Source organism: Amycolatopsis sp. 195334CR (genome assembly GCF_017309385.1).
Lineage (GTDB): Bacteria > Actinomycetota > Actinomycetes > Mycobacteriales > Pseudonocardiaceae > Amycolatopsis.
In genome coordinates, this window is record NZ_JAFJMJ010000002.1 from 1335994 (window position 1) to 1448839 (window position 112846).

A 112846-nucleotide genomic window follows, 5' to 3' on the forward strand; every position below is an offset into this window, starting at 1 on the left:
CGTGATCGCCTGGCTCACCAGTGAAGACGCCGCTTACCTGCAGGGCACGACCATCGACATCAACGGTGGCGCGTTCCTCCACTAAGGACGGACAATGACCTACCTGAGCAACGATCCGGCGGAGTTCGCCGGGGACGCGCTGGACGGGTTCTGCCTGCTGCACGCGGACACCGTGCGGCGGGTACCCGGCGGCGCGGTCCGGCGGCACCGGCGGCCCAAGGTGGCCGTGCTGCCCGGTGGTGGTTCCGGCCACTACCCGGCCTTCTACGGCGTCATCGGACCCGGGCTGGCCGACGGTGCGGTGTCGGGCAACCTGTTCACCTCGCCGTCCGCGCAGGACGCCTGCTCGGTGGCGCTGGCCGCGGACTCCGGCGCGGGCGTCGTGTTCAGCTACGGCAACTACGCCGGTGACGTGCTGAACTTCGGCCTGGCCACGGAACGCTTGCGCGCCAAGGGAATCCGCGTGGAGAACGTGGTGGTCACCGACGACATCGCGAGCGCGCCACCGGACCGCGCCGGCGAACGACGGGGGATCGCCGGGGACTTCACCGTCTTCAAGGTGCTGGGTGCCGCCGCCGAGGAGGGCATGGATCTCGACGACGTGGTCCGCGTGGGACGCAAGGCCAACGCGGCGACCCGCACCATCGGCACCGCCTTCGCCGGCTGCACCTTCCCCGGCGCGGACGCCCCGCTGTTCACCGTGCCGGACGGGCAGATGGGACTCGGCCTGGGCATCCACGGCGAACCCGGGCTGCGGGACGTGCCCAGGCCGTCCGCGCGCGAGCTGGCGGAGGACTTCGTCCGGCGGCTGCTCGACGAGAAGCCCGCCGGTGCCGGGGAACGCGTCGCCGTCCTGCTCAACGGCCTCGGTTCGGTCAAGCACGAGGAACTTCTCGTGCTGTGGACGGACGTGCACCGGCTGCTCCGCGAATCCGGGCACGTCCTGGTGCACCCCGAGGTCGGTGAGATCGTCACCAGCCTGGACATGGCCGGGGTTTCCCTGACCGTGACGTGGCTGGACGACGAGCTGGAACGCCTGTGGGCCGCGCCCGCGTGGACCCCGGCCTTCCGCCGTGGCGCGATTCCCGAGACCGCGGGAACCGTCGAAGAGGTGGCGGCTGAGGAGCGCGCACCCCGGTTCGCGCAGGCGACCGAGGAGTCGCGGCAGTTGGCCGCGGCCCTGCTCGACGGCTTGCGTGCGGTGCGGAAAGCCTTGCACGAAGCCGAATCCGAGCTGGGCGCGATCGACGCGGTGGCGGGCGACGGGGACCACGGCCGTGGCATGGCCCGTGGGATCGACGCCGCCGAGGCAGCTGCGGCGGAGGCGTGGCACGCGGGCGCCGGTGCCGGGGACTGCCTCATCGCCGCCGGGGACGAGTGGGCCGCCCGCGCAGGCGGAACTTCGGGCGTGCTGTGGGGCGCCGGGCTGCGTGCGGCGGGCGAGGTCATCGGCGGCTCGGGTGCGGTCGACGCGAACGCCGTGGTCAGCGCGTTCACCGAGCGCGTCCGGGACCTCGGCGGCGCCGAGCCGGGGGACAAGACGCTGGTCGACGCCCTGGAGCCGTTCCGGCGCGGCCTGCGCGAGTCGGGTGACTGGGCGGCCGCCGCGACGGCCGCCGAGGAGGCCGCCCGGGCCACCGCGGACCTGGTGCCGCGCAAGGGAAGGGCCCGACCGCTGGCCGAGCGCAGCCTCGGCACGCCAGACCCGGGAGCCGTGTCGCTGGCGTTGATCGCCCGCACCGTCTCCGGACACCTGCGAGAAAGGACGTGATGGACTACCGCATCGTGGTCGGCTGCGACGACGCCGGCCTGGACTACAAGGAACGCCTCGCCGAGGACCTGCGTGCCGATCCGCGCGTGGCCGAGGTGATCGATCTCGGCGTCCACCGGGGCGCCGAGGACGTGGACCGGCCCTACCCGGAGATCGGGCTCGCCGCGGGTGAGGCCGTGCGGGCCGGGACGGCCGACCGGGCGGTGCTGGTCTGCGGCACCGGCATCGGCATGGCGCTCTCGGCCAACAAGGTGCCCGGCGTGCGGGCCACCACCGCGCACGACTCGTTCTCGGTCGAGCGTTCGATCCGGTCGAACAACTGCCAGGTGCTCGCCATCGGCCAGCGGGTGGTGGGGCTCGAACTCGCGCGGCGGCTCGTGGGAGAGTGGCTGGGCTACACCTTCGACGAGCGCTCGGCGAGCGCGGCGAAGGTAGAGTTGATCAGCGAGTACGAGCGGTGTTGACGAGCGGGAGGCCGCGCGTGGAGAAGGAGCCGAGCCGCAACCTGCGGCAGATGGCCGTCGACACGCTGCGCCAGGCCATCACCACCGGCGAGTTCGCACCCGGCAGCCACCTCGGCGAGGTGCAGGTCGCCGAGCGGCTCGGGATCAGCCGGGGCACGCTGCGCGAGGCGTTCCGCCAGCTGCAGCAGGAGGGCCTGGTCACCTACGGCGAACGCGGCCGCGTCACGGTCCGGTCGATCAGCGAGAAGGACATCATCAACACCTTCACCGTCCGGGCGGCGCTGGAGGCGCTGGCCGGCGAGACGCTGGCGGCCAGCTACTACCGCGAGGAGCACTGCCGTCAGCTCCGCGCGGCGGTGGACCGGATGGCCCGGGCGTCCCGGGTCTCGCTGGAGGCGCAGATCGAGGCCGATCTCGCCTTCCACGAACTGCTGTGCGAGCTGAGCGAGAACGACGCGCTGGTGCGCTCGTGGAAGCTGCTCGAAGGGCCGATCCGCATGTGCATCATGTACCGCGGCCTGGAGCGCGCGCTGTCCAACATGAGCCCGGGCCGCCACCTGGAGATCGTCACCGCGATCGAGTCCGGTGACCCGGTGAAGACCCAGAGCGTGATCTCCGAGCACATGGTCGCCACCGCGCAGGCCCTGCTGTTCGGCACCGTGCGCACGCGGCCGCGCATCGATCTCACCGGCAACTGACCGGTATCCCGTTCCTTCCCGGGCGCGTGCCCGGGCCACGAAAGCGACGTCACCATGACTGCATCGATCGCGCCCTCGGCCACCCGTGCCGAGCGCGTCGCCGCGGCGGCCCACCGCATGCGGCACCACATCCTGACCATGGGCGAGGCGCAGGGCCAGGGCTACGTCGGGCAGGCGCTCGGCGCGGCCGACCTGCTCGCCACCGTCTACCGCGACCAGCTCCGCGTGCTCCCGGACGACCCGGAGCGGGACCGGTTCCTGCTGTCCACCGGGCACTACGCGATCGGGTTGTACGCGGCACTGGCCGAAGCCGGGATCGTGCCGGTCGAGGAGCTGGCGACCTACGGCGCGGACGGGTCCCGGCTGCCGATGTCCGGCATGGCGACCTACACGCCCGGCATGGAGATCTCCGGCGGTTCGCTCGGCCACGGGCTGACCGTCGCCGTCGGGATGGCGCTCGGCCTGCGGTTGCGCGGCTCGTCAGCGCGGGTGGTCAACTTCCTCTCCGACGGTGAGCTGGACGAGGGGTCGACCTGGGAGGCCGCGATGGGCGCGGCGCACCACCGGCTCGGGCTGCTCACCGCGCTGGTCGACATCAACGCGCTGCAGGCCGACGGGCCGACCGAGGGGGTGCTGCGGACCGAGCCGGTCGCGGACAAGTGGGCCGCGGCGGGCTGGTTCACGCAGCGGGTGGACGGCAACGACGTCCCGGCGCTGCTGGCCGCGTTCGACGCGGTGGCCGAACGCGCCCGGCCGGACGGCGCGCCCGCGGTGATCCTGTGCGACACCCGCATCGGGCGTGGGGTGCCGCTGCTGGAGACCAGGGAGAAGGCGCACTTCATGCGCATCGAGGAGCACGAGTGGGAGATCTGCCGCCGGCAGCTGGACGAGGGAGTGACGGCATGACGAAGCGACTGACCACGTCGGCGATGATCGCCTCGTTCGCCGATCCCGGCCAGAAGACGGCGAGCGCGCCGTTCGGCCACGCGCTGGCGGCGCTCGCCGAGGGCGACGAGCGGGTCGTGGGCCTCACCGCGGATCTCGGCAAGTACACCGACCTGCACATCTTCGGCCAGGCGCACCCGGACCGGTACTTCCAGATGGGCATGGCCGAGCAACTGCTCTTCGGCGCGGCGGCGGGCATGGCCGAGGTCGGGCTGGTGCCGTTCGCTTCGACCTACGCGGTGTTCGCGGCCCGGCGGGCGTACGACTTCCTGTGCCTGGACATCGCCGAGCCGAACCTCAACGTGAACATCGTCGGCGGGCTGCCCGGGTTGACCACCGGGTACGGTCCCAGTCACCAGGCGACCGAGGACATCGCGATCTTCCGCGGCATGCCGAATCTGACCATTGTGGACCCGTGTGACTCGGTGGACATCGAGCAGGCGGTCCCGCAGCTGGCGGCCGCGCCGGGCCCGACGTACCTGCGGTTGCTGCGCGGCAAGGTGCCGACGGTGCTCGACGAGTACGACTACCGCTTCGAACTGGGCAAGGCCGCCGTGCTGCGGGGCGGGAACGACGTCGTGTTCGTCTCAAGTGGACTGATGACGATGCGCGCCCTGGCGGCGGCGACGGCGCTGGCCGAGCACCGGGTGGACGCCGCGGTGGTGCACACGCCGACGATCAAGCCGTTCGACTCGGCGACCGTGCTCCGGGAGATCGCCGGTGACCGGCTGGTGGTGACGCTGGAGAACCACACCGTAGTGGGCGGGCTGTTCGAAACGGTGGCTTCGGCGGCGGTTCGGGCGGGGGTGCGGGGGCGGATCGTGCCGGTCGCGCTGCCGGACGAGTTCCTGGCGGCGGGCGCGCTGCCCACCCTGCACGACCGGTACGGCCTGGCGACGGACCGGGTGGTGGAAAAGGTGCTGGCGGAACTGGGGTAGGTGGCTACGGTTCCGGTATGGCCTTTTCGGTGTCGTTCGTCCCGGCCGAGCCATCGGGCACGCGTTTTCCGGTCGAGCCGTCTGGTGCGCCTGCTCCGGTCGACTTGTCCGGTACGCCGGTCCCGGCTGAGCGGACCGTCTGTTCTGGTCGAGCCGGGAGTGGCGGGTGCGTCGGTCGAGCCGGGCGCGGACTACGAGACGCTCGTAATGCACGCCTGCGCCACCCTCGCCGAGACCGGCGGTGGCAATGGGCTGGCGGAGGTGCTGCCGTTCGGGGGGCGGGTGAGGTGTAGCGTCCGGCCTAATCCGGAAGCTGCCACCGCCAGCCGGACTTGTGGAGGGCGGCGGCCCGCTGGCGGACCGCCGCCGCCCGGGGTTCGGGGTCGTGCCAGTACCGGGCCGACGCGGTCGTCTGGGCGCTGTGCTTGCGGTAGAGCAGGCTGGGCTCCGCGATGAACCGTCCATTCGAGACGGCTTCGGCGGCCAAGAGCAGCCCGTCGGTTTCGGCGCCGGTGAGGGCGGGCCAGCCACCTAGTGCCCGGACGAGACCGGTGTGGGCGGCGAAAGTCACGGCCTGCACGGACAGGCGGTTCTCCCGGTGCTCCTCGAAGAACCGACCCGGGGTGACCGGGCCGTCCGGTGGGTCGTAGGGGCCGGGTTCGGTGGTCCCGTCCGGCAGCAGGTCGACGCACGCCGAGGTGCACCACGCGAAGTCACGCAACGCCGTGATGTCGCGCCGCAGGGCGTCCGGCAGCAGGAGGTCGTCGGCGTCGAAGGTGCGGACGAGCGAACCCCGCGCCCGCGCGAGTGCCATGGTGCGGGCCACCGCCGTGCGGGCGGGCAGGCCGGTGCCGTACGAAATCCGGGAGTCCGGCGGCAGTTCGGCGAGCGGTTCACCGGAGTCGCCGTCCTCCTGCAGGCACCACTGCCACTCCCAGCCATCGGGCAGCGCCTGCTTGACCAGTGAGTCGTACGCTTCCCGCAGGTAGCGGTGCCCGCCGCGGTACACGGCGGTGATGACGCTGATGATCGGCACCGCGCCAGCCTTCCACCCGCCGAAGCCCGGCCCGGCACCCGGCCAGCCGGGAGCGCTCCCAAAACATCCGGCAAATTATTGACGGCCGTTCCGAAAGTGCCTATCTTCAGCAGGCGAGAGGGGGCCGCCGACCGGAGGTCAGACCATGATCAGAACGGCACTCGTGGCATTCACCAGCACCCTGCTGATCGCCCTCGCCACCCCCGTGGCGTCCGCCGCCTCCCTGGTGGAGGTGACCAACTTCGGCGCCAACCCGGGCGGGATGCGCATGCACGTCTACGTACCCGACTCCCGCCCGCCCAATCCCGCCATCGTCGTCGCCATGCACGGCTGCGGTGGCTCCGGGCCGGGCTTCTACTCCAGCAGCGAGTTCGCCTCGCTCGCCAACCAGCGCGGGTTCGTCGTCATCTACCCGAGCGCCCAGCAGCAGGCCGGGTTCGGGAAGTGCTTCGACACCTGGTCGGCCGCGGCCAAGCAGCGCGGCGGCGGGAGCGACCCGGTCTCCATCGTCTCGATGGTGAACCACGTCAAGCAGACCTACGGCGGCGACCCGAACCGCGTGTTCGCCACCGGCTCCTCCTCCGGCGGCATGATGACCAACCACATGCTCGCCCTGTACCCCGACGTGTTCAAGGCGGGCGCGGCCTTCATGGGCGTGCCGTTCAACTGCTTCGCCAACGCCGCCGACTTCCCGCCCCCGGGCAGCAAGTGCACCAACGGCACGATGAACCGCACCCCGCAGCAGTGGGGCGACGCGGTCCGGCAGACCTTCCCCGGTTACACCGGCCCGCGCCCGAAGATGCAGCTGTGGCACGGCACGGCCGACACGCTGGTCCCGTACTCCCTGCTGCAGGAGGAGATCGAGCAGTGGACCAACGTGTTCGGCCTGAGCCAGACCCCGACCTCCACCGACACCCCGCAGCCGAACTGGAACCGCCGTCGTTACGCCGACCCAGCCGGTACCGCGCTGGTCGAGGCCTACAGCATCCAGGGCGCCGGGCACAGCCTGCCGTCCGCCGGAATGGCCGCCCAGGCCCTGAACTTCTTCGGCGTGGTCTAGGGCAGGACCAGTGAACCCGACACTTCGATCCGCGACCCTTCGGCGTCGGCCAGCACCCCGGTCTCGCGCGGGTCGTACCCGGTGACGGTCAGCTGGACGCGGTGCCCGGCCCGGACCGAGTAGGACGTGGGCAGCAGGGCGAAGCGCAGGTGCGCGGTCTCCCCGGCCGCCACCGGCGCGGCGTCCTGAGCCCACGCGCGGTGCCACGGCACGCCTTCGGGCAGCGCGTACGGCGCGGGGTGCTCGGCGCGCAGCGAGACCTGCTGCCGCCCTTCGGTGATCACCGTGGTGGTGCCGTCCGGGGCGACGTCTTCGAGGTAGGCGAACACGTGCGCGTCCGGCCGGTCCACCCGCACCGCCAGCTCGGCCACCGGCGTGCCGGTGATCTCGCGGTCGCGGTCGAGCACCGGGCCGGTCCAGCCGGTCCCGCTGCCGGGGATGTGGCACGGCTGGATGACCGCACCGCTGCCCGGATCCGACGGGCAGCGCACCCCGGTCGACACGGTGAACCCGCGCGTACCGGGCGCGGCCGAGCCGAGCACGCCGTCCCCGCCGAGCGGCGTCGGCGTGCCCCCGGCGGGCCAGCTCTCCGACGACTTCCAGGTCAGGCCGGTGGCGTCGGCCTGATCCGAGGACGGGGTGGCGTAGTGGATCGGCGGTTCGTCGGTGATCCCGGTGTCGATGCCCTTGAGGTGCTGGTCGAAGAACCGGTGGGCCTCCTCGACCAACGCGAAACCCGCGTTCTCACAATGCTTCCACGGCCCGATGAGCAGTCGCGAGCCCGGCACGTTGAGCAGGGCCGCGATGCCCTGCCCACGGAGTTCGTCGCGCCAGCCCCCGATCACGTACACCGGCACCCCGGCGTCGCGGAGCTGCCCGGCGTAACTGCCCGCGCTGCCCTCGCTCCAGAACCGCGACTGCACCAGCGGCGAAAGGCTGTCCCGGAACGGCATGCCGCGCCACAGGTCGGCGAGCACAGTGGACTGCTGGTGCTCGAGTGCGGCTTCGCGCAGCAGGACCTTGTCCGGATCCCCGTCCACCGGCTGGTTCTGCAGATCCTGCTCGACCGTGCGCGCCGGGCCGAAGCCCCACTGCGCGGAGATGCCGCCGACCCGCCACGCGTCGTACTTGTCCCACGAGAAGCACCCGGCCAGCACGGCTTTCAGGTGCGGTGGCCGCATGGTCAGCGCGTGCATCGCGGCGTCACCGGTGTTGGAGCAGCCGTACACCCCGACGTTGCCCGACGACCACGGCTGCGCGGCGAGCCATTCGGTGATCTCGTAGGCGTCCGCGGCCTCGATCCGGTCGTTGTAGCCGCGCCGGACGCCGAACGACTGCCCGTTGCCGCGCCGCGCGACCTGCGCCACCACGTACCCGTGCGCGGCCAGCTCCGGCATGGTCTGGATGCCGCCGGTCTTCGGGCCCGCGCCGTCCTCGGGCTTGCGGTCGATGGACAGGCTGTGCTGCCACAGCACCGGGAACCGCCCGGGCGCGGCGGGCCGCTCCAGCCGCACGGCCAGCCGGGTCCCGTCGCGCATCGGCAGGTAGAACGACTCGCTCACCCGCTCGGTGAACCCCGGCTCCGGCCGGTACGAACCCAGCGAACTCGCCGCGGTGGCCGGGCGGTCCGGGACGAGCAGGAAGGTGGCGACCCCCGCCGCGACGAGCACGAGCGCGGCGGCCAGGAGCAGGCGGGAACGTCGGCGCATTTCTCCTCCAGCAATCGAAAAATCAGTGCGCGGGCACGGCTTCGCCGAGCGCGGTTTCGCGGACGAGCAGGACGGCCACCAGTGCGAGCACGGCGACCGGGAGCGTGACGAGGAAGACCAGCTGGAGCCCGTTCGTGTAGGACTCCCGGACGGCTTCGGCCAGCGGTGGCGGCAGGGCCGCGACGTGGGCGGGCGTGCCCAGCAGCCGCCGGACGTCCTCGTCGGTGGCGGGCAACCCGGCCGCACCGAGCGCGGCGGGCAGGTCGGCCCGCAGCCGCGCGGCGATCAGCGCGCCGAACGCGGCCACGCCGACGGCACCGCCGAGCGTGCGCGTGAACGTCGCCGACGAACTGGCCACCCCGACGTCTCCCGGCGCGACGGAGTCCTGCGCGGCGAGCACGAGCACCTGCTGCGTCAGCCCGGTGCCCGCGCCGAGCAGCGCCATGCCCGCGGCGACCTGCCAGGCCGGGGTGGTGGTGCTCAACGGGGCCAGCACGCCCAGCCCGGCCACCAGCAGCGCGCAGCCCACCGCCGGGTAGCGCTTCCACCGTCCGGTGTGGACGATCAGCCTGCCGGTCACCGCCGAGGCGATGATCATCGTGCCGATCTGCGGCAGCATCAGCAGCCCGGCGGCCATCGCCCCGTGCCCGTGCACCACCTGCAGGAACTGCGGCAGGTAGATGATGCCGCCGAACATCACCGTGCCGACCAGCAGCCCGGCCGCGCAGGCGAGGGTGAAGGTCCGGTCGCGGAACAGCCGGGGCGGCAGGATCGGGTCGGCCGCGCGGTGTTCACGCAGGACGGCCAGCAACGCGGTCACCAGCACCGCGGTGCCCAGCCCGAAGGTGGCGGGCGAGAACCACGGCCACGCGACGCCACCGGCGGACAGCAGCACCACCAGCCCGCCCGAGGACAACGCCAGCAGGACCGCGCCGAGGTGGTCCAGCGGCGCGGCGGGCCGGGACGGGCGCCGGTCGGGAGCCAGCCGGATCAGCGCCGCGGCGACCAGTGCCACCGGCACCACCCCGAGGAAGCACCACCGCCAGCCCGGTCCGCCCGGGGTGACCAGCAGCCCGCCCAACAGCGGCCCGGCGACCGACGCGGTCCCGAAGGAAACCCCGAACCAGCCGGTGTAGCGGCCGCGTTCCCTGGCCGGGACCAGTACCGCGATCAACGCGTTGGTGCAGGCGAGCACGCCGCCGCCGGCCGCGCCCTGCAACGCGCGCCCGGCCACCAGCCAGCCCATCGACGGCGCGAGCCCGGCGACCAGCGAAGCCACCACGAAGAACCCGGTGGCCGCGAGCAGCATCGGGCGCGGGCCGTGCCGGTCGGCCAGCTTGCCCCAGACCGGGGTGGCCGCGGTCATCGTCAGCAGCGCGGCCGCGGCGACCCAGGCGACCTGGTCCTGCCCGCCGAGCTCCCCGGCGATGGTGGGCAACGCGATGCCGATGATGGTGTTGGTCAGCGAACCGGTGAACAACGCCACCAGCGCGCCGGCGAGCACCGGCGCGACCCGCTCAGCCACCGAGGACCTCGGCCTCCAGCCAGCCGCCCACCGACTTGTCCAAAAAGGACGGGTCGGACCGGCGGGCGTCCACGTTGTCCGCGTGCAGTTCGAGCACCGGCACCCCGGCCGCGCGCAACGCCCTGGTGGTGGCCCAGCTGCCGCGCGCGTCGTCGGAGACCAGGTGCACCACGCCGTCGACACCGTGCGTGCGGGCCTGGTGGACGTACCACTCGGCCGACCACGGCGGGGTGTAGAGCTGGTCGGAGAACGCGGCGAACCGGGCGGCGAGCGCGCGCAGCGGGTCGTCGCCGTAGCGGAGGTAGCCGTCGGCGGCGATGGCGAGGTACATCGACCAGACGAAAACCGCGCCGTACCGGTCCTGGAACCGCCGGTAGAAGTCCAGGTCGAACCACAGGCCCCGGCCGATCCACATCAGCCTGGCGCGCTCGGGTTCGCACACCGCCGCGCCCGCCGCGATCCGCTCGGCCACCTCGTCGTGCAGCGCCTTCGCCGCGTCCCGCGCCCATTCGGTCCCGCGGTGCCACTGCGGGATCATCACCGCCGGAATGCTGTCGGTGACCGGCACCGGGCAGGGGCGCGCGGCGGCGATCAGGTCGCGGGTGCGCCGGTTCCACTCCTCCTGCTCGTTGACCAGGTCCATCACCTCGGTGAACCGCCGCCGCGAGAACCGCCGTCCGGTGGTGGTCTCCAGGAACCGGATCAGGCCGTGCAGCTCGCCGGTCATCAGCTCGATCCGGTCGGTGCCGATCGCCTCCTCCCACCGGTGCGGCATCAGCTCCCACCAGCGCACGGGCACGGTGTCGGCGGCGGCGCTCTCCAGCGGGTAGAAGGTCACGCCGGGCTGATCACCCCAGACGTCGAAGATCTTGCGGGAGGCGTCGCCGGTGGTCTCCGCGAGCACGATGGCCGGCTTGGGCAACCCGCCCCACGGCCCGGAATCCGGGGCGAACGCGCTGGCGAGCGAGGTGGAGCTGTACTGCTCGGTGTAGTCGGGGTACCCGCGTTCACGCAGCCGCGCCAGTTGTTCCTGGGTCTGCCGCTTCGCTGCGACGATCGAGGCCCACCACTGGTTCACCACGTACGGGATGCCCATCGCGCGGAAGATTTCCTGCGGCGCGTCGGCGTTGACCAGTGCCAGCGGCGTACCCGAGTCGACTTGTTCCTTCAGCCCGGCGAACCACTCCCGCTGGTACGCCGTCGCGGCCGCGGCGCTGGGCAGGCGGCTCATCGGGTCGCCGCCGCGAGATCGATGCGGCCGTACTCCTGGCGGTCGACGAGTGTGGCGGGTACGCCGGCGGCCTCCCGCTGGGCCGGGAAGTCCCACGGTGGCGCGTCGTCGTGCCGGCGGACGTAGGCGAGCAGGGCCCCGGCACCGCGTGCGCGCACGGCGGCGGCGGTGTGCGCGGCACGCTCCACAATGGACGCCCGAGGCGCGGCGGGGCCGGCGAACTGGTAGCGCTCGGCGATCGCCAGTTCGGTCGGCGCGCCGACGTCGGACACCGCGAGCAGGTCGCCCCAGTCGTGGTCCTCACCGACGATCAGCAGCCCCGCGTCCTCCAGCGCCCGGTAGACCTCGGGGGAGTCGTGGCTGCTGCCGGTCAGGTACACCGGCCTGCCCGGCCGCGGCTCCCGGTGTGCCAGGGTGGAAAGCAAGTCCCGCACCAGCTTCTCCGCTTCGCCGACCGGCATGGCCGTGACCACCGAAACCGCGGCGAGCGCCTCGGTGCCGGTGAGGCGCCGGTGGCCGCGGTGGATGCCGATTTCCCTGAGCAGGCCGCGGACGCGGTCGTGCGCGGCGACCGCGGCGGCCAGGTCGTCGTCGCCGATCCGCCGTCCCGTCACGGCTTCGAGCCACGACCGGAACTGGCGGACCTTGGCCAGCACGTACCGCGTGGTGGTGTGGTGCGGCAGGTGCAGCACGTCGACCAGGTGCAGCGGCGGCAGCGCGATCGACGGCTCGACCCGCCGGATCTCCCGCAGCACGTAGAACAACCGCAGCGACGCCTCGCAATCCCGGGACAGCACCAGCAGGTCGAGGTGGCCGTAGGCGCCGTCGAGCAACCGGGTCAGCACCGAGCAGGCCACCGCGTCGAGCCCACCCCCGAGCCGTTCCCGGCCCGCGCTCGCGTCCTCGGCGGGGGAACCGGTCAGCCGCAGCGGCAGCACTCCGGCGGCGGTCAGCAGCTCGACCGGCACATCGGCACCGACGTATCCGGCCACCGGGCGACCCGCCGCCCGCCAGCGTTCGACGGCGTCCCCGCGCTCCGGCAGCATCAGATGACCGAATCCGCGGCCAGCGCGGCCAATTCGTCCTCGCTGTACCCGAGCAGTTCGCGGTAGACGTGCTCGTTGTGCTCACCGAGCGCGGGCGCGGGCGCGTCCAGGCCGACCGAGGCGCCGGAGAACACGATCGGCATGCCGGTGGCCGAAAGATCCGCCACCGCGCCGTGCCGGGGATGGGTGATCGGCACGACCTCGCGTCGCTCGCGCACGAGCGGATCCCGTACCGCGTCACGGGGTTCGCGGACCTGCGCGGCGGGCACCCCGTGCTCGGACAGCCGGTCCACCACCTCGGCCGACGGCAGCACGCGGCACCAGTCGCCGATCAGCGCGTGCAGTTCGTCCGCGCGCCGCACGCGTTCGTCCCGCGTGCGGTACCGGTCGTCGTCGACCAGGTCCTCGCGGCCCATGGCCCGCAGGACACCGCGGGCGAAGGCGTCGGTGGGCGCGCACAACGCGATGTGCCCGTCCGCGGTGGGCAGGATGCCGAACGGCGCGAGCCGCGGCACCAGCGAACCGGTGCGCTGCGGCAACCCGACCGCCTCGAAGGCGTCGAACGGCTCACAGGCCACCAGCGAGGTCAGCGCGCCGAGCATGGACACGTCCACGTGCTGCCCCTGCCCGGTGGTTTCCGCCTGCAGCAACGCGGACACCGTGCCCACCACGGCGAACAGCGGCGCCAGCAGGTCGCCGACCGGCAGGCCGAACCGCACCGGGTCGCCGTCCGGCTCGCCCGCGGTCATCATCACCCCGGACAGCGCCTGGATGATCGAGTCCATCGCCTTGCCCGAACCCGGCCCGCCCTGCGTGCCGAACCCGCTGATCGAGGTGTAGACCAGCCGCGGGTTGATCTCCCGCACGGCGGCGTAGTCGATGCCGAGGCGGCCGGTGACGCCGGGGGAGTAGTTCTCCACCAGCACGTCGGCGTCGCGCACCAGATCGGTGAACACCGCCTTCGCGCGCGGGTCCTTGAGATTGAGCGTCACGCTGAGCTTGCCCCGCCCGCGCACCAGCATCGACACCGACATGTCGTCGTCGTGCTTGCGGCCCAGCGCCAGCCCGTCGCGGCCGAGGTAGGGCGCGTTGTTGCGGGCGGTGTCGCCGCCGGTCGCGGGGTTCTCCACCTTGATCACCGTGGCGCCGAGCCCGGCCAGCAGCAGGGTGGCGTACGGCCCGGCGAGCGCGGTGGTCAGGTCGATCACGGTGCGGCCGGCGAGCGGCTGGTCGGTCATGCGGGGTCCTCCATGGCTGAGATGTGGCCGGCCCGCCGGGTTCCGGCGATCAGGACCCGGTCGCCGTCGCGGACCAGGTCCGCGCCGAGCCGTGCGCGTGCGGTGATGTCGCGGACGTAGGCGAGCACGGCCTCGCCCTCCGGCGAATCCGGGGAAAGCGGGATCGGGCGGCCGCGGTCGTCGATGTGGCACGGCACCAGCCCGGCGTCGGCCAGGCCGTCGCGGTCGAACCGGCACACGGCCACCACGGTGTTCCGGCTTTCCGGGTGGAACGGGTAGTACGGCATTTCCGGATCGGGCGCGAAACCGTAGAGCTGCTTGCGTTTCTCCGCCCACGCGGCCCGTTCGGCGCTGTCGCCGCCCTCGGCCGGGGTGAGCGCGCGGGTGACCGTGACGAAGTTGCCGAGGCCGTGGAAGATCGGCTTGCCCCGGTGCACCTCGATACCGCGCAGGATGTGCGCGTGGTGGCCGAACACCGCGTCGGCACCGGCGTCGATCGCCGCGCGGGCCACCGGGCTCTCGTACATCGCCACCGCCGCCGGGGTGTGCCCGACACCCTTGTGCAGCGCCACGAGCACCACGTCGGTTTCGGCGCGCAACGCGGTGATGTCGGCCGCCATCGCCTCCAGGCTGTCCGGATCGGCGAAGGTGTAGATCCGCGGCGGCCCGCCGGGGCTGGCGTGGTCGAGTTCGTAGTGGGTCAGCACGTGGACGTAGGCGCAGCCCGCTTTCTTCGACGTGGCCCAGGATTCCCGCGGGCCGACGCAGTTGTACGACAGCACGCCGATCCGCAGGCCGTCGCGCTCGACCACCGCCGGGGTGCGGGCCTCGGTGACGTCCGCACCGGCTCCCACCGGGACGAGCCCGGCCACGCGGGAGTGCGCCACGGTGTCGGTCACGCCGACCTCACCGGCGTCGAAGATGTGGTTGCCCGCCAAGGTGACCACGTCGAACCCGGCCTCGGCGAGCGCGCCGAGCGCGGCCGGATCGGCGGGCGGCGCGGGCACATCGGTGCTGATCTGGGTGGTGGTGGTCGAATGCGGGACCTCGACGTGCCCGATCGCGACGTCGGCCCGCTGGAACAGGGGAGCCGACGGCGCCAGGAAACCCGCCGGGTCGGGCTCGTCGAGGATCAGGTCCCCGACGGCGGCGATGGTGATCATGAGACCGCTTCCTCGGTGTGCCGGGACAGGAAGGCCCGCAGCCGCGGGCTTTTCGGATCGCCGAAGACCTCGGCGGGGGTGCCCGACTCGACGATCCGGCCGGCTTCCATGAACACGCACCGGTCGGCCACCTCGCGGGCGAAGGCCATCTCGTGGGTCACCACCACCATCGTCAGCCCGTCGGCGGCGAGCCCGCGCAGCACGCCGAGCACCTCGTCGACCAGTTCCGGGTCGAGCGCACTGGTCGGCTCGTCGAACAGCATGATCCGGGGGCGCACGGCCAGCGCCCTGGCGATCGCCACGCGCTGCTGCTGCCCGCCGGAGAGCTGGCGCGGGTAGTGGTGCAGGCGCTCGCCGAGGCCGACCCGCTCCAGCAGCGCGATCGCGTCCGCCTCGGTTTCCGCGCGGTCGCGGCGGTGCACCCGCACCGGGGCCTCGGTGACGTTGCGCAACGCGGTGAAGTGCGGGAACAGGTTGAACTGCTGGAAGACCATGCCGATCCGCCTGCGTTGCGCGGCCCGCCCGCGCGGGCTCAGCGGCCGCAGCCCGCCGCGGTGCTCCTCGTAGCCGATCAGGTCGCCGTCGAGGTACATCGCGCCCGCGTCGATCGACTCCAGCTGGTGCACACAACGGACCAAAGTGGACTTCCCGGAGCCGGACGGGCCGATGACCACCACCACCTCGCCCTCGGCCACGTCGAGGTCCACTCCGTCGAGCGCGGGGTGCGTGCCGAAGGACTTCCGCACGCCGCTCATCCGCAGCACCGGGTTCACGAGGCACCTCCCCGCGCGAAGCGGCGTTCGAGCCGTCGCTGGAGCACGGTCAGCAGGGTGACCACGACCAGGTACCAGACGCACGCCACGATCAGCATCGGCACGATCTCGTAGCTCTGGTTGTAGATCACCTGCACCGCGTGCAGCAGGTCGTTCATCGCGATCACCGAGACCAGCGCGGTGCCCTTGAGCACGCTGATGAACTGGCTGCCGCTCGGCGGGATGATCACCCGCATCGCCTGCGGCAGCACGATCCGGAAGAAGGTCTGCGCCGGGGTGAAGCCCATCGCGGAGGCGGCTTCGCGCTGCCCCTGGTCCACGCCCAGCACCCCGGCACGGATGATTTCGGCCATATACGCCGACTCCACCAGCGAGAGCCCGATGATGCCCGCGGTCAGCGGGGTGATCAGGTCGTTGGCGTTCCAGGTCAGCAGCGCCGGGCCGAACGGCACGCTCAGCGAGATCTTCGGCAGCAGGTAGGCCAGGTTGAACCAGAAGATCAGCTGCACCAGGGGCGGGATGCCGCGGAACACGCCGACGTAGAGCGTGGCGGCCCAGCGCGCCGGGGCGAAGCCGGACAGCTGCGCGGCGGCGAGCAGCCCGCCCACCACCGAGCCGATCACCATCGCCAGCACGGCCAGCAGCACGGTGGTGCCGAGTCCGGAAAGGACGGACGGGGCGAACAGGTGCTCGGCCACCACGTCCCACTGGAACCGCTCGTTGCCGACCAGGAAGGCCAGCAGCTGCGCGGCCAGCACCACGAGCACGGCGGTGGCCACCCAGCGCCACGGCCGGAACCGGGGCCGCGCGCCGGCGATGTCGTGCGCGCGCGGGGTGGCCGGGGAATCGGTGGTCACGGTCATGACGGCGTCCCGGCGTTGAACTCCGGCCGCGGCACGGTCACCCCGTCCAGCCCCCACTTCCGCATGATCTCCTGGTAGCGCCCGGAGTTGAACAACTCGCCGAAAGCCTGGTGCAGCACCGGTCCGAGCCCGCTCGCCTTCGAGGTGTAGAGCGCGAGCTTGTCCGCGGTGGCGCCCTGCTCCTCGGTCTGCGTGACGTAGGTGTAGACGCCCTGCTGCTGCGCGGTCACGTCGATCGCCGCGGCCTGGGTCATGCCCGCCGCCTCGGCGCGCCCGGACTGCGCGGCCAGCAGGGTGGCGTTGGTGTCGGCGAGCCCGATCGACTGCACCGCACCGCGTCCGGCGCGCTCGCAGAACGCCGAGAGCTGCCGCAGCTGCTCCTCGACCACGCTCGCGGTGACCACGGCGACCCGCTTGCCGCACAACGCGTCCGTGGCCGGGATGGGCACCGGCGCGTTCGACGGCACCACGTACGAGGTGCGCGTGGTCATCCAGGTGATCGTGTCGAACTGCTTCTCGCGTTCGGCGGTGACCTTCACCGGGCCGTTGAACGCGTCGTAGCGGTTGGACAGCATTCCTTGCAGCGCACCGGGAAGGCTGTCCACCACGATGGTTTCCGTGCGCACGCCGAGCAGTTGGCCCAGCGCGTCCTGGAAGTCCTTGTCGATACCGGTGATCGAGCCGTCGGCGGCGACCGTGCGGTAGGGCGGGTGCGAGTCGCCGGCGAAGCGGAGCACGCCGGCCTGGCGCACGGGTTCGGGCAGCGCGTCGTGGAGGGCGGTGTTCGCGCCCGCCGGTACCGGGGTGTCGGTGCCCTCGCCGAGCTGCGCACCGCAGCCGGTGAGGACGAGCAGGAGCGCGGCGGCGCCGAACAACGGTCTGCGGGCGTGGGGGATGGGTCGCATGGCGGTGGTTCTCCCTGCGTTGGGCCTGGCCAGGCGGGGTGTCGGGATCGGGGAACCGATCATTGACGACTAGAATGCCGACGAGCGTCGCACGAGGTGTCGCCAATTGCAAGACCCGGTCGCCCCGTAGGCTTCCGGCCAACCCGAAGGGAGCGCGGATGCCGGAGACCCCGCCGCGGGCCGAACCGCAGCTGCTGCTGACCTCGCTGCTCGGCGACTACTGGTACTGGCGCGACGAGCACATCCCGTCGGCCGCGCTGGTGCGGTTGCTCGCGGAGTTCGGCATCGGCACGGACAACGCCAGGGCGGCGATGCGGCGGCTGGCGGCCAAGGGCCTGCTGACCACCTCGCGGCGCGGCCGGACCACCGCGTACGGCATCCCGCCGCGCACCAGCGGCGTGATCGTCGGGCGCACGCACCGGATGCTCACCTTCGGCGCCACCGCGCCGGAGTGGGACGGGTACTGGACCGTGGTCGCGTTCTCGGTGCCCGAGCAGGAACGCGAGGTGCGCACGGCACTGCGCTCGCGGTTGCGCGTGCTCGGTTTCGCCGCGCTGTACGACGGTTTGTGGGTGTCCCCGCGCGACCTCGCCGAACCGGCGGTCGCGCTGCTCGCCGAACTCGGCATCGAACGCGGCAGCGTGCTGCGGGCGACCGAGGTGCCCGGCGGACCGGCGGGCGGCGGCCCGGCCGAGGCGTTCGACCTCGAACCCCTGGCCCGGCAGTACCGGGAATTCGTCGACCGCTACCGGCCGCTGCCCGCGCGCCTCGCGGCCGGCCGGATCAGCCCGGCCGAGGCGCTGCGCCTGCGCACCGAACTGCGCGTCGACTGGCGGGCCTTTCCCGAGCGGGACCCGGATCTGCCCGCGGTCATGCTGCCGCCGGGCTGGTCCCGCGCCGAAGCGCAGCGGCTGTTCCTGGAGATCTACGACCGGCTGGGCCCGCTCGCCGAACAGCGCTTCCGCGAGCTGCTCGCGGAAGCGGACCCGGAGCTGGCCGAGCTCGCTTCGCACCACGACAGCGCCCGGATCGCCGAGCTGTACGCGCGGCTCGGCGGCGACGCCGAACGCGGTGACACCCCGTTCGAGCAGGCGGTCCGCGCACGACGGCTGGACGACCTGCGCCGCGGCTGAGTTCCATCAGGAATCCTGCGTATTTTCGGGTGACCCGGGTCACCACTGCTTGCCATCGAGCTGGACCAGGCCGCAGGCTGACCGCAACATCATCAGGAAACCTGATGATAAACCGACCGACTCGGAGGTCCCGGTGGAGTTCCTCGATCCCGCGCGCTGGTCCGGCAAGGTCTTCACCGGCACCTGGACCGACGGCGGTTCCGGTACGCACGAAGTACGCGAGCCCGCGACCGGGGCGGCCCTCGGTTCGGTGGGCGTCGCCGGTGCCGCGGACATCGCCGCCGCCGTCGACCGCGCCGCGCCCGCCCAGCGCGAGTGGGCCGCGCTGCCGCACGCCGAACGTTCCGCGGTGCTGCTGCGGGCCGCCGCTCTGCTGACCGAGCACACCGGCGCCATCGCCGACTGGGTGGTCCGCGAGTCGGGGTCGGTCCGGCTCAAGGCGGGCATCGAGATCGAAGGCTCGGCGGGGGAGTGCGTGCAGGCCGCCGCGCTGCCGTCGGCGCCCTACGGCGAACTGCTGCCCTCGGCGGGCCGGATGAGCTTCGAACGCCGGGTTCCGGTGGGCGTGGTCGCGGTGATCTCGCCGTTCAACTTCCCTTTGCTGCTCTCGATGCGTTCGGTGGCACCGGCGCTCGCGCTGGGCAACGCGGTGATCGTCAAACCCGATCCGCGCACCGCGGTCTGCGGCGGGGTGGTGATCGCGCGGATCTTCGAGGAGGCCGGGCTGCCCGCGGGCGTGCTCCAGGTGCTGCCGGGTGACGCCGAAGCCGGGGCCGCGCTGGTCGAGCACCCGCGCGTGCCGGTCATCTCGTTCACCGGCTCGACCCGCGCCGGCCGGGCCATCGGCGCCCGTGCCGGGGAACTGCTGAAGCGGGCGCACCTCGAACTCGGCGGCAACAGCGCGCTGGTGGTGCTCGAAGACGCCGATCTCGAAGCCGCCGCGTCCTGCGGTGCGTTCGGCAGTTTCCTGCACCAGGGCCAGATCTGCATGGCCGTGGGCAGGCACCTGGTGCACCGCTCGCTGTACGACCGCTACGTCGAGCTGCTCGGCAAGAAGGCCGAACAGCTGCCGGTCGGTGATCCGTTCACCGAGGACGTGGTGCTCGGCCCGATCATCGACGGCGGTCAGCTCGCCCACGTGCGCGACCTGGTGGACCGCAGCGTGGCCGCCGGGGCGTGGCTGGTGCAGGGCGGTACCGCGGACGGGCCGTTCTACCGCCCGACCGTGCTCGCCGACTGCGGACCGTCGATCCCGGCCTACGCCGAAGAGGTGTTCGGGCCGGTGGCCTGCGTACGCCCGTTCGACACGCTCGACGAGGCCGCCGAGTTCGCCGCCGACTCCGAATACGGCTTGAGCCTGGGCGTGCTCACCGCCGATCCGGCGGCCGGGCTGGCACTGGCCGACCGCATCCCCAGCGGCCTGGTGCACATCAACGACCAGACGGTGAACGACGATCCCGCCGCGCCCTTCGGCGGGGTCGGCGCCTCCGGTGTCGGCCGCGTCGGCGGTGCCCGCGCGAACGTCGATGCCTTCACCGAGACCCAGTGGGTCACCGTGCGCGCCGAATCCGCGCGCTACCCGTTCTGAAAGGACCGAAACACATGTCTGAAGCGCCGTGGGGCGAAAACGTGCTCGTCGACTTCGAGGACGGCATCGCCTGGGTGACGCTCAACCGCCCGGAGAAGCGCAACGCGATGAACCCGGCGCTCAACGACGAAATGGTGCGCACGCTCGACGCGCTGGAGGGCGATCCGCGCTGCCGCGTGCTGGTGCTCACGGGCGCGGGCGACTCGTTCTCGGCGGGCATGGACCTGCGCGAGTACTTCCGCGAGGTGGACGAGTCCGGCGACGCGGCGGTGCAGATCCGGGTGCGCCGCGCCAGCGCCGAATGGCAGTGGAAGCGGCTGGCCACCTGGTCGAAGCCGACCATCGCGATGGTCAACGGCTGGTGCTTCGGCGGCGCGTTCACCCCGCTGGTCGCCTGCGACCTCGCCATCTCCGCCGAAGACGCCCACTATGGACTGTCCGAAGTGAACTGGGGAATCCCGCCGGGCGGGGTGGTCAGCCGGGCGCTGGCGGCCACGGTCAGCCAGCGCGACGCGCTGTACTTCATCATGACCGGCGAGCCGTTCGACGGCCGTCGTGCCGCCGAAATGCGCCTGGTCAACGAAGCGGTCCCGGCGGAGCACCTGCGCGGGCGCACCCGGGAACTGGCGGCGAAGCTGGCCGCGATGAACCCGGTGGTGCTGCGCGCGGCGAAGGTCGGCTACAAGCTGGCCCAGGAGATGCCGTGGGAGCAGGCCGAGGACTACCTCTACGCGAAGCTGGAGCAGTCGCAGTTCCTCGACCCCGAGCAGGGCCGCCAGAAGGGCATGACCCAGTTCCTCGACGACAAGACCTTCCGCCCCGGTCTTTCGGCCTACCGGAACGACTGATGCGCGACGAGGGCCTCGGCTCGTGGCCGTCGCGGCGGGCCAGGATGACCCCGGACCGGATCGCGCTGGTGCACGGCGACCGGGAACTGAGCTACGCGGCCCTCGCCGCGCGGTCCGCCGGGCTGGCGCACGGCCTGCGCTCGCTCGGGGTGCGGCGGGGCGACCGGGTCGCCTACCTCGGCCCCAACCACCCCGCCTACCTCGAAACCCTGTTCGCCACCGCGTCGCTGGGCGCGGTCTTCGTCCCGGTCAACAGCAGGCTGGCGGCGCCGGAACTGGCCTACGTGCTCGACGACGCCGGGGTTTCCGTGCTGGTGCACGCGTCGCCGGTGGAGGTGGCGGCGCGGGAACTCCTGGCGGTCGGCGGGGCGCGGTACGAGGAGTTCGCGTCGGGGCCCGCGGAGCCGCCCGACGAACCGGTCTCGCTCGGCGACCCGTGCCTGATCATGTACACCTCGGGCAGCACCGGGCGGCCGAAGGGCGCGGTGCTCTCGCACGGCAACCTCACCTGGAACTGCGTCAACGTGCTGGTCGAGTCGGACCTGTCCGGTGGTGAGGTGGCGCTGGTGGCCGCACCGCTGTTCCACACCGCCGCGCTGGGCATGACCTGCCTGCCGACGTTGCTCAAGGGCGGCACCGCGGTGCTGATGGAGTCGTTCGACCCGGCCGCGGCGCTGGCGCTGATCGCCCGGCACCGGGTGACGCTGCTGTTCGGCGTGCCCGCGATGTACGACGCGATGGCCGCGCAGCCCGGCTGGGCGTCGGCGGACCTGTCCAGCGTGCGGACGCTGCTCTGCGGCGGGGCGCCGGTGCCGCCGTCGACGATCCGGCGGTACCTGGACCGCGGGCTCGCGTTCGTGCAGGGCTACGGCATGACCGAGGCGGCGCCGGGGGTGCTGGTGCTCGACCCGGCCGCCGCGCGCACCAAGGCGGGCAGCGCCGGGGTGCCGTCGTTCTTCACCGACGTGCGCGTGGCCGGTCCGGCCGGGGAGCCGGTGCCGCCGGGGGAACGCGGGGAGATCGTGGTGCGCGGCCCGAACGTCATGCTCGGGTACTGGAACCAGCCCGCGGCCACCGACCAGGCACTGGCGGGCGGCTGGCTGCACTCCGGCGATGTGGCCACTGTGGACGGTGACGGCTACTTCACCGTGGTCGACCGGCTCAAGGACATGATCATCTCGGGTGGGGAGAACGTCTACCCGGCCGAGGTGGAGGCCGCCGCGCTGGACCACCCCGACGTCGAACTGTGCGCGGTGATCGGCGCGCCCGACCCGAAGTGGGGCGAGGTGCCGCGCGCGGTGGTGGTGCGGCGGCCCGGCACCGCGCTGACCGCGGACGAGCTGCGCGCCCACCTGCGCGAGCGGCTCGCCGGGTACAAGGTGCCGAAGTACGTCGAGTTCCGGGAGGAGCTGCCCCGCACCGGGTCCGGCAAGATCCGCAAGGCCGAACTGCGGGCGCTGTACGCATGACCCCGGCGCTGCGGCACGATCAGGACATGGGATCGGAACCGCTTACCCTCTACCTGGTCAAGCGGCTGGAGCTGGTCATCCGCGCGCGCATGGACGAGGCGCTGCGGCCGAAGGGCCTGACCACGCTCCAGTTCACCGCGCTGACCGCGCTGCGGCGGCGCAGCGGCCTGTCGTCGGCACAACTGGCGCGGCGCTCGTTCGTCACCCCGCAGACGATGAACGAGATGGTGCGGTGGCTGGAGGAGCGCGGGCACATCGAGCGCACGCGCGATCCGGCGAACCGGCGGGTGCTGCTGCTGGCGCTGACCCCGGCGGGGGAGACCCTGCTGGCCGAATGCGATCCGCTGGTCGAAGCCATCGAAGCCGAACTGCTCGCGGCGATCCCCGAGGTGCAGCACCCGTTGCTCCGCCAGAGCCTGGAACTGGGCTACAACGCACTGGCCTAGCGCCCGCTCGCTAGTGGGCGGGCACCGACACGCAGACTAGGGTGGTGTCTTCGAGGGCTTCGACCTCGCCGGGCGTCTGCTCCGGGACGTGCACGTATTCGCCCGCGCGCACCGTCACGGTGTCCACCCGCAGTGCGCCGCTCAGCACCACCCAGACCTCCGCGTAGGCGGCGGGCAGGTCGGCGCGGGCGCCCGCCGGGAAGAACGCGGTGTAGGAGCTCATCGACTCGCCGTCCTCCTTGTCGAGGCCGGGAGCGATGCGGATCCCGTTCCCGAAGCGGAGGGCGTCCGCGCCGATCGCCGAGCTGAAGCGGCGGGGCGCGCTGGGGCCCGTCACGCGTCTAGTTCGGCGGCGGCGACGGCGTGCACGGGCGGCGCCTGGAGCCCGAGTTCCCGCGCGATGGCCGGGATCTCCGGATCCGCCAGGAACCCCTCGTAGTCCTCCTGGTCCCAGTCGAAGAAGGACCACACCCGGTGCGGGTCATCCGGGTCGAAGTACGCCCGGGCGCTCCGGCAGCCGTGCTCCCGCCGCTTCTCCGCCCCGATCGTGGTGAACACTGCCAGGAACCGCTCGGGGTCCTCGACGCTGGCGACGGTGACGACCATGCGGACGACCGTAGGACCTCCACCCCGCTCGAGGTCAAGGGTCAGCCGCCTCGCCTCGGGTCCCTCCCCCTGCGTCCCGCGGCGAGGCGGCTGACTCAGTTCTAGCCGACCGGGAGTTGTCCGGCGTCGGGAAGCGGCGCCGCACAACAAACGCCGCACAACCTCAGCACCCCGGCGCCGGGGGACCGGCGGGGAAATCGCGGGCGAGGTCGGCGCAGAGGGCGGCGCTCGCCGCGTCGGCGTCGAGCGTCCAGGTGGTGATGGTCTGGTCGTCGCTGCCGGTGGCCAGTGCGGTGCCCGCCGGATGCCACGCCAGCGCGGTGATCGTGCCGGTGTGGCCGTGCAGCGTCGCCCAGCGCTGGAAGGTCGAGGTGTCCCAGACGACCGCGGTGTGCTCGGCGCCGTTGGTGGCCAGGAACCGCCCGTCCGGGCTGAACGCGAGGGGGCCGCCCCGGCTGGTCAGCACCGCCGCCTTGACCGGCGGGTCGAGCCGCCACACCGCGGTCTCGCCCCGGCTGTCGCTGGTCGCGGCGAGGCTGCCGTCGGCACTGATCGCCACCTCCACCACCGGGGCGTAGACCCCGGGCTGGTGCTCGAACACGAGCTGCCGTTCGAGCGTGCGGGCGTCCCAGACGTGGACCTGGTTGAGCCCGGCGGAGGCGATCATGCGGCGGCCGTCGGCGCTGAACGCCACGTCGTGGATCACCGCGTCGGCGGCACCGAACCCGCGCATCCCGCCGTCCTCCAGGTTCCACACGACCCCGGCACTGGTGGCCAGCTGGGTGCCGTCCGCGGTGAGGGCCATCGCGGTGACCGGCGTGGTCCGCAGCGTCCGGACGGGTTGCCGCGTCCGGGTGTCGGTGACGGTGATCGTGTCCGCGGAAGTGGTGACCGCGAGCCGGGTGCCGTCCGCGCTCAGCGCGGTGACCGGCGCGGGAGCGGGTCCGGTCGCGGGCACGCCCACGCGGGTGGCCGGATCCCACACCGTGCTCCGGCCCGAAGTATCGGCCGAGGTGAGGGTCGTGCCACCGCGGTCGAACGCGACCGCGGACACGGGGTGCGTGTGCCCGATGAGCGGCAGCGCCGAGCGTTCCCACAGCAGGAGCCTGCCGTCCGGGGACGCGGCGGCGAAGTGTCGTCCGTCCGGGCTGACGTCCGCCGCGGTGTACTGCGTGCCCGGCCGGTCCCCGGGCAACTGCGCGACCAGCCGCTGCGTGGTCAGGTCCCAGCTCGCCACGGTGTCCGCCGCGGAGTGCAGCGTCCCGGTGTCGTCGAAGTCGAGATCGCCGACCGGCCGCGCGTGTCCCCGCAACCGCATCACCTGCGACGCGGAACCGGTGTGCCACACGGTGATCTCCGGCCCGTCGGAGAGGGCGGCGAGCCCGCCGTCCGCGCTGAGCGCGAGCGCGTGGGTGTCCAGCCCCGGCGTCGGCAGGACGGTGACCTCACCCGAACCCAGCCGCCAGAACCGAACGCGGTCGCGTTCGAGCAGCGCGACGGTCGAGCCGTCCGCACTGGTGACCAGTTCACGCGGTTCTTCGGGGACGTCGCCCAGCGTCGCGACCACCTCGTCCGCCGCGGTCCGCACCTCGACCGTCCCCGGCTGGTAGCTGGTGAGCAGGATTCCGGCGGCGGCGGGCACCGTCTTGGCCACCTGCGCGCGAGTGACCGTGTCCAGCACGTAGGTGCGGGTGGAGTGGCGGACCGCGAGGTAACGGCCGTCCCGGCTGCTGCCGACCGCGACCGAGGCCGGGCCACTCCGCGGTCCCGCCTCACTCGGGAGCGCCAGCTGCCCGGCCAGCGAGCGGTTCAGCGTGTCCCAGACCGAAACCACGTCCTTGGCCACCGACACCGACACCAGCCACCGGCCGTCCGCACTGAAGGTGAGGTCGCCGGCCTGGCCGTTCCACACCGGGTCGAGCGGGAACGCCGCGGTCGGGCCGTGTGCCGACTTCGCGCTGAGCACGGCGCTGCGGGCTTCCTGCGTCGGATGCGCGTGCCAGGCGTCGACGCTGAGCTGGATCGCCTTGCCGCGGTCGGCACCGGCGATGTTGAGCGCCTCCGCGGCGAGCTGCCTCGACGTGGCGATCGTGCTCTGCACCAGTGCCTGGCGGCGTTCCGCGCGCATCAGCGCGGCGGCGCCGACGGCGACCGCGAGCAGGACCACCAGCCCGGCGGCCAGCCAGCGCAACTGCCAGATCCGGCGCCGGGTGAGCGCGTGCTGCCGCGCCTCGGCGCGATCGCTGGCCGCGAGGAACTCCCGCTCGCGGCGGCTCAGCCGGGAACCGTCGGTCCGGGAACGCGCCAGCGCCAGCCGCGCTCCCCGGAAGAGCAGGCTCTCCTCGCGACCTTGGGTCTCCCAGCCGAGCGCGCTCTCGGCCAGTTCCCGGTGCACGCGCAGGCCTTCCCGATCCTCGTCGAGCCACGAGCGCAACCGCGGCCAGTGGTGGATCAGGGCTTCGTGGGCGAGATCGATCCGGTCGTGGTCGCGGGTGAGCAGGCGGGCGCCGGTGAGCCGGTCGAGCACGGTGTCCACGTCGTGGGTGTCGAGTTCCCCGCGAGAGATGCGCCGCCTGCTGTCGGTGTCCTCGCCGACCGCGACCAGGCGCATCAGGATCTGCCGGGCCAGCGGCTGCTGGTCCGGGTCGAGCCCGAGGTAGACCGACTCGGCGGTGCGTGCCACGGCCCGCTCGATCCCGCCCGCGGCTTCGTACCCGGCCAGCGTCAGCGCGTTGCCCCGGCGGCGGCGCCAGGTCTGCAGCAACGCGTGCGACACCAGCGGGAGCACGCCGACCTGCCCGCTCGCGTCCGCGATCACCCTGGCGACGAGCGCCGTTTCGACCGTGCAGCCGAATTCCCGTGCGGGCCGGGTGATCGCCTGCCGCAGTTCGTCGGCGGTCATCTGGCCCACCAGGACCTGTGCGCTTTCGACGGCTTCGGCGAGTTCGGCGTAGCGGGCGCAGTGCGGGTAGAAGTCGCTGCGGAGGCCGAGCACCACCTTGGTCCGATGTGCCTCTTTCCCCGCGGTGGCCAGCAACGCGGCGATGAACGCGGCCCGTTCACCCTCGTCCTCGCACAGGCTGAAGACCTCCTCGAAATGGTCCACGACCAGCAGGAGCCCGGCGAACGGCTGGTGCACCAGCACCTGCTCGGCGGCGATCCCGAGTTCCGCCGGGTCGTGCCCCAGTTCGGCGGCGGGCACCCCGGCGGCCGCGGCCAGCGCGGCGGCGCACTCGCGCAGCGGGTGCGCGCCGGGCCGGACGGTCAGCCGCAGCCACCCGTCCAGCGGCAGGCCGGCCGCCAGCACGGACGACTTCCCGGAGCCGGACGCCCCGACCACCGCGACCAGCCGGTGGTGGGCCAGCCGTTCGACGATCTTCGCCACCAGCCGGTCCCGGCCGAAGAACCGGCGGGCGTCACCGGGGTCGAAGGCCCGCAACCCCACGTACGGCGGCTCCTCGGTGATTTCCACCGGACGGGAGTCCAGTTCCGCGGACAGCGCCCGCCACCGTTGTTCCCATTCGGCGGAATCGCCGTCGCACGCGCGGACGTAGGCGAGCGTGACCGCGAGGCTGGGCAGCTGGTCCCCGCGCGCGGCGGCGGCCAGCGTCGAGGCCGAGTAGTGCGCCCTGGCCCCGAGTGCGCGATAACCAGGGCTTCCGGCCTTCTCCCGCAGCCGCCGCAGCTCGATCGCGAACCGCTGGACCGGTCCGGCCTCCGGATCCAGTGCTCTTTCCGGGCGTGGCAAAGCGAACCCCCTCCGGTCCCCGTCCGCGGGCCACCGATGGTGCCGGACGGCTCGCGCGAAAAAAAGATTCCCGCCGGATGTCGAGACCGGGCCGGTGGCTCCGTCCCCGGGTGGTCGCGGCCGGAAGGGCCGTCCGAACCAGGAGGAGAAACCATGCGCAAGCTCGTGGTCCAGCAGTGGGTGACCGTCGACAATATCGCCGCGGAGGAGGACGGCGGGCTCAGCTTCGTCTCGGTGGAACCGTTCTCGGAGAAGTCCGACCCGGCGTTCAAGGCCGCCGTGATGGGGTTCATCGACTCCGTCGACACGATGATCCTCGGCGCGAACACCTACACCCAGACCAAGGACTACTGGCCGAACGCCGAGGACCAGGGCGAGTACGGCGAGAAGCTCAACAACCTCACCAAGTTCGTCGCCTCGTCGAAGCTGGACGACGCGCCGTGGGGCGGTTTCCCCGCCGCGACCGTGACGCGTGATCCGGTCGCCACGATCCTGGAGCTCAAGGAGCGGCCCGGGAGGGACATCTGGCTGTGGGGGAGCCTGACGCTCATGCGCTCACTGCTGGCCGCCGGGGTCGTCGACGAGGTCAGGATGCTGGTCTGCCCGGAAACCCGGGGCAAGGGGACCCGGGTTTTCGAGGACCGGCACGACCTGAAGGTCATCGAGTTCACCTCGTACGGCAACGGCCTGGCGTTGCAGCACTACGAGATCACGAAATGAGCTAGCCGAGGTGCCTGCCGTAGGGCACCGCCTTGACCAGCGTCGCGCGCACGGTCGCGCCACTGGGCACGGTGTAGGTCCGCGAATCGCCTTGGCGGGCACCGGTCATGGCGCGGCCGAGCGGCGAATCGGGCGAGTACACCTCGAGTTCGTCGGCCATCGACCCGTCGCGGACGCCGAGGAGGAAGGTCTCGGTGGTGTGCTCACCGTCGAAGCGCACGGTGAGCACCATGCCGGGTTCGGCGACGCCGTCGTCGGGCGGGGCCTGCCCGACGACGGCGCGCTGCAGCAGGCCTTCGAGTTCGCGGGTGCGTGCCTGCCGCCGCTGCAGTTCCAGCACGCGGTCCTCGGCGTCGCCGCTGTCGTCGGGGGCCGCGCGCAGTGCGCCGAGTTCGGCGCTGAGGCGGGTGTAGGCCTCGTCGGTCAGCCACACGGTTTCCATGGCATTTCCTCGTTCGTCGGGGTGTGGGTTGCCGCGCCGGCGGAGCAGGGTCGCGTTCGTGTCTTCGGCGAAGCCTGCCGCCACGCGCAGCAGGATGTCGCGTTCGGTGCGCAGCAAGGTGTTCTCGGCGCGGAGGAACGCCAGCTCGGAGTCCTCGGTGGAGGTCACCGGAGCGGGTCGAACGGTCGCAGGGCCTCGGACTGCTTGCCGGTGACGATGCGCTCGGCGAGCAGCCTGCCGGTGACCGGGCCCTGGGTGAAGCCCCACATGCCGTGCCCGCCCGCCACGAACACCCCCGGCGCGGTGGTCGCGCCGATGAGCGGGAGACCGTCGGTGGTGACCGGGCGCGGCCCGACCCACGTGCCGGTCCGCGCGGCCCAGTCCACGTCGTCGAAGAAGGGGGCCGCCGAGCGCACGATGGCCCGCACGCGCCGATCGTCCACCGGCGCGTCGGGGCCGCGGAACTCCATGGTCCCCGCGACGCGCATGCCGTCGCGGTAGGGCGTGCAGGCGACGCGGATGCCGGGCAGGTAGACCGGTTGCCGGATCGGCGAGGCGGTCGGGACGGTGAAGGAGTACCCGCGCCCGGCCCGCACGGGGACGCGCACGCCGAGCCGTTTGGCCAACCGGCTCAACCACGCCCCGGTGGCCAGAACGGCGACGTCACCGGACGCGGTGCCGTTGCCCTGGGAAACCAGCGTGACCGCGTCGCGCTGGGGAACGATCTCGCGGACGTCGAAACCGGTGCGGATCGTGCCGCCGCGCTTGCGCACCGAGTCCGCCAGCGCCTCGACGAAGTTGCCCGGGTCGACGAAGCGCTGACCGGCCAGCCGCACCCCGGCCCCGGCGCGCGCGGACAGTTGCGGCACCTCGGTGCCGACCTCGATGCCGGTCAGGGTGCGGTGGTCCACCGCCGCTCCCGCCGCGGTCATCCGGCGCAGCTCGGCCAGCAGGGGCGCGGTCTGCGCGGCGGACTCGAACACCGCGGTGACCGGTGCTTCGACGGTTTCGGCCGCCACCCCACCGCGGGTCAGTTCGTCGAACACGTCGAGGCATTCGTCGTTGAGCGCCAGGTTCCCGTCGACCACCCGGTGCCAGGCGGGCCAGGTGCAGTGCGCGGCGAACCGCAGCAGGAACGACCACAGCCCCGGGCTGACCGCCGGGGGCACGTGCAACGGGGCGTCGCGCTGGACGAGCGAGGCGAGCCCGGTGCGCAGGACCGACGGCTCGTTGAGCGGGATGGCGAGGCCGGGCGACAGCCAGCCGGCGTTGCCCCACGAGGCACCCGCGGCCACGCCGGTGCGGTCCAGCACGGTCACCCGCACGCCGTGTTCCTGCAGGAACCACGCGGTGGACAGCCCGACGATCCCGGCGCCCACCACGACGGCGGTTCGCGGCCTCTCCCCGGTGTTCTCAGTCATGGTTCGAGCATCACCGAGGCGGAGTGGGCGCGGGATGTACCGAACGCACAATCTCAGTGGCCGCGCTTGTAGGATCCGGACATGGTCAAGCTCGACCGGCTGATCACGATCCTCGGGACCTACGGCGCGCGCCTGGCCGGGTCCGGGGCGGATCGGGAGGCCGGATTGCACAGCGTCGCCCTGCACGACCCGGTCCGGCCGGGCTCGTCGGCGGGGGACGTCTTCCTGGCCGTCGGCGTGCCGACGCTGGCCGAGGCCGTCGAACTCGCCCGGGACGCCCAGGCGCTGGTGCTGGTCGCGCGGACGACCGAAGCCCCGCAGCCCGCGGCCGGGCTCGCCGTGCTGGTGGTCGAGCCGAGCGTGTCGTGGAGCCAGCTGGCCGGTGCGGTCTACGGGCTCGTGCTCGAAGGCCGGGAGACCGAGTCGGGCCGGGGCCCGGCGGACCTGTCCGCGCTGGCCGACACCATCGCGGCGGCGGTGGGCGGCCCGGTCACCATCGAGGACCAGCTGTCCCGGGTGATGGCCTATTCGAGCCAGCAGCACGAGGCCGACCGGGCCCGGCAGGACACCATCCTCGGCCGTCGCGTGCCGGACCCCATGCGCGCGCTGCTCGAACGGCAGGGCGTGTTCACCCACCTCGCGCGCTCGGACGAACCGCTGTACGTCCCGGCTTCACCCGAGCACGGGCTGCACGGCCGGTCGGTCGCCGCGGTGCGCGCGGGCAAGGAGGTGCTGGGCTCGCTGTGGGTGGTGCGCACCGAGCCGCTGGACGAGGCGCGGGCGCGCATCCTGGCCGACGGCGCGCGCACGGTGGCGCTGCACCTGCTGCGCTGGCGGGTCAGCGCGGATCTGGAGCGCCAGGTGGAGTCGGAGCTGGTGATCCAGCTGCTCGAAGGCGCCCCGGACGCGGAGGCGGCGGCCGCGAAACTGGGGTTGCCCACCGCGGGCCTGCGGGTCGTCGCCGTGCAGGCGCACACCGACGCCGAACGGCACGCCGGCCTGCTGCTCGCGTTCGAGCGGGCGACCACCGGGTTCGGGTGGTCGCGCGTGGGCCGCAGCACGTTGTTCGGCAACACCGTCTACACCGTGCTGCCCGCCGAAACGGACCAGGCGAGGCGCTGGGTGCGCGAACTGGAGCACGGCCTGCCCGCGCACCTGCGGCTCGTCGCGGGCGTGTCGGGGGAGTGCGTGGTCGCGGATCTGCCCGCCGGGCGGCGGGAAGCCGATGAATGCCTGGCGCTGCAAGAGAAACTCGGCCATCCTGACGCGCTGTCCTACGACGAGTCGTGGCACGAGGTGCTGCTGCAGCGCCTGCGCTCGGTCGCCGCGGTGGGGCGCGTCCCCGCGCGCGGCCCGGTGACACGCCTGGCCGCACACGACGCGCGCCACGGCACGGCGTACGTGCCGACCCTGCGCGCCTTCCTGGAAGCCCAAGGCGACCTGTCCCACGCGGCCACCACGTTGGCGGTGCACCAGAACACCATCCGCAACCGGCTGCGCCGGATCGCCGCCGTGCTGCCCGAAGCGGATCTCACCGATCCGGCGCAACGCCTGGCCATCCTGATCGCGATGGCCGTCAACGACTAGTCGTCCAGTGCTCCCGCGGTGAGGCGGTCGACCACCTCGGTGAGCAGGTCGACCCCGGCGCGGGCGTCCTCGTCCTTGGTCAGCTCGCCTTCGTTGTGGCTGATGCCTTCGACGCTCGGCACGAACAGCATCACCGTCGGCACCCGGCCGTTCATGTTCACCGAGTCGTGCCCGGCGATGGTCATGATCTCCCGGTGGGACAGGTCCAGCGCGTAGGCGCAGTCCCGCGCCAGCTTCACCCCCGCCGCCGGGAACGGCCGCACGCCCCAGTGGTGCGCGCCGGCCACCGAGATGGCGACCCGCGCCGCCCGCTCGATCGCCGGGATCCGCTCGTGCAGCATCGCGTTCGCCCGCTCCAGCACGCCCTCGTCCGGCGAGCGCAGGTCCAGGTGCAGCCGCGCCTCCCTGGCCACGGTCACCGGGCTGTTCGGCTCCACGGTCAGCTGTGACACCGAGGTGTGCAACGGAGCGTCCGATGTGGACAGTGTGTCGGCGATCTCGCGGGCGAGCACGGTCAGGTGCGCGGCCCCGAGCAGCGCGTCCCGCCGGTCCGCCATCACCGTGGAACCGGTGTGGCTCTGGTCGCCTTCGACGGTGAGGAAGTACTTGTGCGCCGACCAGGTCGCGTGCACCAGGCCGATGGTGTGCCCGGTGTCCTCCAGCACCCGCCCCTGCTCGATGTGGATCTCGGCGTAGGCGGCCACCTCGTCGATCGACGGCCCGCCGTCGCCGAGCTGGCCCAGTTCGGCGAGCCGGTCGCCGACGCGAACGCCCCCCAGGTCACGGGTGTCCAGCGCGGTTTCGGCGTCGAGCAGGCCGGTGTACACCGCGCTGCCCATCATGCTCGGGGTGAAGCGCGACCCCTCTTCGTTGAACCAGTTGACCACGCCGATGTTGTAGCGCGGCGTGCTGCCCGACTCCCGCCACCGCCCGGCCACGCGCTGCGCGGCGTGCGCTGCGGCCAGCACCCCGTACGCGCCGTCGTAGCGGCCGCCGAACGGCTGGCTGTCCAGGTGCGAGCCGATCAGCACGTACGGCGCGCCGGGCACGGCTTCGAGCAGGCCGAACTGGTTGCCGATCCGGTCGAAGCCGACCCGGAAACCCCGTGCGGTCAGGAGTTCGCCGAACCAGGCGCGCTGCGCGGCGTCGGCGTCGGTGGCGGCCTCGCGGTGCACGCCACCGCGTTCGGTGGCGCCGAAGGTGGACAGCTCGGCGAAATCGTCCAGGAAACCGCTGGTCATCGCGGCGCTCCTTCCGGTAGGGCCAACGGGCCGCGGGTACTGGGATCGGTGTGCAGGTGCAGCACCGCCGGGCCGGGACAGGCGAGCGCTTTCCCCAGCGCCTCCTCGAACTCGCCGGTGTGCGTCACGGTGGCGCCGAACGCCCCGTAGGCCTTCGCCAGCTCGGCGAAGTCCGGATTGGACAGTCCGGTGCCGCTGGGACGGCCGGGGTAGTGGGCCTCCTGGTGCGCGCGGATCGTCGCGTAGCAGCCGTTGTCCACGATCAGCACCAGCACCGGCAGGCACCGCTCGACGGCGACGGCGAGCTCCTGGCCGTTCATCATGAAGCACCCGTCACCGGCCACCGAGAGGACGCGCCGGCCCGGCTGGACGAGCGCGGCGGCGACGGCTGCGGGAACGCCGAACCCCATGGCGCCGTTGCGGGGCGCGAGCAGCGAGCCGGGCCGGTGGGCGGGCAGATAGCGCTGCGGCCAGATCGCGTGGTTGCCCGCGCCGTAGGTGACCACCGGATCGCTTTCCAAGGCACGCCGCAGTATCCCGAAGGCGGCGCCGAGGTCCACCCCGCGATCACCGTCCGGCAGGGGACGCGACCACACCCGGTGCGCCTCGTGTGCCGTGCGCATCGGGACGCGATCGGCGTCCGGCCGCACCAGCACGGCACGAGCCGCTGCCACGAATGCCGCCGGGGTCGCGACCACGGTCGCGTCCAGCCGCCCGGTGTGGCCGTGCGCGGCCGGATCCGGTCCGATGTAGACAGACGCGGCGTCCATGCCGAGGGTGTAGGAGTCGGTGGGCACGTCACCGCGCGGACAGCCCAGCCAGAGCTGGAGATCGCTGCCGCGCAGCACCTCGGCCGCCGAAGCGGAACGGCCGTAGCCGAGCGAACCGGCGTAGCAGGGGCTGTCGTGGTCGATCGCGTCGTAGGCGCGGAAGTCGGTGAGCACCGGCAACGCGGCGGCCTCGGCCCATTCGGCGAGATCCCGCGCGGCCTGCTCGGTCCAGCCCTCCCCACCGGCGACGACCACCGGCGCCTTCGCCTCGGCCAGCAGCGCGGCGACGGCGTCGAGGTCGGCGGGCGACGGCGCCGGGCGAGCGGGCGCGCGCGGCGGGAGCGTGACCCCGTCGGTCGGCTCGGTCAGGGTCGTCTCCGGCAGGCCGACCACCACCGGGCCCGGCCGCCCGGTCACCGCGACCTGCATGGCCTCGGCGACGATCTCCGCCGCGGCTGCCGGGTCGTCGAGCACGAGCACCCGCTTGGCCGTGCTGCCGAACCAGGCGTTCGGGTCGAACTCCTGGAACGACTCGCGGTAGCGCTGGCCCGCCGGGATCAGCCCGGCGAACAACACCATCGGCGTGGCGTCCTGCCAGGCGGTGTGCGCGGCGATGGCGGCATTCGCCGCGCCGGGCCCGCGGGTCACCATCGCCACCCCGGGACGGCCGGTGAGCCGCCCTTCGGCGACGGCCATGAAGCCCGCGCCGCCCTCGTGGCGGCAGACCACGGTGTCGATGGGGGAGTCGTACAGGCCGTCGAGGACGTCGAGATAGCTCTCGCCCGGCACGCAGTAGACGCGCTCGACCCCCGAGCGCTCCAGCTGGCGGACGACCAGGTGCCCGGCGCTGCACGGGTTCGGCACGGTTCCCCTCCCGGTTGGACGTGGCAGACCTCCAGCACACCAGCCGCCGGGGGCGCGGAGAAGCGTCGTCCGCCACGCGAACCGGCGCGCTCGTTGTGCAGACGCCCATCCCGGCCGGACCAAGTCGGTGCACCACGCGGTTTCGTCACCCCGGTCCCGTCTGCATGCTGTTCCGCACTGCACCCCGACCCGCGGACCGAGGATGTGCGATGAGCGAGAAACCCAGCCCCACCGGGGCCGCGACGGTGACCGACGCCGAGGCCAGGAAGGTGGCCTTCGGCGCGTTCGTGGGCACCGCGCTGGAGTGGTACGACTTCTTCCTCTACGGCACGGCCTCCTCACTGGTGTTCAACCGGCTCTACTTCGCCACCGACGACGCCGTGGTCGCCACGCTGGCCGCGTTCGCGTCGTTCGCCGTCGGCTTCGCCGCCCGGCCGCTCGGCGCGGTGATCTTCGGCCACCTCGGTGACCGGATCGGGCGCAAGAAGTGCCTGATCATCACCGTGACCATGATCGGCGTGGTCACCACGCTGATCGGCGTGCTGCCGAGCTACCTCTCGATCGGCGTCGCCGCGCCGATTCTGCTGACGCTGTTCCGGCTGCTGCAGGGGGTCGCGGTCGGCGGGGAGTGGGGTGGCGCGGTCACCCTCGCCGTCGAGCACGCCCCGCCGGAGCGCCGCGGCCGGTACGCCGCGATGCCGCAGATCGGTTCGCCGGTCGGCACGCTGCTTTCCTCCGGCGCCTTCCTCGCGGTGTCGACGCTGCCCGCGGAATCGTTCGACTCGTGGGGCTGGCGCCTGCCGTTCCTCGCCGCGTTCCCGCTGCTCGGCGTGGCGTTGTGGCTGCGCCGCCGGGTCGAGGAGTCGCCGCTGTTCGAGAAGCTGCTCGAAGAGGACGAGCGCGCCTCGTCGCCGGTCCGCCAGGTCTTCACCACCGCGTGGCCGCAACTGCTGGTCGGTGCCGGGACCGCGCTGCTCGGCGTCGGCGGCTTCTACCTGATCACCACCTTCGTCATCAGCTACGGCACCGCCACGCTGGGCATGCCGCGCTGGCTGCTGCTCACCGCGACGCTGGTCGCGGCCGCGGTGGAGATCGTGGTGCTGATCGCGGGCGGCAGGCTCGCCGAGCGGTACGGGCCGGCCAGGGTGACCGTGGCCGGGGCGCTGGGTTCGGCGCTCGTGGCGTTCCCGGCGTTCTGGCTGATCGACACCACCGCGGGGCTCGCGGTGATCACCGGGGTGACCCTGGTGACCGCGCTGCTGTCGGTGCCGTACGCGGTGTCGGGCGCGCTGCTCACCGAACTGTTCCCGGCCCGCCTGCGCTACAGCGGGGTCGCCCTCTCGGCCAACATCGCCGGGGTGGCCAGCGGGTTCGTGCCGCTGGCCGCGACCGCGCTGCTCACCCTCGGCGGCGGCAGTTCGGTGCTGCCGACTCTGCTGCTGATCGCGATCTCGCTGGTGACCTGCGGGTGCGGGCTCGCCGCGCCGCGGTTGTTCGCCGGTCGCGACGAGGTGAAGACCGCGGTCTGATCACCGGGGCTTGAGGGCTTCGGAGCAGGCGAGCGCGAGCAGCACCACGGTCGCCTGGTCCGGCACCGTCACGTCCCGCCCGGTCAGCTCGGTGATCCGGCGCAGCCGGTTGAGCACGGTGTTGCGGTGGCACCACAGTTCCTGGGCGACGGCGGTGACCGAACCGGTGCGCGCCCACGCCCGGATGGTGTCCAGCAGCCGTTCGCGCTCGGCGGGCGGCAGGGCGGACAGGCCGCCGAGCACCGAGGCGACCAGCTCCGGCCCGATGCCCCTGGTGCCGGCGAGCCCCGCCGCGGCCACCGGCAACCACGCGTCGTACGGATCCACCGGACCCGCCAGCTCGGGCAGCGCGTCCACGGCCCGCAGCGCGGTCCGCGCGCTCGACGGCACGTTCGCCACACCGTGCGCGAGCGGCCCCAGCACGCACGGAACGGTGTCGAGCAGGCCGCCCAGCGCGGAGCGGAGCGCGCGGATCCCGGCCGAGCCCGCGCCCGGCTCCGCACCCGTCCACCGGGCGAGCAGCACCACGTGCCGGGCCAGCACCTGCACGTGGACCGGGCGGCCCTGCGCGGCGAAGGTGTCCGCGACCCGGTGCAGCCGCGCCCCGGCCGAGGCGGGGGAGACCACCACGAGCAGGTCGTCGTCGACGTCGATGGCCAGGGCCCGCGCGACCCTGGCCACGTCGTCCGGCCCGGGTTCACCGAGCACGTGGCCGGGGCCGTCGACCTCGCCGAGCAGCGCGGCGACCAGCATCGACCGCTCGCCCTGGCGTTCACGGGCGATCAGCGCGCCCTCGTCCTGGTAGGCGAGCTGGACGTGCAGCGCGTGTTCCTCCACCGCCGCCCACACCCGGTCCACGCGGGCCACCAGCAGCGGCCCGTCCTCCGGCCCGGCCTGCTCGCGCAGGGCGTCCCAGACGATCCGGAAGTTCAGCCGGACCGCGGTGAGCAAGTCGTTGAGCGGGACCCCGCGGTGCGCCCGGTCGCGGCCGATCTCGGTGCCGAGCCCGGCCAGCCGGTCCGGCATCGGGGCGCGGCTGATCCGGCGCAGCAGGTAGTCGAAGGTGCGGGTGGCGTCGTGTTCCATCCGGTCGGTGGGCACCAGGCCGCGGGCGTACGGCGGCACGCGGCGGACCCGGATCAGGAAGGACTGGAACAGGGCGTCGGAGTCCCCGCGCAGGCGCGTGACCAACTCCGCCCAGCGGGCGTCGGCCGGCTCCGCACCACTGGGCATGTGCACACCCTACGACCGCGGTTCGACCCCGCACCATTCGGCGGTGAACAACGCGATGGCGGTGGTGATCCGCCGGATGGACTCGACCTCCACCCGCTCGTCGATGCCGTGGATCGCCTCGGAGACCGGGCCGTAGACCAGGCACGGCAGGTTGCCGTAGAGGGTGAACACGCGGCCGTCCAGGTAACCGGGCGTGGTGAAGGACTCCAGCTCGCTGCCGAACACCCGCTGGTGTGCGCGGGCCAGCACGCCCTCGGCTTCGGAGCCCTCCTCCAGCACGTACCCCTCGGCGAAGAAGCCCGACGGGGTGGCGACCACGGCGTCCGGCAGGTCGAACCGCGCGGCCGACTTGGCCAGGACCTCCTGGATCTCGGCCCACGCCTCGGCGGCGGGGGTGCCGGGGTAGAAGGCGGCGCGGACGGTGAACGTGCACTGGGCGGGCACGCTGGAGGGCCAGTCACCGCCGTTGATCACGCCGAAGTTGAAGTTGATCGGGTGCTCGGTGTCCTCGAAGTACCGGTGACCGTCCTTGCGCCGGTTCCATTCGGCTTCGAGTTCGCGGAGGTCGTTCATCACCGTGTAGGCGGCGTCGATGGCGTTCTGCCCGGTGTCCATCACGCGCAGGTGGGCGGGGACGCCTCGGACCTTGACGTCGAACCACAGCACGCCGACGTTGGCGCGGACGAGCTTGTCGTCCTCCGGCTCGGGGATCACGCACGCGTCGGCGGTGTACCCGCGCAGCAGGGCGGCCAGCGAACCGTTGCCGGTGCACTCCTCCTCGACCACGGACTGCACGTGGATCCGTCCGGTCGGCCGCAGCCCGGCGGCGGTCAGCGCGCCCAGCGCGAACAGGTTCGCGCCGATCCCGGCCTTCATGTCGGCGCTGCCCCGGCCGTGGAGCCAGCCGTCGACCACGCTCGCGTCCCACGGGGACCGGGTCCAGTACTCGTCCGGCCCGGTCGGCACCACGTCGACGTGGCCGTTGAGGATCAGCGACCGGCCGCGTTCGACCGGCGGGCGCCAGGTGCCGACCACGTTCTCCAGCGTGCCGGGGTCCACTGTGGTCGGTCCGTAACCCGGGTGCGCCCGCAACTCCGGCGAGTCGATCACCCAGCGGTCGATGTCGAAGCCCGCCTCGGCCAGTGCCGCCTCGATCAGGTCCTGCGCCCCGGCCTCACCGGTCCGCAGGCTCGGGCGGCGCACCAGTTCGGCGGTCCAGGCGAGCTGCTCGTCGAAGCGCTCGTTCACCGCCGCGACGATGCGCTCGGCGAGTTCCGGGTCGAGCATGCGGATCGTCCTCCGTCCGTCGTGGTCCGTTGCCTCAACGGTCACGCCGGGACGGGCCCGCGACAAGTGAGCCCCACACACACTTGCGGTTCCCGCCGGTGTGCAGATACACAGCGCTCAGGAGAACCAGTGCGCTCGCTCGGTCGCGGGCATGCGCTGGGCCATCGCCGGTTCCGGGGCGGGCTTGATCATTCCGGTGTGGGGCGGCCAGAGCGGCGCCGGCGCGGTGACCAGCGCGGCACGCAGCGACTCGATCGGCAGCGGCCGCCGGTAGGTCACCGTGCTGCTGCACGCCGGGGTCACCGCGACGAACGGGTAGAGCTCGCTGAGCTGGTGCACCCCACCCAGCAGGCGCTGGCCCGTGTGGTCGAGTTCGTCCTCGCCGACGCAGGGCTGCACGAGCAGGAAGTCGGTGTCGGAGAGGCGGGCCGCCCGGTCCATCGGCCGGAGGTTCGCGCGCAGCAGGTCCGCGATGTTCTGCTCGGTGTGCATGGCCGCGCGGGCGCCGTGCGAGTACTCCATGCCGCGCAGGTCCGCGACGCGCAACAGGGTCACGCCGAGGCCGACCGTGTCGGTGTCGGTACCGAGCCAGGACCGCAGGCCGTCCAGGGTGTGCAGGCCGGTCGCCGGGTCGCGGGCCTCACCGCGTTCGGCCGCCCGCTGCTCGCCTTCCGCGGTCAGCGCGTTGCGGGTGTCGACGAGGCGGGTGACCAGGTAGCGGAGCGAGTCCTCGGTGCGCTGCTCCACGTCCACGGCCGGTTCGCTGGTCACCGACTCCAGCACCGCGTCGATGCGGTTGCGCGCCACCGGCGGGAGCCGGTTGCCCAGCGCCTCCCGCAGCCGGACCACCTCGGCGTAGGCCTCGTCGCGGCGCATGCCCCAGCGCCCGTCGAACTCCCGCGCCGCCTCCAGCGTCACCACCCCGGGATCGACCTGGTTCAGGTCCTGCGCGATGACCGCGGCGCCGAACGACGGCGACAGCACGACGACCGACCACTCGCGCGCGAGTTCCTCGTTCGCGCGCAGCAGCACCGGGGTCACGCCCGCGGGGAGGTCCGGGCGGGACCGTTCGACCATGCCGACCACGGTGACCGAGGCGCGCTGCGCGATCCGGGCGTAGACCTCCTTCTCGCGCTCGAAGTAGGGCAGCCGCTGGAACATCGCGATCACCACCGCCTGCTCGAGCGCGCCGTCGGCCAGTGCCGCGCGCTCCACGGTGTGCGAGGCGATGACGAGCGCCCGTTTGGTGAGCCGGCCCGCTCTGCCGTACGACGGTGCAGTCATGGGGAAAACCACCTTCACGAAGCCCGCTGGGGCTGCGGAGGTTAGCAACCACGATCGGGCCCACGAACAGGTGACAAACCGCGCTCGCGTCACGGTCCGTCGAAGTCGTGGTACCGTCTGACCGTGCGGTCAGATAACTCACCGGAAGGTCAGCGGACCTTCGTGGACGTGGCGCGCCGGGCGCAGCTGGTGGACTGCGCGATCTCGGCGATCGCGGAAGTGGGGCTCACGCGGGCGTCGCTCGCGGAGATCGGCAAGCGGGCGGGGCTGTCCAAGGCGGCGATCCTGTACCACTTCGCCGGCCGCGACGAACTGATCGGCGAGGTGGTGATGACCGTGCTGCGGCGCGGTGCCGAGTACATGGCGGCGCGGATGCCCGCCGAGCCGACCCCGCCTGAGGAACTGAGGTCCTACATCGAGTCCAATGTGGAGTACGTCGCCGCGCATCGCGACGACGTCAAGGTGCTGGTGGCGATCGCGGTCGGGTTCACCGACGGTGACGGGAAGTCCAAACTGGACGCCGACGCCTCGGTCTACGACGCGAGCCTCGCGCCGTTGCGGGACATCCTCGGCCGCGGGCAGGCCGAAGGGCATTTCGGTGAGTTCGACACCCGGACCACGGCGATGACCATCCGCGCGGCGATCGACGCGATCGGGCCGCAGCTGACCGCCGTGCCCGAGCTCGACCTCGCCGCCTACGCGCGCGAGCTGGTCGCCCTGTTCGAGCGGGCGACGGCCCGATGACCGCGGCGCTGGAACTTTCGGGCCTGGTCAAGGTTTTCGGTGCGCAACGGGCGGTGGACGGGGTCGAGCTGACCGTGCCGGCCGGTGCGTTCTACGGTCTGGTCGGGCCGAACGGCGCGGGCAAGACGACCTCGCTGCTGATGGCCGTCGGCCTGCTCCGGCCCGACGGGGGCACCGCGCGCGTGTTCGGCCACGACGTGTGGCGCGATCCGGTGCGCGCCAAGGAACTCGTCGGCGTGCTGCCCGACGGCCTGGCGCTGCCCGAGCGGCTGACCGGGCGGGAGTTCCTGACCTACCTGGGTTTGCTGCGCGGGCTCGGGGCGGAGGTGGTCGAGCAGCGCGTGGCCGAACTGCTCGCGGTGCTCGAGCTGGACGCGACCGGGGTGTCGGTGCTGGAGTACTCCACCGGGATGCGCAAGAAGATCAGCCTGGCCGCCGCGTTGCTGCACGCGCCGAAGCTGCTGGTGCTCGATGAGCCGTTCGAAGCCGTCGACCCGGTGTCGGCGGCGACCATCCGCACCATCCTGGAGCGGTTCGTGGCGGGTGGTGGTTCGGTGGTGCTGTCCAGTCACGTCATGGTGCTGGTGGAGCAGTTGTGCTCGCACGTCGGGATCATCACGCGGGGCCGCGTCGCAGCGGCGGGGACGCTCGACGAGGTGCGCGCGGGGGAGAGCCTGGAGGCGCGGTTCATCGACCTGGCAGGCGCCCGAACCGGCGGACAGGAGGGCCTGGCGTGGCTGGCGAGCTGACTCCGCTGTCGGGGGCGGTGCGGGCCGCCGCGCTGACCGCACTGCCGCAGCCGGGGCGGCCCGGCGCGCTCACCTCGCTTTCGCGAGCGGGGCGGGCTGGCGAGCTGACGTCGCCGTGGCGGGCGAGGTGGGCTGGCGAGCTGGCCTCGCTATCTCGAACGGGAGGGTTGGCGTGGCTGGCGAGCTGAGCGCACTGCCGCAGCCGGGGCGGGCCGGTGCGTTCACCCCACTGCTGCACATGAAGCTCGCCCTCCTGCGAGCCTCGTTGACCGGCGTGCGGTCGATGACCACCATCCTCGGAGCCGTGGCGGGCCTCGCCGCGGCGGGGGGCACGGTGTGGCTGGCGCTCGACGCCCCACCCGACCTGCTCTGCCTGGTGTTCGCGGCCTGGGCGCTCGGCTGGCTGTTCGGCCCGGTCTTCCTCGGCGGGGGCGAAGCCGACCTGCGGCCGGAGTACTTCGCGGCCCTGCCGATCCGGCCGCGACGGCTCGCCACCGGGTTGTTCACCGCCTCGCTCGCCGGGGCCGGGCCGCTGGTCACGCTCGGCGCCTACAGCGCGGGCGCGCTCCACGCGACCACCACCGCCTCGATGGTCACCGCCGTGGTGCTGACGCCGGTGCAGGTGATCGTCGTGCTGCTGGCCTCGAAGCTGGTCACCGAGCTGACCCGGGCACAGCTCACCTCCACCGCCCGCGCCGTGGTGGCGGCACTCCCGTGGGCCGTGGCCGGGGCGTTCGTCGCCCAGTTCTGGTTGCTGCTGCCCGCTTTCGCCGGGCTCGGCGGCTTCCTGCCGTCGTTCTCCGTGGTGCTGCGCCTCCTGCCGTCCAGCTGGGGGCTGGTCGCGATCGACGCGGTGGCCCGCGGCGACTGGGCGTTCGCGCTCCTGCCGATCGCCGGGCTGATCACCGCGATCCTGCTGCTCGGCGCGCTGTGGTCACGGCTGATCGTCCGGCGCACCAGCGAGGTCAGCACCACCGCGGCCCGGGAACCCGGCCGGGACCTGGCCGCGCTCCTGCCGCCGACGCGGATCGGCGCGGTGGCGGCCAAGGAACTGCGCACCTGGCTCCGCGACCTCGACCGCGCGCTGTACCTGGCTTTCGCGTTGTTCTTCGGCCTGGCCGTGACGCTGGTTCCCCTGCTCGCGGGCGAACGCGCCTACCTGGCCGCGACCGGCTTGGTCATCGCGGTGCTCGCCACGAGCGGTTCCGCGCAGCTCTACGGCAGCGACGGCACCGCGCTGTGGCTCACCCTGCTGGTCCCCGGCGCCGAACGCGCCGACGTCCGGGGCAGGCAGCTGGCCTGGCTGCTGCTGACCGCCCCGGTCGCCGTGGTGGCCACGGCGGTGGGACTGCCGCTGAGCGGGGTGGACTGGGCGTGGCCGTGGGTGCTTTCGCTGCTCCCGGCGGCACTCGGCGCGGGCGCCGGGCTGGCCGTGCTCGTGTCGGTGTTCGCGCTGGTGCCGCAGGCCGATCCGAAGAACCGCGTGCGGGGCGCGGTCGGCGGGGACGGCACCGCCGGGCTCATCACCTGGGCGATGCTGCCGCTCACCCTGGTCGCGATCGCCCCGGCCGCGGTGCTGCCGCTGCTGGGTTCCCTGCTCGGGAACAGCGCGCTGAGCTGGGCCGGGGTGCCCGCCGGAGCGGCGATGGGCGCGGGCGCGGCCTGGTGGCTCGGCCGGCTGGGCCACCGGCGGCTGCGCGACGGCGGGACCGTCCTCCTGCAGGCCATGCGCAGCGGCCGAAGGCCCGCGCCGGCCGCGGTGCCGGAGCCGGAAATGCCCGCGCCGGACGGGGCGCCCGGGCTGCCGATGCTCGCGCCGGACGGGGAGGCCAGGTTGCCGATTCCCGCGCCGGACGGGGCGCCCGGGCTGGAAATGCCCGACGGCAGGGCGCTCGCGGCGTGGGAGCCGATGCCCGTCGGCAAGGCGCTCGCGGCGTGGGGGCTGTACCTGGCGGGCGCGGTGCTGGTCCTCGCGCAGGCCGTGGTCGCCTTCGCGCTGTCCCGCCTGGAAGTCCGCGAGCCGACCTGGTTCCTCGCGCTGCACCTGCCCGCCGGGCTCCGGGTCCCCGCCATGGTGGTGCTCGCGGTGGCCGGTGCGGGCGCGATCACCGGCGGATGGCTGCTGACCCGCCACCACGACAAGCCGTCCCGGAAGCGCTACCACCTCCCGTGACCAACCGGCTACGGTCTTCGGGGAAACGGAGTGGATGGGGGAGACCGTGGTATCACCAGCCGACGAGGAGCGCTTCCGGACGGGCCTCCGCGGGGCGATCGACCGGCAAGCCGCTTCGCGGCGCCGCGTGAAGCAGCGGCGGAACCGGCGGCGGCGGATCGTCGTTCTAGCCTTGATCGGCGTGGCGTTGGTGGTGTCCGTGGTCCTCACGCGCGAACTCCACTGGCTGATGGGGGCCGGTCTGTTCCTCTCCTTGGCCTTGCTCATCACGGTGAACGGCACCCGGGTGAAGGACTCCCGGGACGCGGAGAACAAGCGCGGCTGGTGGGGCCCAGGCGTCTGAGCACGCGTCACCGGGCGCCGCCTGGGTAACCCACCCCCATGACGAGCCTGAAGTCCGAAGTCAGCCTGGAGGTGCCCGTCGGCGCGCCCGCGATCTACGCGGTGCTCGCCGACGGCTGGTCCTACTCGTCCTGGGTGGTGGGCAACGCCCACATCCGCGACGTCGATCCGGAGTGGCCCGCGCCGGGCAGCCGGATCCACCACTCGGTCGGCGCCTGGCCGGTCAACATCAGCGACACCACGGTCGTGCGCGACAGCGTGCCGGACCGGCTGATCGACCTCGAAGCCAAGCTCTGGCTGCTCGGCACGGCCCGCGTGCGCATCTCACTCGAACCGCTCTCGGGCTCGTCGACGCGGGTGGTCATGCAGGAGGGCGCGCTGTCCGGCCCCGGCCGGTTGATGCCGGACATCCTGCAGCGGCTCCTCCTCGGCCCGCGCAACGCCGAAGCCCTCTCACGCCTGGCCGACTTCGCCGTGGGGCGGGCGCGTCAGCCCTGACGCAGCGGACGGCCGGGACGCAGCCCGGTCAGCCGGGAACGCAGCCCGCGAGGTGGCGGTGCCAGTGGCGGGTTCGCGTTCCCGGCGTGCTCGGCCCACCCGTCGAGCAGCTCGCGCAACGTCTCGGCGGAGGTGTGCCGCGGCGACCACGAGAGTTCCTTCTCGGCGCGGGAAACATCGGCGAGCGGCGCCTGGTCGGCCAGCGTCAGCCACCCGGGGTGCAGCGGCTGGAGCCCGCTGAGCCAGGACAGCCGCGCGGCCGGTTCCAGCACCGCGCGCGGCACCGGCACGCGGCGGCCGCCGACCAGTTCGGCGAGCCGGCCGGCGTCGAGCACCTCCGGGGACGCCAGGTTGAACGCACCCGTGGCCTCGCGCCGCAGGATGAGCCGGATCGCTTCGGCCACGTCGTCGGCGTGCACCAGCTGCAACCGCAGCCCGGACCACAGCGGCAGCGGGACGCGGCCGAGCACCCCGAGCGGCAGCAACGGGCTGAACAGCCAGCGGGCGAACTCACCGGCCGCCTCCCGCTGCGCGATGCCACACGGGCGCAGCCGCGCCAACGCCACTTCCGGGTGTACCGCGGCGAACTCGTCGAGCTGCTGTTCGAGCCGGACCTTGCTCCGGCTGTACGCGCTGGCGGCGATCCCGCCGAGCGGCCAGTCCTCGCCGACCGGCGTCCACCGCGGCGCGGGCCGGTAGGCCGCGATCGAGGACGCCACGACCAGCCGTGGCACCTTCGCCGCCGCGACCGCGTCGAGCACCGCCTTCGTGCCCGCCTCGTTGGTCCGCGACATCGGCGGGTCGTCGGCACCCGGCGAGATCGCCCAGGCCAGGTGCACCACGGCGTCGGCACCGGTGAACACCTCCCGCAGCACCGCCGGGGGAGTGGTGCCGAGATCGGCCGCCACCCACGGGCCCGCGGCCGGGCGGCGGGCCAGGCCGATCACGTCCTCGTCGTCGAGCAGGCGCCGCAACGCCGTGCCGACGTTGCCGCTCGCTCCGGTCACCACTACGCGCATCCCGCCCGGGTTGCCCGTCCGGAATGCGGGGAAACACGATTGGTGGCGGACGCGGCCGGGTAGAACTGCCGATATGACAGCGGACGCGGTGGTGATCGGAGCGGGCCCGAACGGCCTGGTCGCGGCGAACCTGCTGGCCGACCAGGGCTGGGAGGTCGAGGTACTGGAGGCCACCGGTGAGCCCGGTGGCGCGGTGCGCACCGCCGAACTGGTCGAACCCGGGTTCCGGCACGACCGGTTCAGCGCGTTCTACCCGCTCGGCGCGGCTTCCCCGGTGCTTTCGGCGCTGGACCTCGACCTCACCTGGCGGCACGCGTCCGAGGTGCTGGCGCACGTCCTGCCCGACGACCGTTCGGTCCTGCTGTCCCGCGACCTCGACAAGACCGCCGCCTCCGTCGCCGAGTTCGCCGAAGCCGACGGGGACGCCTGGCGCACCGAGTACGAGCAGTTCCGCGCCATGCGCGACCGCCTGCTGGACGCCTTGTTCACCCCCTTCCCGCCGATCCGGTCCGGGGTGAAGCTGGCCGCGCACCTGGGCGTAGCCGACCTGCTGCGGCTGGGCAGGCTCGCCACCATGCCCGTGCGCACCTACGGCACGCGCCGGTTCCGGGGCGAGGGCGGGCAGCTCCTGCTGGCGGGCAACGCGCTGCACACCGATCTCGGTCCCGGCCAGGCGGGCAGCGCGATCTTCGGCTGGCTGCTCGGCATGCTCGGCCAGGACGTCGGCTTCCCGGTGCCCGAAGGCGGCGCGGGCAGCCTGACCGCCGCGCTGGCCCGGCGGCTCGAAGCCCGCGGCGGCCGGATCACCTGCGACCGCCCGGTCACCCAGGTGCTCACCTCCGGCGGCGCGGCCACCGGCGTGCTCGACGCCACCGGCACGGTCACCCGGGCGCGGCGGGCGGTATTGGCCACCGTGCCCGCACCGGTGTTGTACGGCCGGCTGCTCGACCCCGCCGATCTGCCGTCCCGCCTGCGTGCCGACCTTGACTCGTTCGTCTGGGACGACGCCACGATCAAGGTGGACTGGGCGCTGTCGAAGCCGATTCCGTGGACCGCCGAGAACGTCCGCGGCGCGGGCACCGTGCACCTGGGCGCCGACCTGACCGGCCTCGGCGACTACAGCGCCGACCTGGCCGCGGGCCGGGTGCCCGAGCACCCGTTCCTCCTGCTCGGCCAGATGACCACGGCCGATCCCACCCGCTCGCCCGCCGGGACCGAGACCGCCTGGGCCTACACCCACGTGCCGCGCGGCAGGCCGTGGGACGCCGACGAACTGCGCCGCTTCGCCGACCGGATCGAAGCGGTGGTGGAACGGCACGCGCCCGGGTTCGGCTCGGCGATCCGCGGCCGGTACGTCCAGGGCCCGGCCGATCTCGAACGCGGCAACCCCAGCCTGGTGGAGGGCTCCACGAACGCCGGCACGGCCGCGGTCCACCAGCAACTGTTCCTGCGGCCGGTGCCCGGGCTCGGCCGGTCGGACACCCCGGTCGACCGGCTCTACCTCGCCGGTGCCTCGGCCCACCCCGGCGGCGCGGTGCACGGCGGCCCCGGTGCCAACGCCGCGCGCGCGGCGCTGGCCAGGAACCACCGCGTCGGCGGCACCGTCTACTTCGGACTGATCCGCGGGCTCAACCGGCTGGTGTACCGCTGATCACGGCGGGTCGTCCATCGCCTTGGTGTCGCGGGGTGGCAGGAACGGTTCCCGCTCCGGTGGCACGCCCTCCTCGATCCGGCCGCCGCGGGTCAGTTCGGCGTCGAACTCGGCGCCGAGCAGTACCGCGATGTTCGAGATCCACAACCACACCAGGAACACGATCACGCCGCCCAGTGAGCCGTAGGTCTTGTTGTAGGAGCCGAAGTTCGCCACGTACAGCGCGAACCCACCGGAGGCGAGCAGCCACAGCACCACCGCCAGCACTCCGCCGGGGCTGAGCCAGCGGAACCCGGGCTGGCGCACGTTCGGCGCCGCCCAGTACAGCAGCGCGAAGGCCAGGCTGATCAGCAGCGCGAGCACCGGCCACTTGGCGATGTCCCAGATCAGCACGCCCGCCGACCCGACGCCGAGCCAGCGGCCGAGGCGGTCGGCGATGCCGCCGGTGGCCACCACGCCGGCCGCGCAGATCGCCAGCAACAGCACCAGCGCGGCGGTCAGGCCCACCCGCAGCGGCAGCGTTTTCCACAGCGGGCGGCCTTCCTCCACCTCGTAGATGCTGTTGGCCGCGCGCATGAACGCGCCGATGTACCCCGAGGCCGTCCACAGCGCGCCCGCCAGCCCGATGAGCGCGAGCGGACCGGCCAGCCCGCGCGACCCCTGGAGTTCGTGGATCGCGCCGACCAGCAGATCGGTGCCCCCGCCGGGCCCGAGTCGTCCCACGGCGTCGGTCAGCACTCCGATGGTGCCCGGTCCGAGGAGGCCGAGCACCGCGCCGAGCACGATGATCGCCGGGAAGAGCGACAGCACGCTGTAGTAGGTCAGCGCCGCTGCCCAGTCGGTCAGGTTGTCCCGCTGGAACTCCTTGACCGTGCGCCGGAGCACCTGCCACCACGAGCGCCGCGACAGGTCGGTGGGGCCGTCCGCCACGGTGCTCAGCGGTTCAGCGCCGAGCGGATGGCGTCCCTGGCGCGGTCCACGATCGCGACCGGGGGACCGAGCAGCAGGTTCGCCGTGGACCCCTCCACCCCGGGGTGCGGGTGGGTGGGCGCGATCGACTCGGCGGTTTTCGCGGTGGACGCCATCGCCCGCCGCCGTTCCGCGCTGAGCTTCTTGCGCAGCAACGGGAACTCGTCGCGCTCCTCGTGCTCGGCGTGGGCCAGCACGTCCTCGCGCAACTGCTCCAGCAGGGTGTCGAAGCCGTCCCTGCCCGGGCCCAGTTTGTCCAAAGTGGACAGTAGTTCCTTCGCGCGGTGCTCCTCGCCGAGGCGGGCCTCGGCCAGCTTCTTCCCGCCGGTGAGGTCGCGCACGGCGGGGTGCACCACCAGTTCCTCCGCGGTCTCGTGCACCGCGAGCAGGCGCACCAGCTCGCGGAACCGGTCGCGGCGGTGCTCCCCGGTGGTCTTCGCCACCTCGGCGAACAACGCCCTGATCTCGGTGTGCTGGCGCTGCAGGTAGTCGACGATGTCTTCGTGGTTGTCCGGAGTTCGGTCCATGGCCCCGGTTTACCCAGCCGGTTCCCGGTCAAGCGCAGTTACCTCAACCGGACCGCGAAGTGCGCCCCTTCGGCGGTAAGCCGGGTCAGCCGGTCCGCGAGCGCCGGTACTCCCCGGGCGGCACGCCGTAGGCGGCGCTGAACAGGCGGGTGAAGTGCGCGGCGTCGGTGAAACCCCGGCTTCGCGCGATGGCGTGCACGGGCCGGGTGCGCAGATGCGGCGTGACGAGGTCGTGGCGGCAGCGTTCGAGGCGCAGCCGCCGGATCCAGGCCGCCGGGGTGGTGTGGTCGGCGGCGAACAGCCGTTGCAGCCTGCGCAGGGACAGGTGGTGCGCGTCGGCCACGACCCGGGGTGAGAGGGACGGGTCCCCGAGGCGTTCCTCGATGAACCGGTCGATCCGCGCGCGCAGCGCCCGATGCGGGGTTTCCGGCGGGTTCGCCGTGTCGAGCGGCAGGGCCAGGGTGGCGGCGATCAGGTCGACGGTGATCGAAGCGAGGGCCGGCGCGTCGGCGCGGCTGAACTCCGGCGCGCGGTGGCTGAGGTCGAGCAGCCAGCGCGAGAGAACCCCGCCGAGGCCGCGTTGCCCGTCCAGCGGCCGCGCGAGCTCTTTCGCGGGCAGCGGCAGTACCGAACGCGGCACTTGGGCGACCACACCCGACGGCCCGGCCGGGCACCACCGGTCGGCCTGGGTCAGCACCGCGTCCCCGTCGAGGAACACGGTGAGCCGCACCGCCTCCGGACCGGTCTGGCGCACCGGTGAGCGCGTCGTCGCCGAGATCTGCACGTCCCCCAGGTCCAGCACCCGGATCCACCCCTGGTCCTCCGTGAGCTCAGCGTGCATTCCACCCTCCCCGAAGCCGACCCGGTGAGGTTAGCCGCGGCGACATGGGGGATTTCTTGTCTCTTCATGGGGTACGCGGTCCGATGGTGTGCCGGGGCGGGGAGAACACCGCGGTGACACAAGGGATTTCGCCGTGGCGGGCCAACGGGATGGGCGGGCGCTCGGCCAGGTGTGCCGCGGCGGCGGCCAGCCAGCGCACCTCGAACCGCGCGCCGACGCAGGCGCCGGGGCCGGTCGCGAAGGGCAGGAAGGCTTCGGGTCGCCGGGGGATGCGGGCCCACCGGCCGGGGTCGAACAGGTCCGCGTCCGGCCAGTACCGGGGATGCCGCTGCAGGGCGTAGGCGGGCACGACGATCTCGTCGCCGCTCAGCACCGCGAGGCCGCCGATGCGGTGGTCGTGCCGCACGGGCCGCCGGTGCTGCCAGGCGGGCGGCCACAACCGCAGCGTTTCCAGCGCGACGTGCTCGGGCGGCAGATCCCGGACCGGCTCCTTCGACCGCGTGGCGGCCACCAGGTCGCCGGGTCGCTGGGCGCAGATCAGCCAGGCGAGCGCGGCGGCGGAAGCGCCGGCGAATGCGGTCACGGCCCGAAGGTACACCTCGCCGCGGATCGCGGGATCCAGTTCGGGGAACCCGGGCACAGCGCCGTCGGCCACCGCCCGGCCCGCCCGCGCGGTGAGGCGCTGGAAGGTGTCGAGGTCCGGGAACCGGCGGGCGCCGGTCATTATGTCGTGGAACACGTGGTCCAGGAATTCGCCGACCGTGGCCCGCAGGTCGCTGTGGTTTTCGAGGCCCAGCGGCCGCCGGTGGGCTCCGGCCACCGCGTGCAGGCAGGCGCGGTGCAGGTCCCCGCGGGCGGCCGCGACCGTTTCGACCGCGTCCGCGGCCGCCCGTCCGGGATCCTCGTCGGCCAGGCATGTGTGCACCCACCGGTTCAGCGCCACGCACTCCGGTGGTGGCAGCCGGACGTTGCCGGGCCGCCAGAACGCGGGTACGTGGTCCAGCCGGCGGCCGGTGTCGGCCAGGACCCGCCTGGCCGCCTCGGCGTCACACACGACGACGCTGCCGGCGAGCGTGCGGAAAACGGGTGTGCGCACGCAGCGTTCGTGCAGTTTGCGCATACCCCGCCAGCTCGTCCGGCGGATCGGGCCGAAGGACACCGGTCAGTAGTAGCTGTAGCCGAACGGCGCCCACGCCAGGCGCCGGATGCCGCGTTCCATTCCCAGCCGCCGCATGACCGGCCGTACCAGACGCTTCATGTGCTCTTCCCTTCATTCGTCGGTGTGTGTTTCGACCTTCGCAGGCGGTGGCGCGGTGGCCATTGATCTTCCGTGCCACCTTCTTGGCGATTCGCGCCGACGGCTCCTCGGAACACGGCGGACCGGCGGTGGTGGCGACGAGCCCGCAGACCGCGGCGGTGGTGATCGCGATGGTCAGGTCGCCGTGCCGGAGGGCGAGGCCGCGGGGTGGTCGCGGCGGACGGTGGGGTGGCCGACAGCCGCCCCGCCAGGACTCGAACCTGGAACCTCCGCGTTCGTAGCGCGGCGCTCTCTCCCATTGAGCTACGGGGCGAAAAAAGGTGCGCGGAACAGAGAGTCCGTCACGCTAGGAATGGCGGTGCGACGAGCCGCGCTTCCGCATGGTCGTCATGTCCGCTCCTTCGTTTGGTGTGCAACCATGTTCGCCCGGCGAGAAGATCCTCGTCAATCGGATTTCCGGCCGGCACCAGGTCTACTGTGGACATCTCGACGAGGGGACGAAGGGTGAAGGAACTCGGGCGGCACGCCCTCGTGGTGCTGGCCGTGGCGCTCTGGTGGCTGGGCTCGGACTGGCTCGCCGGGATCTCCGCCGACGCGCGGCTGGCCTGCCGGGCGGACCAGCTGACGGCGTTCTCCGGCGCGGGCCTCGTCCTGTGGCGCTTCGGGTCGGCGCTGCTGTTCCTGCTCGCCGCCGCCCTGTTCCTGCTCCTGCTGAAGCGCGGCCGCCGCCTCGTCGCCGCCGGGGTGTGCGTGGTGCTGGCCGGGCTGATCACCTGGGGCCAGGTGGCCACCACCCACACGGTGATGCGGTACTCCGTCGAGCACGGCGTGCTGAACGGACTCCCGCAGGACGCGCAGGGGCAGTTCTACGACCCCTGCGACGGAACGGGTCCGGCCGCGAGCGCGGCCGGACCCGGTGGTGCTATCGCTGGTACGGCCCGGGAGAATGCGGCGTGAGCGCTTTCGCCGAGGAAGAGCCCGGCTTCTCCGTGGCCGGACACGACAAGCCCTTCTGCGGCACCGTCAAGTCGAGCAGGTACGCGTCCACCGCGTCGTTGACGCACGGGCTCGGCCCGTCGCCGCCGTAGGCGGTGTGGCCCCAGCCCTCATACGTGATCAGGTGCGAGCCGCTCTGTTTCGCGGCGGTCTTGTTCCACTCGTACACCGTGGCCGGGTCGTGCACGTTGCCGACCATGACCAGCGGCGGCGCGCCCTTGATCTTCAGCGGCTTCTGCGGGTTCGTCGTCTTCAGCGGATCGCCGGCGCAGGTGAGCGCGTGGTCGACGTACGGACTCCACTCCATGTTCGGGAACTTCGCGGACAGCTTCGTCCGCAGCTTCTCGTACTCGGCGAAGTCCTTCACCGGGAAACGCCAGTCGCTGCACCAGATCGGCGGGTACGGGTTGTTGACCGCGGCGGCCTCTTCCAGCGACACCGCCGACATCGCGCCCGCGCCGTCCTTGAACGCCTTGAGTTCGGTGGCCAGGTTGCCCCACATCGCCGGCCGCGTCACCGCGAAAGCCCGCTGCGACAACGCGTAGAAGTCGACCGGGTCGCCCGTCGAAGGATGGGTGAGCGTGCCCGCCTTGGCCCGTTCCTTCAGTTCACCGTAGACCTTCGCGGTGCCCTGCCCGTGCAGCGCGCAGGTTTCGGTGGTGTCGCACCACTTCGCGAACTCCTCGAAACCCACCTCCACCGGTTCGGTCTCGGTCCGCATGAACTCCCACGCCGTCCGCAGGCTGTGGTCCATGTTGCCGTCGTTGACCATCGCCCGGATCCGCTCGGGGAACAGCTCCGCGTACTGCTGCCCCATCAGCGACCCGTACGAGTAGCCGACGTAGTTGAGCTTCTCCTCCCCGAGCGCGACGCGGATGGCGTCCATGTCACGGGCGGTGTGGAGGTTGTCGACGTGGTCGACCAGCTCACCGGAGTGCTCGCGGCAACTGGCGATCAGCTGCTCGTTGAGTGAGACCAGGTTGTCGAAGTCCGTCTGGCTCGCCGGTCGCCGTGCGCCGATCGCTTGCTGCGAAAGGGTTTCGTCGCAGAGCAGCTGCTGGCTGGTGTTGATGCCGCGCGGGTCGAAGCCCACGACGTCGAAGCGCGCGGTCACCGCGTCGGTGAACGGGTCGCGGTGGGACACCATGCTCACGCCACTGCCACCGGGCCCACCCGGGTCGACCAGGATCGAGCCGATCCGGTTCGCCGGGTCCTTGGCCGGGCGCTTCGCGAGGCCGATCTTGGTCTTCGGACCGTCCGGTCGCGACCAGTCGAGCGGCACCTCGATGGTGGCGCACACGGCACCCTCGCCGGTCGGGCACGGCTGCCAGTCGACCGCCGCGTTCGCGGTGGCGGGCACGGCGACGGCGCCGGCAACGAGCAGCACGCCGGTCACCCCGCCCAGGAAAAATCTCCGGAAAACACGCACGCGGTTGGTTCCTTTCCGTCGGCTCTGTGCTTCAAGTTACCGACGGAAGTGATCACGCGGAGTTCATCTTTTGCCGCCGGTACGTCACGCACCGCACCGCTGGGCCGTCACCGGTTGTTCATCCCGGCTTGGCTCGCCGCCGGAGCCGGGCTGGTGATTGACTGACCGCACCGTCAGCCCGTCCAGGAGGTTTCATGTCCCGGCTTTCCCGTGTCCTCGCCGCGTCGCTGCTCGCCTCGGTCACCGCCGTGCTCGCGGTACCGGTCACCGCTTCGGCGGCCGGGTCGGCGCCCGCAGTGATCGCGCACCGCGGCTCCTCGGGCGTGGTGCCCGAGAACACGCTGGCCGCGGTCCGGCAGGCACTGCGCCACCGGGCGGACGTGGTCGAGAACGACATCCAGCGCACCAAGGACGGCGAGCTGGTGATCGTGCACGACACCACGCTGGCCAGGACCACCGACGTCGAAGCGGTGTTCCCCGATCGCGCGCCGTGGAAGGTCGGGGACTTCACCCTGGCCGAGATCAAGCAGCTCGACGCCGGTTCGTGGTTCGCGCCGGAGTTCGCCGGCGAGCGGGTGCCCACCCTGCGCGAGTGGGGCGAGGCCATCGGCGGCCGGGCGAAGATGCTGCTCGAACCGAAGGCGCCCGAGCTCTACCCGGGCATCGAGGTGGACCTGGACCGGGAACTCCGCACGGTCCCGGTGTTCCGCGCCGCGCTGCGCGGGGAGCGGATCGTGGTCCAGTCCTTCAACCACCCGTGGCTGCGCGGGTACCAGGAGCTGGCGCCGGAGGTACCGGTCGGGCTGCTCTTCGGGACGAAGCCGACGGCCGCCGACATCGAGCAGGCCGCGGCCTGGGCCGAGCAGGTGAACCCGGCGCTCGGCGTGACCGACGAGGCGACCGTCGACCTGGTGCACGGTCAGGGCATGGAGATCCACGTGTGGACGGTGAACGACGGCCAGGGCATGCGCACCGCGCGCAACTGGGGCGTCGACGGCATCATCACGAACTACCCCCAGGTTCTGCGAGACCTGCTGCGCGGCTGAGCGGGATCACCGTGCGGTACTTGCCGCCGGCCGCCTGCACGGGCGGTTCGGCGGCCCGCTCCACGGTGAGGTGGCCGAGCTGGTGGCCGGTGAGGAGCTCGTCCAGTTCACTGTGGACATCGCGCCAGACGCGCTCGGCGTCGGCACCCTCGGCCAGCCGCATCCGCACCCGCAGGGTCGCCGGCTCGGTCTGCTCGACCTGGAACAGCTCCACCCCGGGAGTGCGGTCGAACAGCGTGCCGAACGCCAGCGGGGAGATGCTGACCTGCTCGCCGTGCTCGGCGGGGAAGGTGAGCACGTCACCGGCGCGGCCCTCCACCCGCACGGCGGGCAGGGGACTGCCGCAGGGGCAGGGATCGGGGCGGAGCAGGACGCGGTCGCCGAGGTCGTAGCGCAGGAACGGCTGGACGCGGTTGGCCAGGTTGCTGATCAGCACGGTGTGCGACAGCTCGCCGGGCGGGGTGGGCCGGTAGTCGGCGTCCACTGGTTCCAGCGTCGCCCAGTCGGTGTTCACGTGGTACCAGCCGTCTGCGCAGCTGTGGCTGAGGTAGGTGCATTCGGTGCAGGAGTACAGGGTGCGCACCCGGGCGCCGAAGGCGGTGGCCAGGCGGCCGGTGTCGGCGGGCGTCATGGTTTCCCCGGCCGCCTCGATCAGGATCGGCTTGATGTGCAGCCGTCCGGCCTCCTGCTCGGCGGCGAGCAGTTGGATCGCGCTGGCGTAACCGACGATGACGGCGGGGTTGTACCGGTTGAGCTGGGCGACCAGTTCCGGCATCGGGGTGTGCACCGAGAAAGCCCGCACGATCTTGCCCTGCCACCGGCTTTCGCTGGTGACCTGGACGTAGCTGGCGTACCCGACGTAGTGGCCGCCGGTGGCGACCAGCTGGGCGAGCTTCCCGCCGCGGGCGGCGACCCGGAGCAGGCCGCCCGCGCCGAGCCAGCCCGCCATCACCGGCCCGGTCAGCGCGGAGGCGATGTGCTGGTAGCGGCGGTCCTGCACGAACAGGCCGCGGCGCCCGGTGGTGCCGGAGGTGGTGGCGACCAGGTAGCGGCCGAGGAACCGGGTGCCGATCAGGGCCGGGTCGTCGACGAAGGCACGCACCTTGCCGAGGGTGATCTCCCGGTCGGTGGCCCAGTCGTCGAAGTGCTCCATCAGCGTCTTCTTGTCGGTGACCGGCAGGAGCGCGGGATCGTCGACCCGCTCGGGCAGCTCCCGGTACAGCTCGCGGTAGTACGGGGATTCGGCGCGGGCGAAGGCGACCATCTCGGCCAGCCGCTCGCGTTGCCGCCGCGCGATCCCGGCCGCGCCCTCCTTGCGCGCGCGGCGGGCGTCCCCGCCGACCCAGGACAGGTTCTCACTCATGGTGTTCCTTTCCGCGCGGGCGGCTGGTAACCGATCTGCCGGAGAATGGCGAGGAAGTAGGCCTCGATCTCGTCCGCGCCGGTGTTGTCGGGATAGGCGGCGAGGTGCTGGAGCGCGGCGCCGCTGAGCATTTCCTGGAGCACCTTCGTGTCGGCCGCCTGGGGGAGCCGCCCGTCCGCGCGGGCCTTGTCCAGTGCGGTGCGCACGGCCTCGCTCCGGTGTCTGCCGTGCACCTCGTGGTAGGTGCGCAGCAGGTCGGGCAGTTCGTCCACGGTGCCGTAGAGGCGCCGGATCAGCAGCCGCGCCCGGGGTTGGCTGAGGTAGGCCGCCCAGTCGGTGAGCATCGCTTCGACGTCCGGCAGGTGCAGCGATTCCGCCGCCACGTCGCGGTATTCCCATTCGATCGCCCGGACCAGCAGGGCGGTCAGGTCCGGGAACCGCCGGTACACCGTGCGGCGCGTGACCCCGGCGCGTTGCGCGACCTGCTCGATGTTGGTCGCGCGCATGCCCTGGTCGACGAGCAGGTCCACCGCCGCGCTGAGGATGGCCTCGTCGGCCTCCCGGCTGCGTGGCCTGCCCGGCGCCCGCTTGCCGTCGTCCGGCTGCTGTTCCATGAAATAAGGATACGGCACTGTGCTGTATCCAAACAACCCGGGCGCGTGGCCGTGGTTCGCCATCGATAGACAGGGCCTACCGCTGGACCGCCGGACAAGTCTTGGACGCCCGCCGCCCGGCCGACCTAGGGTCGGTGGCAGAGCCCCGACCAGGAAAGTTTCCACAATGGACGTTTCGAAGATCGAGTTCGGCATCGACAGCTTCGGGGACCTGCCCCGGGACGACCGGGGCGCGGTGGTCTCGCACGCGCAGGCGATCCGCGCCGCGGTGGCCGAGGCCGTGCTCGCCGATCAGGTCGGCGTCGACGTGGTCGCGCTGGGGGAGCACCACCGGCCGGAGTACGCGATCTCCAGTCCGGAGACGGTGCTGGCCGGCATCGCGACCGCGACGAAGCGCATCCGGCTCGCCTCCGGGGTGACGGTGCTGTCCTCCGACGACCCGGTGCGCGTCTTCCAGCGGTTCGCCACCGTGGACGCGCTTTCCGGCGGCCGGGCCGAGGTGATCCTCGGACGTGGTTCGTTCACCGAGTCATTCCCGCTGTTCGGGTACGACCTGACCGACTACGAGGTGCTGTTCGAGGAGAAGATCGACCTGTTCCACCGGCTGCTCGACGAGAAGCCGGTCACCTGGGAGGGCACCACCCGGGCCGCGCTGCACGAGGCGGACGTGTACCCGAAGACCGATTCGGGACGGCTCACCACCTGGGTGGGCGTCGGCGGGTCACCGCAGTCCGTGCTCCGCACCGCCCGCTACGGGTTCGGGCTCATGCTCGCCATCATCGGCGGCGCCCCCGGCCGGTTCGCGCCCTACGTCGATCTCTACCACCGGGCGACGCGGGAACTCGGCACCACCGCACAGCCGGTCGGGATGCATTCGCCGGGATTCGTGGCGGCCACCGACGAAGAGGCGAAGGAACTGTTCTACCCCGGGTACCGGGAGATCCGCGACCGGATCGGGGCACTGCGCGGGTGGGCGCCGATTCGCCGCGAGGAGTTCGAGGCCGAGGTGGCCCACGGATCGCTGTACGTCGGTTCGGCCGAGACGGTCGCCACCAGGATCGCCGACGCGATCCGGGCGCTGGGCGTGGCCCGGTTCGACCTGATCTACTCCGCCGCGGGCACCGTTTCCGCCGCCGCCCGCCTGCGTTCGGTCGAGTTGTACGGCACCCAGGTCATTCCCCGGGTTCGCGAACTCCTGGCCGAACAGCCCGCCGTCCCCGCGGAAGCCCGATGACCACCATCGGGATCCTGGGCGCGGGGAAGCTCGGTACCGTTCTGGCGCGCCTGGCGGTGGCCGCGGGTTACCGCGTCCTGATCGCCGGCTCCGGTGACCCCGCGAAGATCGCGCTGACCACCGAGGTGCTCACCCCGGGCGCGACCGCCGCGTGGCCCGCCAAGGCCGCGGAGGCCGCCGACGTGGTGATCCTCGCCCTGCCGCTCGGCCAGCACCGCGACCTCCCGATCCCGGCGCTGGCCGGGAAACTGGTCGTCGACGCGATGAACCACTGGTGGGAGATCGACGGCCCCCGCGACTCGGTCGTGCCGCCCGAGACCTCCTCGAGCGAGGCCGTGCAACGGTTCCTGACCGGCGCGCGGGTGGTGAAAGCCTTCAACCACATGGGTTATCACGACCTCGAGGACGGGGCACGCCCAGCCGGTCACCCCGGGCGCAAGGCGATCGCGCTCGCCGGTGACTCGGCCGAGGACGTCACCGCCGTGGCCGAGCTGATCGACGCACTGGGGTTCGACCCGCTCGCCATCGGCGACCTCGCGGCGGGCGCCCGGCTCGAACCCGGGAACCCGGCCTTCGGCGCCAACCTCGACGCCGAGCGGCTCCGTCACGCGGTCCGGCAGGCCGCGATGTGATCGCGGTACCAGTGGTAGCTGGCCCTCGGAGTGCGGCGCTGGGTCGGGTAGTCGACGTGCACCAGCCCGAACCGGTGCTTGTACCCGTGCGCCCACTCGAAGTTGTCCAGCAGCGACCAGCAGAAGTACCCGCGCAGGTCGACCCCCGCCGCCATGGCCGCCCGCGCCGCCTCGATGTGCTCGCGCAGGTACGCGATGCGCTGCTCGTCGGCGAACACGCCCCGCTCGTCGACGATGTCCGGGTACACGCAACCGTTCTCGGTGACGTACACCGGCGGGAGCCCCGGGTAGCGGTGGTGCAGGCCGACCAGGGCTTCGGTCAGGCCGTCGGGCTCGACCGGCCAGCCCATGCCGGTCCGCGGCACGTCCGGCAGGCGGGTGGTGTCCACCCCGATGTCGGCCGCCGTGCGCCGGGCCGGGTCCGGCTCGCGGTGTGGCGCGTCGGCGACGTGGAGCCGGTAGTAGTAGTTGACCCCGAGGTAGTCGAGCGGCTGGCCGATCGTCTCCAGATCACCGTCGTGGCGGAAGGAGAAGTCGGAGACGCCGTCGAACATCGTGGTGAGCCCGGGGGCGTACCGGCCGCCGAACAACGGGTCGGTGAACTGGCGGCGCAGCAACGTGTCCTGCCGCTCGGCCGCGGCGATGTCCGCGTCCGAGCGGGTCACCGGCAGCGCGGGTGACTGGTTGAGCACGACCCCGAACCGCTGCCCGGACGTCGCCCGCGCCCGCATCGCCCGCACCGCCAGGCCGTGGCCGAGCAGCAGGTGGTGAGCGGCGGCGAGCGCGCCGTGCCCCTCCCGCGCGCCCGGCGCGTGCCGCCCTTCGGCGTAACCTGCGATCGCGCACGGGTACGGCTCGTTCAGCGTCGTCCAGTGGTCGACGACGTCACCGAGTTCCTCGTGCACCAGCACCGCGTACTCGGCGAAGCGCTCGGCGGTGTCGCGCGACCGCCAGCCGCCCTCGTCCTCCAGCGCCTGCGGCAGGTCCCAGTGGTAGAGCGTCAGGAACGGCTCGATTCCCTTGTCCCGCAACCCTTCCACGAGCCGCCGGTAGAAGTCGAGGCCGCGGCGTTCGGGGCGGCCGCGGCCGGACGGCTGCACGCGGGGCCACGACACCGAGAACCGGTAGGCGTCCACGCCGAGCCCGGTCAGCAGGGCGAGGTCCTCCGGCAGGCGGTGGTAGTGCTCCGCCGCCGGTTCGCCGGTGTCACCACCGGCCACCGCGCCGGGCAGCGTGGCGAAGGTGTCCCAGATGGACGGTCCGCGGCCGTCCGCGGTGGTGGCGCCCTCGATCTGGAACGCCGAGGTGGCCACGCCCCAGCGGAAGCCGGGCGGGAAACTGGAAGTCACGATGAGCTCCGGGAGGGTCAGCCCTTGAGCGCGCCCTGCATGATGCCGCCGACGATCTGGCGGCCGAACAGCAGGAACACGAGGAGGACGGGGACGGTGCCGATGGTCGCGGCGGTGAGCACGAGGGTGTAGTCGGTGGTGTAGCCACTGGCCAGTGTGGACAGTGCTGTTTGCACGGTCGGGTTCTCCGGCACCAGCACCACCAGTGGCCAGAAGAAGTCGTTCCACGCCTGCATGAAGGTGAACAGCCCGAGCACCGCGGCGGCCGGGCGGGCGGTGGGCAGCGCGACGTGCCAGAACAACCGCAACGTCCCGCAGCCGTCCATCCGCCCCGCCTCCAGCAGTTCCAGCGGCAGCGCGCGCTCGAAGTACTGGCGCATGAAGAACACGCCGAACGCGGTGACCAGGCCGGGCACGATCACCGCCTGCAGTTCCCCGGCCCAGCCGAAGTCGGCCATCATCATGTACAGCGGCACCACGCCCAGTTCGGTCGGGATCGCCTGGGTGGCGATCACCACCAGCAGCAGCGCGGTGCGTCCGCGGAAGCGCAGTTTGGCGAAGGCGAACCCGGCCAGCGTCGAGAACAGCACCACCGAGACGGTGATGGTGCCCGCGACGATCAGCGAGTTCCCCAGTGCCAGCGCGAAATCCGTCTCGTCGAAGACCCGGGCGATGTTCGCGAACAGGTGGCCGCCGGGCACCAGCACCGGCGGCACGCTGCCCACCGCCTCCGGCGTCTGCGACGAGACGACCAGCGACCAGTACACCGGGAACGCCGAACCGGCCAGGATCGCGATCAGCGCGGCGTAGGTCCACGGGCTCGCGATCCGCCGGGCGAGCCGCCGGGCCCGGCCCGGCGGGCGGGCGCGGTCGCCCACCGGCGGGGCCGGGGTCAGCACGGAAGTCATGTCCGCTCCTCATTCCGTTTGGATGCGGCGGGTGACCAGGTACGACACGCCCGCCACCAGCATCGTGGCCACCGCCAGCACCAGCGCGATCGCCGAGCTGTAGCCGAAGTCGTACTTGGTGAAGCCCTGCTCGTAGAGGTAGAGCGCGGCGGTCTGGAACTGCCGGTCGGAGCCGCCGGTGGCGGCCGCGGTGCCGGGGTTGAACAGCAGCGGCTCGGCGAGCAGCCGCATGTTCCCGGTGGTCGCGATCACCGTGGAGAAGATGATCTGCGGCCGCAGCAGCGGCACGGTGATCCGCCAGAACTGCTGCCAACTCCGCGCGCCGTCGAGCGTGGCGGCCTCGTACATGCTCGACGGGATCGCCTGCATCGAGGCGAGGAAGATCAGCGCGTGGTACCCGGTCCAGCGCCACACCACCATCGCCGCGATGGCGGTGTGCGAGCTGGCGGTGCCTGCCTGCCAGTCGATCTGGCCGGCGCCGAACCAGCTCAGCACCCAGTTCACCAGCCCGAAGTCCCGGCCGAACAACTGCGCGAAGATGATCGTCACCGCCGCCACCGAGGTGATGTTCGGCAGGATCATCCCCATCCGGAACAGCGTCCGCCCACGCAGCCTGCGGTTGAGCAGGTGCGCGACGCCGAGCGCGAACAGGATCTGCGGGATCGTGGTCAGCAGCCACAGGCTGACCGTGTTCCCCATCGCGTTCCAGAAGTACGGGTCGTGGAACAGCAGCTGGTCGTAGTTGGCGAACCCGACGAACTCCGCGCCCTCGGCGTCGAGCAGGTTGCGGTCCTGCAGCGACACCCAGCCGGTGTAGAGCAGCGGGAACAAGCCGAAGACGCCGAAGATCAGGAAGTACGGGCTGACGAAGCCGAACGGCGAGAGCTTGACGTCCCAGTGGTGACGCCGGTCGGCCCAGGTGCGGCGTTCCGCCATCAGCTCTGGAGCTTCGCGACGTCACCGACCAGCTGCTGCCACGCCGCCGCGCCGTCCTGCTTGCCCTGCTCGACGCGCTGCATCGCGTTGCCGAACTCGGTCTGCACGTCACCGGCCTTCGGGCCCTGGTACTGCGGCCGCAGCTGCTTGGCCGCGTCGGTGAACAGCTTGCCCACGGGGGCGTTGTTGAAGAACGGGTTGGTGTAGCTCGCGATCTTCGGGTCCTCGTAGAGCGACGGCGTCGAGGGCAGCAGGCCCTCGCTGGTGAACACCTTCGCCTGCTGCTCGGGCGCGGTCAGCCAGGCGGCGAGCTCGGCGGCTTCCTTGGTGTGCTTGCCCTGCTTGGGCACGGTCAGGTACGAGCCGCCCCAGTTGCCGCCCCCGCCGGGCACGGCCGCGACGTCCCACTTGCCCGCGGTGTCCGGGGCCTTGTCCTTGATCTTGGTCATCATCCAGGCGGGGCAGGTGACGGTGGCGAACTGGCTCTGGGCGAACCCGGTGTCCCAGGTCGGCGTGCTGTAGAGCAGCCCGGCCGAGAGGTTCGCCTGCACCGCGCCGACGACCTGGTCCCAGCCCGCCCGCAGCGCCGGGTTGCTGTCCACGACCAGCTTGTCGCTCTGGTCGTAGTAGCCGGTCGGGGCCTGGCCGAAGATCGCGTTGAGCACGGTCGGGCCGCCGTCCATCCACTTGACCCCGTCCGGCGCGTTGGCCTGGAACTGCTTGCCCGCGTCGAAGAACGCCTGCCAGGTCGGCCAGAGCGCGGAGACGGCTTCGCGGTCGGCGGGCAGCCCGGCGGCTTCGAGCAGGTCGCGGCGGTAGCAGATGGCCAGGCCGCCGACGTCGGTGCCGTAGCCGATCTGCTGGCCGCCCTTGGCCAGTGATGCGGTCCACTTCCAGTCCAGCCAGCGGCTCTTGAGCTGGTCGCCGCCGACGGTGTTGAGGTCGACGAACTTGTCCGGGGTGGCCTTGAACTGCGCGATGTAGCCGGTGTCGACCGCCTCGATGTCCGCGGCACCGCCGCCGGTCGCCAGGTGCGCGGCGACGTTCTTGTGGTGGTCCGAGTACGACGCGGTCCGCTCGGTGATCTCGATGTTCGGATGCGCCGCCTGGTACTCCTTGAGCAGTTCGGTGTAGCCGAACTTGCCGAAGAGGCCGAGGCTGAGCTTGATCTTGCCGTCGCCGGCTTCGCCGCTGCCGCAGGCGCTCAACGCGGTGGCCGCGACCAGGGTGGCGCACAGTCCGGTGAGCAGGCGGGTACGGCGGTTCCTCGTTTTCGGGCGCATGAGATCTCCGTTGTTCTGCGGGGCGCACGGGAGCACCGCGGCCAGGACCGGCCGGGGCGGGAAACGCGGGTCCCATGAGAGCGCTCCCAGGGGGCGTTCGTCAAGTAACGAAGCGATAACGTATGCCGATGTTTTTCCAGGCCCGGATCATGTGCTAGAGATGTAACCGGTTACAGGACAGGAGGTCGCATGGTCACAGCCCGCGAAGTCGCCGAGCTCTGCGGGGTCTCCGTCGCCACGGTGTCCCGGGTGTTCAACCGCCCGGCCACGGTCAGCGCGCCGACCCGCGAGCGCGTCGAGCGCGTGGCCCGCGAGCTCGACTTCTCGCCGAACGAATCGGCGCGGGCGTTGTCGCGGCAGCGGTCGGCGATGATCGGGCTGGTCTGGGACACCGACCACCGGCGGCCGGGCTGGCGGCACCCGTTCCTCCAGGATTTGTTGCTGGGCCTCAAATCCGCCCTGAGTTCGCACGGTTACCACCTGCTCCTGCTGGCCACGAGCGATGATGCGCGCAGCCGTACGCCCGGGGTGTCGCTGGCTGATCCGATCGCCTACGTCGGCATGACGCGCCGTCACCACCTGGCGGGTCTGGTGCTGATCGACAGCGGGTCGGACGCCGAGGCGTTCGGCGCGTTCGCCCAGTCCGGGCTGCCGTGCGTTGCGCTCGATGTGGTCGTTTCAGGGGCGAAGGCGACGTACGTGACGTCGGACAACGCCGCGGGCGCGGCCGAGGCCGTCCGGCACCTGGCCGGGCTCGGGCACCGGCGGATCGCCACGCTCACCGGTCCGCCCGGCAACGCGCCGGCCGCCGCCCGCACCGAGGGCTACCGGCGGGGCCTGGCGGACGCGGGGCTCCCGTCGCGGGAGGAGTACGTGGTCACCGGCGACTTCTACCGGGAAAGCGGTTTCGCCGGGATGCAACGACTTCTAGCCCTCGGCGAGCCGCCGACGGCGGTTTTCGCCGCCAGCGACGAAATGGCGATCGGCGCTCTGCTGGCCGCACGCGCCGGGGGCCTGCGGGTCCCGGAGGACCTGGCCGTCGTCGGCTTCGATGACATCGAGGTCGCGGCGCTGGTGGACCCGGCGCTCACCACCGTCGCGCAGGACAAGGCCGCCTTCGGCACCGCGGCGGCGGGGGCGCTGCTGGGGATGATCGAGAACGCCGTCCCACCGGAACCGATCCTGCTCCCCACCCACCTGGTGGTCCGCGACTCCTGCGGCGCTTGAGCGTCAGCCGGGTTCCGGCACCGGTGGGAAGGCTTGCCGGTAGTCGCTGGGGGAGATGCCGATCTGCTTCAGGAAGTGGTGCCGGAGGTTGTTCGCCGTGCCGAGGCCGCTGAGTTTCGCGATCCGTTCGATCGGCAGGTCGGTGGTTTCCAGCAGGCTCTGCGCCCGGGCCAGCCGCTGGTTGAGCAGCCACTGCAACGGCGTCGTCCCGGTCGCCGCGTGCAGGCGGCGGTAGAAGGTCCGCGGGCTCACCGCCGCGCGCCGGGCCAGGTCGTCGATGGTCAGCGGCTGGTCGAGCCGGGCTCGCGCCCAGTCCAGCACCGGGGTCAGGCCCTGCCGGTCGGTGGCCGGGATGGACAGGTCGATGAACTGCGACTGACCACCGGGCCGGTGCGCCGGGACCACCATCCGCCGGGCCAGCTGGTTGGCCACGTGCGCGCCGAGATCCCGCCGGACCAGGTGCAGGCACAGGTCGAGCCCGGCGGTCATCCCGGCGCTGGTGAGCACGTCGCCGTCGTCGACGTAGAGCACCGAGTCGTCCACCTGAACCTTCGGATAGCGCTCGGCCAGCTGCGCGGTGTGCATCCAGTGCGCGGTGGCGCGCCGCCCGTCGAGCAGGCCCGCTTCGGCGAGCGCGAACGCGCCGACGCAGAGCGACACCATCCGCGCTCCCGCCTCGTGGGCCCGCCGCAGGGCGGTGACCAACTCGGGCGGAACCGGGGCGTTGTCGTCGATGACCTCGTCGGGCACCCAGGACACGATGACCGTGTCGGCGTCGGCGAGGTCGTCCAGCCCGCGCCCGCCGAGCAGCGCGAACCCGGGCGCGGTGCCCCGCGCGCGGGTCCCGGTGCCGCACAACCGCAGGTCGTACCAGGGATCGGCGAGGTCGGGATGGGGCATGCCGAACACGGTCGCGGGAATGCTCAGCTCGTACAGGTCCAGTACCCCGACCTCATCGGGCACGACCAGGGCGACGGAACCAGCGCTCATGCCGGTCAGCATATGGCAGGAATTTGGTGGTGCCGGTCAGCGCTGCCACTGGCCGGGTGGGCCGCCCGCGACGAACCTGGTCGTATGCACACCACGATCACGGTCATCGGACTCGGCAACCTCGGCCGGGCGCTGGCCCACACACTCCTGCGCGACGGCCACCCCACAACGGTGTGGAACCGTTCCCCACACAAGGCGGAAGCCCTTGTCGCACAAGGAGCAACGTCCACGACCACAGCGGCGGAGGCGATCGCCGCCGGCGACCTCGTGCTGATCGCCCTGCTCGACCCCACGGCGGCGCGCAAGGTGCTGACCGAGGCAGGCGACGCCGTTCGCGGGCGCACGCTGGTGAACCTCACCTCCGGCGGTCCGGACGACGCACGCGAACTGGCGACCTGGGCGGCTGAGCACGACGGCGAGTACCTGCACGGCGCCGTGTACGCCGTGCCCCAGACGATCGGCACGGCCGAGGCTTCGATCAACTACAGCGGTTCCGAAGCGGCCCATCACCGCTGGCAGTCTCAATTGGACCTTCTCGGCCGGAGCACCTTCCTCGGCACCGACGCCGGGCGGGCCTCGGGTTACGACGTCGCCATCCTCGCCGGGATGTACGGCACGATCGGCGGCTTCCTGCACGCCGCCGCGATGGCGCAAGCCGCCGGGATCAGCGCGGCCGACCTCACCCCGAAGTTGTTGTCCTGGTTGACGGACATGTTCCCGGCACTGTCCACATTCGCCAGGGAGATCGACGACAAGGAGTACTCGACGGAGGAGTCCAGCCTGGTGATGAACCAGTCCGGCCTGGCCACGATCATCGCGGCCAGCCAGGCGCAGGGCGTGCCCGCCACCACGCTGCTCCCGCTCAAGGACCTGATCGACCGGGAAGTCACCGCCGGCCACGGCGCGGCCAGCCTGGCCCGCGCCGTCGAGTCGCTCAAGGCCGCCGGATGACCAGCAGGGTCAAGGAATTCGGCGACCTGGAAGCCGAGTTCAACGCCTACGTCGGAGCGATCGTCTACGCCACCATGGTCACGGTCGACGCCAAGAACCGCCCACGCACGCGCGTGCTCATCCCCGTGTGGGAGAACGTCGACGGCGAGCCTCTCGGCTGGCTGGCGACCTACCACACGCCGGTCAAGGCCGCGCACCTCGCGGGCAATCCGCACACCAATTTCTCCTACTGGGCGCGGGGGAACAACTCCGTCGCCATCGACGCCACGGCCGAATGGGACAACGCGCTGCCCACCAAGGAACGCGTGTGGGAGCTCTACCGCAGGACAAGCCCACGCGGGGCCGGATACCCGCTCGGGAACTTCTGGAAAGCGCCCTCGGACCCGGAACTGCACGTGCTCCGCCTGAAACCGTGGCGGGTCCAGGTCATCCGGGGTGCCGATCTGCGCAGCCGGATCTGGCGCGCCGACGGCGGGTAGGCCCGCGACGACGTCAGTCCCAGCGGAAGAAGGTGGCGGAGACGGCTGCGCCGATCACCGCCGCCGCGGTGAGGCTCAAGGACGTCACCCTGGACCAGCTGACCCACGCGGTCCGCGTCCTGGCCGATGGCGGCACGCTCATCGCGCCGTCGATCACGAGCCGCTTGCTGCGCGCGATCCGCGCGAGCCCCGCACCGGCGGAAACCCCACCGGTGCGGGAACTCACCGGCCGCGAACTGGAAGTGGTGCGGCTGATGGCCGCCGGGTACAACAACCGCGAGATCGCCGGTGCCCTGTTCCTGGCCGAAGGCACGGTGAAGAACCACGTGTCGACGATCCTGCTCAAGCTGGGCGCGCGCGACCGCACCAACGCCGTGCTCCGCGCACTGCACGAAGGAATCCTGAGCTGACCCGTGCCGCGACCTGATCGAGGGCACCGGCCCGCCACGAGTCATCGCGGGCCGGTGCCCCTGGGCGCTCAGATCAGGTAGAGCCACCACTTCTGGCTGGCGGCGCTGCCGGAGTGCGGGCCGGTGCAGTCGTACCGGTATGCCTTGCCGGACAGCACGTACTGGAAGCCCGCGGTCCGGCACGCGGATTCCGTGGGGTATTTGGCGTACGGGGTTTGCGCGGACGCGGTGCCCGCACCGGCCAGCACCATGCCGAACGCGGCTGAAGCAACCGCTGCTGTGGTCAGAACTCGCTTCACCGAGGTTCCCTCCGGTCGACGTCGATGATCATCACCATCATGGCATCACCCCGCCGGTTCGAGGCGGATGCGCAGCGCGGTGTTCGTTTCGACGTCCTCCCGGTTGTAGTGGAGGGGGAACATCTTGTCCTCGGCCCAGGGCACGAAGAGGTTCTCGTAGAACGGGCTTTCCGGATCACCGGACTGGCCCGGGTTGTTCATCGCGAGCGCGTCGTCCCAGTTGCCGGGTTCGGCGATGTAGCGCCAGGAAGCGCCTTCGTCGCCGACGGTTTCGTTGACCGGGCCCTTTTCGCGCGGCTCGATGTCGATGGCGCGCCGGGTCTCCGGGTCGACCAGGTCCGAGAGCGGGTGGACGAGCTCCTGCTTGTTGTAGAACCCGTACCGCCACGCGGCCGGATCCGCGCCCTGGTCGGCGGTCAGCTTCCGGATCGCGGCCGCGAGACTCGACTCGATCGCCGCGTCCCGGACCGCGATCGCGTTGCCGCCGAACCACTTCCCGGGGTTCTCGATCATGTCCACCGTCGTGGTGCTGCTCGGCCGCCCGATCGCCGCCACCGCCGCGGGGTCGTCGACGGCGGCGTCCAGCAACGCCTGCCCGAGGAAGCCGTCGCCGGTGCCGGACGCGCCGTGCAGGTCGGTCCAGACGTCGAAGAGCGCTGCGGCGGCGGAGTCGAGCGACATCTCGTGGTCCCACTCGCGCAGCAGGGTGAGCGCCCGCCGCACGGCCGGGTCGGCGGAATCCACCGCCGAGAGGGCGGCGGTGATGCGCCGCCCGGGGATCGACACGTGGTCGGTCTGCAACGCGAGCATCGTCTCCGGCGTCGCCTGGTCCATCCCGGCGAGCACCTCACGGCTGCGCAGCGCCCGCCACGGGTTGGCGGCCTCGAAGCCGATCTTGCGGTGGACGTACTCCGGCAGCGGCCCGGTCTCGTGCTCGTCGAACAAGCGCGACTCGTTGTTGGTCTGGAGCCAGCCCCGGGCCGGATCGTGGCTGACCGGCAGCTGATCCATGCGGTAGAAACCGTTCCACTCGTACCGGCCGTCCCCGGGGACCGGCAGCAGCCCGTCCCAGTTCCGGCGGACCGGCGTGCGGCCGGCCGGTTTCCAGCCGATGTGCCCGGCGGCGTCGGCGTACTGGTGGTTTTCGCCGGGCGTGCCCCAGCGGTTCAGCGAATCGAGGAAGCCGGCCCAGTCGGTGTCGCGCATGTACTCGACGCTGCCGAAGTAGGCGCTCGTGCCCGGCCCGCTCCACACGGTGCGCACGCCGAAGGCCACCTGGAGCTCCGGGTCCTCGTAGATCACCGGCCCGTGCCGGGTGAACTTCATCTCGACGGTTTCCGTGCCACCACCGCGTACCGGAATTTCCTCGGACTGCACGGTCATCGGCTCCCAGCGGCCCTGGTAGCGGTACTCGTCCGGCTGCCCGGGACGGGTCCGGTAGACGTAGAGGTCCTCCTGGTCGATGTCGAACACCGTCAACCCGAACGCGATGTCCTGGTTGTGGCCCAGCGACAGCCCGGGCAGCCCCGGCTCACCGGCGCCGATCACGTCGATGCCGGGCGCGTTGAGGTGCGCGGCGTAGCGCAGCGACGGCACCGCCTGGACCCGGTGCGGGTCGCTCGCGATCAGCGGCCCGTCGACCGCCGTGCGCCCGGGCGAGACGGCGAACGAGTTCGAGCCCTCCTCATTTTCGGTGGCACGGCCGCCGGGCAGCGCGGCTTCCCGGCCGAGGCGCCGGTCGGCCGCGGGCTGGACAGCGCGCCCGTCGAGCGTGGTGTCGCCGAAGCCGCCGATCGCCGCCAGGTCCTGTGGCGCGAAGGTGACGCCGCGGGTGGCGAGGGTGTAGACGCCGAGCAGTTCGTCGCGATTTTCGGGCAGCAGCCCGAGATCGAGGCCTTGGGGGAGGCGCGTCTGCCAACCGGCGTCGAGCGGTTGCCGGATGTCTTCGTACTGCAGCCCGAAGTCGCGTGCCAGGTAGGCCCGGTCGACTTCGCTGGTCAGGTTTCCGACCAGCGCGTGGGTGCGCAGCCGGACGACGTCCTCCGCAGCCCACTCGTCGGGTTGGTAGCGCAGGAACTCGAACTCCCACGGCATCAGCTCGGCGTTCTGCCTGGCGAGTCCGATGTAGGCGTTGATCCCGGCGGTGTAGGACTCCGCGAGTTGCTTGGCGTCGTTGCCGTAGGCGCGCCACTCGGCGTCGATGTCACCGCGGTAGGAGAACATCCGGTTCGCGCGGTCCTGTTCGACGTACGCCGGACCGAGCACTTCGGACAGTTGCCCGAGTCCCTTGCGGCGCCACAGGTCTATCTGCCACAGGCGGTCCCGGGCGGCGTTGAACCCCTGCGCGAAGAAGACGTCGTGGTGCTCGCCCGCGTAGATGTGCGGGATCCCGTGGTCGTCGACCAGGATGTCGACCGGCTTTGCCAGCCCGTCGACGGTGTAGACCTGGTCCGCTGCCGGTGCCGCCAGACCGGTCGCCTGGCCGGTGACCAGCGACGCCACCAGCAGTCCGGTCAGTCCCAGCGCCCGCCACCCGCGTGCCGTCGGAGATCGCATGGGACCGTTGGTACCACAAACCACCCCCCCGGGTGGCGGTTGTGCACCCGCTCGGCCCGGTGGAACGATGTTCGCCTCGATGGCAGCGATGAAAGCCGACGCGGGGTGAACGCGACATGAGCCGGTTCGCGACGCTGATCCGCCCGGACGGGCCTGCCGCGGCGATCCTGATCCGCCTGGCGGTCGGCGCGGTGTTCCTTTCCGAAGGGATCCAGAAGTTCCTGTACCCCGGTGAGCTGGCCGAAGGCAGGTTCACCACGATCGGCATCCCCGCGCCGGGGTTCTTCGGCCCGTTCGCCGGTGTGGTCGAGACCGTCTGCGGTGCGCTGCTGCTGGCCGGGCTGCTGACGCGGGTGGCGGCGGTGCCGCTGGTGGTCGACATGGTGCTGGCGCTGGCGCTGACCAAGGTGCCGATCCTGTGGGGCGGATCGGCGGACAAGCCCAAGGCGGACGGTTTCTGGGCGATGGCCCACGAAGCACGCACCGACTGGGCGATGCTGCTGGGCCTGGTGTTCCTGCTGGCGGCCGGGCCGGGGCGGTGGTCGCTGGACGCGGTTTTGGCCCGCCGCGCCGGGCGGGCGGTTTCGGCGGAGCGCTGACCAGTCCGGTACCGACCTGTGCGCACCCTGTGAGCTGGTGTGCCAGAGCTGTGCGTCTCCCGGATTTCCTTGTGGCGGCCCGGAAAAGCTCGGGATGCTCCCCTTGTCGATACGTCATCGGGAGGGGAGAACAAAATGGGGAAAATCAGCAGGAGAGGCGTGGTCGCCGGGGCCGTGGGCGCGGCCGCGGTGTTGGGCGGTTTCCGGGAGGCGAGTGCGCGGCCGTTTCGCGCCGCCACCACCGAAGAAGCACCCCGCCCGAACATCCTGGTCATTCTCGGCGACGACCTCGGCTGGGCGGACCTGAGCTGCTATGGCGCACCGGAGATCCGCACCCCGCGGCTGGACGGTCTCGCGGACGGGGGAGTGCGGTTCACCGACGCCTATTCGGCGGCCGCGGTGTGCTCGCCGACGCGGTTCGCGCTGTACACGGGCCGTTATCCTGGCCGGTTGCCCGGCGGTCTGGAGGAACCGATCACCCTGCCGAACGAACTGCACGGGATTCCGCCCGAGCACCCGACTCTCGCCTCACTGCTCAAACAGGCCGGCTACACCACCGCCATGTTCGGCAAATGGCATTGCGGCTTCCTCCCGTGGTTCAGCCCGACCCGCTCGGGCTGGGACACCTTCTTCGGCAATTTCGGCGGCGCCCTCGACTACTACTCCAAAATGACCGCCCGCGGCCGTGACCTCTACGAGGGCGAGGTGCCGGTCGAATCACTGGACTACTACACAGACACCATCGCGGACCGTGCCGCCGAGTTCGTGCGTGGCGCGACCGGCGGACCCTGGCTGCTCAACGTCAACTTCACCGCACCGCACTGGCCCTGGGAGGCACCCGGTGACCAGGCCGTCAGCCGGGACATCACCCAGCGGCTCGCGTCGGGCGACCAGCAGGCGTTGGCGCACAACGACGGGGGCTTGCTCGGCACCTACCGCGAAATGGTCGAGGCGATGGACGCCGGTATCGGCCGGATCCTGGACGCACTGCGGGAAAGCGGCCAGGAGAACGACACCTGCGTCCTGTTCTCCAGCGACAACGGCGGCGAGCGCTGGTCGTACCAATGGCCGTTGACCGGGGCCAAGGGCGCCCTGCACGAAGGCGGGATCCGGGTGCCGAACATCCTGCGCTGGCCCGCCCGGATCCAGCCGCGGCAGGTGAGCGACGCGCCGGTGATCACCCAGGACTGGACCGCGACGCTCCTCGAAATTGCCGAAGCCCCACCGGCCGCCAGCCATCCACTGGACGGGCAGAGCCTCGTTCCCTACCTGCTCGGCGGCGCGGGCAAACCACAGCACGACCTGTTCTGGCGCACGAAATCCGCCAGGGCACTGCGCCGTGGCCAGTGGAAGTTCCTCCGCCAGGGCGCGGCACCCGACGGGCTGTACGACCTCAGCGCCGACCCCCGCGAGAACGCGAACCTGACCCGGCATCAGCCCGACCTCGCCGCCGAACTCAGCGCTCGCTGGGACGAGATCAACGCGGGGCTACTGCCCTACGCCTGACCACAGTGGACCCGCGTCGAGCAGGGCCAGGTCCGGCGGCACCAGCGTGGTGGACAGGATCAGTTCCCGGAGCAGGTTGTCGTTGAGGGTGTTGCCCACCGGTTCCCCGACCTCCTCCCGCAGCAGGCCGTGCACCCCGGCCGCGGACAGCCGCAGGCGCACGTCGGTGACGAGGTGCTCGACCCGCTTGGCGCTCCAGTTCGCGCCGGGCTGCAACTCGGCGAGCATCAGCGCGGCCTGCTGCCGCGAGATCGGCTGCGGATTGGCGTCGTGGAACAGGTAGCGCTGCCCCAGCACCACCAGCAGCAGCCGTTCGTCGGGGGAGAGCGGCCATTGCCGGGGCTGGTGGGTGATCGCGTCGGGCCGGACGGCGGGCTGGCCGCCGTCCTCACCCGCGACGTACAACTCCAGCAGGTGCTCGCGGTCGCGGGAACCGCGGATGAACATCGGCGTGTACCCGGTGGGCAGCGGCAGCGGATCCTCACCGGGGAACAGCCAGGTGGTCTTGGGCAGCCGGATGGGCAGCCTGCCGGTGTTGCTGACCCACCAGTGCGCATCGCGCCGGACCAGCAGGCCGTGCTGGCGGCTGACCCGCGGATCGGTCTCGCCCACGGGCAGGTCGACCTCGGTCCGGTTGCGGCCGAACCGGATGGTGCGCCCCTCCGCCGGCCCGGCGGTGATCCGGCCGGTGACGGTGAGCGCGACGACAGTGCTCGCGGCGGCCGGCGGCACACCGCGAGCCAGGCTCTCCTGGCTCATTCCTGCCTCCCGCGGTCCAGTCTGCCGGATCTCCCCGGGACCCCTCCCTTCACCGAGGCAACCGGGAAGCCGCCGCTTCCGCCAGGCCGATCGCGCGCGGGCAGTACTGGGCGTCCGGGCGCGGTCCCTCGACGGTGAGCAACAGCAGATCGATGGTCGGACCCGCGGGCCGGACGGCCGGTCGATGCACCACGTGCACGGTGCACGCGTCGGAGTCGGCGTCGATATGCGCCTCGTGACCGGGGAACGGGATCGCGTCGCCCTCGACGGGGGACGTGCTGGAGTGCTGGTCGTACCGCAGCAGGACGCTGACCTGGTCCGCCGTGCTGTACCACCGGCAGCGCCAGCCGCCGAAGCCCCGCGCCCCTGCCGCGGCGTCGATGGCGGGGTAGACGGCCAGCGCGCTGCCGTCGAGCAGCGAACAGGCGTCGAGGTGGGCCAGCGAACCGGTCGCCAGCGGCTCCGCGCGACGGGGGATCGGACCGCGGTCGAGCACCCCGCGCACCTGCTCCGCCGCCACCGTCGCGGTGGTGCAGAGCTGTTCCCGTGACTGCTCGCCCTTCGCCGCGACCTGGATGCCGAACCGCTCGTCCACCGGAACCTGCTGGGCGCATTCACCGTCCCCCGGCGGGCCTTCGTCCTCGTAGAGCTCGCCGACGACGGGATGCCGCTTGAGCCGGAGCAACTGCACCTCGATGTCGATCGCGGTCGCCGCGTCCGCGCCGGGCGGCCCGAGGATCACGTCGCAGCGGTTGAAGTTGCCCAGCGCGTTGTGCAACTGCGCCGGCACACCGAAGTGCGCGCTCAGCGCGTCCGGGTCGACCAGGGCGCACGGCGCGACGGTGTGCTCGTCGCCGACGAGGTCCCCGGCCGGTTCGGCCTCCCACAGCGTCGGCACCAGCGTGGCGGCGGAGATCGTCGCGACGAGCACGAGCGCCGCGAGCACCTGGACGGGACGGCGGCGCCACCACGGCGGGCGAACGAAAGCGGGCGGGCGGGTGATCCGGTCGGTCCCGGCGACGGCCTCGAGCCGCTGGCGCACCTGGTCGGCGGTCGGCCGCTGAAGTGGTTGCGCGGCCAGCATTTCCTCGAGCAGCGGCGCCAGCGGCCCCGCCCGGGAGGCACTGCCGACCTCACCCCGGCGGGCGCGGTCCAGCACCTCGCCCGGATCACCGGCGCCGAAGGGCGGGACGCCCTCCAGCGCGGTGAACAAGGTCGCGCCCAGTGAGAACACGTCCGAGGCCTCACCGGCCGGGTGCCCGCTCGCCACCTCCGGCGCGGCATAGGCGGGTGTACCGCTGAAATCGCCGTCGTGGGTCCAGGTCACCTCGCGCCAGACGGAGATGCCGAAGTCGGTCAGCTTGGCCACCCCGTCTTCGGTGACCAGCACGTTGCCCGGCTTCACATCGCGGTGCACGATCTTGCGCTGGTGCAACGCGGCCAGCGCGGCCGCGATCTGCGCGCCGACCGCGGCCACCCATTCCGGAGGCCGCGGTCCGCGCTCGGCCAGCACGCGGTCCAGGCTCTCCGCGGGCAGGTACTCCATCACCAGCCAGCAGCCGTCCGCCTCCACCGTGTCGAAGATCGAGATCGCGTTCGGGTGCTGTACCTGGGCCGCGGTCTCGGCCTCACGGCAGAACTGGATCCGGTCGGCCTCGCTGACCATGGCGTGCGGGCGCTTGAGCGCCACCGTGCGCTTGAGCTTGCGGTCGAAGGCCGTCCAGACCATCCCGCCGGCCCCACCGCCCTTGACGTCCTCGAGCTGGTAACGCCCGTCGATCACGTCTCCCGTGCGCACGGGAAGTAGTGTAGCCAGACCGCTGCGCTGCGTGAGCCGCTTTCACGCGGGCCGATGGGTCACGGTGAGCCCGTGGACGATCACCTCCCCGTAGTTGCCCGCGTCGCAGGGCGCGGACTTCGCGCAGTTGGCCTGGGTGTAGGCACCGGACTTGAAGTAGGCGCCGTCGAACGCGGCCGGGAGGGTGACCTTGTGCTCGCCGTTGTAGTAGGCCTTGATCTCGCCGCCGCTCACCTCGAACCTCGCCCGGAACCGGGTGCCGAGCACGTAGTTCTCGTCGATCAGCGCGAAGTTCGGGTCGTCCCCGTTGGTGACGTAGAGTTTCTGCCCTTCGAGCCGGAACACCGTGACGTCGTCCTTGCCGTCGTGGATCTGGCCGGCGACCACGTGCGGCTTGTCGTTGGGCAGGTGCGTGATGGCCTGGTCGATCTCCATCACGTGCGTCCCGGAGGTGGGGGACCAGCTGATCGGCTGCGTGCCCCCGCGGGTCATCTCGTGCAGTTCGGACCGGGGATAGCTGCTGTTGGGCGTGGTGACGCCGTTGACCGCGCTGCGGAACCGGACGCCGTCGCAGGCGTCGGTGGGCACGAACCACGGGTCGAGCCCGTAGTGCTTGAGCCGCGGCTGCCGGATCTCCAGCGGCTGGGCTTCGGGCTGGTGCGGGTCGTCGACCGGCAGGGTGATCTTCCAGTTCCGCAGGTCCAGCACCTGGGCGGGCCGGGAGCAGCCGAGGGCTTCCTCCGCGGTTGCCACCGGTGCCGGCACCAGCGTGGACGCACCGGCGAAAACACCGGCGAGCAGTCGGATCGTGCGCATTCTTCTCCCATCGGGACGGGCCCCCATTCGGCTCGGAGGCTAGGTGGCCGGGCCGGGGACCGGTCCCCCAGCGCGTTGCCACCTTGGACGCGTCACCCCTGTTCTCACCGAAGAGAGGTCCGATGAAACGCACTCTTGGCGTGGTACTGGCAGCGGTCGCGCTCGGCATACCGGGCGCGCTCACCGCGGTCGCCGCGGGTTCGCCCCTGCAGATCGCGGGAGTGACCGCCAGCGCGGACGACGGCAACGTCCCCGCCAACACGCTCGACAACGATCTCCAGACCCGGTGGTCCGCCGAGGGCGACGGGGTGTGGATCCAGTACGACCTCGGCACCACGCAGACGGTCGGTTCGGTGTCGCTGGCCTGGCACAAGGGAGACACCAGGAAGGACACCTTCGACATCGAGCTGTCCGCCGACGGGGCCACGTGGAAGACCGCGCTGGCCGGGAAGGTCACCAGCGGCACCACGCTCGCCCCGCAGAACTTCGACTTCGCCGACGCCTCCGCCCGGTACGTGCGGGTGGTCGGGCACGGCAACACGGGCAACGACTGGACCAGCATCACCGAAACGGCCGTGCTCGGCGCCGACGGGGGTGGCGGTGGCACCTGCGAGTACCCGGCCGACGTGCTGGACCTGAAGAACTGGTACGTCGGGCTGCCCATCGGCGCGGCCGAGAAGCCGACCAACGTCGAGCAGCCGGAACTCGCGACGTACTCGATCGACCCCTGGTTCACCACGACCCCGGACTGCGACGCGGTCCAGTTCCGCGCCGCGGTCAACGGCGTCACCACGAGCGGTTCGAACTACCCGCGCTCGGAACTGCGTGAGATGAAGGGCTCGTCGAAGGCCAGCTGGTCGTCCACCTCGGGCACGCACACGATGACCATCGACCAGGCCATCACCGCCCAGCCCAAGGAAAAGCCGGACGTGGTCGCCGGGCAGATCCACGACAGCGAGGACGACGTCTCGGTGTTCCGCTTGGAGGGCAAGAAGCTCTACGTCACCAAGGGCGACACCTCCGACCACAAGCTGATCACCGACAACTACGTGCTCGGCACCCGGTTCCAGGCGAAGTTCGAGGTGAGCGGCGGCAAGATCAAGGCGTACTACAACGGCGTCCTGCAGACGACGATCTCGGACAGCTTCAGCGGCGGGTACTTCAAGGCGGGCGCCTACACGCAGGCCAACTGCGAGAAGTCGTCGCCGTGTTCGAGCGGCAACTACGGCGAGGTGAAGATCTACGACCTCGACGTCACCCACAGCGGCTGACGACGCGCCGGTGGCCCGCGAGGGCGGGCCACCGGCGGGTTGTCAGTTCCGCCACTGCTCCGTGGGTGAGACGCCGGGGAGCGGTTTGCCGATGAGGGCAAGAGGAATGAAGAAGCAGACCTGGCCGATCGCCATGGCGAGAGTGGCGAGCGCCTTCTCGTCGTAGTGGGCGGAAGCCTCGGCGTACAGCTCGTCGGGGACCCGCTCGCCGTGCGGGTTGGGCGTCAGGACGGCGTCGACGAGCGCCAGTGCGACCCGCTCGGCGTCGGTGAACTGGGGTGCGTCGCGCCAGGACGACACCGCGGTGATCCGCTCTTCGGCCTCCCCGGCCTTGCGGAGGTTGCCGGTGTGCAACACGGTCAGGTAGGTGTTGCCGACGATCTGCCCGGCCCGCAACTGCACCAGGCTGATCGTGGTCCGCGGGATCGTGCCGTTGCCGGTGGCCTTGAACAGGGCGCCGCCGATCTGCGCCAGTTCGGGGACGAGCACGCCGGGGTCGGACAGGCGCGACTGGACGGATTCCTGCTGGGTCATGGTGAGTTTTCCTTACTGGGTATCGAGGTTGTCAGAGCACTGACGCGCGGCGAGGCGCGGATGTGACCGGCCGGAGGAGAACGAGGGCGACGAGCACGGCGGCGAGGTGGAAACCCCCGGCGCCGAGCAGGCCGGTGGTGTAGCCGTCGGTGAGCGCCTCCCGGACGGCCGCCTGGGCGACGGTGGCCAGGACGCCCGGCTCGCCGACGGCGACACCGGTCAGGACGTCCGGCTCGCTCACGGCGACGCTGGCGCTGGAAAGGACGGCCAGTCCCAGCGCGCCGCCCACCTGCTGGCTGGTGTTGACCAGCCCGGAGGCGATGCCCGAATCCTGCGGGGCGACGCCCTGCACGCCACTGATCGTGGTGGCCACGAAGCCGATGCCCAGGCCGATCCCGGCGGCCAGTTGCGCGGGCAGCAGGACGAGCAGCGCGTGCTGGTCCGGCGTGAGCAGGCTGAACCAGACCATCGCGACGGCGGCCACGGTCAAACCGGCCGTCACGGTGGTCCGGGTGGACGTGCGGGCTTGCAGTCGCGGCCCGAGCACCCCGGAGCCGAGGCCGATGCCGAGCGCGAACGGGAGGTAGGCCAGCCCGGTGAGCATGGGCGGGTACTGCTTGATCGACTGCATGTACAGCGTGAGGAAGTAGAACGTGGCCAGCTGGCCCGCGCCCATCAGCAACATCACCAGGTTGGCGCCGAGCCGGACGCGGTCGGCCAGCACGGCGGCCGGGAGCACGGGGTCGCGCCCCCGCCGCTGGAGCGCGGCGAACGCGCCGGCCAGCACGACCCCGGCCGCGCCGAACGCGAGGGCGAGCCCGTCGCCGTCGGTACCGGCGCGGTTGACCGCGTAGACCAGCGAGCCGAGCGCGAGCGTCGCGGTGATCGCGCCGGGCAGGTCGATCCCGCCGCGTCGCCGGGTGCCGGGCACCACGGCGACGGTGCCGACGAGCAGCAGCAACGCGCAGGGAACGTTGATGAACATGATCCAGCGCCAGCCCAGGTGCTCGGTCAGCGCGCCACCGAGCAGCAGCCCCGCCACGGCACCGAGACCGCCCATCGCGCCGTACACGCCCAGCGCCTTGTTGCGCCGGGGACCGGCGGGAAAGGTGTCGGCGAGCAACGACAACGCGGCGGGCGCGATGATCGCCGCCCCCACGCCCTGCAGCACGCGTGCCGCGATCAGCAGGCCGCCGGTGTGCGCCACCCCGCCGAGCACCGAGGCGAGCAGGAACACCACCAGCCCGGCCCGGAACAGCCTGCGGCGCCCGAACACGTCACCGGCGCGCCCGCCGGCCAGCAGCAGCCCGCCGAACGCCAGCGCGTAGGCGGTCAGCACCCAGTCCAAATCGGACTCGGCGATGGCCAGCCCGGCGCCGATGACGGGCAGGCCGACGGTCACGATGGTGCCGTCCATCACGATCAGCAGTTGCGCGGCGGCGATCACCAGCAGCGCCACGCCACCGGAGCGGGAATTCATGCGGACTCCCGCAGGCAGCGGTGGACCGCGGCGGCCAGCCGGTCGTGCTCGGGATAGGACCAGTCGAAGGAGAAACGGCGGCGCGTGTAACCGAAAGCGAGGCCGCTGCGCGGGTCGGCGAACGCCTCGGAACCCGCGGATCCGTTGTGCCCGAACGCGTTCGCGCTCAAGAAGGGGTACCGCATGCCCTTGGCCTGGAATCCCAGTGCGTACTGGCCGGCCTCGCCGGTGACCAGGTCGCGGCCGGTGGAGTGCAGCATGGTGAACTCGCCGAGGGTGTCGGGCTTCAGCAGCGGCGCCCGTCCGTCCACACCGGACACCGCGGCCGCGTATATCCCGGCCAGCCCGCGGGCGCTGCCCACCCCGCCGGCCGAGGCCTGGCCGAGCGCGCGCACCCGCCGGGTGTTGAGGAAGGCCACCTGGTCCAGCGGTGGCGTGGAGTTGAGGCCGTAGCCGATCCCGGTGATGCTGTGCGGTCCGGGCACGTTCGCCCAGAACGCGGCGAGTTCGTCCGGGCTCGCCAGTCCGGGGAGTACCGGGCGAAACCGGTCTTCCAGCGCTTCGGGCAGGCCGAGGTAGAGGTCCAGTCCGTAGGGGGCGCGGATTCGCGCCTCGAAGTGGTCCTGCAGTGAGCTGCCGGTGGCCCGGCGGACGACCTCGCCCACGATCGCGAAGGTCACGAAACCGCCGTAGCCGTAGGCCGACCCCGGGCGCCAGTACGGCCGTTGCCCGGCCAGCCGCCGTGCGATCACCTGGTCGTCAGCGAGTTCTTCGGCGGACAAACCGCCGTCGACGCCGATCACGCCGGACCGGTGGCTGAGCACGTCCCGCAGGGTGATCCGGTCCTTGCCCGCGGCGGCGAACTCGGGCCACCGGTGGGCGACGGGCTGGTCCAGCTCCAGCGCGCCGTCCTGCACCAGCAGAGCCACCACCAGGGTCGCGGCCGCCTTGGTCGAGGAGTAGACGCCGGTCAGCGTGTCGCCGGTGACCTGGTCCCCGGCCCACAGGTCGACCACCGGGCGGCCGTGCACGGAGACCGCCAGCTGCGCGCCCGCCTGTCCGTCCTCTTCGGCCACCACGGCGGCGAACTCCGCGCGCACCGCTTCGAACCCGCCTGCCACCGTCCCGTGGACGTCGATGTCGCTCATGGTTTTTCGCTGCTCCGATCATCGTGTTGCCGAGTTGTCGGAGGCATGACGCACGATCCGCCGGGTGTGTGACCGCCCCCGGCGGTCACATCGCCGGGCTCCGGTGCGTCATGGGTTCGACCGTCGAGACGAAGGACGACCATGACCGAACACGATTTCCTGGCCAGGCGATTCGAGGAGCACCGCACGCACCTGACCGCGGTGGCCTACCGGATGCTGGGCTCACTGGCCGACGCCGACGACGCCGTGCAGGAGGCCTGGCTGCGGCTCGCGCGCTCGGCGGCCGAGGACATCGACAACCTCGGCGGCTGGCTGACCACCGTCGTCGGCCGGGTCTGCCTGGACATGCTGCGCTCGCGACGGCTGCGCCGGGAGGACCACCTGCCGGACCACCTGCCGGACCCGGTGGTCACCGACGACCGGGCCGATCCCGAGCGGCAGGCGCTGATCGCCGACTCGGTGAGCCTGGCGCTGCTGGTGGTGCTGGAATCGCTGAACCCGGCCGAACGGCTGGCCTTCGTGCTGCACGACATGTTCGGCCTGCCGTTCGAGCAGATCGCCCCGATCATGGACCGCACGCCGGCCGCGGCCAGGAAGCTCGCCAGCCGCGCCCGGCAGCGCGTGCGGGGCGCGGCGCCCGCGCCGGACCCCGACCCGGTCGTCCAGCGCCGGGTCGTCGACGCCTTCCTGGCCGCCGCCCGCGGCGGTGACCTGACCGCGCTGATGGCCGTGCTCGCCCCCGACGTCACGCTGCGCGCCGATGGCGGGAAGGCGCTCCCCGGCGGCATGCGGGTGCTGCGCGGCATCGACGCCGTGGCTGGGCAGCTGGCCACCTTCCAGCGCATGGCCACCGCGTCGACGATCCGGCCCGCACTGGTCAACGGCACGGCCGGACTGGTCAACACCATCGACGGCGAGCTCATCTCGATCATGAGCTTCACCGTGGTCGACGCGCGGATCGCCGAGATCGACATCCTCTCCGACCCCGACCGCCTGGCCCGCCTCGACCTGGGCGGGTTTTAGGAACACTCGTTCTTGACTGATCGTTCCTTTAAAAGCTACGGTTGTCCCATGGGACGGCGGAGGTCATTCGACGAGGACGAGGTCGTCGCGGCGGCGGCGGAGTTGTTCGCCCGCCGCGCCTACGACGGCGTGTCGGTGGACGACCTGGTCACCCGCCTCGGGGTGCACCGCAACAGCCTCTACGGCGTGTTCGGCAGCAAACGCGGGCTCTACCTGGCGGCGTTGCGCCGGCACATCGAGCACGACGTCCGCCCGCACCTGACGCGGGTGACCCAGCCGGACCACGTGCTGACGTGGGACCTGCTGCTGGTCGCCGCGATCGATCGGGCGCCCGACGATCCCGAGGTCGCGGAGCTGGTGTCGGCGGTCTTCGCGGAAATCGACGAGGCGACGGGTGACGCGCGCGTCACCGAGGAGCTGCTGGGGCAATGGGTGCGCCGGCGGCCGGAAAGCTCAAGGGAGAACTGACATGGCGGTCATCAGTGTGCGAGGCCAGGACCTGGTCGTGGAGATGGAGGGGATGGACCGGTTGTGGGCCTTGAAGAGCAAGCTGACCATTCCGCTGGCGCACATCCGGGGCGCCACGGCGGATCCGGGGATCCTGGGCGAGCCCAAGGGGGTCCGGGCGCCGGGCACGCACGTGCCAGGGGTGATCACCGCGGGTACTTTCCACCAGGACGGCGAAAAGGTGTTCTGGGCGGTCCGTGACGCGAAGAAGGCCGTGGTCGTGGAACTGGCCGACGAACGCTTCACCCGCCTGGTGGTCGAAGTCGACGACCCCCGCGCGGCCGTGGCACTGGTCGAGCAGGCGACGAGCCGATGAACGTCAGAGTCGCGTTCGCGCTCGCGGCGGCGATTTCCACCGTCGCGGTGCCACCGGCCCTCGCCGGCGCCGCCCCGGTACCCGGGCCCGCCGTCCACGGTCACCACGAGTCCGCGGTCTGGCTGCCCGCCCGCGACGAGCAGATTTCCTTTGTCGTGGAAGGCACAACCACCTACGGCACGCTCCACGTGCCCGCCCGGCGCCGCGGTGAGCGCCTGCCCGCGGCCCTGCTGCTGCCGGGCAGCGGTCCCGCCGACCGTGACGGCAACCAGCCGTCGTACACACCCAACACCCTCCGGGATCTCGCCGGCGAACTGGACCGCGATCGGGTCGCGACCCTCCGGTTCGACAAGTACGGCACCGGCCGCACCGGACTGGGCGCGTGGGCCGGGCGGCCGCAGGACCTCGACTACCCGGCCTTCGTCCGGCAAGCCGCGGCGGCCCGCGACTACCTGCACCGCCAGGCCGAAGTGGCGCCGGGCCGGGTGGCCCTCGTCGGCCACAGCGAGGGAGGCATGACGGCGCTGGTGCTGGCCGCGCAACGGCGGGCCGCCGCGCTGGTTTTGCTGCAGCCCCAAGCGTTGCGCATGCTCGACCTGCTGGCCAGGCAACTGCACGACCAGACCAGGCAACTCGTCGAGGCAGGGGAGTTGACCCCGGAGGAAGGCGAAAACGTCGACCGGGCAGTCGATACCGCCGTCTCGAACCTGCGCGGCGGCCGCCCGGTCGACACCACGGCCATGCCGGCGCCGCTCGCCACGCTCTTCCAGTCGCTGGCCGGGCCGAACCGGCGGTTCGTGCTGACCGACGACGCGGTCTTCCCGCCGGACGTCGCACGCCGCCTGCCGCGCACGCCCGTCCTGCTGACCTGCGGCACGCTGGACACGCAGGTGCCCTGCCACACCACCGATCAGCTCGCCGCCGTCGTCGGCCACCGTGTGGTCCTCCCCGGTGTCGGGCACTTGATGACCACCGCCGACGGGACGTTCTCGCCCGCGCTGACCCGGGAACTCAGCGCCCTGCGCTGGTGACTTCCGCGAGGTAGGCGTGGACCATCGGAACGGCTGACGCGCCTTCGCCGGAGGCGGAGGTGACTCGTTTCATCGAGCCGGAACGGATGTCGCCGACGGCGAACACACCGGGAACGCTGGTGGCGAGGTCGGCCGGTGGCCGGCCGTCGATCCAGTGCCGGGTCGGGAGGTCGCGGCCGGTGCGGACGAAGCCGCGGGTGTCGCGGTCGACCTCGGCGGGGAGCCAGTCGCCGTGGGGTTCGGCGCCGAGCAGGAGGTAGAGGCCCCGGGTGTCGTGGTGGGTGGTGCTGCCGGTGTCGAGGTGGCGCAGGGTGACCCGGGCGAGGGTGCCCTGGTCGCCGGCGCCCGCGTCGACGACCTGGGTTCGCGGCGCGACGGTGATGCGCGGGTGGTTCTCGATCTCGCGCACGAGGTAGTGGGACATGGTGTCGGTGAGTCCGTCGCGGCGCACCACGACGGTGACCGAGGCCGCGAAGCGGGCGAGGTGGATGGCGGCCTGGCCGGCGGAGTTGCCACCACCGACCACGACGGCGTGGTGGCCGGTGGTGTCGCGGGCGGTGCTGATGGCCGCGCCGTAGTGCACACCGCGTCCCACCAGCCGCTCGATCGAATCCACGCCGAGAGTCCGGTAGGCGACACCGCAGGCGATGACCACGGCTCGGGCGCGGACGTCACCGCCGGTGGTGCGCAGGGTGTGGTGGCCGTGGGTGCCGGGGAGCAGTTCCAGGACTTGCCAGCCGACGCGGAAGCGGGCGCCGAAGCGGCTGGCCTGGGTGCGGGCGCGCTGGGCCAGTCGCATGCCGGAGATGCCGCGGGGGAAGCCGAGGTAGTTGCGGATCATCGAGCTGGTGCCCGCTTGTCCGCCGACGGCGTCGGTGTCGAGCACGACCGTGGTCAGGCCTTCGCTGGCACCGTAGACGGAGGCAGCGAGTCCACCGGGTCCGGCGCCGACGATGGCCAGGTCGACGGTGTCGGTGATGTCGCCGGGAGAACCGTAGAGCAGGGCGGCGACTTCGCTGGGGTTGCCGGGTGCGATCGGCGGGTGGTCGAACACGACCACGAGGGGGTAGCCGACCGGCCTGCCGGTGGCGTCGTAGGTGTCGCGAATGGACTGTCCGGTTTCGCTGCCGGGGGCGAATACCTGGGTCGGCATGCCCATGCGTTCGGTGAGTTCGCGGATGGCCGTGGTGAGGGCGTCGCCCTCGGAGACGATGCGGATCATGGCGACTTCGGGATCGGCGGTGGTGGATCCCCAGTCGGAGAGCAGTTCGGCGAGCGCGATGTGGAACTCCTCGTCACGCGGGCCGCGCGGCATGAGCAGGTAGGCGTCGAACAACCCGGCGCCCAGCGCCTCGCGCAGGCCGCGTTCGGCGGTGCGCAGTTCCGTCAGGAACCTCTCGTAGGGCGCGGCGAGGACCCGGCGGGCGGTGGGGACCCGGCTGCGCCAGGCGGCGAACGCGGTCAGCGGGCCGGCGTCGGGGAGTTCGCCGTCCTGCACGATCATCGCCACCTGGCCGCCCGCCGCGGTGATCTCGTCGAGCACGGTGACGGTGGCGGCCGAGGAGTCCGTGACCCGGAGGTCGTAGTCGTGTTCGTAGCGGCGCAGCTGGGACCGCAGGCCCTCCGCGTACTGGGCGGAAGCGAGCACGATGGCGGGAACGGGCACGGTGGTCAAGAGCGCGTCCAGGCGCCGAGCACGAGCAGGGTCTTGGTGCCCGCGATGGAACCGCCGGCCCGCAGCTGGTCGATGACCTGCTGCAGGTGCGCCACGTCCCGGACCCGGACCTGCACGAGCGCGTCCGGGTCGCCCGCGATCGTGTAGATGGCGGCCACCTCGGGCAGCTGGCTCGCGCTCCCGACGATGTCGGCCACCCGCGTCGTGCCCGCGTACCGCAGTTCGGTGAACGCCTCGACGCCCCAGCCGAGCTTCGTGTGGTCGACCTGCACGGTGAACCCGGTGATCACCCCGGTTTCCTGCAGCCGGTTCACCCGCCGCTTCACCGCCGCCACCGAGAGCCCGACGGTGCTCGCCATGTCCGAGTAGGTCCGCCGCCCGTCCTCCCGCAGCAACGCGATCAGGCGGCGGTCGAGCTCGTCGGGTTCCGCCATGAAGGCCCTCCTCGCGCAAAAATCTTCAGATCGAACGGGCGAATCGAGGTGCTGTTTGCGTGTTGACCGTATCTTTCCCGATGTTGCTTGCGTACGCAGAGGCAGGTCATTTCCACTGGGCCTACCCGACGGCCGAAGGAGGCCACGTTGACCGTCCCCACCACGGTGACCCTCGACGACCGCTACGCCGCCGAGCGCGGCCGGGCGCTGCTCACCGGGATCCAGGCACTGGTCCGGCTCACCCTCGAACAGCGCCGCCTCGACACCGAGCGCGGCTTCGACACCCGGGTCTTCGTCTCCGGCTACCAGGGTTCGCCGCTGGGCGGGCTGGACTCCGAACTGCTCCGGTCGAAGCGCTTCCTCGATCCCGCGGGCGTGGTCTTCCAGCCCGGGGTGAACGAGGAACTCGCCGCCACCGCGGTCGCCGGGACGCAGACGCTCGGGCAGGTGCCGGGGCGGCGGCACGACGGCGTGGTGGGGTTCTGGTACGGCAAGAACCCCGGCCTCGACCGCGCGGCGGACGCGATCCGGCACGGCAACCTCGCCGGTACCGCGACCGTCGGCGGCGCCGTCGCGATCATCGGTGACGACCCGGCGTCGAAGTCGTCCACCGTGCCGAGTTCGTGCGAGCCGATGGCGCAGAGCCTGGGCATCCCGCTGCTCGTCCCGGGCACCGTGGGGGAGATCGTCGAACTCGGGCTGCACGCCGTCGCGCTGTCCCGTGCTTCGGGCCTGTGGACCGGGCTGAAGATCGTGGCGGACAACGCCGACGCCTCCGCCACCATCGACGTCGGCAGCCTGCGGCTCGGCATCCCGATGCCGCCGGCTCAGCCGCGCCCCACCAGGGGCGTGCTCGTCGGGCCGGGAGCGCTCGACGCCGAGCACGACCTGCTCACCCGCCGCCTCGACCTCGCCCGTGCCTACGCGCGCGAGACCGGGCTCAACCGCGCGGTGTTCGCCCCGGCGGGTGCGCGGCTCGGCGTGCTCGCCAGCGGCACCGGCTTCGCCGTTCTCCAGCGCGCGCTCGACGACCTCGGGTTCGACGAGGCGACCATGGAACGGCTCGGGATCCGGCTGATCCGGCTCGCCATGCCGTGGCCGATCGACGCCGAGGAACTGCGGCGGCTCACCGCGGACCTCGACGAGGTGCTGGTGGTCGAGGACAAGGTGCCGTTCCTCGAAGAACACCTGAAAGCGGCGCTCTACCGGGTGCCGGACGCGCCGCTGGTGGTCGGGCGCTTCGACGAGCGGAACCGGCCGCTGCTCACCGCGCGGGGGCAACTCGGCGCCGAGGACGTCGCGCGGGCCGTGGCCGCGCGCGTCGGGCACGAGCGGCTGCCGCACACGGCGACGGTGCACCTGACGGCGTCCGAACCCCGCAAGCCCGCGCGCATCGGACTGCCGATGGCGGGCGCGGCGCGCACCCCGTACTTCTGCTCGGGCTGTCCGCACAACACCTCGACCAGGACCGCGGACGGCACGCTGGTCGGCGTCGGGATCGGCTGCCACACCATGATCGCGATCGACAGCGACGGCCGCGGCACGCAGATCGGGCTGACCCAGATGGGCGGCGAGGGCGCGCAGTGGCTCGGCCTCGCCCCGTTCACCGACGACCGGCACTTCGTGCAGAACCTCGGTGACGGGACCTTCCACCACTCCGGCTCGCTGGCGGTCCGGCAGGCCGTGGCCGGCGGGGTGACGATGACCTACAAGCTGCTCTACAACGACGCCGTCGCGATGACCGGCGGGCAGCAGGCGATCGGGCGGCTGTCCGTCCCGGAGATCACCCGGCTGCTCGCCACCGAAGGCGTTCGCCGGATCATCGTCACCGCGGACGACCCGGCCAAGTACCGCGGGGTCACGCTCGACCCGATCGCCTCGGTGCGTCACCGCGACGAGTTCGCCGAGGCCGAGGCCGAGCTGGCGGCGATCGACGGGGTCACCGTGCTGATCCACGACGACCGCTGCGCCGCCGAGGAACGCCGGCTGCGCAAGCGCGGCAAACTCCCGACCCCGGCGGAAAAGGTGGTGATCAACGAGCGCGTGTGCGAGGGGTGCGGGGACTGCGGTGACCAGTCGACCTGCCTGTCGGTGCAGCCGGTGGCCACGGAATTCGGCCGCAAGACACGCATCCACCAGCCCTCGTGCAACTCGGACTTCTCCTGCCTCAAGGGCGACTGCCCGTCGTTCCTGCTCGTGGAGCCGGGCACGGTGAACCGGTCCGTGCCACCGCTCCCGGTCGTACTGACCGAGCCCGAGCCGCGCTTCGACGACGACCAGACGCTGATCCGGATGCCCGGCATCGGCGGCACGGGAGTGGTCACGGCCTCGCAGATCCTGCAGATGGCCGCGCACATGGACGGGCGGTTCGCCGCGGGCCTGGAACAGGTGGGGCTGGCGCAGAAGGGCGGCCCGGTGGTCTCCGACGTCCGGATCGCCAAGCAGCCGGTCCGGGGCGCGCTGCGGGCCTCGCGCGGCACCGCCGACGTCCTCATCGGATTCGACGTGCTCGGCGCGGCCGAGTTGGCGAACCTCGCCACCGCCCGGAGCGGGCGGGCGGTCGCGGTGCTGAACACCGCGATCATGCCGACCGCGGCGATGATCAGCGGGCGGGTGCCGCTGCCGGGAACCGCGGACGAGGCGGTCGGGCGGATCGCCGCGGCGGTGGGCGACGTGGTCGCGATCGACGCGCAGGCACTGGCCGAGGCGTTGTTCGGCGACCACATGCCCGCCAACATGGTGCTGCTCGGCGCCGCGTACCAGGCGGGCTGCCTGCCGGTGTCCGCCGAGTCGATGGAGGAGGCGATCCGGCTCAACGGCGCCGCGGTCGAGAAGACCCTGGCGGCGTTCCGCTGGGGCCGGGCCGCGGTGCTGGACCCCGTCGCGGTGCGGGAGGCCGCGCATCCGCAGGTCGCCGTCGTGCGGACCGAAGGACTCGACGAGGTGCTGGCGGTCCGCGTCGACGACCTCACCGGCTTCCAGGACGAGGTGCTGGCCGGCCGGTACGCGGCCGAGGTCCGCCGGGTCGCCGCGCTGGCGGACCCCGTCGACCCGGACGGCCGGATCGCCGTCGCCTACGCCCGCGGGCTGCACCGGCTGCTGGCCTACAAGGACGAGTACGAGGTCGCGCGGCTGCACCTCGACCCGGACGAGAAAGCTCGGCGTGACAACGAATTCGGGCCGGACGCGAAGGTGTCGGTGCTGCTGCACCCGCCGGTGCTGCGCGCACTGGGCATGAAGAACAAGATCCGGCTGGCCGGTCGTACCGCGGACGTGGCCTTCCGCGGGCTGCGCGCGATGAAGGGCTTGCGCGGCACCGCTTTCGACGTGTTCGGCTACGCGAAGGTCCGGCGGGTGGAGCGCCGGCTGGTGGCCGAGTACCAGGAGTTCCTGCGGATCGCACTGGAGCGGCTCACCGCGGACAACCTCGACCGGGTCGTGGCGATCGCCGAACTGGCCGAGGAGGTCAAGGGCTACGAGGAGATCAAGCTCGCCAGCATCGAGCGCTTCCGGGCGAAGGCCGCCGAGGCACTGGCCGGTCTCTGAGGGCGGCCGAACCAGATTTTTTCTTGAGTGTGCCGCGAGGGCATGGTTTCCACTGGTCCTGACGGAAGTCCACCGAAGGGACGGTAGATGGACAAGAGAGTGCGGTTCGCCGTGGTGATTCCCGCGGTCGTGGGCGGCCTGCTCGCGGGGCTGACCCCCGCGCTGGCGAACCCCGGCACGCTGAACACCACCGGCATCCCGGCGCGCTACGCCGACCAGGAACTGGACTGGCGGCAGTGCACCGCCGAGGACGTGCCGGACCAACCCGACACGGCGAAGCTCCTGGAGTGCGCCACGTTCGCCACGCCGCGCAACTGGGAACGCCCGGGCGACGGGCAAGACGTGACGATCGCGATCAGCAGGCTGAAGTCCACCGGCGAGACCACGGCGTCCGTGCTGACCAACCCGGGCGGTCCCGGCGGCCCGGGCCGCTCGTTCCCCGCCTCGATGGCCGATCAGGCGAAGCTGCGCGAGCACCAGGAGATCATCGGTATCGACACGCGCGGCACCGGCCGCAGCACGAACATCTCGTGCGGCGGGGTGGGCGGCACCGTCGAGACGCACGACCCGCGCGACCGCGACCCGCGCAACCTGGACCTGCTCCTGGACGCGGTGGAACTGACCACGGAGGCCTGCGAGCAGACCTCCGGCGAACTGGTGAAATTCGTCGACACCTTCCACAACACCAAGGACCTGGACCTGCTGCGGGTGCTGCTCGGCCGGGACAAGATCAACTGGATCGGCTACTCGGCGGGCACCTGGCTCGGCGCGCACTACGCCCAGCGCTTCCCCGACCGCGTCGGCCGGTTCGTGCTGGACTCCTCGGTCGACTTCACCTCGAGCTGGGCGACGACGTTCGACCTGCAGCCGATGGGCTACGAACGCCGCTGGCGGCAGGACTTCCTGCCGTGGGCCGCGACCCACCACGACCGGTACGGGCTCGGCGTTACCGGCGAGGAGGTCCGGCAGACCTTCGAACGGGTCCGGTACGCGCTGACCCAGAACCCGGTCGAGGTCGGTGGCACGAAGGTCGGCCCGGTCGAACTGGACAGCCGGTTCATCGGCCTGCTCAAGAGCAAGGCCGCCTTCCCCGGCCTGGCCGACTTCCTGGCCCAGCTCAAGACGCTGACCGGGAACGACGCCACGGAGCAGGCCAAGGCCCAGGCCAAGACGGCGATCGCGGCGGCGCCGGCCGAGCCGGACCCCCTCGACGCGCTGCTCGCCGTGCTCACCGCGGTCCGGTGCAACGACGCCCCCGAGCACGGCACCCGGAAGTCGGTGATCCGCCGGTCGCAGAAGTTCCTCGACCAGGATTACCTGCTGGCCGGCGGGCAGTGGATGTTCATCCAGAACTGCATCTTCTGGGACCACCAGCCCCGCCCGCTGCCCAAGGTGGACGGCAAGGGCGTGCCGCCGGTGCTGATGGTCCAGTCGGTCAACGACCCGGCCACCCCCATCGAAGCGGCTCGCAAGGCACACGCCGGGTTCAAGAACTCCCGGCTGCTGACCGTCACCGGCGAGGGTGACCACGGCATCTACGGCTACGGGAACGCGGCCGTGGACAAGGTCGTCGACGCCTACCTGGTCGACGGCGTGGTCCCGGCGAACCAGAGCCTGCCCGGCATGCCACTGCCCAACCCCGCCTGACCGCGGAGTCGGACCCTCCCCGGCGAGGCGGTGCACCGCCTCGCCGGGGTCTGTCGCGTCCCGCGGGTCGCGCACACGGTGTGCGGCCCGCCTGCCCATTTCGGTGAGGGGCGGGGCGTAGGTGGTGATGCCGGGCGACCGGACGGCGAAAGTGGTGACCACGACGCGCGAGCGTGCCGCCGTGCGGGGTGCGGTCAGCACGACTTCGGGAATTCCCGCTTCGGCGATGGCGCGGCGGTAACTCTCGATGCGGTCGCGGCTGGTGCTCAACCGGAGTTCGCCGACGAGGCGGCGATGCCGGTGTGCCCGGCTCTCGCCGATGGCGACCACTCGCTTGCGGCGCGTCCGGTGGTTCGGGTTGCCTGGGACCGGGGCCGGTCGAATTGGATGTGGTTGGAGAGGCGGGAGCCGGCGATGGGAGTCGAGTCAGCCAACTATTGGTATGTGGCGGGTGAGGAGGTGGCCATCGAGGCGATTCTGCGGGAGTTGGGGGCAGAGCAGCCCGTTGACCAACGGGTTGTCGAGTATGTGCTCCGTGATGAGGACCATTGGATCGATGTGCAGATCCAGGACCGGCTCCCCGCGTCCCCGCCTTCGGCGTGGATAAGGATCGCCTTGACCAACCCCCTCAGTGTGGAATCCAGGCTGCGCGGATTGGCGGAGACATTGCTTCACCAGGGCGGCGGAACCGTGGTCGACATGGATAGCCGCAGGCGGCTCTCGGGTGTGACGGGCGGGAAGGTGAATGACGCCGAGTGGTCAGAACTGTGGTCAGCGTATTTGGGCAAGCGATCAGTGTTCCGTCAGTACTACGGAACGCTTGAGGCGGCCATCTCCGGTGCCGCGGTGTTCGCGACGCTCCGAGATCAGAAGCGATAGCCGACGCCCCAGGGAGACGGACTTGAGCGGCCCGCGCGCTCGTGTTCGCCCCTCACTGTCCTTTATGGAGGATGGCGAACGTGGCCGAATCGGGCGGTAGCCCCGAAACGGGCGCACCCCCGCGACCTGGGGACCTTCTGGGTGGGACATGGAACTGGTCGGGTGGCACGCCGAGACCGCGGCCCTCGACGAGCTGCTGGACCGTGCGGCGGACGGCGCGGGTTCTCACGTCCTTCGCGAGGCGATCGTGGTGTTCATGCCCGGTGGCAGAGGCGCCCGGGCGCCGCGGCGCGCGCTGGGTCGGCCGGTCAATCGTTCACCCCGCGACGTTCATGCCATCGTGAAAGCCGCACACACGTGCGTCGTAGCCCGGTTCGTCATGGAGTTGGCCAAGGTGCGCCACCGCCCACCTCGAACTTTTACCGACACGGGCGGGAGTTCGTTGACCCGGTTGCCGGATCGACTTCGGATAGGGGGTCGGGGAGGCTGCCCGCCGTGGAGGGCAAACCCGAGCGCAGAGCGTGGTTCGTCGACGTGACGATGTTCGTCCTGACGGTGCTGATGGCGATCGCGGTCAACTACGCGACGAGCGGTGACCAGGCTCCGGGGCCGCTGGCACTGGTCAAGCAGCGGCCGTGGCAGTTCATCCTCATCCTGTCCGTCCTGGGGCTGCTGGTGTACGCCTGGCAGGGTCGGTGGCCCGGTAGACCAGGGCGTGGGGTTCAAGCCAAGCACGTGACGCGCGCCTGTCAGTCCCTCGCGAACCAGGTTCGCGCCGACTGGGTCGAGAAGATCCTGGCGCCCTCGGTGGAGGTGGAACTGCCCGCCCCGGTTCTGGTCCAACGGTGGAACGCGGTGCGCAGTGCCTACACCACCGGCGCGGGCCCGCCCGGGGACGACCCGGTTCCGCCGGGAGTCCGGCTGGTCGACCTCGCCGAGCAGCGAGGCTGGCGCATGCTGGTGCTCGGGGCCGCCGGTGCCGGCAAGACGACCGCGTTGCTCACCGTGGTACGAGACCTCCTCGATCGCGGCACCGGCCCGGTTCCCGTCGTGTTCCTGCTGTCGCGGTGGACGCGCAAGCGATCTCTGCTGGCTCGGTGGCTGGCCGACGAACTGGTCTCCCTTTATAAACTCTCCGGTCGGGACGTCGCGGCGCACCTCGTCCGGGAGCGTCTCGTGCTCCCCGTCCTCGACGGCCTCAACGAGGTGGATCCCCGGTACCGCCAGGCCTGCATCGAGGCGATCGAGCAGTTCCGCGACGGGTTCCCCGATCCGCCACCGGTGCTGGTCGGTGCCCGCACCGGCGAGCACCCCGACCTGCCCAGACTGGGCCTGAACGGAGCGGTGCTCGTGTCCCCGCTCTCACACGAGCAGGTCGAGCGATACCTGACCGGGAGCGGCCAGGAGCTGGCGGCGCTGCGGGACGCGTTCCACCGCAGCGAGGAACTGGCCGAGTTGTTGTCCAAGCCGCTGTTCCTGCACCAGGCGGCCACGGTCTACCGCGGCGCGGAACCGCTCCCCGACACCGGTTGGGCGGCGGAGCACCTGATCTCGGCCTACGTCCACCGGATGCTGACCTACCAGGCGGTCACCGATCCGCCCGACCCCCCACGGCTCGACGACCAGGTGCTGCTGGCCTGGCTCAGGTGGGTCGCGGTCGGCCTGGTGCGTGACAGACAGGACCTGTTCCGGATAGCCGAGGTGGACGCCGGCGCGCTGGCCGGCTCCAGCCGCCGCTGGTGGGCGTCGACCGGGCTGAACTGGGCGATCGGGATCGCCGGTGGTCTCGTGATCGGTGGGTTGTTCGCGAGGATGGGCTGGTCGGATACCGCGCCGTTCCCGTGGTACCTCGGGTACAGCGCCGGTGCGATCGCCGTCGCGTCGGTGACGCTCTTCCTGCTGGCCAGGGAGTCCCGTGTGCCGGACGGGCCGGTGCTGCGGTGGAACTGGAAAGCCGCCTTCGGCTGGCTGCTTTCACCGTTCGCGTTCGTCACCGTGAGCGGCTTGGTGGCGACGGCGATCCTCCTCCGGCGGTTCGTCGACCCGGTGATCGGCAGCAACACGCTGACGCTCGTGGCGATGGGGAGCTGGCTGGTGCTGTGCTCAGCGGGGCACCGCATGACCAAGCCGGCCGAAGCGCTGCCCAGCGAGCTCGACGCCCTGCTGCGGGCCGTCAACCGGAGCTGGGTGCTGGTGCTTCTTTCGGGCGCGCTGGTGCACGCACTGGCCGTCGCGATGTTCAGAGCGACGCCGGTGTGGCCGCACTTCGTGGTCGACACCACGCTTCTGCTCTGGGTCACGGGGGCGGCGTTGGCAGCAGTCGTGACCGGCGTGGTCCTGCTCGCCGCTCCCGCGCGCGGCCAGCACTCCCTTGCCTTCACCGCGGCGGTCCTCGGAGCCGCGGCCACGTGTCTCCTGATCAGTGCGCTGGACTCGTCGACCTGGGTCGCGTCCCTGCACCGATGGATCTTCAACCCGGTGCTGCTGGCCCTGGTGGTCACGGTGACGGCGGCCTCGATCGCCGTGCACCGTCGCTGGGGGCCGGTGGCCGGGCACGCGGCGGGCGGGCTGGTCGCAGCCTGCGGCAGCCTGGTGTTGATCCAGCAGGTCGACGTCATCCGCTTCGGCTGGTACGGCGATCCTCCGTTGTTGCCGCTGACGATCGCGTTGACCTCGGGTATCGGGCTCGTCATCTACGGCGGGGGCTCGGCCTGGCTGGGCCGCCAACTCACCCGCGTCCTGCTCGTCCGCGAAGGCCACCCGCCGGACATCGACGCCACAGCCGCCGACGCGTGCGCCAGAGGGCTCCTGCGCCGCACCGCCGGCGGCTATCTGTTCCCCCACGACCTCGTCCGCCTCCACCTCGCCACCGGACCGACCCGGCAGCCCTGACAAGTGCGCCGGATGCGTTGGGCAGCGGGGCATCACGGCTTCCTCCTCGGCCATGCGCGCGGGCGGTGAACTGCGACACCACCGCACGCGTGTGGGCGACACCGGTGAGCATGGTCAACCGTCCTTCCGCGGGTCCAGCGGCTGATCGGCCTGCCCGGCAGGCGCGGTTTTCTGGTGGTGGGTGGTGGCCCAGGAGGCGAGGATTCTCAGCTTGTCGTCGGCGGGCGTGCCGGGTTCGGCGGTCCAGGTGATGAGTTGCTGTTCCGGGTCGGCGGTGCAGGTGAGCGTGTCCCAGTCGAGGGTGAGGTCGCCGACGACGGGGTGGTGGATGGTCTTGGTGCCGAGGCGTCTGCCCATGACGTGGTGGGCCGCCCACCACTGGCGGAACTGCTGGTCCTGCACGGACAACTCGCCCACCAGCGCGATGAGCTGTGGGTCGTCGGGGTAGGTCGCGGCTTCCCGGCGCAGCAGCGCCACACACGTGTGGGCCACGGCCTCCCAGTCGGTGTAGAGGGCCCGCATGGCGGGGTCGGCGAACACGAGTCGCAGGTAGTTGCGCTGCTTGTCCGGGATCTGCCCGAAATCGGTGACAAGAGCGGCGGCGAGCGAGTTCCAGGCCAGGATGTCCATGCGCCGCCCCAGCACGATGGCGGGAACGCCGCGAAGCTCGTCGAGCAGCCGCCGCAGGGTGGGCTGGACGGTCTGTCGGGCACGGCGCCGTGGCCGGCCGATGTCCTTGCCGGCCAACTCGGCGAGGTACTCCCGCTGGTCGTCGTCGAGGCGCAGCGCGCGTGTCAGAGCGTCGAGCACCGTAGCCGAGGCCGGGACGCGCCCCTGTTCCAGGCGGGTGTAGTAGTCGGTGCTGATCGCGGCGAGTTGGGCGACCTCTTCGCGACGCAGGCCCGGTACCCGCCGCACGGTCCCGGTCTCGGGCAGGCCCGCTTGCCGTGGGCTCAGCTCGGCACGGCGGGCCTTGAGGAACTCTCCCAGCTCGCTGCGGTGCGCGTCGCTGTCGGACATGCGCCTCAGTCTCCCAGCAGTGCGCGTCGTGTGCCTGGGAAGAATGCTTCCCAGGATGTCGCTGTCCCTGGGAAGAGACTGTCCGTTGTTGCCCGCCGAGCGGGTTGCCACCCTCGATCTCGGGAAGCCGAAACGGCCACCCCAGCGAGAGGAGATGCAGTCTCATGGAGCACGACAAAGCCCAGGCGGCGTTCGACAACTTCGTCCAGCTGTGGACCACGGGCACGACCGGAGGGCGCCGCGCACCGGTGCTGCGTCGCCCGGACGAGGTGGGTCTGTCCTACCAGGACGTCACCTTCCCGTCCACGGACGGCGTGCCGCTGGAGGGCTGGTTCATCCCGGCCGACTCGGACAAGCTGGTGATCCACAACCACTTCCTGCCCGGCAACCGCTACGGATACCCGGGTCACCTGCCCGAGTTCGGTGGCCTGGGCGGGTTCGAGGTCAACTTCCTGCCCGAGTACCGGGCGCTGCACGACGCCGGCTACAACGTCCTCGCCTACGACCTGCGCAACCACGGCCTGAGCGGCCAGGGCAACGGCGGTATCGCGGGCATCGGCCTGCTCGAGTACCGGGACGTGATCGGCTCCCTGCGTTACGCCGCCTCGCGCCCGGACACCAAGGCCATGCGCAAAGTGCTGCTGTCGGTGTGCCTCGGCGCCGACTCGACCGCCGTGGCCTGGTCCCGGCATCCCGAGGAATTCGCCGAGATCCAGGCCATGGTCATGCTGCAGCCGGTCTCGGGTCGCCCGATCGTCGAGCGGTTCGTCGAGGGCATCGGCATGGCCGATGGCTTCGCGCAGTTCGACAAGGCCGTGCACGAGCGCACCGGGTTCCACCTCGACGAACAGACCCCGCTTCACCACGTTCACGCGATCACCGTGCCCACGCTCGTCGCCCAGGTCCACCACGACATCATGACCCGCCCCGACGACGTCCAGTCGATCTTCGACGCCCTGCCCATCGAAGACAAGGAACTGCACTGGATCGAAGGCACGGACCGCCGCTTCGACGGCTACAACTACTTCGGCGAGCACCCCGAGATCCCGATCAACTGGTTCGATAAGCACCTCAAGTGACCAGCACGAACAGTGACGATCAGGACACGCGACGATGCCGAGGGCCGTCCGGCACCAGCGCGGGCAGAACGGCTCGGCGGGCAGCCGAGGAGCGGGTGCGCTTTCCGGTCAGCCCAGCGACGCACTCGCGGCGCGCAGCTCGTCCAGGGCCTTCATGAGGCAGGCGGCGAACCCGTCCTCGCGGTCGCTTTCGGACCATTCGACGTACCCCCGCTTGAAGGCGAGGACGCCGAGCTCGCTGGCGAGGGCGGCGGTCGGATCGGGCACGCCGCGGGCGACCAGGGCGGCGGTCATGGCGGCCGCGAGGCTGACGGTCTTGAGGGCGTCGCGCTCCTGAAGTTCGGTGCTGGCGGCGACGGCCGCCTTCAGCCGGGGGGCGATTTCCCGGCTCATCGGGCCCATCGCGGTCGAGGCGCGCTGCAGACCGGCGGCGACCGCCTCGAGCGGGCTGGCGTCGGCGGGCGCCTCGGCGATGCCCTCGGTGAGCAGCCGGCTCAGCGTCTCCTGCCCGGCGACGAGCACCTCGCGTTTGTCCGGGAAGTGCCGGAAGAAGGTGCTCTTGGTGACCCCGGCGCGCTCGGCGATCTGGGCCACCGTCGTCGCGTCGTACCCCTGCTCGGTGAACAGGTCGACGGCCGCCATGACGAGGCGTTCGCGCGCGCCCGGCTCCCATCGACCCATGGGCCCATCCTAGGTGATGGGACTCTTGTCCCGTCACCCTGGTACGGTGATGAGACAAGAGTCCCATCACTCGCGGGAGAGTTCCATGCGCGTCTTCATCACCGGTGGCACCGGTCTGATCGGGTCCGCCGTCGTCGCTGAGCTGCTCGGCAATGGCCACACCGTCCTCGCACTCGCCCGCTCCGACGCGTCCGCGCAGGCCGCCTCGGCGGCCGGCGCCGAGCCGATCCGGGGTGGTCTGGCCGATCTGGACGTCCTGCGCGCCGGCGCCGCCCGGGCCGACGGCGTGATCCACCTGGCCTTCGCCAACGACTTCAGCAGCCCCGAAGCCCTGGCGAACGCCGTCGCCGAGGAAGGCGCCGCCCTCGCCGCCCTCGGCGAGGCGCTCGGCGGCAGCGATCGCCCGTTCGTCGTCTGCTCGGGAACGCCCCCCGTGCCGGGCCGCGCTTCCACCGAGGCCGACCCGATCCCGACCGACGGGCCGGTCGGCGGTCGCAGTCGCGCGGTCACGGAAGTCCTGAGCCTGGCCTCGCGCGGGGTCCGAACCTCGGCCGTCCGCCTGCCGCGCACCGTCCACAACGAGGGCACGGGCGGGTTCGCCGGCGTGCTGACCGGGATCGCGCGACAGAGCGGAGTGTCCGGCTACCCGGGCGACGGCACGCAGCGCTGGCCGGCCGTGCACGCCCTCGACGCCGCGGTCCTGTTCCGGCTCGCCCTGGAGCAGGCGGAAGCCGGCACCGCCTGGCACGCCGTGGCCGACGAGGGCGACCAGGTGCGTGACATCGCAGCCGTCATCGGCCGGCGGCTCGGCCTGCCCGTCGAGTCAGTGCCGGCGCAGACCTACGGCCCCCTCGGCGTCATCTTCGCGGCAGACCAGCCCGCGTCCAGCACCCACACCCGGCAGGCGCTCGGCTGGGAGCCGAAGCACCCGAGCCTGCTGGAGGACCTGGAGAACATCCAACCTTGACCGGCAGCGCTCCGCCACCTCCCAGACGTGCACCACCACGACCACGCCTCCGGCGCCGCCCCATTGCCCAGCTGCGCGACAATCCACGAAGGGGACTCCGCCATACAGCCCCAGTAGACGCCCAGCAAAATGCCCGTTGTGGACATTCACCAGATGAAGGAAGCATTCGATGACATCGTCGACCAGGCGCTTGTCTTCCACGGCTTCACCGACTACATGCGCGACTACGATGTCATCGTCCACGCGATGGCCGATCCTCGGACGGGGATTCCGCCGGCGTACCTCCGTTACCGCTTCAGCCACTGCGTCCGCGCATCAGTGACCTCGACGGTTTCCCCGGAGACGTGGAGTCAGTCGCTGGACGACCGGTTGCTCGACTTCGAGCAGGCCCGCGAACTCGACGGCTACGTCTGGGGCGTGCGCTGGCAAGAGCTGTACCCGGGAGCGAAGCTGCTGCCCGGCACGACGGAGACCGCCGAATGGTCCACCCGGCTGAATCGACCGTTCCACGAAGCCGTGATCGAAGCCAACGCGCACACCATCGCGCTCGTCTTCTCCGGCCTGTCGGTCGACCAGGTCGAGCCCGGCTACTCGCCCTTCATCGTGGTGGAAGACGACGTTCCTGGAACCGGGAAGCGCTGATATCGCCGGGAACGCGATCAGATGTGGCGCCAGACGTGGTCTGTGTCGAGGGGAGGTGTTTGAGCAGACAGCCCATTCTCGTCCAGGGCGTTGAAGACGTGCAGTCCGCCGCGGTTGGTTGCCAGCCACAGGCCGGTCGTCAGCCATGCCTCCTGTACATCACTGGCGTCAGCTACGTTCTCCGTCACGAATCGAAACGAGGTCGCCGATATTCGCTGCAGGGCCTCACCTTCGATCGCGGCGAGTGCCGGGTGTGCCGCTCGTCGCCATTCCAGCGGCCAATCGAACCAGGGCTCCGGTTCGACCGCCACGTCGATGGTGTCCCACGTGAGCGAGAGGTCGTCGAGCTTCGCCCAGGAGATTTCGAGTTGCGGGCCCCGTTCCAACCGGAGGACGACGGGCAGGTCGGCGAACCACTCGTCGAAAGCGAGGTTCCAGATCGTCCACGTCTGGGCAACGCGAAGCCCCGACAGCGACCGGAGTCGTGCGGCCTGCCGGTGGAGTTGTTCGTCGGCGGGCAGGAACGCGGGCAGCCAGCCCGAAACGCGCGGATCCATGGTCGAAACCGTCCCACGACACGAGGATCTGAGCACCTCGATTAACGGCATGGCCCCGATCATCCAGTGCTGTCCCCGACACCCGGCCCGCCGATGGCGGCCAGTACATCGTCCCGGCGTAGTTCGCGGAGTTCGGCCGGTTCCGGGATCCGGCCCAGCCCGCGCAACCGGCCCGACTGCGTCTTCCGCACGGTGTCGAACAGTTTGCGCGCGTCGCGGGCGTTGCCGAAGCCCGGTTCCCCCGAGAGCCGCCGGAAGTGTTCGGTGAGCGCGGGGGCGGCGGCCGGGTCGAGTCCGTAGTCGCCCGCGGTGATCATCCGGGTGGTGATGCCGACCAACTCGTCCGGGGTGTAGTCCTCGAACTCCACGGTCTTGGCGAACCGCGACGAAAGCCCGGGGTTCGCGGCGAGGAACTGCCGCATCTCGTCGGTGTAGCCCGCGACGATCACCGCGATCTCCTCCCGGTGGTCCTCCATCAGCTTCACCAGCGTGTCGATGGCTTCCTGCCCGAAGTCACCACCACTGCCGGACTGCCTGGACAGCGTGTACGCCTCGTCGATGAACAGCACCCCGCCGAGCGACTCCTCGAACACCACCGCCGTCTTCTCGGCCGTGTGCCCGATGTACTGGCCGACCAGATCCCGCCGGGACACCTCGCGGAACTCGCCGCGGGGCAGCACACCGAGCTCGCGGAGCAACTTCCCGTAGGAACGGGCGACCGTGGTCTTCCCGGTCCCGGGCGCGCCCGCGAAAACCAGGTGGTGGCTCAGCGCACCGGTGGCCAGCCCGGCCCGCGCCCGCCACCCGTTCACCTGGATCTCGTCGACGAGCGACCGCACCTCGGCCTTGACGCCCGGCAGCCCGACCATGCCGTCCAGCTCGGTGAGCAGGGTGTCCAGCGGGCTGGCCCCGCCGACCAGCTCGATGGGCTCGGCCACGATCCGCGCGGTCGCCGCGCCGTCGAGCCGGATCGCGGGTTCGGCGGTGTTGCCGATGTCGCACGCCTCGATCGAACCGCCGCAGCCGGGGCCCACGTCGATGCCGACCCCACGCGCGTCACGCACCGAGGTGTGCTTCAGCTCGGGTTCGCTGCGGTGGGCCACCACGATCGCGGCCTGCCCGGTGCGGCTGATCCGGCAGTTCCGCACCGAGGGCCTCGCGTGCTGATAGATGTAGAGCCCGCGCCGCCCGCACCCGCTGATCGTGCACGAGCGCAGCACCGGATCGGCGCCGAGGCCGACGATGATGCCGTCCGCGGTGACGTCCTCGATGGTGACGTTCTCCACCACACCGGACGTACCTTCCAGGATCAGCCCCTGCTCCGCCCCGGCGATGGTCACGTCCCTGATCGCCAGCGGCCCCGGACCGCGGACCGCCACCCCCGGCCCCCGGCCGGCGTGCACGGTGCAGCCCGCCATGGTCAGCTCGGCGTCCTCGGCCCGCACCGCCGCCGCGTCCCCGCCGCGCACGTTCACCCCGTGCACGGCGAGCGCGCCACCGCGCGCGAACAGCACCGGCACGTCGGCACCGGTGCCGTCGAGCAGCACCTCGGCACCACCCTCCGCGCGCAGGGTGAGGTACCGCTCCGACAGATCGAGGGTCTCGGCGTAGGTCCCGGCCGCGATCGACACACACGCGCCGTCGGGTGCTTCGAGCACCGCCTCGCCGAGCGTGGGATAAGCGCCGTGCCCCGCGGGGTCGACCAGCAACGTACGGCCTGCGGACGTGGTCATCGGTGTGCCTCCTCGGCCAGCCAGCCGCGGTCGGCGGCCTTCACTCCTGCTTGGAACCGGCTGCGGGCGCCGAGCCGGTTCATCAGGCTCGACACCATCCGGCGAACGGTGCGCACCGAGACGCCGAGCGCGGCCGCGGCCGACTCGTCGGTGCGCCCCTCGCAGAGCAGCGCGAGCAGTTCCCGGTCGCGGTCGGACAATTCGACCGCCTCCGGTGGGTCGCTGCCGGTGAACGGCACCGCGATCGGCCACAGCCGCTCGGCCAGCTCGGTGATGGCCGCCACGACGCTGGGCAGCCGGAGCACCGCCACGTCGTGCGTGTCTTCGCCGGGCAGGATCGCGAGCGTCCCGTCGACCACCAGCGCTTCGAGCGGAACGTCGGGCATCGTGCGGATCAGCACCCCCTGCCGGGCGAGCCTGCCGAGCCGGCGCGCCGGTCCCGCCGTGGTCCGCACGTGGTCGGGCACCAGCATGCGGAAGCGGATGCCGCGGCCGAGGACGGCCTGGCGCGCCGCCGGCACCGGATCGACCAGAGAGCTGACCACCAGCACATCCCGTTGCGCGGCAACGAGAGTGCCCGCCACCTTGGCGTGCCGGGACAGCAAGGCGCCGGACACGCTGCCGTGGACCGCGGCGAGCCGGAACGGTTCCTGGGGAGAGGACGTCACGGGTTCCCTCCGATCGGCAGCGACGCGGCGACGGCGAGCGCGTGCTGGTTGTCCATCCGGTCGAGCCGCACCCCGGGCACCGCCAGCCGCAGCAGCCGGTCGGCGGCGGCGTCCACGGCGGCGTCGGTGGTGGCCGCGACCCGCAGCACGCCCGTGTGCTCGGGCACGGTGATCGCCACCGTGCAGGCCACCCCGGGAACCGCGGCGAGCAACCGGTGCAGTAAGTCCATCCGCGCGGACAGCGAGCGGGTGCCGAGCCCGGAGACCCGGATGCCCGCCTGCGCCACCGGCCCGGCCCGCCAGAACCGCCGCTCCTCCCTGATCGCGCCCCGGCCCGGCCCGGTGTGGCTGAGCCCGACCAGCGTGGCCAGCACCTCCGGCTCGGTCAGCGCCGCGGCCGCCATCCCGGCGCCGCGAAGCTTGCGGTGCAGTTTGCGCACGGTGTTGCCGAGGGCGACGAGCAACTCGGTGTCCTCGGCGAAGTTCGGCTCACGCAGCATGCGCACGGCTAGCCACGCTCGGGTCTCCTCGGCGGGCCGAGGACCGCGGTGCAGCACGAGCTGCGTTCGGACGGCGGGCAGGGCGCCACCGGCGTCACCGGTGTCGGCCAGGGGCGCGCCGGACAACGCGAACCTGGCGAGCGCGGCCGGGGCGGTGTCGACCGGGCGGAGCACGGCGAGCAGTTCCTCCACCCGGCTGATCACCCCGGCGGGTATCCCGGCGAGTTCGACGGTGCGCACCCCGGCGCCCGGCGCCAGGCCGCTCAGCAGGGCCGTGGCACCACCGGTGTCGGGCAGGTCCCTGGCCCGGCGCCGCGTCAGCAACCGCGCCCTGGACATCAGCTCGTCGGAGAGCCAGCGACCGTGGATGCGCCCCGCGCTCCAGGTCAGCAAGCCCCCGGACGCCAGCAGCAAACCGGTGACCACGGGCCACGGCCTGCCGATCGCGAGCACCGCGAGCACCAGCGCGAGCTGCCAGCACACGATCCGCAGCACCGGAAGCTCCAGCGGCCGCCGGCGGACGGGCGGGGGCGGCGGCTCGATCGGGTTCAGTGGCGTGCTGGCTGCCACGACTCGCGCGGGCATCGGTGGTGGACTGGGTCGGGCCGTGCTCTCCGCTTGGACGGCCGGGTGTGGCCGGGCCGCGGTGATCCGCGCGGCGGCCACGGTCGCGACGGGTACCGAGGATGCCTTGGGCGCAGCGCGTTCCGTGGCGACCCTCGGCGCAGCGTGCTCCGTGGCGCCCGTCGGCGCAGCGCGGTTCTCGGTGGCCGCGCGCTCCGCCTCCTCGGCCAGCCGCCGTTGCTCGGCCGTCATCTCCGGCGCCTCATGCCACCCGCGCCACGGCCGTCGCGGATGCCGGAGCGCACTCCCGGCAGCCCGCGTAGTGGTACACGAGCCGGTGGCCGCGGTAACGGCCGTGGGGGAGCGCGTCGAGCACGCCGACGTCCACCAGCGCTTCCAAGGTCCGCCGCACGGCGTCCGGAGTGCCGCCGAGCGCGTGGACGGCGTCGGCGGAAGCGAACTCGCCGGGCAGATCCCCGAGCGCGTGCAGCGCGGAGCGTCCGGCCGGGGACAGCGACGCGAACGCCGTGGCCAGCGCGTGCCGATAACCGTCACCGGCACACCCGAACACCTGGCACGGGGTCGCCAACTTCTTCGACGCCCCCGGTGGACGAGTGCACAGGCTGGTGCTCACGTCCCGCAGTGCGGCCGGAATCCCGCCGCAGAGCGCGAGCAGTGCCTCGCCGATGGGCTCGCCCGTGGCGGCGCGCACCAGTGCGAAGGCGTCCGATGTGGACAGTGGACCGAGGCCGATCCGCACGGCGCCGTCGACGTGCCAGCCGCGGCTGCGGGTGGTGATCAGCGTGCGGCAGTCCCGTCCCGCGGGCAGCAGCGGTGCGACCTGGCCGGGGCCTTCGGCGTCGTCGAGCACCAGCAGCACCCGGCGGTGGGCCAGTTCGCAGCGCCACAGCGCCGCGCGCTCGTCCACCGTGCCGGGCAGCAGCGCGGCCGGAACCCCGATGCGGCTCAACTGCGTGCCGAGCGCGTCGAACGCGGTCAGCGGCCGGGTGCTGCCGTGCAGGTCGAGGAAGAGCTGGCCGTCCGGGAACGCACCGGCGAGGGTGTGCGCCGCGTGCACGGCGAGCGCGCTCTTGCCGATGCCGGGCTGGCCGTCGATGAGCACCACGCCGGTTGCGCGCCGGATGGTGTGCAGGTCGGCGGTGCGGCCGGTGAACCACGGGGTGTCGCGGGGAAGTTCCCGGCGGGGACGCGCCGGTTCGAGCGCGGCCAGGTAGGCCGAGTTCAGGGCTCGGCCGGGGCGGACGCCGAGTTCGGTGGAGAGGGCCTGGCTCGCCTGGCGGTAGGCGCGCACCGCCTCGGCCCGTCTGCCCAGTGCGTGCAGCGCGCGGACGAGGCTGGCCCACGCGGTTTCGCGCAGTGGGTCGTCCTCGGTGAGGGCGCGCAGCGTGCGCGCGGCGTCGCCGGTGCGGCCGAGCGCGAGCTGTGCGTCGGCGAGTTCCTCGCGCAACTGCCCGCGCAGTTCCGCGAACTCCTCGGCGGCACAACCCATTGGCAGGCCTTCGAAAGCGACACCACGCCACCAGCCGAGCGCCGTCTCGTACGCGGCGACCGCGGTGTCGAAATCTCCCGTCGCGGTGGCCGCGCGGGCCACAGTGGCGCGCTCGGCGACGTGCTGGGTGTCCAGTTCCCCGTGGCCGAGCCGGAGGCGGTAGCGGCCGGGCGCGCTTTCGATCCTGGCGGCGCCTTCCGGCAGCGCGCGGCGCAGCTGCCACACGTAGGTCTTCAGGTTCGACTCCGCGGAGGCGGGCGCGGCCGCGTCCTGCCAGGTCGCCTCGATCAGCTTGGCGCTGGTGAGCCACGCGTTGGGGTGCCGCAACAGCGTTGCCAGCAGGGTCGCGGCCTTGCTGTTGCCGAGCCGGTGGACCTCGCCATCGCGGCCGCGCACCTCCAGCGGCCCCAGGGTGTGGAACAGCATGCGGTCCACCATCCAGGGCCGAACATGAGGTTTTGATGACAGCGCGAGCTGGACCTTTTGTGTACCAGGGTGTCCTACCCTCGCCGCGTGACGAGCAAGCTGCGGCAACGGTTACCGGCGGCACTGCTCGTGGCCGCCTGCGCGGGAACGGTGGCGGTCGCGGTCTCCGGTGCGGGTGAAGCACTGGGCGGGCTGGATTTCGCGCCGTCGGGTCACTGGGTGGGCAACCCGGGACTGGACCTCCTGTTCCACGTCAACGGGGCCAGCGCGACGGTGGACACGCAGGCGGGCCTGCCGCTGGATCCCGGCGACCGGGTTTACCAGGGCGACTCCAGCGTGTTCGTCGTCGGCGGCTCGCGGATCCGGGAGTTCGGGAAATCCAGTCTCGAAGTGGAGAACGAGGTGCCCGCCCCGACCGGTGAGCCTGCCGTCGGGGTCGAGGCACCGGGCGGGCCATACCTCGTGTTCCGCAAGGCGGGCACGGTGGTGCGGCTCGGCGAACGGCCCGCCACGATCCGCGCGGGTACCGATCTCGGTGACCCGGTGGCCACCCCGGAGGGCGCGCTCTGGCTGCACCGGATGGCCACGGGGGTGGTGTGCACCCTGGCCGTGGACGCCGACCAGGTGTCGTGCCCGACGGTGACGCCGATGGGCCACAGCGGCGAGCTGACCGTGGCGGGCAGCGCGGTGGCGTTCGTGGACAAGACGGCCGACACCGTGCAGACGGTGACCGCGCAGGGGCTCGGCACCCCGGTGAACCTGGGCGTGGATCTGCCGCACACGGCCACGATCGCCAACGCGGACACGGCCGGGCGCGTCGCGGTGGTCGACCCGGGCGCGCGGCAGCTGCACCTGATCGACACCGCGGGTCTCGGCACCGGCTCGGCCGCCGCGGGGACGGTGACCGTGCCGTTGCCCGACGGCGAGTTCACCAGTGCGGAGCCGAGCGGGTCGTCGGTCGTGCTGCTCGACCGGCGGAACAACGCGGTGCACACCTACACCAGCGAAGGCAAGCCGCAGGCGGTCACCCCGGTGCCGCCGGAGACCGGCGCGCCGAGGCTGAGCCGGGGTGCGGACGGGCGCGTGTACGTCGACGGGGACCAGGGCGGGCACGTCATGGTGGTCGACGAGCACGGTGCGGTGAGCCAGGTACCGCTGACCGATGCCGGGAAACCGGGCGGTATCGGCGATCCGCAGGCGCCGCCGCCCGAGCCGCCGCCGGACCAGGGCTCGCAGGCGGGGCCGCCTCCGGGGAATCCACCGGCGCAGGCACAACCGGCGCCGAAGCCCGCGCCCAACCCGCAATCCCAGCCCGGCCCGAAGCCCCAGCCCGAGCCGAACCCTCAGTCTGGCCCGAAACCTCAACCCCAGCCTCAACCGCAGCCCGGCCCGAAGCCCCAGCCCCAACCACAGCCTCAGCCCAAGCCGCCGAAGCCGCTTCCGGCGAGCCCGCCCGGGGCCGCCACCAATCTGACCACTGCGGTCGACGGCACCTCCGTCCAGTTCACCTGGGGCGCCGCCGCGCCCAACGGCGGTGAGGTGACCGCGTACCACGTGTCCTGGAAACCCGGCAACGGCAGCCTGACCAAGCCCGGCAGCGCCCGCTCGGCCACCCTGTCCGGCCTGAAACCCGGCACCAGCTACACCGTGACGATCATCGCCGAGAACAGTGCGGGCCAGGGCACCGCGGCCAGCGCCAAGGTGGCCATCCCCGGCCCGTCGGTCACGGTGAGCCGCGGGAAACCGAGCGAGTACGACGGGTGCGGGCCGCCCTGCCACAAGATGCGCATCCGCGCGAGCGGCCTCGAACCGGACACCGAGTACGAGTTCAACCCGTTCTCGAACCACCCGACCTGGGAGAACCCGGGCTCGAGCTGGACCACCGACGAGAACGGAGAGGTGGACTTCCAGAACATCGACTTCGGCGAGCCCGGATACGAGGTGTGGGTCGTGATCGAGGAGACCGGTACCACCTCCAAGCACTACACCTGGCCCGGCTGATGAGCGGCCAGGCCGGGGTGCGGCCCACCCGGCGCGGGATCGCGGTGCTCGTGCTCGGCCTCCTGCTGGTCGCGTTTGGACAGTGGGCGGGGTACCCGTTGCTGCGCGCGCTGGGCGGGATCCTGCTCGCCGCGGTGGTGGCCGCCGTCGCGGTGACGGCGCGCCGGGTGCGGGTGGTGGTGACCCGCTCGGTGTACCCGGACCGGGTGGGGCGCGGCGATTCGGCGCTGGCGCGGCTGAAAGTGCGCAACCCCACTGCCGCCTCGCAGCCCGGGGTGCTGGCCACGGACCGGGCGGGCGGCGAGGCGCGGACCGTGCGGATCCGCCCGCTGCCGCCGTCGACCGGGGCGACCTACCACTACGAGCTGACGACCAGGGTCCGCGGCCTGATGACGGTGGGTCCGCTGCTGCTGCACCGGGCCGACCCGTTCGGCCTGGCGCGCAACCGGCTGCCGACCGGCGAGACCGCTACGTTGTGGGTGTACCCGAAGCAGTTCCCGGCCAGGGTGCCGACCGCCGGCTACGCCCGGCACCACCACGAGGGCGCCGCCACCGACGAGCTGCTGCGCGGTTCGATGGACCTGCGCGACGTGCGTGAGTACGTGCCCGGCGACGAGATCCGGCACTTGCACTGGAAAGCGAGCGCACGCACCGGCCGGTTGATGGTGCGCGACCTGGCCGACCCGCGGCAACCCCGGTTCACGGTATTGCTCGACACCAGGCCGGGTTCCCTGACACCACAAGGGTTCGAGGAGGCCGTCGACCTCGCGGCGTCACTGCTCGGCGCGTCGGCGCTGGCCGGACGGCACAGCAGGCTGGTCACCTCGTCCGGCCTCGACGTGCCCACTCCCGGAGGTCCGCAGGCCGCCCGCAGGCTGCTCGACGAACTGTGCGTGCTGGGCCAGGGCAAGGCCGACGCGGTGGTGCCCGCGGTGCTCGGGACGAGCCGCGGGTTCGGCGGCTGCCTGACGGTGATCACCTCGGGAGGTGCCGAGATGTCGTCGCTGGCCTGGCTGCGCAGCCGCTACTCGCCGATCTTCGTGTTCGTGCTGGGGGCGGCGGGCGCCGCGCAGACGGTGACGGGAGCGCGGCTGCTCGGCGCCGACAACGCCGAACACGCCGTGCGCCGCTGGAACGAGGTGCTGGGATGAAGGCGCTCCCGACGGCGTGCGTGCTGCTGGCCGCCGTGGTGGCGGGCCTGCTGTTCGCGCCGGTGTTCGGGGGATGGCCGCTGGTGCTGCCGCTGGCCGTGCCCGCCGCGGCGGTGTTCGCGGTCGCCTTGCTCGCTTCCCGGCACGAGACGGTGCGGCCGGTGCTGACGCTGGCGGCCGGACTTCTGTCCATTGTGGAGACGATGTTGTGGTCGACCACGGTGGCGGGATTGCCGACCGGCGCGACGATCCGCGCGCTGGCCGAAGGCGCGACGGACTCCTGGCGGCTGGTGCTGCAGTCGACGTGGCCCGCCCAGCCGGACCCGGCGCTCATGCTGTTCGTGCCGCTGCTGGCCCTGGCCGCCGGTGTGTTCGGCATCGAGCTGCTGTACCGGTGGGGAGCGCTGGTGGCGCTGGCGCCGAGCTTCGCGGTGGTGGTGCTCAGCCAGTTCTTCGGCGCGAGCACCGGTGTCGGCGCGACCGTCGGGGCGCTGGCCTTCGCCGTGGCGGCCGGGGCACTGCTGGTCGCCACCGGGGCCGAGCGGGTCGACGACGAGCGGCGGATTTCGACGTTGTTGCTCGCCGCGCCCACGGTGACCCTCGCCGTGATCGCCGCGGTCGCCGGTGGCACGCTGCTGCCTGCGGCCGAGGCCAGATACGCGCTCCGCGACGACCAGTTCGCGCCGCTCGCCGAAAGCCGGATCACCAGCCCGCTGGACGAACTCGCCGATCGTCTGTCCAAGCCGGACCTCCCGGTGTTCACTGTGGACGGTGCTGCCGAGGTGGACCGGTGGCCGGTGGTGGTACTGCACGAGTTCGACGGGGCAGGCTGGACGCCGGGTGGCCGGTACCGCAAGCTCGGCGCGGATCTGCGGCCCGGCAAGGAGATCACCGTGGCGGTCGAGCGGCGCACCGCCGGGATCGGCGCCGTCCGGCTCGGCGGACCGTGGCTGCCGAGCCAGCCCCTGCCCGCGGGTGTCGAGGGCCTCGAACCGCTGGTGGAGGAGCGGCAGGGATCGCTGTTCAGCCGAGCGCCGGGGCCGGTCGGCTACACCCTCAGCTGGTGGGAACCGCAAGCCGAACCGGCCGCACTCAACGACGCGGCGGTGGACCTTTCACTGGCGGGAGAGCTGGGCGGGGTCGGGCAGGTGCCACCGGGGATCGCCGAACTGGCCGAGGCGGCCGTGCCCACCCGGCCGACGTTCCAGGCCGCGCTGGCGCTGGAGAAGTTCCTGCGTGAGCACTACCGGCTGGCGGAGGGCCCGGACCTGCCCACCGGGAACTCGTGGCCGCAGCTGAAGAAGTTCCTGTTGGAAACCAAGCGCGGCACGAGCGAGCAGTTCGCCGCCGCGTACGTCGCGCTGGCCAGGATCAAGGGCATCCCGGCGCGGCTGGCGGTCGGCTTCCGCGCGCCCGCCGACCGGGTGCCCGGCCGCCCGTACACGGTGCGCAACGGCAACGCGTTCGCCTGGCCGGAGGTGGCCGTGCAGGGGGTGGGCTGGGTACCGCTCGACCCGAGCGGCACGACGGCGGCGGCCGGGCAGGGCCAGGGGAGTGGGCTGGCCGCGGCCACCGCCGGGGCGCGTGCCGAGTTGCCGCCGCCGGAGCAACTGCGCGACCCTCCGCTGCCCGAGGCACCGGCGGCGGAAGGGCCCGATTTCGGGGCGGGCTGGTCGTTTCCGGTCGGGGTCCTGCTCGCGGTGCCGGTGTTCGTCGCGCTGCTGTGGGGTTTCGGGGTACCGCTGGCGAAGGCGGTGCGGGCGCGGCGACGCAGGCGCAGGCCCGGTGCGGGTGCGGTGATCGGCGCCTGGGAGGAGGTGCGCGACCGGCTGCGGGCCTACCGGGTGCCGGTGTCCACCGGGATGACGGTGCGCGACCTCACCGCGGCGGTCGCGGCAACCGACGGCGCCGCGGTGGAGGGCCTGCGCTCGCTCGGTGCGACCGTGGAATCCACCCTGTGGTCGGGCACCGACCCAGGGCCGGACGCCGGAAGGCAGGCCTGGGTCGCGGTCAGCGCGGTTCGCCGGGGACTCGCGCGGCGTGGGGCACGTGCCCGGCTGCGCGCCGCCCTGAACCCCGGCCCGCTCCGCGCCCCGCGCTGACACGCGTGCTCACGCTCGAGGGCGCCGCATCCTTCGTGGCGGTTCCTGCTCCACCGGCTCCGGTTTCAACGGGGTCTCCGCGCCGGGATTGGTCACCTGCCACACCTCGTGGTCGAGCGGCTCCTGCGGCGTGGCACCGACCTTGGCCGTCTCCGACATGGCCACCGGCCGGTAGCCGTTGCCCGCCGGGTCGCCCAGCGCCGAACGCCCGCGCAACCGCGGCGGCACCCCCGGCGTCGCCGCCGGGGTCCGGGTGCGCCGCTCGCCGTCCTCCAGCGACCACGCCGGGCGGTTCCGGCGGTTGCCCGCCGCACCCCCCAGCATCGGCGGCATCATCATCATGGGCGGGATCATCCGGCCCTGCCCTCGCCCCGACCCCGGTTCGGCCGGGCCCGCCGACGCGGGCGGCTGCGGCGCCTCGGGCGTGGCACGCGAGGCGGTCAGCGGTATCGGATCCGCGGCCCGCTCGATCCGGCGCGGCCCGTCCGCTCCGGCCGTACCCGCTCCCGGCCCGTCGGCCGAGCTCGCGGTGAAACCACCCGGCCGGGAACCGTCCAGCGGCGAACCCTTCCGGCCGCCACCGGCCGAGCCGCTCCCCGGGCGCCGCGCACCGGCTCCCGAGTTGCCCGGTGGCACGGCGATGAGCCCGGGAATCGACAAGCTGCCCGGTGGCAACGTCGAACCGAGCAGGTCCGGCACGACGCCGGGGACCGCGGCCGGCGCGCTCGCGAGCTGCGCTCCCGCGCCTTCCACGCCGGAGCAGCAGTCCACCGGCGCCTCCCCGGTGGCCGCTTCGGCACCGGCGGCGCCGAGCACCGCCTCGGCGGCCGCGAGGAAGTAGCGGTCGAGTTCACCGAGGTGGGCGGCCGTCTCGTGGTTGCCGTCCTCGGCGGGCTGGTCCACCGCGCCGGTGAGCCGGGTTCTGGTCAGCAGCAACTGCCTGGCCAGCTCGTCCAGCGCCAGCCACGGCCGGTGCCGGTGCACCCTGGCGAGCGCCTCGTCGATCGCGGCCGTGCGAAGGGTCACCTGGCGGGCGAACTCGGTGCCGGTCGAGTCGTTCCAGCTCGGCTTCAGGCTGTCCAGTTCCCGCCGCAGCGAGTCGGCGAGCTCCTCCAGTTCCGCCGCGACGGTGCGCCACATCCGGCTGGCCTGCTCGACCCTGGCCAGGTGCGTGTGCGCTTCCACGTCGACGAGCGCGAACTGGACCATCGACGGCAGGCGGGCGTAGTCCATCGCTCAGCCCTGCGCGATGACGTAGCCGAGCACCGCTCGGGCGCCCGCCTGGTCGGTGGCCTCGTAGTCGGCCGCGGCCACCGCGGCCGCGGCCTTCAGCGTCGCGATGTCGTCCCTGGTCTCGGCGAGGAACTGGCTGAGCGACAGCGTCGCGGCCAGATCGGCGGCGGTGAACCCCGCGCACGCGGACATCCCGGCCGGACAGGGGGCGGCCGCGGGCGGGACCGCGACGTCGGCCTCCGCGCCGGGCCAGGCGACGCGCTCGGCGAAGCCGCGCATCGCCTCCGGGTCGCCGTGCATCTCGTGCCGCGCCTCACCCATGGTCACTCCCGTCGTCCTTGGCCAGCCAGCCGAGCTGGACCAGCCGTGCGGCGTGCCGCCTGCCGACCAGCCACGCCCGGCCCGGCGGTAGCGGTTCCGGTTTCAACCCGCCCAGGAGCGGGCCCTCCTCCTTGTCCCCGGACATCAGCAGGCCGGGTGAGCCGACGTCGCGCAGCCGGGAGATGAAGGGTTCGAACAACGCCCTGCTCGCGCCCCCGGTGCGGCGGGCGAGCACCACGTGCATGCCGATGTCCCGGCCCTGCGGCAGGAAGTCCAGCAACGGCAGGAACGGGTTGTCCAGCTGGCTGACCACGAGGTCGTAGTCGTCGATCAGCAGGTACAGTTCCGGCCCCTGCCACCAGCTGCGGTCGCGCAGCTGGTCCGGGGTGAGGTTGGGCCCGGGCAGCCGCGCCGTCATCTCCTCGGCCACCATCATCATCAGCCGGCTGGTCGACTCCCGGTCGGTGCCGTAGCCGATGAGGTGCTCCGAGGTGACGTCGCCGAGCAGGCCGCGCCGGTGGTCGATGATGATCACCCTGGCCCCTCGCGGCTCGTAGGTGTCGGTGATCGCCCTGGCCACCGTCCGCAGGAAGGTGGTCTTGCCGGATTCGGTGTCCCCGAACAACAACAGGTGTGCGTCGGCGCCGAAGTCCAGCCGGACCGCGCCGAAGTCGTCCTCCGCGATGCCGACGGCCAGCTTGTGCGTGGCGGCGTCGTGGGCGCGGGACAGCTTCGCGTAGGGCAGTTGCGCCGGCAGCAGCCGCACGGCGGGCGCGGGCGGGCCCGGCCAGGCCGCGGCCACGGTGTCGACCAGCTCGCGCACCCCGTCGGCGAGTCCGGCCGGGTCCTCGACGCCGTCGATCCTGGGCAGCGCGACCAGCAGCTGGTGCTTGCTCATCGTCACGCCGCGGCCGGGCGCGTCCTCGGGCACCTTGATCGCCGACGCCCGGTCCACCATGCTGTCCACCGGGTCGCCGATCCGCAGTTCCAGCTTGCTGCCGAACAGGTCCCTGATGTTCATCCGCAGGTCGAACATGCGCGCGGCGGACACCACCACGTGCACGCCGTAGGAAAGGCCGCGCGCGGCGATGTCGGCCACCACCGCCTCCAGGTCGTCGAACTCGCTCCGCAGGGTGGCCCAGCCGTCGATGACGAGGAACACGTCGCCCCACGGATCCTCGTCGGGACCGCCGCCTTCCCGCACCAGCCGCCGGTAAGCGGGCATCCCGTCGATCTCCCGCGCGGCGAAAACCCGTTCCCGCTGCGCGATCAGCGTGCGCACCTCGGCGATCGTGCGCCGCACCGCGCCCGGGTTCTGCCTGCCCGCGACCACGCCGACGTGCGGGAGGCCGCGGATCGAACCCAGTGCGCCACCGCCGAAGTCGAGGCAGTAGAACTGCGCCTCACGCGGGGTGTGGGTGAGCGCGAGGCTGGTGATGATCGAGCGCAGCGCCGTGCTCTTGCCGGACTGCGGCCCGCCGATCACCAGCACGTGCCCCGCCGAGCCGGACAGGTTCAGCACCAGCGGGTCGCGCCGCTGGTCCAGCGGCCGGTCCAGGATTCCGACGACGGCCCGCAACGCGCCGGCCAGCCGTTCGTGCGTGCTGCCGAAGCCGCGCTCTTCGTGGGCGACGAGGTTCGGCAGCAACGAGTCGAGCGTGGGAGAGGAATCCAGCGGCGGCAACCACACCTGGTGGGCGGGCGCGCCCCGGCCGCGCATCCGCTCGACGATGATGTCCAGCAGGCTCTCGCCCACCGCTTCCTCGTCCGGTGCGGGCTCGGTTTCCTCGGCGTCGAGCGCGGGTGCCAGGTACCGCGTCGAGTAGTCCAGCAACTCCAGTTCGCCGTCGTCCCCGGCGTCCAGCGGGCCCGTCTCCCGCGCGTGATGCGTGCCGGAGACGTAGGCCGAGCGGAACCGCACCATGGACTTGTCGTCGGTCTTGAGGAAGCCGTGGCCCGGCGCGCGGGGAAGCTTGAACGCGTCACCGACGCCCAGCACCGTCCGGCTCTCCAGATCGGAGAACGTGCGCAGCCCGATGCGGTACGACAGATGGGTTTCCAGGCCCCGCAACCGTCCTTCCTCGAGCCGCTGGCTCGCCAGCAGCAGATGCACGCCGAGCGCGCGGCCGACCCGGCCGATCTGCACGAACATGTCGATGAAGTCGGGCTTGGCCGAGAGCAGTTCGCTGAACTCGTCGCAGATCACCAGCAGCGTAGGCACTTCCGGCAGCGGGGCACCGGTCGCGCGGGCGCGCTCGTACTCGCGCAGCGAGGTGAAGTTGCCCGCCGCCCTTAACAATTCCTGCCTGCGCAGCAGTTCCCCGGTGATCGCGTCGGTCATCCGGTCCACGAGGGGCAGTTCGTCGGCGAGGTTGGTGATCACCGCGCTGGTGTGCGGCAGCTTGTCCAAGGTGGCGAAGGTGGCGCCGCCCTTGAAGTCGACCAGGGCGAAGTTCAGCGAGTTCGGCGGGTGGGCCACCGCCAGCGCCAGCACGATCGTGCGCAGCAGTTCGCTCTTGCCGGAGCCGGTGGCGCCGATGAGCAGGCCGTGCGGCCCCATCCCGTCCTGCGCCGACTCCTTGAGGTCCAGCTCCACCGGCGTGCCGTCGGTGCGGATGCCGAACCGGACCCGCAGCCGGTCCCTGGTCGGCCGCTGCACCCAGGTCTCGCCGGGGTCGAAGGTGTACGGGTCGCCGATCTCCAGCAACTCGGCCAGGTCGAGGTCGGTGCTCAGCGGTTGCTCGCCGCGCCCGCCCGCGCTGGCCCGCAGCGGCGC

General features: G+C 72.1%; 99 protein-coding genes and 1 tRNA gene (2 of these 100 running past the window's edge). 46 read left to right on the top strand and 54 right to left on the bottom strand.

The features are described 5' to 3' along the window. The 6 genes in view from JYK18_RS29285 to JYK18_RS29310 are tightly spaced (at most 54 nt apart) and all read left to right on the top strand, a layout consistent with a single transcriptional unit that may run on beyond the window. A protein-coding gene (locus JYK18_RS29285) for an SDR family NAD(P)-dependent oxidoreductase (RefSeq protein ID WP_206806664.1) crosses the window boundary here: on the top strand, nucleotides 1–85 show its final stretch. 689 nt of this gene lie to the left of the window's left edge; the window shows 85 of its 774 coding nt (coding positions 690–774); its start codon lies off the left edge, out of view; its stop codon occupies nucleotides 83–85. A gap of 9 nt (nucleotides 86–94) precedes the next feature. After that, nucleotides 95–1771, top strand: a complete 1677-nt coding sequence (locus tag JYK18_RS29290; protein WP_206806665.1) for a dihydroxyacetone kinase family protein — start codon at nucleotides 95–97, stop codon at nucleotides 1769–1771. Continuing rightward, entirely contained in the window at nucleotides 1771–2235 is a 465-nt protein-coding gene (locus JYK18_RS29295; protein WP_206806666.1) for a ribose-5-phosphate isomerase, read from the top strand. The genes JYK18_RS29290 and JYK18_RS29295 overlap by 1 nt, the downstream gene beginning before the upstream one ends. 17 nt (nucleotides 2236–2252) lie before the next feature. Further along, the gene (locus JYK18_RS29300; protein ID WP_206806667.1) at nucleotides 2253–2933 is read left to right on the top strand and encodes a GntR family transcriptional regulator; all 681 of its coding nucleotides are present in this window, start codon (nucleotides 2253–2255) and stop codon (nucleotides 2931–2933) included. A gap of 54 nt (nucleotides 2934–2987) precedes the next feature. After that, nucleotides 2988–3839 carry a transketolase gene (locus JYK18_RS29305; RefSeq protein WP_206806668.1) on the top strand — a complete coding sequence of 284 codons (852 nt, stop codon included), beginning with the start codon at nucleotides 2988–2990 and terminating at the stop codon, nucleotides 3837–3839. After that, nucleotides 3836–4816, top strand: a complete 981-nt coding sequence (locus tag JYK18_RS29310; RefSeq protein WP_206806669.1) for a transketolase family protein — start codon at nucleotides 3836–3838, stop codon at nucleotides 4814–4816. The genes JYK18_RS29305 and JYK18_RS29310 overlap by 4 nt, the downstream gene beginning before the upstream one ends. Nucleotides 4817–5117: 301 nt before the next feature. Here the strand turns inward: JYK18_RS29310 and JYK18_RS29315 are convergent, their stop codons facing one another. Continuing rightward, nucleotides 5118–5852 carry a glycosyltransferase gene (locus tag JYK18_RS29315; protein WP_206806670.1) on the bottom strand — a complete coding sequence of 245 codons (735 nt, stop codon included), beginning with the start codon at nucleotides 5850–5852 and terminating at the stop codon, nucleotides 5118–5120. Between the two features lie 145 nt (nucleotides 5853–5997). On the opposite strand from JYK18_RS29315, the gene JYK18_RS29320 reads away from it, so the two are divergent. Further along, on the top strand, nucleotides 5998–6912 hold the full coding sequence (locus JYK18_RS29320) for a PHB depolymerase family esterase (RefSeq protein ID WP_242582203.1): 915 nt from the start codon (nucleotides 5998–6000) through the stop codon (nucleotides 6910–6912). Here the strand turns inward: JYK18_RS29320 and JYK18_RS29325 are convergent. Genes JYK18_RS29325 through JYK18_RS29365 form a run of 9 tightly spaced genes read right to left on the bottom strand, consistent with a single transcriptional unit; the run spans nucleotide 6909 to nucleotide 17365 of the window. After that, a complete protein-coding gene (locus JYK18_RS29325) occupies nucleotides 6909–8621 on the bottom strand; it encodes a CocE/NonD family hydrolase (protein ID WP_206806671.1) in 1713 nt (570 codons plus the stop codon). The two genes, JYK18_RS29320 and JYK18_RS29325, sit on opposite strands and share 4 nt — an antisense overlap. A 22-nt stretch (nucleotides 8622–8643) precedes the next feature. Further along, entirely contained in the window at nucleotides 8644–10146 is a 1503-nt protein-coding gene (locus tag JYK18_RS29330) for an MFS transporter (protein WP_206806672.1), read from the bottom strand. Next, a complete protein-coding gene (locus JYK18_RS29335; RefSeq protein ID WP_206806673.1) occupies nucleotides 10139–11377 on the bottom strand; it encodes a 2-hydroxyacyl-CoA dehydratase family protein in 1239 nt (412 codons plus the stop codon). The genes JYK18_RS29330 and JYK18_RS29335 overlap by 8 nt, the downstream gene beginning before the upstream one ends. Next, nucleotides 11374–12423, bottom strand: a complete 1050-nt coding sequence (locus JYK18_RS29340; protein ID WP_206806674.1) for a 2-hydroxyacyl-CoA dehydratase family protein — start codon at nucleotides 12421–12423, stop codon at nucleotides 11374–11376. Before JYK18_RS29340 ends, JYK18_RS29335 begins: the two co-directional genes overlap by 4 nt. After that, nucleotides 12423–13661, bottom strand: coding sequence for a CaiB/BaiF CoA-transferase family protein (locus tag JYK18_RS29345; RefSeq protein ID WP_206806675.1), 1239 nt, complete (start codon nucleotides 13659–13661; stop codon nucleotides 12423–12425). Before JYK18_RS29345 ends, JYK18_RS29340 begins: the two co-directional genes overlap by 1 nt. Continuing rightward, a complete protein-coding gene (locus JYK18_RS29350) occupies nucleotides 13658–14824 on the bottom strand; it encodes a CapA family protein (protein ID WP_206806676.1) in 1167 nt (388 codons plus the stop codon). Before JYK18_RS29350 ends, JYK18_RS29345 begins: the two co-directional genes overlap by 4 nt. Further along, nucleotides 14821–15579: an amino acid ABC transporter ATP-binding protein gene (locus JYK18_RS29355; protein WP_242583190.1), complete on the bottom strand. Its 759-nt coding sequence runs from the start codon at nucleotides 15577–15579 to the stop codon at nucleotides 14821–14823. Before JYK18_RS29355 ends, JYK18_RS29350 begins: the two co-directional genes overlap by 4 nt. Nucleotides 15580–15593: 14 nt before the next feature. After that, nucleotides 15594–16460: an amino acid ABC transporter permease gene (locus JYK18_RS29360; protein WP_206806677.1), complete on the bottom strand. Its 867-nt coding sequence runs from the start codon at nucleotides 16458–16460 to the stop codon at nucleotides 15594–15596. Further along, nucleotides 16457–17365, bottom strand: a complete 909-nt coding sequence (locus JYK18_RS29365) for a transporter substrate-binding domain-containing protein (RefSeq protein ID WP_206806678.1) — start codon at nucleotides 17363–17365, stop codon at nucleotides 16457–16459. The genes JYK18_RS29360 and JYK18_RS29365 overlap by 4 nt, the downstream gene beginning before the upstream one ends. Nucleotides 17366–17523: 158 nt before the next feature. Between JYK18_RS29365 and JYK18_RS29370 the strand changes: the two genes are divergently transcribed. From JYK18_RS29370 to JYK18_RS29390, 5 genes are all read left to right on the top strand, one after another. Then, entirely contained in the window at nucleotides 17524–18498 is a 975-nt protein-coding gene (locus JYK18_RS29370) for a PaaX family transcriptional regulator C-terminal domain-containing protein (protein ID WP_206806679.1), read from the top strand. A 133-nt stretch (nucleotides 18499–18631) separates the two neighbouring features. Then, on the top strand, nucleotides 18632–20086 hold the full coding sequence (locus JYK18_RS29375; RefSeq protein WP_206806680.1) for an aldehyde dehydrogenase family protein: 1455 nt from the start codon (nucleotides 18632–18634) through the stop codon (nucleotides 20084–20086). A gap of 14 nt (nucleotides 20087–20100) precedes the next feature. Next, a complete protein-coding gene (locus JYK18_RS29380; protein WP_206806681.1) occupies nucleotides 20101–20934 on the top strand; it encodes a p-hydroxycinnamoyl CoA hydratase/lyase in 834 nt (277 codons plus the stop codon). Then, nucleotides 20934–22403 (top strand): long-chain fatty acid--CoA ligase, encoded by a 1470-nt coding sequence (locus tag JYK18_RS29385; RefSeq protein ID WP_206806682.1) that lies wholly within the window; start codon nucleotides 20934–20936, stop codon nucleotides 22401–22403. The genes JYK18_RS29380 and JYK18_RS29385 overlap by 1 nt, the downstream gene beginning before the upstream one ends. 26 nt (nucleotides 22404–22429) lie before the next feature. Continuing rightward, nucleotides 22430–22849, top strand: coding sequence for a MarR family winged helix-turn-helix transcriptional regulator (locus JYK18_RS29390; RefSeq protein ID WP_206806683.1), 420 nt, complete (start codon nucleotides 22430–22432; stop codon nucleotides 22847–22849). 10 nt (nucleotides 22850–22859) lie between these two features. Here the strand turns inward: JYK18_RS29390 and JYK18_RS29395 are convergent, their stop codons facing one another. The 3 genes from JYK18_RS29395 to JYK18_RS29405 form a co-directional block, all read right to left on the bottom strand. After that, complete coding sequence (locus JYK18_RS29395) at nucleotides 22860–23186, bottom strand: cupin (RefSeq protein ID WP_206806684.1); 327 nt, start codon at nucleotides 23184–23186, stop codon at nucleotides 22860–22862. Then, nucleotides 23183–23455, bottom strand: coding sequence for a hypothetical protein (locus tag JYK18_RS29400; RefSeq protein ID WP_206806685.1), 273 nt, complete (start codon nucleotides 23453–23455; stop codon nucleotides 23183–23185). Before JYK18_RS29400 ends, JYK18_RS29395 begins: the two co-directional genes overlap by 4 nt. 163 nt (nucleotides 23456–23618) lie before the next feature. After that, nucleotides 23619–27203 carry a WD40 repeat domain-containing protein gene (locus JYK18_RS29405; protein ID WP_206806686.1) on the bottom strand — a complete coding sequence of 1195 codons (3585 nt, stop codon included), beginning with the start codon at nucleotides 27201–27203 and terminating at the stop codon, nucleotides 23619–23621. A 153-nt stretch (nucleotides 27204–27356) separates the two neighbouring features. On the opposite strand from JYK18_RS29405, the gene JYK18_RS29410 reads away from it, so the two are divergent. Next, nucleotides 27357–27923, top strand: a complete 567-nt coding sequence (locus JYK18_RS29410) for a dihydrofolate reductase family protein (RefSeq protein ID WP_206806687.1) — start codon at nucleotides 27357–27359, stop codon at nucleotides 27921–27923. A gap of 1 nt (nucleotide 27924) precedes the next feature. Here the strand turns inward: JYK18_RS29410 and JYK18_RS29415 are convergent, their stop codons facing one another. Together JYK18_RS29415 and JYK18_RS29420 are read right to left on the bottom strand one after the other, a co-directional pair. Then, nucleotides 27925–28533, bottom strand: a complete 609-nt coding sequence (locus tag JYK18_RS29415; RefSeq protein WP_307796118.1) for a GreA/GreB family elongation factor — start codon at nucleotides 28531–28533, stop codon at nucleotides 27925–27927. Then, nucleotides 28530–29786, bottom strand: coding sequence for an FAD-binding oxidoreductase (locus JYK18_RS29420; RefSeq protein WP_206806688.1), 1257 nt, complete (start codon nucleotides 29784–29786; stop codon nucleotides 28530–28532). Before JYK18_RS29420 ends, JYK18_RS29415 begins: the two co-directional genes overlap by 4 nt. An 81-nt stretch (nucleotides 29787–29867) precedes the next feature. On the opposite strand from JYK18_RS29420, the gene JYK18_RS29425 reads away from it, so the two are divergent. Beyond that, nucleotides 29868–31373: a CdaR family transcriptional regulator gene (locus JYK18_RS29425; protein ID WP_206806689.1), complete on the top strand. Its 1506-nt coding sequence runs from the start codon at nucleotides 29868–29870 to the stop codon at nucleotides 31371–31373. Here the strand turns inward: JYK18_RS29425 and JYK18_RS29430 are convergent. Together JYK18_RS29430 and JYK18_RS29435 are read right to left on the bottom strand one after the other, a co-directional pair. After that, nucleotides 31370–32614: a M20 family metallo-hydrolase gene (locus JYK18_RS29430; RefSeq protein WP_206806690.1), complete on the bottom strand. Its 1245-nt coding sequence runs from the start codon at nucleotides 32612–32614 to the stop codon at nucleotides 31370–31372. The two genes, JYK18_RS29425 and JYK18_RS29430, sit on opposite strands and share 4 nt — an antisense overlap. Then, nucleotides 32611–34248 carry a thiamine pyrophosphate-dependent enzyme gene (locus JYK18_RS29435; RefSeq protein ID WP_206806691.1) on the bottom strand — a complete coding sequence of 546 codons (1638 nt, stop codon included), beginning with the start codon at nucleotides 34246–34248 and terminating at the stop codon, nucleotides 32611–32613. Before JYK18_RS29435 ends, JYK18_RS29430 begins: the two co-directional genes overlap by 4 nt. A 209-nt stretch (nucleotides 34249–34457) precedes the next feature. Between JYK18_RS29435 and JYK18_RS29440 the strand changes: the two genes are divergently transcribed. Continuing rightward, on the top strand, nucleotides 34458–35777 hold the full coding sequence (locus JYK18_RS29440; protein WP_206806692.1) for an MFS transporter: 1320 nt from the start codon (nucleotides 34458–34460) through the stop codon (nucleotides 35775–35777). Here the strand turns inward: JYK18_RS29440 and JYK18_RS29445 are convergent, their stop codons facing one another. The 3 genes from JYK18_RS29445 to JYK18_RS29455 all read right to left on the bottom strand — a co-directional run bounded on the left by JYK18_RS29445 (nucleotide 35778) and on the right by JYK18_RS29455 (nucleotide 39581). Then, nucleotides 35778–37010: a CdaR family transcriptional regulator gene (locus JYK18_RS29445; protein WP_206806693.1), complete on the bottom strand. Its 1233-nt coding sequence runs from the start codon at nucleotides 37008–37010 to the stop codon at nucleotides 35778–35780. 9 nt (nucleotides 37011–37019) lie between these two features. Further along, nucleotides 37020–38342 (bottom strand): ArgE/DapE family deacylase, encoded by a 1323-nt coding sequence (locus JYK18_RS29450; RefSeq protein WP_206806694.1) that lies wholly within the window; start codon nucleotides 38340–38342, stop codon nucleotides 37020–37022. Nucleotides 38343–38414: 72 nt separating this feature from the next. Further along, nucleotides 38415–39581, bottom strand: coding sequence for a DICT sensory domain-containing protein (locus JYK18_RS29455; protein WP_206806695.1), 1167 nt, complete (start codon nucleotides 39579–39581; stop codon nucleotides 38415–38417). A gap of 123 nt (nucleotides 39582–39704) precedes the next feature. Here JYK18_RS29455 and JYK18_RS29460 point away from each other — a divergent pair, with 123 nt between their 5' ends. The 5 genes from JYK18_RS29460 to JYK18_RS29480 all read left to right on the top strand — a co-directional run bounded on the left by JYK18_RS29460 (nucleotide 39705) and on the right by JYK18_RS29480 (nucleotide 44087). Then, nucleotides 39705–40325, top strand: a complete 621-nt coding sequence (locus tag JYK18_RS29460; protein ID WP_206806696.1) for a TetR/AcrR family transcriptional regulator — start codon at nucleotides 39705–39707, stop codon at nucleotides 40323–40325. Continuing rightward, nucleotides 40322–41074 carry an ABC transporter ATP-binding protein gene (locus tag JYK18_RS29465; protein WP_206806697.1) on the top strand — a complete coding sequence of 251 codons (753 nt, stop codon included), beginning with the start codon at nucleotides 40322–40324 and terminating at the stop codon, nucleotides 41072–41074. The genes JYK18_RS29460 and JYK18_RS29465 overlap by 4 nt, the downstream gene beginning before the upstream one ends. Before the next feature lie 172 nt (nucleotides 41075–41246). Further along, nucleotides 41247–43247, top strand: coding sequence for a hypothetical protein (locus tag JYK18_RS29470; RefSeq protein ID WP_206806698.1), 2001 nt, complete (start codon nucleotides 41247–41249; stop codon nucleotides 43245–43247). Between the two features lie 34 nt (nucleotides 43248–43281). Continuing rightward, nucleotides 43282–43590: a hypothetical protein gene (locus tag JYK18_RS29475; RefSeq protein ID WP_206806699.1), complete on the top strand. Its 309-nt coding sequence runs from the start codon at nucleotides 43282–43284 to the stop codon at nucleotides 43588–43590. A 38-nt stretch (nucleotides 43591–43628) separates the two neighbouring features. Beyond that, nucleotides 43629–44087, top strand: a complete 459-nt coding sequence (locus tag JYK18_RS29480; protein ID WP_206806700.1) for an SRPBCC family protein — start codon at nucleotides 43629–43631, stop codon at nucleotides 44085–44087. Here the strand turns inward: JYK18_RS29480 and JYK18_RS29485 are convergent. Continuing rightward, a complete protein-coding gene (locus JYK18_RS29485) occupies nucleotides 44078–45106 on the bottom strand; it encodes an NAD-dependent epimerase/dehydratase family protein (protein ID WP_206806701.1) in 1029 nt (342 codons plus the stop codon). The two genes, JYK18_RS29480 and JYK18_RS29485, sit on opposite strands and share 10 nt — an antisense overlap. 73 nt (nucleotides 45107–45179) lie before the next feature. Here JYK18_RS29485 and JYK18_RS29490 point away from each other — a divergent pair, with 73 nt between their 5' ends. Further along, nucleotides 45180–46757 carry an NAD(P)/FAD-dependent oxidoreductase gene (locus tag JYK18_RS29490; protein WP_206806702.1) on the top strand — a complete coding sequence of 526 codons (1578 nt, stop codon included), beginning with the start codon at nucleotides 45180–45182 and terminating at the stop codon, nucleotides 46755–46757. Here JYK18_RS29490 and JYK18_RS29495 read toward each other — a convergent pair whose 3' ends face one another. From JYK18_RS29495 to JYK18_RS29515, 5 genes are all read right to left on the bottom strand, one after another. After that, a complete protein-coding gene (locus JYK18_RS29495; RefSeq protein ID WP_307796119.1) occupies nucleotides 46758–47687 on the bottom strand; it encodes a YihY/virulence factor BrkB family protein in 930 nt (309 codons plus the stop codon). A 5-nt stretch (nucleotides 47688–47692) separates the two neighbouring features. Further along, complete coding sequence (locus JYK18_RS29500; protein WP_206806703.1) at nucleotides 47693–48253, bottom strand: hemerythrin domain-containing protein; 561 nt, start codon at nucleotides 48251–48253, stop codon at nucleotides 47693–47695. An 85-nt stretch (nucleotides 48254–48338) separates the two neighbouring features. After that, on the bottom strand, nucleotides 48339–49094 hold the full coding sequence (locus JYK18_RS29505; RefSeq protein ID WP_206806704.1) for a helix-turn-helix domain-containing protein: 756 nt from the start codon (nucleotides 49092–49094) through the stop codon (nucleotides 48339–48341). 64 nt (nucleotides 49095–49158) lie between these two features. Continuing rightward, a complete protein-coding gene (locus JYK18_RS29510; protein ID WP_206806705.1) occupies nucleotides 49159–50214 on the bottom strand; it encodes a cytochrome P450 in 1056 nt (351 codons plus the stop codon). A gap of 377 nt (nucleotides 50215–50591) precedes the next feature. Continuing rightward, a tRNA-Arg gene (locus tag JYK18_RS29515) sits at nucleotides 50592–50665 on the bottom strand. 191 nt (nucleotides 50666–50856) lie between these two features. On the opposite strand from JYK18_RS29515, the gene JYK18_RS29520 reads away from it, so the two are divergent. Further along, nucleotides 50857–51309 (top strand): hypothetical protein, encoded by a 453-nt coding sequence (locus JYK18_RS29520; protein WP_206806706.1) that lies wholly within the window; start codon nucleotides 50857–50859, stop codon nucleotides 51307–51309. Here the strand turns inward: JYK18_RS29520 and JYK18_RS29525 are convergent. Beyond that, nucleotides 51275–52735 carry an alpha/beta hydrolase gene (locus JYK18_RS29525; protein WP_307796120.1) on the bottom strand — a complete coding sequence of 487 codons (1461 nt, stop codon included), beginning with the start codon at nucleotides 52733–52735 and terminating at the stop codon, nucleotides 51275–51277. The genes JYK18_RS29520 and JYK18_RS29525 overlap by 35 nt on opposite strands. Before the next feature lie 236 nt (nucleotides 52736–52971). Here JYK18_RS29525 and JYK18_RS29530 point away from each other — a divergent pair, with 236 nt between their 5' ends. Next, nucleotides 52972–53823: a glycerophosphodiester phosphodiesterase family protein gene (locus tag JYK18_RS29530; RefSeq protein WP_206806708.1), complete on the top strand. Its 852-nt coding sequence runs from the start codon at nucleotides 52972–52974 to the stop codon at nucleotides 53821–53823. Here JYK18_RS29530 and JYK18_RS29535 read toward each other — a convergent pair. Both JYK18_RS29535 and JYK18_RS29540 read right to left on the bottom strand, forming a co-directional pair. After that, nucleotides 53780–55186 carry a phenylacetate--CoA ligase family protein gene (locus JYK18_RS29535; RefSeq protein ID WP_206806709.1) on the bottom strand — a complete coding sequence of 469 codons (1407 nt, stop codon included), beginning with the start codon at nucleotides 55184–55186 and terminating at the stop codon, nucleotides 53780–53782. The two genes, JYK18_RS29530 and JYK18_RS29535, sit on opposite strands and share 44 nt — an antisense overlap. Next, a complete protein-coding gene (locus JYK18_RS29540) occupies nucleotides 55183–55800 on the bottom strand; it encodes a TetR/AcrR family transcriptional regulator (RefSeq protein ID WP_206806710.1) in 618 nt (205 codons plus the stop codon). The genes JYK18_RS29535 and JYK18_RS29540 overlap by 4 nt, the downstream gene beginning before the upstream one ends. Before the next feature lie 166 nt (nucleotides 55801–55966). On the opposite strand from JYK18_RS29540, the gene JYK18_RS29545 reads away from it, so the two are divergent. Both JYK18_RS29545 and JYK18_RS29550 read left to right on the top strand, forming a co-directional pair. Next, nucleotides 55967–57034 (top strand): LLM class flavin-dependent oxidoreductase, encoded by a 1068-nt coding sequence (locus tag JYK18_RS29545; protein ID WP_206806711.1) that lies wholly within the window; start codon nucleotides 55967–55969, stop codon nucleotides 57032–57034. After that, nucleotides 57031–57666, top strand: a complete 636-nt coding sequence (locus JYK18_RS29550; protein WP_206806712.1) for an NADPH-dependent F420 reductase — start codon at nucleotides 57031–57033, stop codon at nucleotides 57664–57666. Before JYK18_RS29545 ends, JYK18_RS29550 begins: the two co-directional genes overlap by 4 nt. Here the strand turns inward: JYK18_RS29550 and JYK18_RS29555 are convergent. Genes JYK18_RS29555 through JYK18_RS29570 form a run of 4 tightly spaced genes read right to left on the bottom strand, consistent with a single transcriptional unit; the run spans nucleotide 57639 to nucleotide 62142 of the window. Then, the gene (locus JYK18_RS29555; RefSeq protein ID WP_206806713.1) at nucleotides 57639–59015 is read right to left on the bottom strand and encodes a GH1 family beta-glucosidase; all 1377 of its coding nucleotides are present in this window, start codon (nucleotides 59013–59015) and stop codon (nucleotides 57639–57641) included. The two genes, JYK18_RS29550 and JYK18_RS29555, sit on opposite strands and share 28 nt — an antisense overlap. Before the next feature lie 17 nt (nucleotides 59016–59032). Then, nucleotides 59033–59923 (bottom strand): carbohydrate ABC transporter permease, encoded by an 891-nt coding sequence (locus JYK18_RS29560; protein WP_206806714.1) that lies wholly within the window; start codon nucleotides 59921–59923, stop codon nucleotides 59033–59035. Between the two features lie 9 nt (nucleotides 59924–59932). Beyond that, the gene (locus JYK18_RS29565) at nucleotides 59933–60859 is read right to left on the bottom strand and encodes a carbohydrate ABC transporter permease (protein ID WP_206806715.1); all 927 of its coding nucleotides are present in this window, start codon (nucleotides 60857–60859) and stop codon (nucleotides 59933–59935) included. Next, entirely contained in the window at nucleotides 60859–62142 is a 1284-nt protein-coding gene (locus tag JYK18_RS29570; RefSeq protein ID WP_206806716.1) for an extracellular solute-binding protein, read from the bottom strand. Before JYK18_RS29570 ends, JYK18_RS29565 begins: the two co-directional genes overlap by 1 nt. Nucleotides 62143–62331: 189 nt before the next feature. Here JYK18_RS29570 and JYK18_RS29575 point away from each other — a divergent pair, with 189 nt between their 5' ends. Beyond that, entirely contained in the window at nucleotides 62332–63369 is a 1038-nt protein-coding gene (locus JYK18_RS29575; RefSeq protein ID WP_206806717.1) for a LacI family DNA-binding transcriptional regulator, read from the top strand. Nucleotides 63370–63372: 3 nt separating this feature from the next. On the opposite strand, the gene JYK18_RS29580 is transcribed toward JYK18_RS29575, so the two are convergent. Next, nucleotides 63373–64359, bottom strand: coding sequence for a GlxA family transcriptional regulator (locus JYK18_RS29580; protein WP_242582209.1), 987 nt, complete (start codon nucleotides 64357–64359; stop codon nucleotides 63373–63375). Nucleotides 64360–64443: 84 nt separating this feature from the next. Between JYK18_RS29580 and JYK18_RS29585 the strand changes: the two genes are divergently transcribed. From JYK18_RS29585 to JYK18_RS47655, 3 genes are read left to right on the top strand one after another with little or no spacing between them, the layout of a single operon-like run. Further along, on the top strand, nucleotides 64444–65310 hold the full coding sequence (locus tag JYK18_RS29585) for an NAD(P)-dependent oxidoreductase (RefSeq protein WP_206806719.1): 867 nt from the start codon (nucleotides 64444–64446) through the stop codon (nucleotides 65308–65310). Next, nucleotides 65307–65789 carry a pyridoxamine 5'-phosphate oxidase family protein gene (locus JYK18_RS29590; RefSeq protein WP_206806720.1) on the top strand — a complete coding sequence of 161 codons (483 nt, stop codon included), beginning with the start codon at nucleotides 65307–65309 and terminating at the stop codon, nucleotides 65787–65789. Before JYK18_RS29585 ends, JYK18_RS29590 begins: the two co-directional genes overlap by 4 nt. 32 nt (nucleotides 65790–65821) lie before the next feature. Beyond that, entirely contained in the window at nucleotides 65822–66199 is a 378-nt protein-coding gene (locus JYK18_RS47655) for a response regulator transcription factor (RefSeq protein WP_206808343.1), read from the top strand. 68 nt (nucleotides 66200–66267) lie between these two features. On the opposite strand, the gene JYK18_RS29600 is transcribed toward JYK18_RS47655, so the two are convergent. Both JYK18_RS29600 and JYK18_RS29605 read right to left on the bottom strand, forming a co-directional pair. Then, nucleotides 66268–66498 (bottom strand): hypothetical protein, encoded by a 231-nt coding sequence (locus JYK18_RS29600; RefSeq protein ID WP_206806721.1) that lies wholly within the window; start codon nucleotides 66496–66498, stop codon nucleotides 66268–66270. A 45-nt stretch (nucleotides 66499–66543) separates the two neighbouring features. Beyond that, nucleotides 66544–69054, bottom strand: coding sequence for a penicillin acylase family protein (locus JYK18_RS29605; RefSeq protein ID WP_206806722.1), 2511 nt, complete (start codon nucleotides 69052–69054; stop codon nucleotides 66544–66546). Between the two features lie 116 nt (nucleotides 69055–69170). Here JYK18_RS29605 and JYK18_RS29610 point away from each other — a divergent pair, with 116 nt between their 5' ends. Then, nucleotides 69171–69653, top strand: coding sequence for a DoxX family protein (locus JYK18_RS29610; RefSeq protein WP_206806723.1), 483 nt, complete (start codon nucleotides 69171–69173; stop codon nucleotides 69651–69653). Between the two features lie 135 nt (nucleotides 69654–69788). After that, nucleotides 69789–71159, top strand: coding sequence for a sulfatase (locus tag JYK18_RS29615; protein ID WP_206806724.1), 1371 nt, complete (start codon nucleotides 69789–69791; stop codon nucleotides 71157–71159). Here the strand turns inward: JYK18_RS29615 and JYK18_RS29620 are convergent. From JYK18_RS29620 to JYK18_RS29630, 3 genes are read right to left on the bottom strand one after another with little or no spacing between them, the layout of a single operon-like run. After that, nucleotides 71142–71918 (bottom strand): FHA domain-containing protein, encoded by a 777-nt coding sequence (locus JYK18_RS29620; protein ID WP_206806725.1) that lies wholly within the window; start codon nucleotides 71916–71918, stop codon nucleotides 71142–71144. The two genes, JYK18_RS29615 and JYK18_RS29620, sit on opposite strands and share 18 nt — an antisense overlap. 49 nt (nucleotides 71919–71967) lie before the next feature. Next, nucleotides 71968–73716, bottom strand: a complete 1749-nt coding sequence (locus JYK18_RS29625) for a serine/threonine-protein kinase (RefSeq protein ID WP_206806726.1) — start codon at nucleotides 73714–73716, stop codon at nucleotides 71968–71970. A gap of 42 nt (nucleotides 73717–73758) precedes the next feature. After that, nucleotides 73759–74532, bottom strand: a complete 774-nt coding sequence (locus JYK18_RS29630) for a polysaccharide lyase family 7 protein (protein WP_242582211.1) — start codon at nucleotides 74530–74532, stop codon at nucleotides 73759–73761. Between the two features lie 122 nt (nucleotides 74533–74654). Between JYK18_RS29630 and JYK18_RS29635 the strand changes: the two genes are divergently transcribed. After that, a complete protein-coding gene (locus JYK18_RS29635) occupies nucleotides 74655–75803 on the top strand; it encodes a polysaccharide lyase family 7 protein (RefSeq protein ID WP_206806728.1) in 1149 nt (382 codons plus the stop codon). A gap of 42 nt (nucleotides 75804–75845) precedes the next feature. Here the strand turns inward: JYK18_RS29635 and JYK18_RS29640 are convergent, their stop codons facing one another. Genes JYK18_RS29640 through JYK18_RS29650 form a run of 3 tightly spaced genes read right to left on the bottom strand, consistent with a single transcriptional unit; the run spans nucleotide 75846 to nucleotide 78965 of the window. After that, entirely contained in the window at nucleotides 75846–76337 is a 492-nt protein-coding gene (locus tag JYK18_RS29640) for a carboxymuconolactone decarboxylase family protein (RefSeq protein ID WP_206806729.1), read from the bottom strand. Nucleotides 76338–76368: 31 nt separating this feature from the next. Further along, nucleotides 76369–77817 (bottom strand): MFS transporter, encoded by a 1449-nt coding sequence (locus tag JYK18_RS29645; RefSeq protein ID WP_206806730.1) that lies wholly within the window; start codon nucleotides 77815–77817, stop codon nucleotides 76369–76371. Beyond that, nucleotides 77814–78965, bottom strand: a complete 1152-nt coding sequence (locus tag JYK18_RS29650; protein WP_206806731.1) for a serine hydrolase — start codon at nucleotides 78963–78965, stop codon at nucleotides 77814–77816. The genes JYK18_RS29645 and JYK18_RS29650 overlap by 4 nt, the downstream gene beginning before the upstream one ends. Before the next feature lie 141 nt (nucleotides 78966–79106). On the opposite strand from JYK18_RS29650, the gene sigJ reads away from it, so the two are divergent. From sigJ to JYK18_RS29670, 4 genes are read left to right on the top strand one after another with little or no spacing between them, the layout of a single operon-like run. After that, nucleotides 79107–79988 (top strand): RNA polymerase sigma factor SigJ, encoded by an 882-nt coding sequence (gene sigJ / locus JYK18_RS29655; RefSeq protein ID WP_206806732.1) that lies wholly within the window; start codon nucleotides 79107–79109, stop codon nucleotides 79986–79988. A 48-nt stretch (nucleotides 79989–80036) separates the two neighbouring features. After that, a complete protein-coding gene (locus tag JYK18_RS29660; RefSeq protein ID WP_206806733.1) occupies nucleotides 80037–80456 on the top strand; it encodes a TetR/AcrR family transcriptional regulator in 420 nt (139 codons plus the stop codon). A 1-nt stretch (nucleotide 80457) separates the two neighbouring features. After that, entirely contained in the window at nucleotides 80458–80811 is a 354-nt protein-coding gene (locus JYK18_RS29665; protein WP_206806734.1) for a hypothetical protein, read from the top strand. Beyond that, nucleotides 80808–81842 (top strand): alpha/beta fold hydrolase, encoded by a 1035-nt coding sequence (locus tag JYK18_RS29670; protein ID WP_206806735.1) that lies wholly within the window; start codon nucleotides 80808–80810, stop codon nucleotides 81840–81842. The genes JYK18_RS29665 and JYK18_RS29670 overlap by 4 nt, the downstream gene beginning before the upstream one ends. Here the strand turns inward: JYK18_RS29670 and JYK18_RS29675 are convergent. Continuing rightward, the gene (locus JYK18_RS29675) at nucleotides 81823–83508 is read right to left on the bottom strand and encodes an FAD-dependent oxidoreductase (RefSeq protein WP_307796225.1); all 1686 of its coding nucleotides are present in this window, start codon (nucleotides 83506–83508) and stop codon (nucleotides 81823–81825) included. The genes JYK18_RS29670 and JYK18_RS29675 overlap by 20 nt on opposite strands. Before the next feature lie 5 nt (nucleotides 83509–83513). Then, entirely contained in the window at nucleotides 83514–83951 is a 438-nt protein-coding gene (locus tag JYK18_RS29680; RefSeq protein WP_206806737.1) for an Lrp/AsnC family transcriptional regulator, read from the bottom strand. Nucleotides 83952–84098: 147 nt separating this feature from the next. On the opposite strand from JYK18_RS29680, the gene JYK18_RS29685 reads away from it, so the two are divergent. The 4 genes from JYK18_RS29685 (at nucleotide 84099) to JYK18_RS29700 (ending at nucleotide 92915) form a co-directional block, all read left to right on the top strand. After that, entirely contained in the window at nucleotides 84099–87497 is a 3399-nt protein-coding gene (locus tag JYK18_RS29685) for an indolepyruvate ferredoxin oxidoreductase family protein (protein WP_206806738.1), read from the top strand. Between the two features lie 87 nt (nucleotides 87498–87584). Continuing rightward, on the top strand, nucleotides 87585–89144 hold the full coding sequence (locus JYK18_RS29690; protein WP_206806739.1) for an alpha/beta hydrolase: 1560 nt from the start codon (nucleotides 87585–87587) through the stop codon (nucleotides 89142–89144). Nucleotides 89145–89558: 414 nt separating this feature from the next. Continuing rightward, on the top strand, nucleotides 89559–90023 hold the full coding sequence (locus JYK18_RS29695) for a hypothetical protein (protein ID WP_206806740.1): 465 nt from the start codon (nucleotides 89559–89561) through the stop codon (nucleotides 90021–90023). Nucleotides 90024–90518: 495 nt separating this feature from the next. After that, nucleotides 90519–92915, top strand: a complete 2397-nt coding sequence (locus JYK18_RS29700) for an NACHT domain-containing NTPase (protein ID WP_206806741.1) — start codon at nucleotides 90519–90521, stop codon at nucleotides 92913–92915. A 114-nt stretch (nucleotides 92916–93029) separates the two neighbouring features. On the opposite strand, the gene JYK18_RS29705 is transcribed toward JYK18_RS29700, so the two are convergent. After that, nucleotides 93030–93935 carry a helix-turn-helix transcriptional regulator gene (locus tag JYK18_RS29705; RefSeq protein ID WP_206806742.1) on the bottom strand — a complete coding sequence of 302 codons (906 nt, stop codon included), beginning with the start codon at nucleotides 93933–93935 and terminating at the stop codon, nucleotides 93030–93032. 164 nt (nucleotides 93936–94099) lie between these two features. Between JYK18_RS29705 and JYK18_RS29710 the strand changes: the two genes are divergently transcribed. Then, complete coding sequence (locus tag JYK18_RS29710) at nucleotides 94100–95014, top strand: S9 family peptidase (protein WP_206806743.1); 915 nt, start codon at nucleotides 94100–94102, stop codon at nucleotides 95012–95014. Between the two features lie 108 nt (nucleotides 95015–95122). Here the strand turns inward: JYK18_RS29710 and JYK18_RS29715 are convergent, their stop codons facing one another. Continuing rightward, the gene (locus JYK18_RS29715; RefSeq protein ID WP_206806744.1) at nucleotides 95123–95695 is read right to left on the bottom strand and encodes a TetR/AcrR family transcriptional regulator; all 573 of its coding nucleotides are present in this window, start codon (nucleotides 95693–95695) and stop codon (nucleotides 95123–95125) included. 85 nt (nucleotides 95696–95780) lie between these two features. Here JYK18_RS29715 and JYK18_RS29720 point away from each other — a divergent pair, with 85 nt between their 5' ends. Together JYK18_RS29720 and JYK18_RS29725 are read left to right on the top strand one after the other, a co-directional pair. After that, nucleotides 95781–96662: an SDR family oxidoreductase gene (locus tag JYK18_RS29720; protein ID WP_206806745.1), complete on the top strand. Its 882-nt coding sequence runs from the start codon at nucleotides 95781–95783 to the stop codon at nucleotides 96660–96662. Between the two features lie 138 nt (nucleotides 96663–96800). Then, nucleotides 96801–97304, top strand: coding sequence for a hypothetical protein (locus tag JYK18_RS29725; protein ID WP_206806746.1), 504 nt, complete (start codon nucleotides 96801–96803; stop codon nucleotides 97302–97304). 17 nt (nucleotides 97305–97321) lie between these two features. On the opposite strand, the gene JYK18_RS29730 is transcribed toward JYK18_RS29725, so the two are convergent. The 5 genes from JYK18_RS29730 to JYK18_RS29750 are packed head-to-tail and all read right to left on the bottom strand — an operon-like array spanning nucleotide 97322 to nucleotide 103262. Then, nucleotides 97322–97861: a hypothetical protein gene (locus JYK18_RS29730; protein ID WP_206806747.1), complete on the bottom strand. Its 540-nt coding sequence runs from the start codon at nucleotides 97859–97861 to the stop codon at nucleotides 97322–97324. A gap of 59 nt (nucleotides 97862–97920) precedes the next feature. After that, on the bottom strand, nucleotides 97921–99594 hold the full coding sequence (locus tag JYK18_RS29735; RefSeq protein WP_206806748.1) for a right-handed parallel beta-helix repeat-containing protein: 1674 nt from the start codon (nucleotides 99592–99594) through the stop codon (nucleotides 97921–97923). After that, nucleotides 99591–100262: a response regulator transcription factor gene (locus JYK18_RS48080; protein WP_206806749.1), complete on the bottom strand. Its 672-nt coding sequence runs from the start codon at nucleotides 100260–100262 to the stop codon at nucleotides 99591–99593. The genes JYK18_RS29735 and JYK18_RS48080 overlap by 4 nt, the downstream gene beginning before the upstream one ends. Further along, entirely contained in the window at nucleotides 100259–101578 is a 1320-nt protein-coding gene (locus JYK18_RS29745) for a hypothetical protein (protein ID WP_242582213.1), read from the bottom strand. Before JYK18_RS29745 ends, JYK18_RS48080 begins: the two co-directional genes overlap by 4 nt. A gap of 10 nt (nucleotides 101579–101588) precedes the next feature. Then, nucleotides 101589–103262 carry a BTAD domain-containing putative transcriptional regulator gene (locus JYK18_RS29750; RefSeq protein WP_206806750.1) on the bottom strand — a complete coding sequence of 558 codons (1674 nt, stop codon included), beginning with the start codon at nucleotides 103260–103262 and terminating at the stop codon, nucleotides 101589–101591. Nucleotides 103263–103349: 87 nt separating this feature from the next. Here JYK18_RS29750 and JYK18_RS47660 point away from each other — a divergent pair, with 87 nt between their 5' ends. The 3 genes from JYK18_RS47660 to JYK18_RS29765 are packed head-to-tail and all read left to right on the top strand — an operon-like array spanning nucleotide 103350 to nucleotide 108516. Beyond that, nucleotides 103350–105263 carry a fibronectin type III domain-containing protein gene (locus JYK18_RS47660; protein ID WP_206806751.1) on the top strand — a complete coding sequence of 638 codons (1914 nt, stop codon included), beginning with the start codon at nucleotides 103350–103352 and terminating at the stop codon, nucleotides 105261–105263. Further along, nucleotides 105263–106414 carry a DUF58 domain-containing protein gene (locus JYK18_RS29760; protein ID WP_242582215.1) on the top strand — a complete coding sequence of 384 codons (1152 nt, stop codon included), beginning with the start codon at nucleotides 105263–105265 and terminating at the stop codon, nucleotides 106412–106414. The genes JYK18_RS47660 and JYK18_RS29760 overlap by 1 nt, the downstream gene beginning before the upstream one ends. Next, nucleotides 106411–108516: a transglutaminase domain-containing protein gene (locus tag JYK18_RS29765; protein ID WP_206806752.1), complete on the top strand. Its 2106-nt coding sequence runs from the start codon at nucleotides 106411–106413 to the stop codon at nucleotides 108514–108516. Before JYK18_RS29760 ends, JYK18_RS29765 begins: the two co-directional genes overlap by 4 nt. A gap of 9 nt (nucleotides 108517–108525) precedes the next feature. Here the strand turns inward: JYK18_RS29765 and JYK18_RS29770 are convergent, their stop codons facing one another. The 3 genes in view from JYK18_RS29770 to eccCa are tightly spaced (at most 3 nt apart) and all read right to left on the bottom strand, a layout consistent with a single transcriptional unit that may run on beyond the window. Further along, a complete protein-coding gene (locus JYK18_RS29770) occupies nucleotides 108526–109749 on the bottom strand; it encodes a hypothetical protein (RefSeq protein ID WP_206806753.1) in 1224 nt (407 codons plus the stop codon). A 3-nt stretch (nucleotides 109750–109752) separates the two neighbouring features. Next, the gene (locus tag JYK18_RS29775; protein WP_206806754.1) at nucleotides 109753–110070 is read right to left on the bottom strand and encodes a hypothetical protein; all 318 of its coding nucleotides are present in this window, start codon (nucleotides 110068–110070) and stop codon (nucleotides 109753–109755) included. Continuing rightward, on the bottom strand, nucleotides 110063–112846 hold the 3' portion of the coding sequence (gene eccCa, locus JYK18_RS29780) for a type VII secretion protein EccCa (protein WP_206806755.1). Its footprint extends 1200 nt past the window's final position; only the last 2784 of its 3984 coding nucleotides appear in the window; its start codon lies beyond the right edge, outside the window; its stop codon occupies nucleotides 110063–110065. Before eccCa ends, JYK18_RS29775 begins: the two co-directional genes overlap by 8 nt.

What these genes read in the sequence shown, in the direction of transcription:
- JYK18_RS29290 (WP_206806665.1), top strand. Translation starts at nt 95, where the DNA reads ATGACCTACCTGAGCAACGATCCGGCGGAGTTCGCCGGGGACGCGCTG.
- JYK18_RS29295 (WP_206806666.1), top strand. Translation starts at nt 1,771, where the DNA reads ATGGACTACCGCATCGTGGTCGGCTGCGACGACGCCGGCCTGGACTAC.
- JYK18_RS29305 (WP_206806668.1), top strand. Translation starts at nt 2,988, where the DNA reads ATGACTGCATCGATCGCGCCCTCGGCCACCCGTGCCGAGCGCGTCGCC.
- JYK18_RS29310 (WP_206806669.1), top strand. Translation starts at nt 3,836, where the DNA reads ATGACGAAGCGACTGACCACGTCGGCGATGATCGCCTCGTTCGCCGAT.
- JYK18_RS29320 (WP_242582203.1), top strand. Translation starts at nt 5,998, where the DNA reads ATGATCAGAACGGCACTCGTGGCATTCACCAGCACCCTGCTGATCGCC.
- JYK18_RS29325 (WP_206806671.1), bottom strand. Translation starts at nt 8,621, where the DNA reads ATGCGCCGACGTTCCCGCCTGCTCCTGGCCGCCGCGCTCGTGCTCGTC.
- JYK18_RS29335 (WP_206806673.1), bottom strand. Translation starts at nt 11,377, where the DNA reads ATGAGCCGCCTGCCCAGCGCCGCGGCCGCGACGGCGTACCAGCGGGAG.
- JYK18_RS29340 (WP_206806674.1), bottom strand. Translation starts at nt 12,423, where the DNA reads ATGCTGCCGGAGCGCGGGGACGCCGTCGAACGCTGGCGGGCGGCGGGT.
- JYK18_RS29345 (WP_206806675.1), bottom strand. Translation starts at nt 13,661, where the DNA reads ATGACCGACCAGCCGCTCGCCGGCCGCACCGTGATCGACCTGACCACC.
- JYK18_RS29350 (WP_206806676.1), bottom strand. Translation starts at nt 14,824, where the DNA reads ATGATCACCATCGCCGCCGTCGGGGACCTGATCCTCGACGAGCCCGAC.
- JYK18_RS29355 (WP_242583190.1), bottom strand. Translation starts at nt 15,579, where the DNA reads ATGAGCGGCGTGCGGAAGTCCTTCGGCACGCACCCCGCGCTCGACGGA.
- JYK18_RS29360 (WP_206806677.1), bottom strand. Translation starts at nt 16,460, where the DNA reads ATGACCGTGACCACCGATTCCCCGGCCACCCCGCGCGCGCACGACATC.
- JYK18_RS29365 (WP_206806678.1), bottom strand. Translation starts at nt 17,365, where the DNA reads ATGCGACCCATCCCCCACGCCCGCAGACCGTTGTTCGGCGCCGCCGCG.
- JYK18_RS29370 (WP_206806679.1), top strand. Translation starts at nt 17,524, where the DNA reads ATGCCGGAGACCCCGCCGCGGGCCGAACCGCAGCTGCTGCTGACCTCG.
- JYK18_RS29380 (WP_206806681.1), top strand. Translation starts at nt 20,101, where the DNA reads ATGTCTGAAGCGCCGTGGGGCGAAAACGTGCTCGTCGACTTCGAGGAC.
- JYK18_RS29385 (WP_206806682.1), top strand. Translation starts at nt 20,934, where the DNA reads ATGCGCGACGAGGGCCTCGGCTCGTGGCCGTCGCGGCGGGCCAGGATG.
- JYK18_RS29390 (WP_206806683.1), top strand. Translation starts at nt 22,430, where the DNA reads ATGGGATCGGAACCGCTTACCCTCTACCTGGTCAAGCGGCTGGAGCTG.
- JYK18_RS29400 (WP_206806685.1), bottom strand. Translation starts at nt 23,455, where the DNA reads ATGGTCGTCACCGTCGCCAGCGTCGAGGACCCCGAGCGGTTCCTGGCA.
- JYK18_RS29410 (WP_206806687.1), top strand. Translation starts at nt 27,357, where the DNA reads ATGCGCAAGCTCGTGGTCCAGCAGTGGGTGACCGTCGACAATATCGCC.
- JYK18_RS29420 (WP_206806688.1), bottom strand. Translation starts at nt 29,786, where the DNA reads ATGACTGAGAACACCGGGGAGAGGCCGCGAACCGCCGTCGTGGTGGGC.
- JYK18_RS29425 (WP_206806689.1), top strand. Translation starts at nt 29,868, where the DNA reads ATGGTCAAGCTCGACCGGCTGATCACGATCCTCGGGACCTACGGCGCG.
- JYK18_RS29430 (WP_206806690.1), bottom strand. Translation starts at nt 32,614, where the DNA reads ATGACCAGCGGTTTCCTGGACGATTTCGCCGAGCTGTCCACCTTCGGC.
- JYK18_RS29440 (WP_206806692.1), top strand. Translation starts at nt 34,458, where the DNA reads ATGAGCGAGAAACCCAGCCCCACCGGGGCCGCGACGGTGACCGACGCC.
- JYK18_RS29445 (WP_206806693.1), bottom strand. Translation starts at nt 37,010, where the DNA reads ATGCCCAGTGGTGCGGAGCCGGCCGACGCCCGCTGGGCGGAGTTGGTC.
- JYK18_RS29455 (WP_206806695.1), bottom strand. Translation starts at nt 39,581, where the DNA reads ATGACTGCACCGTCGTACGGCAGAGCGGGCCGGCTCACCAAACGGGCG.
- JYK18_RS29465 (WP_206806697.1), top strand. Translation starts at nt 40,322, where the DNA reads ATGACCGCGGCGCTGGAACTTTCGGGCCTGGTCAAGGTTTTCGGTGCG.
- JYK18_RS29475 (WP_206806699.1), top strand. Translation starts at nt 43,282, where the DNA reads ATGGGGGAGACCGTGGTATCACCAGCCGACGAGGAGCGCTTCCGGACG.
- JYK18_RS29480 (WP_206806700.1), top strand. Translation starts at nt 43,629, where the DNA reads ATGACGAGCCTGAAGTCCGAAGTCAGCCTGGAGGTGCCCGTCGGCGCG.
- JYK18_RS29485 (WP_206806701.1), bottom strand. Translation starts at nt 45,106, where the DNA reads ATGCGCGTAGTGGTGACCGGAGCGAGCGGCAACGTCGGCACGGCGTTG.
- JYK18_RS29490 (WP_206806702.1), top strand. Translation starts at nt 45,180, where the DNA reads ATGACAGCGGACGCGGTGGTGATCGGAGCGGGCCCGAACGGCCTGGTC.
- JYK18_RS29500 (WP_206806703.1), bottom strand. Translation starts at nt 48,253, where the DNA reads ATGGACCGAACTCCGGACAACCACGAAGACATCGTCGACTACCTGCAG.
- JYK18_RS29505 (WP_206806704.1), bottom strand. Translation starts at nt 49,094, where the DNA reads ATGCACGCTGAGCTCACGGAGGACCAGGGGTGGATCCGGGTGCTGGAC.
- JYK18_RS29510 (WP_206806705.1), bottom strand. Translation starts at nt 50,214, where the DNA reads ATGCGCAAACTGCACGAACGCTGCGTGCGCACACCCGTTTTCCGCACG.
- JYK18_RS29530 (WP_206806708.1), top strand. Translation starts at nt 52,972, where the DNA reads ATGTCCCGGCTTTCCCGTGTCCTCGCCGCGTCGCTGCTCGCCTCGGTC.
- JYK18_RS29535 (WP_206806709.1), bottom strand. Translation starts at nt 55,186, where the DNA reads ATGAGTGAGAACCTGTCCTGGGTCGGCGGGGACGCCCGCCGCGCGCGC.
- JYK18_RS29540 (WP_206806710.1), bottom strand. Translation starts at nt 55,800, where the DNA reads ATGGAACAGCAGCCGGACGACGGCAAGCGGGCGCCGGGCAGGCCACGC.
- JYK18_RS29545 (WP_206806711.1), top strand. Translation starts at nt 55,967, where the DNA reads ATGGACGTTTCGAAGATCGAGTTCGGCATCGACAGCTTCGGGGACCTG.
- JYK18_RS29550 (WP_206806712.1), top strand. Translation starts at nt 57,031, where the DNA reads ATGACCACCATCGGGATCCTGGGCGCGGGGAAGCTCGGTACCGTTCTG.
- JYK18_RS29560 (WP_206806714.1), bottom strand. Translation starts at nt 59,923, where the DNA reads ATGACTTCCGTGCTGACCCCGGCCCCGCCGGTGGGCGACCGCGCCCGC.
- JYK18_RS29565 (WP_206806715.1), bottom strand. Translation starts at nt 60,859, where the DNA reads ATGGCGGAACGCCGCACCTGGGCCGACCGGCGTCACCACTGGGACGTC.
- JYK18_RS29570 (WP_206806716.1), bottom strand. Translation starts at nt 62,142, where the DNA reads ATGCGCCCGAAAACGAGGAACCGCCGTACCCGCCTGCTCACCGGACTG.
- JYK18_RS29575 (WP_206806717.1), top strand. Translation starts at nt 62,332, where the DNA reads ATGGTCACAGCCCGCGAAGTCGCCGAGCTCTGCGGGGTCTCCGTCGCC.
- JYK18_RS29580 (WP_242582209.1), bottom strand. Translation starts at nt 64,359, where the DNA reads ATGAGCGCTGGTTCCGTCGCCCTGGTCGTGCCCGATGAGGTCGGGGTA.
- JYK18_RS29585 (WP_206806719.1), top strand. Translation starts at nt 64,444, where the DNA reads ATGCACACCACGATCACGGTCATCGGACTCGGCAACCTCGGCCGGGCG.
- JYK18_RS29590 (WP_206806720.1), top strand. Translation starts at nt 65,307, where the DNA reads ATGACCAGCAGGGTCAAGGAATTCGGCGACCTGGAAGCCGAGTTCAAC.
- JYK18_RS29605 (WP_206806722.1), bottom strand. Translation starts at nt 69,054, where the DNA reads ATGCGATCTCCGACGGCACGCGGGTGGCGGGCGCTGGGACTGACCGGA.
- JYK18_RS29610 (WP_206806723.1), top strand. Translation starts at nt 69,171, where the DNA reads ATGAGCCGGTTCGCGACGCTGATCCGCCCGGACGGGCCTGCCGCGGCG.
- JYK18_RS29615 (WP_206806724.1), top strand. Translation starts at nt 69,789, where the DNA reads ATGGGGAAAATCAGCAGGAGAGGCGTGGTCGCCGGGGCCGTGGGCGCG.
- JYK18_RS29620 (WP_206806725.1), bottom strand. Translation starts at nt 71,918, where the DNA reads ATGAGCCAGGAGAGCCTGGCTCGCGGTGTGCCGCCGGCCGCCGCGAGC.
- JYK18_RS29630 (WP_242582211.1), bottom strand. Translation starts at nt 74,532, where the DNA reads ATGCGCACGATCCGACTGCTCGCCGGTGTTTTCGCCGGTGCGTCCACG.
- JYK18_RS29635 (WP_206806728.1), top strand. Translation starts at nt 74,655, where the DNA reads ATGAAACGCACTCTTGGCGTGGTACTGGCAGCGGTCGCGCTCGGCATA.
- JYK18_RS29640 (WP_206806729.1), bottom strand. Translation starts at nt 76,337, where the DNA reads ATGACCCAGCAGGAATCCGTCCAGTCGCGCCTGTCCGACCCCGGCGTG.
- JYK18_RS29645 (WP_206806730.1), bottom strand. Translation starts at nt 77,817, where the DNA reads ATGAATTCCCGCTCCGGTGGCGTGGCGCTGCTGGTGATCGCCGCCGCG.
- JYK18_RS29650 (WP_206806731.1), bottom strand. Translation starts at nt 78,965, where the DNA reads ATGAGCGACATCGACGTCCACGGGACGGTGGCAGGCGGGTTCGAAGCG.
- sigJ (WP_206806732.1), top strand. Translation starts at nt 79,107, where the DNA reads ATGACCGAACACGATTTCCTGGCCAGGCGATTCGAGGAGCACCGCACG.
- JYK18_RS29660 (WP_206806733.1), top strand. Translation starts at nt 80,037, where the DNA reads ATGGGACGGCGGAGGTCATTCGACGAGGACGAGGTCGTCGCGGCGGCG.
- JYK18_RS29665 (WP_206806734.1), top strand. Translation starts at nt 80,458, where the DNA reads ATGGCGGTCATCAGTGTGCGAGGCCAGGACCTGGTCGTGGAGATGGAG.
- JYK18_RS29670 (WP_206806735.1), top strand. Translation starts at nt 80,808, where the DNA reads ATGAACGTCAGAGTCGCGTTCGCGCTCGCGGCGGCGATTTCCACCGTC.
- JYK18_RS29680 (WP_206806737.1), bottom strand. Translation starts at nt 83,951, where the DNA reads ATGGCGGAACCCGACGAGCTCGACCGCCGCCTGATCGCGTTGCTGCGG.
- JYK18_RS29690 (WP_206806739.1), top strand. Translation starts at nt 87,585, where the DNA reads ATGGACAAGAGAGTGCGGTTCGCCGTGGTGATTCCCGCGGTCGTGGGC.
- JYK18_RS29695 (WP_206806740.1), top strand. Translation starts at nt 89,559, where the DNA reads ATGGGAGTCGAGTCAGCCAACTATTGGTATGTGGCGGGTGAGGAGGTG.
- JYK18_RS29705 (WP_206806742.1), bottom strand. Translation starts at nt 93,935, where the DNA reads ATGTCCGACAGCGACGCGCACCGCAGCGAGCTGGGAGAGTTCCTCAAG.
- JYK18_RS29710 (WP_206806743.1), top strand. Translation starts at nt 94,100, where the DNA reads ATGGAGCACGACAAAGCCCAGGCGGCGTTCGACAACTTCGTCCAGCTG.
- JYK18_RS29715 (WP_206806744.1), bottom strand. Translation starts at nt 95,695, where the DNA reads ATGGGTCGATGGGAGCCGGGCGCGCGCGAACGCCTCGTCATGGCGGCC.
- JYK18_RS29720 (WP_206806745.1), top strand. Translation starts at nt 95,781, where the DNA reads ATGCGCGTCTTCATCACCGGTGGCACCGGTCTGATCGGGTCCGCCGTC.
- JYK18_RS29730 (WP_206806747.1), bottom strand. Translation starts at nt 97,861, where the DNA reads ATGGATCCGCGCGTTTCGGGCTGGCTGCCCGCGTTCCTGCCCGCCGAC.
- JYK18_RS29735 (WP_206806748.1), bottom strand. Translation starts at nt 99,594, where the DNA reads ATGACCACGTCCGCAGGCCGTACGTTGCTGGTCGACCCCGCGGGGCAC.
- JYK18_RS29745 (WP_242582213.1), bottom strand. Translation starts at nt 101,578, where the DNA reads ATGACGGCCGAGCAACGGCGGCTGGCCGAGGAGGCGGAGCGCGCGGCC.
- JYK18_RS29750 (WP_206806750.1), bottom strand. Translation starts at nt 103,262, where the DNA reads ATGCTGTTCCACACCCTGGGGCCGCTGGAGGTGCGCGGCCGCGATGGC.
- JYK18_RS29760 (WP_242582215.1), top strand. Translation starts at nt 105,263, where the DNA reads ATGAGCGGCCAGGCCGGGGTGCGGCCCACCCGGCGCGGGATCGCGGTG.
- JYK18_RS29765 (WP_206806752.1), top strand. Translation starts at nt 106,411, where the DNA reads ATGAAGGCGCTCCCGACGGCGTGCGTGCTGCTGGCCGCCGTGGTGGCG.
- JYK18_RS29770 (WP_206806753.1), bottom strand. Translation starts at nt 109,749, where the DNA reads ATGGACTACGCCCGCCTGCCGTCGATGGTCCAGTTCGCGCTCGTCGAC.
- JYK18_RS29775 (WP_206806754.1), bottom strand. Translation starts at nt 110,070, where the DNA reads ATGGGTGAGGCGCGGCACGAGATGCACGGCGACCCGGAGGCGATGCGC.